Here is a 110,594-nt window from a genome sequence, read left to right on the forward strand (position 1 = left end):
CAGGAGCATCCAGAGCGAGTGATGTAGAAGATACCGTTGAGGATTTCTCGCCAGCTATGTTCCCTTGGTCTATGGGTGAAGCAGGAGGGCTCGGGCATTAGCGGTTCGAGTATCGCCCACTCATTGTCCGAAAGATCGCTTGGGTAGCAGCTTGCTCGACTATTCATGCTCGATTATATCGTCTGGGAAAGTTTTAAGACAGTCTCTAATACCAGATTCGGTTAGTTCGTCACCGAACGGTGACGAACTAACCCGACCGAAGGGAGTGCTCTAGGATTCAAAAAGATAGCCCCTTGATGTTTTTTGTTTGAAGAGTATCTTTTTGAATCCGGTATAAGACCATCGAGCGCCTCAGGCTTGGCTCAGGTAGGCGGTGCCTCCAGACCCTCGAGGGCAGCCCGCTCATCGCGGCTGAGGCCAAAAAGCTCGAAAACTGCTTGATTGCAGGCCTCCAGGTCTCGCCTTTGCGCGGCCTCGGCAAGCGCTCGTCGCAAAACCTGGGGTACTTCGCTCCAGGGCGGGATTCGAATGCGCCTCAGGTACTGGGCCTGAAAGCGCAGGTATCCTCCGCGCATCCTAGTTGAATAGGCGGCCACGAAAAGCCGGGCCAGGCTCGAGCGCAAAACCGCCTGCAAAGCGTGCAGATCCCATGTTTCAGAGGTTACGTAGTACAGGTTGTGGTGTGGATAAAACGCCCCTTTCTCGAACACCACGTGTGCTGTTCCCTTGATGTCGGGAATCAGCAGCTTGGGGGTTCTGGCCAGCGAGGGGATAATGCGGTCGATGGTGCGGTACCACTGCGCAGGGGAGCGCCGGGCGCAGTAGCGGCCTGCGATCAGCTCCCTTCGCGCCTCGAGGTAGGCCTGCAGGCGGGGGTAGCGCCGCAGGTCTACCAGGTGGCCCTCCTCGTCAAAAGGGTTCACCAGGCCCTTTCCCTGCCACCGCACCTCGCCATCTAGGATGTCCTGGGTGGTGACCAGCGGCAGCTTGCGCTCAGGTTCCACCTCGAGGCTTTCGTAATCACCAATGAAGGCTTTGTCTGCGCCAGTGGCTACCCCAATGCCTACCTTGCAACCCACTTCCTCGATGGTCGGGAAGCGCTCTTCGAGCCTGCGAAGGAGGGCCACCCGGTGGGGTGCCTCGAGCAGCCAGGGGGCTGTGCCACGGGCAACCTGGGCCAGCTCCTGCACCCCGCTGTCCTGCGGCAGCCTTGGGGCCCGCAGCGCCTGGGCCAGCCTGCTCAGCTCGTTTGGCTCGAGGCGGGGCCGGTAAAAAACGCGTGTTGGACCGGGTTTGTCCCGGCTGATAACGGTGATGGCGGGGTAGGCCGTTACGCTGGAACGAAAGGCTGGTGTGTCGCTCATATCGACGTAGATCTTGAGGTGAAAGTTTTCCGCTACCAGCTTGCGCAGCGGGCCCCCGTAGCGGTTTTTAACCCAGCGGTTGGCGCAGATGAAGCCCAGCGTGCCGCCTTCGGCCAGCAGGTGCAGCGAGCGCTCGATAAACGGGATGTAAAGGTCAGCGCGGTCATAAATGGTGGCGTAGCGGCTTCGGTAGGCCGACAATAGCGCAGCAGGAATCATCTCCTGGCGCACGTAAGGGGGGTTTCCCACCACAAAGTCGAAGGGACCCTCGATGGGGGTGAGCAAAAAATCACCCTGAACCAGCCAGCGGTCTGCCAGGGCGGTAGCGGTTTGCCTGCTCAGCCCTTCCTGCTCTAGCAAGGCTATGACATCTGTACGGGTCGCGTCGAAGGTTTCGCGGTGCAGCTCAACCGCCTTGATGGCCTGGGCCAGCTCGTCCAGTGCGGCACGGGGCCGTCCCCTGGCCCGCCAGGCCGATAGCAGCCGGCGTATGATGGCAAAAAGAAAATCGCCCCCACCAAAAGATGGTTCCAGGATGCGTTTATGTTGCAGCGGCAGGTTGTCGGTGTAACCGCTGAGATCCAGGATGAACTCGACCACCTCAGGACGGGTGAAGACGGCGCCTAAAGGGGCCCCGTTGGCCCCCGACAGAGGCTCTATGGCCGAGGCGAGATGTGCGTCTGGGTCAAAAAAAGTGGAGGTCATAACAGGCCCCAAGGTGTCGCTCAAAACCCTACTGTAGCGGATGGTCATTTTCCAGGTACTCCAATACCCCTCGGGCCACACCGTAGCTGATGCGGTCGAGGTAGTGGGGGTTGCGCAGGTTCTGGCTTTCGAGGGGATGGCTCAGGTAGCCCACTTCGACCAGTATGGCCGGGACGCTGGTGTAGCGGATGACGAAGTAATCGGCGCTGCGCACCCCACGGTTGACGGCCGCGGTGGCCCCCAGTGTGTATGAAAGCACCCGGCTGGCCAGGGTGCGCGAGAGCTCCATGCGGCGGGCGGAGTTCATCTGGGGGGTGGGGGTGGGCAGGTTTTGCGGCGGGATGGGGTTGACATCCTCGAGGCTGGGCTGGGTGCCTGGGTCAAGTGGTTCCACTTGCGTAGAGGGAGGCTGGGCGGCGGCGAGCGCATCCAACGGGCTGGGCGCAACGGCGATGGGCGGGGTGGGGGCTAGGGGTGCTGGCGGTGGAAAGAAAGGGCGGGCCGAGGAGGGGCCAAAGTAGTAGACCTCGAGGCCGCACCAGCCGTCGGCGCGGGCTGGCACGGTGGCGTTGGCATGGATGGAGACGAAGAGGTCTTTGCCCTCGGCCAGGGCTACGCGCTGGGTTAGGTCGGTACGCTTGTCTGACGAAAAAGCCGCATCGCTTTCGCGGGTCATGGTGACGTCCACGCCCGCGTTTTGCAAAAAGCGGCGCACCCGCAGGGCCACCTCGAGGTTCACCGCCTTTTCGACTACCGGCCCCATAGCCCCAGGGTCGGGGCCGCCGTGCCCGGCGTCCACCACCACCGCAAAACGCCGCCCACCCGCCTTCACGAAGCGAAACTCCGGAAAGGCTGGCAGCGGGCTGGTATCCACAAAAGCCCCCGAGAGGTCAATGACCAGGCGCTGTCCGTCGCCTTGCAGGGCTGCCAGGGTCATGGTGCGGTAGCCGGAGCGGGGCGTAACCCCCTGGGGGGTGAGCAGGATTAGCACCGCCTTGTCTTCGTGCTGCTCGAGCACATACCCGGCCAGCTCGGGCTGGCTCACGAAGTGAATCCCCGGCTCGACCTGCTGATCGGGCAGGGTTACGCGCAGGGCTGCCCCCAGGGGTTCGATGGTGTAGGTTGCTTCTTTGGGCAAGTCCAGTACCACCCTGGTAAAGCCAGGCTGGTCGCCGACACGTATGGGCGGCAGGTTTTGACCCCAGACGCTGGAACTAAGGAGCGCAGGCAAAAAGAACCACAGACGGGAAAGGTGCCTCATCAAAATCGCCTTAGTTTAAGCCGACTGGACAATTCAGGATGAGCACAACCTGGGGCGTTCAAAATGCAACCTGGGTAGCATAGCCCCCAGCAAAGGCTGTTAGGCTAATCTCACCAAAAGGAGGTTGTGTGTTAGACCAAGCATTGGTAGGTGATGTGCTACGGCGGGCCCGACAAGGTGGGGCCGACTTTGCGGAGCTCTACGTGGAACGTTGGCGGCGGCGGGCCATGCGGGTGCTTTCGGGTGAGGTGAAGGAGGCCACTGGCGGCCTCGAGTACGGGGCCGGGTTGCGGCTCTTTTACGGTACGGAGGTAGTCTACGCCTATACCAACGACCTGAGCCCTGCGAGCCTGCTCGAGGTGGCCGATACCCTGGTCAGGCTCAAGGGCAGCGCGGGCCAGGTGGATGCCCAGGGCATAGGCGGCCTCGACTTTCGCAAGACGGTGGCCCAGGGGCTGCACGCCCCCCAGATTCCCTTTACCGCTAAGGACAAGCGCTACCGCCTCGAGCGCATCCTCGAGGCCGAGGCCGGGGCCAGGGTAGGGCCGCAGATCAAGCAGGTGCAGACCAATCTATTGGAGTGGGAACAGGAAGTACTGGTGGCTACCAGCGAGGGTGCCTGGGCCGAAGACCGTCGGGTACGCACCCGCTTGGCCATAACCGCCATCGCCCAGGATGAGTCGGGGATGCAAACCGGATCGGCTGGGCCGGGGCTGAGCGTGGGCCTCGAGCTCTTCGACCGCTACCCCCCCGCCGAGGTGGGGCGCAGGGCCGGCCTGCAAGCCCTGACCAACCTGCGGGCCAAACCGGCCCCCGCCGGTACCATGCCGGTGGTGATTGGCAACGGCTTTGGCGGGGTGATCTTCCACGAGGCCCTGGGTCACCTGCTGGAGACCACCTCGGTGGCCAAAAAAGCCAGCGTGCTCTCCGACAAACTGGGCGAAAAAGTGGCCTCGGACTGCGTGACCTACATCGACGACGGCACCACCCCCCACGGCTGGGGCTCGCAGGAGTTCGACGACGAAGGTCGGCCCACCGAGCGCACCGTGCTGATCGAGAATGGGGTGCTCAAAAGCTACATGGTGGACCGGCTGGGCAGCTTGCTCACCGGCTACCGCCCCACCGGCTCGGGCCGCCGCCAGGACTACACCTTCGCCCCCACCAGCCGCATGCGCAATACCTTTATCGCCCCCGGCGCCACCCCCAAGGAAAAGCTCTTCGAGGGCATCGAGTATGGCCTCTACGCCGCCGATATGGGCGGGGGGCAGGTGCGGCCCGGCTCGGGCGAGTACAACTTTGGGGTTAAGGAGGGCTACATCATCCGCCACGGGCGCATCGAGGAACCGGTGCGGGGGGCCATGCTGGTGGGCAAGGGCCCCGAGAGCATTCAGAAAATTGTGGCGGTCTCGGACGACCTCGAGACGGGCCCCGGCATGTGCGGCTCGCTTTCCGGTAGCCTGCCGGTGGAGGTGGGCCAGCCCCACCTGCTGATCTCGGAAATTGTGGTGGGAGGACAGGCTTGAAGCTGGGGGATAGAACCATGACTTTTGAAGAAGCCAGAGATTATCTGTTGCAAAAGGCCCGTGCCATGGGCATTGACGCCGAGGTGCTGGCCACCTATAGCCGCGAGCTAACCATCCAGGCCCACGGCGGCAAGGTGGAAGAAATTACCCAGGCCACCCAGGGTGGGCTGGGGGTGCGGGTGGTGGTGCAGGGCAAGACCGGCTACGCCTATACCGAGGAGCGCACCCCAGAGGCCCTCGACTGGGTGCTGCAGGAGGCCCACGAAAACGCCCTTTTGCAGTCCGAGACGGGGGGTTTCTTGCCGACTGGGGGCGAGCTGGGCCGCCATGACCTCTTGGGTGAGGGGCTTTCGGCCCCGCTCGAGCACAAGCGCCAGGCGGCGCTGGACCTCGAGGCCGGTCTGCGGGCCGACCCCAGGGTTTTGCAGGTGCAGATGACCCGTTACTCCGAGCAGGAGACCCAGGCCACGCTGGGCTCCACCCGAGGGGTTGCGGGGGCTTTTCGCAACGGCTACGCCCTGCTCCTGACCAGCGCGGTGATGGGCGAGGGGAAGAGCCTCAAGCAGGGCTGGGAGTTCGACCTGGCCAAAGAGTTTCATGCCCTCGAGCCGGGCCGCACCGCCCAGCAGTTCCTCCACCATACCGGACGCCTGCTGGGGGCCCGCCCCCTCCAAACCGGGCGCTACAAGGCCTATTTTGAGCCCAAGGCCTTTGCCCAACTGGTGGGCATGATGGGCTGGTTTTTGCTCTCGGCCAAAAACGTGCTCGAGGGCAAGAGCCTGCTGGCGGGCCGAGTGGGGCAGAAAATCGCCTCGGAAATCTTCACCCTGGTTGATGACCCCACCCTGCCGGACGGCCTGGCCTCGCGCCCCTTCGACGCCGAGGGCACCCCAGCCCGCCGCACGGTGTTTATCGAGAACGGCATCCTGCGCACCTTTGCCCACAACTCCGAGACCGCCCGGAAGATGGGGGTGGAAAATACCGGCCACGCGGCGCGCAGCTACAAGGGGGTGCTGGGCATTGCCCCCACCAACCTGTTCGTGCAGCCCGGCCAAGGGGTGCAGATGGACAACGGCATCGTGGTCACCGACCTGATGGGCCTGCACGCCGGGGCCAACCCCATCTCGGGGGAGTTCAGCCTGCAAGCCCTGGGCCTCAGGGTGGAAGGTAGTGAGGTGGCCTACCCGGTGGAGAACTTCACGGTGGCCGGCAACTTCTTGGAGCTGCTCAGCCGCATCACCGCCCTGGGCCGCGAGCTCGAGTGGAACCCCATGATGGGCATGGTGGGCTCGCCCATGGTCGAGGTGGCTGAGCTGTCCTTTGCCGGGGCTTGAGGGGGAATTCTGTACCTGGCGGGTGGCCCTACCATAGGTATATGGAAAAACTCGAGTACGTCCAGAAGAACCTCGAGGCCCTGGGCGAGCGCGACCCCCTGGAAGTGCTGGCGCAGACGCCTGAGCTGCTAACCGAGCTGTTCCCCCGCCTGGACATGCGCCGGGGTTGCGAACTAACCCACTGGACGGCGGGGGAGATCTACTGCCACCTGGCCGACCTCGAGATTGGCTACGGCTTCCGCCTGCGCCAGGCCCTGGCCGGCACCGAGGAGGCCAAGGCCTTCGACCACGACCGCTGGGGCATCCGCTACCGCAACTACGAGAGCTACTCGGCCAGGTTGGCCCTGGAGGCCTTTTGTGGCCTGCGGCGGTGGAACCTCGAGCTTTTGCGCAATCTGGAGCCGCAGGACTGGGACAAGGTGGCCTACCACCCCCAGCGCGGCCCCGAGACCATCGCTTTCATCATCAAGATGCTGGCCGGTCACGATCTGCGGCACTTGAAGGAGCTCGAGTACATCGCCTCGTATGTGGAGACGGGCTAATGTGGGTTACGAAACCTTCAAGTGGGGCGTTTCTGGGCCAACAAGCCCAAAAGCCTGGCCTTAACCATCGGCCATTCCTCGGCCAGAATGCTATACATCGCGCTGTCGCGGATGCCGCCATCGGCAGCGGGGCGATGGGCACGAAGAATCCCGTCGAGGTGCGCACCAAGCCGCTCGATGGCCTGGCGTGAGCGCAGGTTGCGGGTGTCGGTTTTCAGGGTAACCCGGCGTACCTGGAACACCTCGAAGGCATGGCGTAACATCAAGAGCTTGGCTTCGGTGTTGAGGCCAGTGCGCTGGGCCTGGGGGGCCAGCCAGGTGTGGCCGATTTCCACCGCATCGGGCCGATGGGGATGGTAATGAGGGCTGTCCTCAGGCCAGGGCCAGTACTCGAAGGTCATAAAGCGGGTGCTACCCACCACACAATTTCCCTGCTTGTCCACCGTTGCAAAGGGCAGGGCCTGTCCCTGGGTCTGTTCGTCCAGGGCTGCTTGAATATAGCGCCACATACCCACCTTCGACTTCGGCACGGTGGTATAAAGGTAGTCCTCGAGGCCGGCCAGAGCCAGGAACGCCGGAAGGTGCTGAAGGGTCAGGGGCTCGAGCCGAACGAGTTTGCCCTCCAAGGTGATGGGCTGTGTAAGGTGTGGGTTCATGCCTGTTCTAAACTCTTTTTCATCTGCCTGGCGACTGCCCGGTCACCGGGGTGGGGGCTTTGTTCCAGAGCTGCCACAACCCGCTCCTGGTCAGCTCGGCTACGGTTTTGCGAGAGCTTGAACTTGCCTTCTAGTCGGGTAATCTCGATCTGGAAAGCTACAATGCCTTTCATCATTCCGTACAGGTACTCTTGGGGAAGCTCGTCCATCTTCCACTGTTGTTCATATTGCCCAACCAGGTCGTGTAGGTGGGTTTTCACAACGGCGGGCTCCTCCACAATATGCAACTTGCCGTAGGCGTGGACGGTCATATAGTTCCAGGTAGGCACGCTGGGGTGTTTCTCGTACCAGGCAGGAGAGATAAAGCTATGGTCGCCCTGGAAAATGACTAGAACCTCTTCATTTTGAGCAAAAGTAGTCCACTGAGGATTGGCACGGGCCATGTGGCTGGCCAGCAGATTTCGTTCGGGGTAAACCGCAAAGGGTATATGGGTAGCAAAGGGCCTGTTTTCATGAACCGAGACGAGGGTGGCAAAGCTAAACCGCTGCATTAAGTCGAACAGCACCTCTGGGTTTGTTATGGCAAAGTGCTGGGGTAGATACATCCGTTCAGTATAGCCCTCCAGCACAGGGCTTGCAATGGGCATGTTGACAAAATGTCTGTATCTCGCCCCGATCGTTGAACAGCCCCTGTAGGGGAGAAGGGGGTTATCCTAGCGTACTACCGCGCTAGGTCATTCGATGGATGCCATAAACCAGATGGTTTTGTACCGGGTACACAAAATGCGAGGGGTCATAGTATTCTATGGGCACAACACAATCGAAACGATTGTTGATGAAGGAGGACGTACATGAAGATGAATCGTCGGCAAGTGCTTAAAGCTGGTTTGGCCGCTTCTACGGTATATAGCCCCTGGATGATTGCCCGTGCCCAGGCCCGGCCCGTCAAGCTGGCAGCCATTCTCCCCCTTACGGGCGCCTTTGCTTTTGCAGGTAACGCGGCCCTGGATGCTTTCCGCGATGCCGCCGACCGCATCAACGATGCAGGGGGTATCGGCGGCCGGCGTTTTGAATTGGTGGTTGAGGATGACGGCTACGACGTAGCCCGCGGAACGGCGGTTTTCAACCGCATCGTCCAGCGCGAAAGCCCCGAGGAGTTGGTCTTTGTCTATGGTGACTCCACCGGCCTTTCCAAGGCCTTAGCCCCGGAAATCACCCGCCTGCGCCTGCCCTATACCGCCACTTCGTTCTCCAACGAGCTGGCCGACCCCAACACCTACCCCACCATCTTTGTGTTTGGCCCCACCTACAACGACATGGCCGGTGCCCTGCTGCAACAGATTCGTCGCCAGAAAGGGCGCGGGGCCAAGATTTTCCTGTGCTACTCCAACTCCGAGTTCGGGCGTGATCCCATTCCTTTCATCAAAGAGCAGTCGGCCCGGCTGGGTTTCCAGATCGTAGGAGAGGAAGTAACCCCCCTGGCCATTGCCGATGCCACCCCCATCGTAACCAAGCTCCGCCAGGCCCAGCCCGACTTCGTCATTCTGCACGGCTATGTGCTCACGGTAGAGCCGCTGGTGGTGCGGGCCGCTCGCGAGCAGGGGATCAAAGCGACCTTCATGGGCACCTACTACTCGGCCGAGCTGGCCCTGATGCAGCGGGCCGGGGCTGCCGCCGATGGCTTTATCGTGACCTACCACAACGCCTACTACTACGACACTACGGTTCCAGCGGTAGAGCAAATTAGGGCGCTGCGCCGGGCCAAAGGCCGCGACCTCTCCTACCGCACCACCTACTACATGGGCTCCTGGATGGCCATGGATGTCATCGCCGAGGCCATGCGCCGGGCCCAGGCAGCAGGCAAGCTGACCCGCCCCGGCATGATTGAGGCCCTGGAGGGGCTGGGCGACTACAACGCCGGAGGCCAGGTGCGCAACATGCGTTGGGTGAATCGCCGGTTGCCCTTTACCAAGCTCTGGCGAGCCAACGTAAAAGATGGCCGCTTCGATGCCATTACCGACTGGGTAGACGGTTCAAAACTCTAGCTATCTTAGGAGCTCGAGGGTCAAGAGCAGACCGATGGTAGGCTCGAGGCCCTCGAGCCTACCGAATAACCTCTTTTGTAAGGAAAACATGGATCTGGCCTTAGTCATACAAACCGCCCTCAACGGTCTGGCCAATGGTGCGCTGTATGCCCTTATCGCCTCTGGCTTTGTGCTGGTTTATCGAGCAACCAGCGTGGTTAACTTCGCAATCGCGGAGTTCTTGCTCATTGGCGCCTACCTAACCTACACCATGTCGCTTTTTTTTCCCCTATGGCTGGCTATTTTGCTGGCGCTACCCCTGGCCTTTGCCTTTGGGGTGCTGGTAGAGCGGGGGTTTGTCCGGCCCCTGCTGGGGCGTAACGTGGTGGCCGTGATTATGGCGACCATTGGGCTGGCCGCCACCCTGGACGGTGCAACCCTACTGATTTGGGGCCCCGACCAGAAGGCCATGGGGGCTGCTGATGTTTCCCAGCTACCCAAGGAAATGCCCAACCTAGCCTTTAATCTGGGGGGCGTGTTTCTTTCCTCCAAAGCGGTGTGGGGTCTGATTCTGGCCCTGCCCCTGGCTATTTTGCTGGTGGTTGCGCTCAAGTATAGCCGTTACGGGGTGCTGCTGCGGGCGGTCTCGGAGAGCGAGACGGCTGCGCTGGCCATGGGCATCAATGCTCCTCGCGTGGTTGCGATGGCCTGGGGAATCTCGGCCATGACGGCCACGGTGGGTGGTGCTTTTCTGGCGGGGGCTGCGGGGGGTGGTGGGCCGGGGCACCACCTGGTGCTGCTGGGGCTGATCGTGTTCCCGGTGGCCATCCTGGGGGGGTTCGACTCGGTGCCGGGGGCAGTGGTGGCCGGTCTGATTATTGGTCTCATCGAGGCCTTCTCCCAGCTTTACCTCGAGTCCTTGCTGCCGGGCATAACCCAGGCCATCCCCTTCTTGATTGTGCTGCTGGTGCTTATGTTCCGCCCCTATGGACTGTTTGGGCAGCACCGCATCGAGCGGGTCTGAGCGAGTGGGCAGCCGATATCGAGCTTAAAACCTAAGGTTGCTATATGGCCGAAATAAACGTTGAAAACCTAAAAGTGGTCTACCGCGGGGTGATTCTGGCCTTGCAGGGTGTGAGTATGCGGGCCAGTGCTGGCGAGGCCATTGCCCTGCTGGGCCCCAACGGGGCCGGCAAGAGCACCCTGGTGCGGGCTATTTCAGGTCTACTGCCGCAGTACGATGGCCGGGTTCTGGACGGCAAAATTGTCATCAACGGCCAGGAAACCAACCACCTGCCTGCGCTCAAAGTAGCCGAGCTGGGTCTTACCGCAATCCTCGAGGGCCGACCGATTTTTCGCTACCTGACCGTTGTGGAAAACCTGCGGGCCGCGGGGCACAAACTAACCCAGCAGCGCCAAAAAGAAATCACCGACGAGATATTTACGCGCTTCCCTCGTATCTACGAGCGCCGCTTCGAGCAGGGTGGCTACCTTTCGGGTGGCGAGCAGCAGATGCTCTTGCTGGGCATGGCGCTGCTGACCGAGCCCAAAATTTTGGTGGTGGATGAGCCGAGCCTGGGCCTTTCGCCCAAGCTGACCGATGAGGTAATGCGGGTACTGGACGAGCTGCGCCGCGACAAGGGCCTGACCCTGGTGCTGGTCGAACAGAACGCCCGGGCTGCTTTCTCCATCGTGGAGCGGGTTTACGTAATGGAACAGGGCCGCGTGGTCTTCGAGGGCACTGCCCAGGAAGCCCAGGCCGACGCCGACGTGATGGAGTTCTACCTGGGGGGTGCGGTGGCCGGGGGCTTCTCGGAGGCCAAGCGCTACCGGAGGAGGAAGCGATGGGTGTAATTCTGAGAAAGAGCGCTATGAAGCAGCGCTTTAGCTGGAGCGCGAGCGGGGGAGAAGGGGCCTGCGCTGGCGCAATCCTGCTCCCCCAGGCGCTGCGGCCCCAGTCTGCCCTTTTGGGGAAGAAATCCCAGGTTGCAGTCTACCTGCCCTGGGCCTGGGCCCTGCAGGGAGGTCGGTATGTCTAAGGTGCTTTTGGAAGCCCAGGATCTGCACCTTGCCTTCCGGGGCGTCAAGGCCCTGGTGGGGGTGAGCTTTAGCGTGTCGGGGGGGGATTTTTTCGCGGTGATTGGCCCCAACGGCGCAGGCAAAACCAGCCTCCTGAATGTGCTGTCGGGCTTGTACAGGCCCCAGCAAGGGAAGGTGTTTTTTCTGGGCGAAGACCTGGCGGGCCAGAGCCCCCAGGTGCGGGTTCGCAAGGGGTTGGGCCGAACCTTTCAGAACCTCGAGCTCTTCCGGGGCATGACCGTGCTGGACAACGTCAAGCTGGGGGCCGAACTGGCCGTGGGGGGTTACACCGACCTGATGCCCAAAGCCCCGCTCGAGTGGAAAATACGCCGCCATGCCGAGGAAGTGCTGGACTACCTGCACCTCTCACCTTTCCGCCACGTGCCCGCAGGTGCGCTGCCCTACGGCCTACAAAAAAGGGTAGAGGTGGCACGGGCCCTGGCGGGACGCCCCAAACTACTCTTGCTCGACGAGCCCATGGCCGGCCTGAGCCTGGAAGAAAAGCAAGACCTGGCCCGCTTTTTGCTGGATGCGAGGCGCGAGTGGGGCGTTACCCTGGTACTGGTGGAGCACGACCTCAAGGCTGTGCTCGAGCTTTCTACCGGGGTGCTGGTTATGTCCTATGGTGAGGTCTTATACCAGGGTGCGCCTGCGGGGGTGCGGGAGAACCCGCGCGTGGCCGAGGCTTATCTGGGGAGGAGTGCATGATGTGCAGCAAATGCACCCTGAATCGGAAAGATCGCGGAGGTAGGCCATGACGCCCACTACCCTGATTGACTATCTGGCCCATCATGCCCAAACCAAGCCCCAGGCCCCAGCCCTGCGTGTCAAACGCCTGGGGGTGTGGGAAACCACTTCCTGGGCCCACCTACAAGAGAAGGTTGAGCAGCTTGCCGGGGGTCTGCTGCAATTGGGTTTGGAGCCGGGCAAGGTGCTGGCCATCCTGGGTCAGAACGCGCCGGAATGGGTGATCGCTGAAGTGGCAGCACAGACCGTGGGGGCCATGCCCATGGGCATCTATGCCGACGCCATGCCCGAGGAAGTGGGCTACTTTATCGAGTTCTCCGAGTGCGCTGGCATTGTGCTTTCGGATGAAGAACAGCTTGATAAGGTGTTGCCCCATCTGGATAAGCTAAAGTTCGTGCTGGTCTGGGAAGAGGCCGGCATGAGCAAATACTGGAACGAACAGGTGCGACCCTTTAGCAGCGTGCTGGAGCTGGGCCAGGCCGAAAAAAGCCGGCAGGCTGTGCAGGCTGCAAAAGCCCAGGTCAGGCCCGATACCGTGGCGCTTTTGGCCCCCACTTCCGGCACCACCGCCCGCAGCAAGCTGGCAATGCTCACGCACTCCCAGCTGATTGCCGGAGCCGAGGCGGGCCGCGAGACCATCAGCATCCGGGGCGGGGAGTGGGTGTTTTCGTACCTTCCGCTCCCCTGGATTGGCGAGCAGATGCTTACGGTGGTGCGCAGTCTAACCGATGGTACGGTGGTGCATTTTCCCGAGGACATCATCACCGTGCGGGAAGATGTCAAGGAAGTTCAACCCGACTTTTACCTGGCCCCTGCAAGGCTGTGGGAAGACTCCGCGGCCATCGTGCGCAGCCGCATGGAGGATGCCGACGGCCTCAAGAAGGCGGTCTACCGCTGGGGCATGGGGGTTTTGCTCGAGTGCGCCCAGCGCGAGTTCCGCAAAGAGCCCATTGGCTTTGGCCTGAACCTGGCCCGGGCCCTGGCCTATCCGCTGGTAGCCCGGCCAATCCGGGCCCGCATGGGTCTGGCCGCCTGCCGCATTGCCGCCACGGGCGGCGCTCCACTGGGCCCGGAGGTCTTCACCTTTTTCCGTGCCCTGGGTGTGGACATTCGTCAGGTTTACGGGCAGTCCGAAACCGCAGCCACCAGCGTAGCCCACCTGCCCGGCGATACGCCCCCCGAGACGGTGGGCAAGCCTTTGCGCAATACCCAGGTGCGCATCGCCGAAGACGGGGAGATTCAGGTCAAGGGTGGACAGGTATTTGCAGGCTACTTCAAGAACGAGGCTGCTACCAAAGAAACCTTTACCGAGGACGGTTGGTTCCGCACCGGAGATGCGGGGTTCTTTAACGAAAACGGCCATCTGGTGCTCCTGGGACGGCTCAAGGAGGTGGGTGCCCTGGCCGATGGTACCCGGTTTGCGCCGCAATTCCTGGAGAACCGTCTTAAGTACTCCCCCTACATCCGCGAAGCGGTGGTCATTGGTCATGCCAAGCCTTTTGTGACCGCCCTGATTGAGCTAGACCCCGAGAATACCCAGAACTGGGCGCGCAAACGCGGCATTGTGTTTTCCACCTATCAGAGCCTGACCTCTAACCCCCAGGTCTACGAGCTCATCGCCCAGGAGTTGCGCATGGCCTGCGAAAGCTTGCCTGAAGAGTTAAAGGTGCGCCGCTTTGCCATCCTGCCCAAAGAGCTGCACGCCGACGACGAGGAAATTACCCGTACCCGCAAGGTCAAGCGGGGCACAGTAGAGTCCCGTTATGCCAGTCTGCTGACCGCGCTCTACGACGGTTCCAAACAGGTAAAGGTCGTCCTGCCCATCCGCTACCTGGAAGGTGAAGGGACCCTCGAGGCCGAAGTGCAAATTGCCGATGTGGGTGAGCCGGTGGCGGCGCAAAAGGTGAAAGCGTGATGGAACATGGCAGAAACCGCAAAGATGCCCGTGTTGCTAAGGCAGGGTTCTCCTGCACCCTGGCACCGCTGGACTGCCCGATAGTGTCGAACCTCGAGGAGACCCAACCATGTACCGCTTGAGTCAAACCCTTACCGATGCCTTCAGCCGCCGTTTTTCTCGAACGGTGCGCGAAGACTATCGTCAAGACGAAGCCTATGCCAGTACGCCACAGGGGCGCTTTTGGCTGGTGGTGGCGATAATTGGTGTACTGGCACTTCCTTTGCTGCTGCCCCAGTATCCCTTGTTTGTAGCCACCCAGATTCTGGTGGCGGCCCTGGCAGGCTTGGGCTTGCACCTGCTGGTAGGTGGGGCGGGCCAGATTTCGCTGGGCCAGGCTGCCTTTGTGGGCATTGGCGCCTATACCTCGAGCCACCTTTCCGGTGATCTGGCCCCGCTGGGAATTTTGCTGGGCGGGCTGGCGGCTGCCAGTATCGGGATTGTGCTGGGCATACCCTCGTTGCGCATCAAAGGGGCCTACCTGGCCATTGCCACCCTGGCTTTTCAGTTCCTGGCCGACTACATATTCAAACGCTGGACCGACTTCACCGGCGGGGTGGCTGGGCGCAAGCTGCCAGCCGAAGGCACCTTTCTTGGGCTGCCCCTGGCCGACGACCGGGTGGTTTTCTACCTTGGGCTGGCTTTTGCCATCCCGATGTTTTTCTACGCCAAGCGCTTGCTCTCGACCCGTGCGGGTCGGGCCTGGTTTGCGGTGCGCGACAACGACCTCTCGGCCCAGCTCTCCGGCGTAGACCTGGTGCGCTCCAAGCTTACCGCTTTTGCCCTTTCGGCCTTCTACGGGGGCATTGCCGGGGGCATTTTGATGCACCTGATTGGGGCGGTTACCCCAGAGAACTTCGTACTGGCTTTTAGCATTCAGTATCTGGCCATTGTGATCGTGGGTGGGGCCGGCACGGTGTTGGGCGCGGTGTTGGGGGCCTTGTTTATCGTGCTGATTCCCGAGACCCTGAGCGTACTGGCCGGGGCTTTTGGGCCGCAGTACGTGGCCCAGCTTTCGGCCTGGCGCAGCGTGCTCTTTGGGGTGTTGATTCTGCTTTTCTTGATTCTAGAACCCAGGGGACTGGTGGGTTTGTGGGGTCGTATTCGGGATTACTTCCGAACCTGGCCACTGCCCTATTAAGCCTGCAGGCCAGCCCCCGACTGGATTTGGGCCCAGTAGAGGGTGGCTGGCTGCTTATTTATCGCACTCTTCACAGGCATGGCCTCTCATAAAGGAGGCCACTATCCTGTGCAGGGCGCAGTAGTAATGTTGATGACAGGTTCAAGGACTATGAAGGGCGCTAACCTTTGATAAGGAATGTCTTTGATTTGTTCTTTTTCTGGGGTTCCCGCCTGAAGCGCGGGTAGTAATACCGGATTCAAAAAGATAATCTTCAAATAAAAAGCGCTAAGAGGCTATCTTTTTGAATCCTAGAGCACTCCCTTCGGTCGGGTTAGTTCGACACCGTTCGGTGACGAACTAACCGAATCTGGTATAACAGCTTGAAAAACGATGATGCTTCAACAATCCCCAACGGAACGATTCAGGCGGGGTTCATATGACGACCTGGATGTGGGTTCATTTCCAGGTAAGCCACACCGGGGTACTGGCATCACCGCACTTTGATGGGCGGGCCTTTTGTGCTCTTTACCCTTAGCGGGTAAACTACGGGCATGGTGGACTACGACCTTTCCGAATCGGCCCTGGTCAGCCTGGTAACGCTGGCCCTGGAAGGGCAAAAGGGGCTGCGGCTGGCCCAGGCGGGTAGCCGGAGTGTGGGCGACGTGCTTTCGGGGCGCCGCTCACGTCCGGTACGTATCGAGCGTGAGGGCGAGACACTGGTGGTGGATTTGAACGTGAGTGTGGACTACGGCAAGTCTGTAATAGAGGCAGCCAAGGAAGCCCAGCGTACTGTTGGCGACGCTCTAACAGCCTCTACGGGTCTCAAGGTTAAGGCCGTTAATGTTACGGTGGTGGCTGTTGAATATAAGGAGTCCAATGCAGCCTAGCATGGCTTTTGGTAGGAACTACCTCAGATTCAGCGCTCAAATGAGCGTGCAGCGGCTGTTCTTTGCCGCCGGCAAGGATGGCAAAAATTGCCCCAGGGAAAGGCTGCAAGCTTGCTTTGCTGCTTCTCGCGCGAGTTGGAGGCCAGATGCGGCGTAAGGCGCGTGAGCTGGTCTTCAAGGTGCTTTTTGAGCACGCAGTGGGTGGGGTTCCGCTCGAGGCGGCCTGGCAGCACGCTACCCAGGAGGTAGAACCCGAGGAGTCCGACCAGGACGCCGATGTGCTCGACGGTGAGGGGCTTTCTTTTGCCCATCGCCTGGTGCAGGGCTACCAGGCCCAACAACAAACCGTGGACGAGGTGCTGGCAAGCACCATCGAAGGCTGGAGCTTTGGCCAGATGGCCAAGACCGACCTGGCGGTCTTGCGGCTGGCTGCCTATGAGATGCTCTTTGAGCCTACGCCCTATGCGCCCCTTATCGAAGTGGCGGTCAAGATTGCCAAGCGCTACGGCGGTGAAGACTCCGGGCGCTTTGTGAACGGAGTACTGGCCCGCCTGCTCAAACGCATCGAAGCGGGCGAGTTGTCGGCAGTAACCAAGAACGAGTAAATCGCCGTTTGCGTCAAACAATCCAAGAGGTGGCCCATGCTTGAACTATCCGGCCCTCCTGTAGCGGAGGCTGTTTATCAGGAGCTGCAAGACCTGCTCTCTAAGCTGCCTTATGTGCCTCACCTGCGGGTGGTGCGGCTGGGGGAAGACCCGGCCTCGGTTGCCTATGTGCGGCTAAAAGACCGACAGGCCAAAAAACTGGGTCTGTCCAGCCAGGTGGATGTGTTTCCCGAAAGCACTTCCCAGGAAGAACTCCTGGCCCACATCGCCCAGCTCAACGCCGACCCCGAGGTGGATGGCATCCTGGTGCAGTCGCCGGTGCCTAAACAGGTAGACTTCAACACCGTGCTGGAAACCATCAACCCCCTGAAGGACGTGGATGGCCTGACCCCGGTTAACGCCGGGCGAATGTGGATGGGCCTGGAAGCCCTGGAATCCTGCACGCCCGCCGGGGTCATGCGTATCCTGAAGCACTACCAGATTCCACTGGCGGGCAAGGAGGTGGTGATTGTGGGGCGCAGCAACCTGGTGGGCAAGCCCCTGGCCGCCATGATGCTGCGGGAAAATGCCACCGTGACCCTGGCTCACTCGCGCACCCACGACCTAGCCGGTGTGTGTCGCCGGGCCGAGGTGCTGGTGGCTGCGGTGGGGAAAGCGGGCCTCATTACGCCCGAGATGGTACGGCCTGGGGCAGTGGTGGTGGATGTGGGCATCAACCGGGTGGGCCAGAACGCCAAGGGCCGTGACATCCTGGTGGGGGACGTGGCCCCCGAGGTGGCTACGGTAGCCTCGGCCATGACCCCGGTTCCGGGAGGGGTGGGGCCCATGACGGTAGCCATGCTTTTGCACAATACAGTAGTGGCGGCCATGCGGCGGCGGGCAAGATATGCGGGCTGACTGTTGCAGCCATTATTCCCGCATGGGCAGCACCAAGGGGTAGAATCTAGCAGGTAGCTCTGATTATGGGTGATTTGCTCTCCAACCAGGTGCTCTGGACAGCCATTCTGGCCAGTGTTTTTGCCCAGCTTCTCAAGCTTTTTATCTACTATCTGGTTGAGCGCCGCTGGGAGTGGGAGCGCCTGGCCGAGACCGGGGGCATGCCTTCCTCCCACTCGGCTACGGTGGCTGCTCTGGCTACCGGGGTGGGCATTACCGAGGGGCTGGGAAGCGCTTTTTTTGCTATTGCGGTGGTGCTGGCTATCATCGTGATGTACGACGCCACCGGCATCCGCCGGGCAGCAGGGCTTCACGCCGAACGCCTGAACGACCTGTTTGAAGAGTTTCGCGCAGTCTTTGAACATGGCCCGCGGCCCGAGCCCCTAAAAGAACTGCTGGGCCACACCTACCTCGAGGTTGCCGTCGGCGCTATTTTGGGCATTCTTTTTGCGCTGCTTAGTTTTAGCCTGCTGTAAACCACGGGTGGTGGCTGACCTGGGGGGGGTATGGGCCAGGATGGGTGGCTTGTGGTAGCTTTTGGGTGATCCAATATGAAGCGACTCTGCTGGCTGCTCATCGCATTGGGTTTTCCCGCCTTTGCGCAGCCTGCCGCCCGGCTGGAGGAGCAAGTTCTCTCGCTTCTGAACGAAGCCCGGGCCAGGGGTGTGGCCTGCCGTGGGGGTGGGGGTGGGTATAGCCTCCCGCCTTTGCGCTACGAGGCAACCCTGGCTCAAGCTGCCAAAAGCCATGCCCTCAATATGGGGCGCTATGGCTTCATGTCGCACTATTTTAGAGGGGTGGGGCCACGGGTGCGGGTCGCCAGGGCTGGCTATGGCTATTTACGCATGTCGGAGATTATCTTCAGGGGCCGCAGCAGCGACCCGGCTCGGGCCGTGCGCTGGTGGCTGCGTTCGCCGGTGCACTGCCGGGCGATCATGAACCCCCACTACACCGAAGCAGGCGCGGGGCTCTCGAAAGCTGGTCATGCCTGGGCGGTGGTGCTGGCCCAGCCGCGCTAGCCTTGCCGTTGCACCAGGCGCATAATGACCAGCATCCCAATGCTCTGAATGAGCGGGAACGACATCAGGGTGAGCGCCCCCGGCCACAGGGCAAAAAGTCCCACCGGAACGATAGTAGCGACTACGCCAATCCACATTAGCTCGGTGCGGTTTCGTTCCCGCAGAAGCCGGTAGATGATGTAGTTGTTGAAAGCAGCAAACACCAGCAGCAAGGCCCAGGCCAACACAAAGGCATTCACGGTGATGTTCATCACCCAACATTGTACGATGCGTGAGTTCGGTAGCCTCTGCACTTGATAACTGCCTGGTCGAGCAATAAACTTATACCCAGTACAATTTTTACTCGCTCGAAGGGAGCCCCATGCTGACTACCCCAGAAAAAATCCTTTTCTTGCTGCTGGTGCTGGCCTCGCTTTATTTTGGTGGAGGAGCGCTTTACCGCGTTTACAAAGCCATCCGTCGGGGCCAGCCGGAAGATCGCTTCGACAACCTGCCGGCTCGAGTGGGCCGGGCCCTCTGGCAGACCCTCACCATGCAGACGGTCTTCAAGAAGCGGCCCTGGGTGAGCCTGTTGCACGCTTTTGTGTTCTATGGCTTTGTGTTTTACCTGAGCGTGAACCTGGTGGACGTGCTCGAGGGTTTCTTGCCCTTCAAGGCCCGGGGTGGTTTCTGGAATGGCTACAATCTGATGGCCGACATCCTCACTGCTCTGATCCTTCTCGGCATTATCGGCCTTCTCATTCGGCGCTACTCCAGCCTGGGGCGCAAGACTTTTAGCTGGAACGAGAAGACCCTTCTGCACGAGAATGTGCGCAAGGGTATTCCCACCGATAGCGCGATTGTGGGTGGTTTTATTCTTTTTCATGTGGGCAGCCGCCTGCTGCACAAAGCCGCCCAGGCCGCTAACCTCGAGTACGGCCCCGACCCCTTCCAACCGGTAGCCAGTCTGGCCAGCAACCTGTTCATGTGGGTGGATGTAGACCGGCTGGTGGTCCTGGAGCACCTTTTTTGGTGGTTTGCCATCGGCTCGATTCTGGTATTTATTCCTTATTTTGCCCGCTCCAAGCACATTCACCTGTTCCTGGCTCCCCTCAACCTGGCCTTCAAGAAGGAAAAGCCAGGGGCCCTGCTGCCCATCGCCAAAGACTTTGAAGAGCTGGAAAAGCTCGAGAAGTTTGGAGTGGCTAAGCTCGAGGACTTCACCTGGCCCCGCCTGCTGGATGCCTATAGCTGCATCATGTGCAACCGCTGCCAGGAGGTCTGCCCGGCCTACACCACCGGCAAGGCCCTTTCGCCCTCGGCCATCCTCATCAACGAGCGCTACGAGCTCAACCAAATTCTGCCGGCCTTTGCCGCGGGGCAGGAGAGCCCCCGCCCCCTGCTGGACTTTGCCCTGAATGAAGAAGCCCTCTGGGCCTGTACGACCTGCAACGCCTGTGTGGAGGTCTGCCCGGTCGGCAACGAGCCCATGCTGCACATCCTGGATGTGCGGCGCGAGCAGGTGATGATGCAGGGCGAGTTTCCATCGCAGCTGAACAACGCTTTCAAAGGCATGGAGCGCAACGGCAACCCCTGGAACCTGGGGGCGGACAAACGTCTGGCCTGGGCCGAAGGGCTACCCTTCCAGGTCAAGACGATAAGTGAGAACCCCGAGGCCGAGGTGCTCTACTGGGTGGGCTGTGCACCCGCCTACGACCCCAGGGCCCAGAAGACCGCCCGGGCTTTTGCCGAAATTCTGCACGAGTCCGGTGTGAGCTGGGCAGTGCTGGGCAAGCAAGAAAAATGCACGGGGGACGCGGCCCGGCGGGCCGGCAACGAGTTCTTGTTCATGCAGTTGGCTACAGAAAATGTGGAGACCTTAAACGCCGCCATGGAGGCCCGGCCCAAGACCATCGTGACCACCTGTCCGCACTGCTTCCACACCCTGGCCAACGAGTACAAGGACTTTGGCGGCCACTATACCGTCAAGCACCACACCGACTATATCGCCGAGCTGATTGATGCCAGGAAGCTCGAGCTGCTTCCCATGAGCGGCGCGGTCACCTACCACGACCCCTGCTACCTGGGCCGGCACAACGGCGTACTGCAAGAACCCCGCCAGGTCATCCAGGCTACCGGGTTGGCGCTACAGGAACCCCCCCGCCACGGCAAGGATAGCTTCTGCTGTGGGGCGGGCGGGGCGCAGTTCTGGAAAGAAGAAGAGCCCGGCAACGAACGAGTTTCCACCCACCGCTACCGCGAGCTAAAGGCCACCGGGGCCGAGACCATTGCGGTGGGCTGCCCCTTCTGTATGCAGATGATGAACCTCGAGACCGCCCAGGAGCCTGAAGGCGAGGCCCCTCGGGTGCTGGACGTCTCCGAGTTGGTGGTAGAGCGCCTGAAGAGCAAGCAAACCGGCCCGGCCACCGATTAGTCGGCGCTTTTCCTGTGAATCTGTTCTGGCCCGGTGTTTGAGCCAGGCGGGAGGAAAGTAAGAATCGCTGGGTGTTGAAGTTCGGGTTGCAAACTGGGTAGACTGGCCTCGTACCTGATGAATCCCCGATGGGCTCGCCCTGGCGAGGTCTCACAGCGTGGGCGCCGGTACAGGCCGAGACTGCAAAGTAGCTCGGCGCAAAACAGGAGGCCAATAATGGCAAAAATCCGTCTGGAGCACATCTACAAGAGGTATGGCGGCAAGGTAACAGCGGTCAAGGACTTCAACCTCGAGACCGAAGACGGCGAGTTTGTGGTGTTTGTAGGCCCCTCGGGCTGCGGCAAGACCACCACCCTGCGCATGATTGCCGGTCTGGAAGACATCACCGAGGGCAAGCTCTACATCGGCGAGCGCTTGGTCAACGATGTGCCGCCCAAAGACCGCGATATCGCCATGGTCTTCCAGAACTACGCCCTCTACCCCCACATGAACGTCTACGAGAACATGGCCTTTGGCCTGCGGCTGCGCCGGGTTCCCAAGGACGAAATTGACCGTCGGGTCAAGGAAGCTGCCCGCATCATCAAAATTGACCACCTCCTGCACCGCAAGCCCCGCGAACTCTCGGGTGGGCAGCGCCAGCGGGTGGCCATGGGCCGGGCCATCGTGCGGGAACCCAAGGTGTTCTTGTTCGACGAGCCGCTTTCCAACCTCGATGCTAAGCTGCGTGTGGAGATGCGAGCGGAAATTTCCAAGCTCCAGCGCCGCCTGGGTGTGACCACCGTCTACGTGACCCACGACCAGGTCGAGGCCATGACCCTGGGCCAGCGGATTGTGGTCATGAAGGACGGTGAGATGTTGCAGGTAGACACCCCCCTCAACCTCTACGACTTCCCCGAGACCAAGTTTGTGGCAGGCTTTATCGGCTCCCCCTCCATGAACTTCATCCGCTCGAGGGTGCAGGTAGAGGGTGGCAGTGCCTACTTTGTGGGGGAGGGCTTCAAGATAAAGGCCAACGAGACCCTGGGTGCCAGCCTGCTGCCTTACAACGGCAAGGAAGTCTGGATGGGCGTTCGCCCCGAACACCTTGGACTCAAGGGCTGGACCCCCATTCCTGAAGGGGAGAATGTTATCAAAGGGAAGGTTGAAGTGGTGGAGCCTCTGGGCGCCGACACCGAAGTGCATGTTGATGTAGCAGGTAACATGCTGACCGCCAAGGTAGATGGTCACGCCATGGTGCTACCCAGCGATGCAGTCGAACTCCTGGTGGATACCAGCAAGCTGCACGCCTTCGAAGTGGACGGCCACGAAAAAGCCATTGGCCACGCTACGGTCAAAGACAGCCGCTCGGTGACCCGAGTTTAGCGCTTTTCTTTGCAGGGCGCACAAACACTGGATCAGGTCATAAGATTTTTAGCCCCGCCTGAGGCGCAGTGAGTAACAGCCTGAAAAACCACAGTGCTCCAACAATCCCTAGCGGAGCGATTCAGGCGGGGTTCATACCACAAATCTCCTGCCACACCCGGCATTTGGGGGCGGAAATTGCCCGGCTGCGAAGCCTACCCAGGCCAGGCCCTGCAGCGTATGATTGGCTTTGTGAGTCGAGCTTTTGTGATTGGAATTGCTGGAGGAACCGGTAGCGGCAAGACCACCGTAACTGAGGCGGTGATGGGCGCGGTAGGGCCAGAGCAGGTGGCCCTGCTGCCGATGGACAACTACTACAAAGACAACGCCCACCTGCCTTTTGAAGAGCGCCTCAAGCTGAGCTACGACCACCCCGATGCGTTCGACCTCGAGCTTTATCTATCACACATCCGGCAGCTGGCGGCGGGTCAGCCGGTCTCGGTTCCGGTTTACTCCTTCAAGGAATACACCCGTTCCCCTGAGACCATTCTGGTCAAGCCCGCCCCGGTGGTGGTGCTCGAGGGCATCATGCTGCTGGTGGATGCTACCCTCCGTGCCCAGATGAACCTTAAGGTTTTTGTGGACACCGACGCCGATGTGCGCTTTATCCGGCGTTTGCAGCGCGATATTGTCGAGCGCGGGCGCACTGCCCAGAGCGTGATCCAGCAATACCTCGAGCAGGTGCGCCCCATGCACCTATCCTTTGTGGAGCCCTCCAAGCGTTATGCCGACGTGATTATCCCCCACGGGGGGCATAATGAAGAGGCTCTGGCCATGCTGACCGCACGGGTGCGCAGCCTGGTGCAGGACAACAAAGTGGGGCAGGGGAGATGGTTGTGAACCCGCGGGGCTTATTGCGTATAGCGGTGCTGCTTTCAGCGCTGCTGAGCCTGCCCGCACTGTTCCCCCGGATGCAGGTCGAGCGTCCGGGGCCGGTGGTGCTCATTATGGACGGTGAAGAAGTGGCAGATCAGGCCCGCTTCACCGGCAAAGCCTTCTTGCAGCTCATGCAGGAGTACCGGGCTTTGGGGGTGCAGGGGGCTGCGCTGTACGAGCAATCGGTGCGCAATTGGGTAAACCGGGGCCTCCTGACCTTTCACTCTGCCAACACCCTGCAATTGCTTTACCCCAACGCCCAGATCAAGCCAGGGTGGTTCTACCTGACGGGCCCGGCCGACCTGCTGGATGCCATAGTGGCCCGCTGGAATATTCCCACCGAGCGGGTTTTGATCGGAACCCAGACCTGGCTGGCCACCCCGGTTAACGTAGACATTTTCCCTGCCGGTTACGACCTGGCCCTGGCCCGTGAACTAAAGGCCCAGGGCTTTTACATCGTGGCCCGGCCCTTCGACCACCCCTACCGCAAATACGACGTGGAGCTGGTTCCTCCCGAGACTGATGCGGTGGTGTTTGCTGGGCTGGATGTGTTGGGCTTCAAAGACCACCTAGACACGGTGGCGGTGGGTCTACAAGGCAAGCCCGTGGCCTGGATCGAGGGTACCCCCCAGCGGGGCTTTGCCCAGCTTGCCAAGACCCTGCCGGTCAAGCGGCTCTTTAGCATCCGTCCGGAGTGGCAGGACAAACTCTCGCCCGCCGAGACCGCCGACAAGTTTGTGCTGGCGGCCCGCGAGCGGGGACACCAGCTGCTCTACCTGCGGCCCTACAAGCAGTCGGGCGATACCCAGGAATTCCTGACCATTTTGCAACGCGACCTGGAACGCTCGCGCATCCCCATCGGGGAACCCACGGCCCGCGACTTTAGCCCTTCACCGCTGCGCTTTGTGGCCTTGGCGGGGGTTGTGGCCGGGCTGGCACTGCTGGTTATGGGCCTGCCCCAGCCTGTTGGCATCCCGGTTGCAGTGCTGCTGGTTCTGCTGGCTGTGGGGGTGGCTCGAGGTGATGCAGCGCCCTTGCTGGCCGCAATGGTTTTTCCTGCCCTGGGCTTTTTCGAGCGCCATCTGGCGGGGTTGCGCTTGTGGCTGGCAGCGGTGCTCTATTCACTGGCCGGGGTGGTCTTTCTGGCGGCTTTGGGCAGCACCCCCCAGAGCGTGCTGGGCCTGGATCCTTTCCGGGGGGTCTCGCTTACGCTGGTGGTGCCGCCCTTGCTAGTGGCCCTCTCGTTTCTGCCCAGCGACTACAAGCACGCCCTGAACTTCCTGTACAACTACCAGTTCAAGCTGGGCGAGGTGGCCATTGCCCTGGTGGGATTGGCGGTGGTGGCACTGGCCGTTTTGCGTCGGGGCAACGATGCGGCCCCCTCCATCGTGCCGGAGTGGGAGTTGCAGCTCAGGGCCTTTTTACAGGACGTGATGGTGCGCCCCCGCTTCAAGGAGATTTTCGCCCATGCCCTGGCTCCTATGGCCTTGCTCTTGCCCTGGCCCACCTGGATCAAAAACACCCTGCTGGTGCTGGTGGCGGTGGGGATGGGCTCCATCCTGAACACCTTTTCGCACTACCATACCCCCCTCAGCATCTCCTTTTTTCGAGTGCTGAATGGAATTCTGATTGGCGTCGTGCTGGGCTTGGTGGGGGTTTGGGTTTTCCGCCGCTTGCGCGAATGGTGGCTCAGGTAGAAACATCTAATGCCCGGCCGTGCCAAGATGGGAGAAATCTGGAGGGTTTGTATGCGCGTGGGGGTCAGCGGGTACTATGGCTTTCAAAATGCGGGCGATGAGGCCATCCTCGAGGCCATCGTTCAAGAGATTCGGGCGCGGGGCCACCAGACCGTGGTATTTTCCAACAACCCCAGCGAAACCGCCCAGCGCTACGGAGTGGAAGCCGTCAAGCGAACCCAACCCCTGGAAGTCTGGAAAGCCCTGGGCAAGGTAGATGTGCTCCTATCGGGCGGTGGGGGGTTGTTGCAAGACAAAACCTCTCGCCTGAGCCTGTGGTACTACCTGACCCTCATCGGACTGGCTCGGCGGCGGGGCAAACCGGTGTATGTGTTCAACCAGTCGCTGGGGCCTTTGAGCAGGGGTGGGGAAAGCCAGGTTAGAAGAGCCTTGCGGGGGCTGCCCTGTTATTTCCGCGACGAAGGCTCGCTCGAGTACGGGCGCAGCTTAGGGCTGGAGGTACACCTGGGCGCCGACCCCGCTTTGCTCCTGGCCCCACCACCTGTTGAACGTGAGCCCAACATGGTGGTGCTGGTTCCCAAGTACGGCACCGAAGAGGCCAACGCCAACCTGCACAAACTGGCCGACCGGCTGCGGGTGGAGGGCTACGATGTGGTGATACTGGCCTTGCAACCAGGCTTCGATGAGCCGGTACTGGAAAAGTTTAGTAGTTTCACCCGCGAACTGGCCTGGGATCCGCGCCGGGTGAGCTACCTGCTGGCCCAGGCGGGTTATGTGATCTCGGTGCGTCTGCACGGGGCCATTCTGGCCGCAGCGGCTGGCACACCCTTTGCGGGCATTGCCTACGACCCCAAGGTGGCCGGTTTTTGTCGCGATGCCGGGGCAGTCTATCTGGACATGCCCGGCGACCCCGATCTGCTGGCCTCGGCGGTGCTGACCCAGCGCCAGCCCAACTGGAAAGCGGTAGAGGCCATGAAGGCCCGTGCCCGCACCAGCTTTGACCAGGTGTTGTCCAGCAGCCGCCAGGGTAGGGTGAAGAGCTCGAGGTAATACCGGTACCGACCAGGCCGAAGGCCCAGAACGCTTCCTGGCAGCAAATACAAGCCAAAACCCCTTTTTGGCTTCTTTCGGAAACCGCAAGATCGTTTCCCAAACTGCCCTTGCCCTGCCCCATACCTAAAAACCGGGCTGGCTCACACAAACACACCGCCTTGCCCCCAGGTGCTCCGCAAATTATCGCACTCTTCACAGACGTGGCTTGCCATCTGGGAGGCCACTGTACTGTTCAGGACAAAGCAACCAAAGTTGTGAGCAGCTCAATATTTGTGAAGAGCGCTCTACAGCGGGATATTCCCGTGCTTCTTGTAAGGCCGCTCCTCTTGTTTGTTGGAGAGCATCTCGAGGTGCCGTACCAGAAGCCATCGGGTATCGGCGGGGTCAATTACGTCGTCAATGTAGCCCCGGCCTGCGGCCACATAGGGGTTGTCGAAGGCTTTTTTGTATTCGGCAATTTTGGCCTGGCGGGTGGCGGCGGGGTCGAGGGAGGACTGGATTTCCTTGCGATAGATGATGTTGGCGGCCCCCTCGGCGCCCATCACCGCCACTGCAGAGGTGGGCCAGGCCAGCACCACGTCGGCCCCCATATCGCGGGAGTTCATGGCCAGGTAAGCGCCGCCATAGCTCTTGCGGGTAATCAAGGTAATTTTGGGAACGGTGGCCTCGGCATAGGCATAAAGCATCTTGGCCCCGTGGCGGATGATGCCCTGGTGTTCCTGGGCCACGCCGGGCAGGAAACCGGTTACGTCCACCAGGGTCAGGATGGGAATGTTGAAGCTGTCGCAGGTGCGAATGAAGCGGGCGGCTTTGTCCGAGGCGTTGATATCCAGGGCTCCGGCCATAAAGCGGGGGTTGTTGGCTACAATCCCCACACTCTGGCCACCCAGATGGGCAAACCCTACAATGATGTTTTTGGCGAAGTTGGGGTGTAGCTCTAAAAACACCCCTTCGTCCACGAGGGTCTCGATAATCTGGTGCATGCTGTAAGGACGGCGGGGGTCGGGATGCACTATATCCAGCAGTTCGGGAGTTTTGCGGTTTTTGGGGTCGCTGCTTTGGCGTAGGGGGGGCTTTTCTTTGGCATTTTGCGGCAGGTAGACCAGAAGTTTTTTGACGGTGTCCAGCACGGCCTGATCCCCCTCGCACTCGAGGTGGGCCACCCCCGATTTGCTGGTGTGAACTTCCGAGCCGCCCAGCTGTTCAAAGGTAACTTCCTCGCGGGTCACACTCTTAATCACTTCCGGCCCGGTGATGAACATGTAGCTACTGCCTTTGCTCATCAGCACAAAGTCGGTGATGGCGGGGCTGTACACGGCCCCACCCGCGCAAGGCCCCAGTATGGCCGAGATCTGCGGCACCACGCCCGAGTAGATGGCGTTGCGGTAGAAGACTTCGCCGTAGCCCGATAGGCTGTCTACGCCTTCCTGGATGCGGGCCCCCGCCGAGTCGTTGAGACCGATGATGGGGGCACCTACCCTGGCGGCCATATCCATCACGCGGGCGATTTTCTGCCCATGTGTTTTTCCAAGGCTCCCGCCCAGTACGGTAAAATCCTGGCTGAAGACAAAAACTGTGCGGCCCCCAATTTGGCCGTAGCCAGTAACCACCCCATCGGCTGGGGCCTGCACCCCACGCATCAGCTCGCTTTCGGGGTGTTCGGCGAAGGGCAATAGCTCTACAAAAGTATTGGGGTCAAGCAGGTACTCGATGCGCTCACGGGCGGTCATTTTGCCTGCCTCGTGTTGCTTTTTGATTCGTTCTGGCCCTCCACCAGCGGTGATGCGTTTGCGCCTTTCTTCCATCTCGGCCAAAAGTTCTTCCATCCAGGCCCGCGTGTTATCTGCCATAGCGCTTGTATCTTACCAATGTGGAATGCCATTCGCGCGGCGTTTTTTATGTCAACCCAGTGCTTTGTGTCCGCTTTGCACCGGGTAGGGTGCGGCATTCAAGCCTGCAGAGGCTTTGGATCAAGGCTTCGAAAATGCCGTGCTGAACTCAAAGCAAACCCCGTATTGCTTACAAGGCTTGACTAGATTGCACTGGCCCCCTATACTTTCCATTGCTGTTTGCGGGGCTGTGGCGCAGTTGGGAGCGCGTCTGAATGGCATTCAGAAGGTCAGGGGTTCGAATCCCCTCAGCTCCACCAAAGAAAACCAGTCGAAACCCGTGGAAGTAGCCCACGGGTTTTGCTCTTTCGGGTGCGCCCGCTTTTTTCTGAGAACTGCCCTAACTCCCAACACGGTGGGCCAGCAAACGCAGACCAACCAACACCACGAAAACCGTACCCCCTTCGTGGGCCACCACCCCCATTGGCAGGGGTACCTTGCCGGCCAGGGCCAAGACCCCCACCACAACAATTACGCTAAGGGCAAAGCTTAGGTTGAAATAGACGGTACGGGCGGTGGCGCGGGCTAGTTGTTGGGCCCCCACCAGGCGGTTCAGGTCGTTTTTCATCAGCACCAGGTCGGCGCTCTCGAGCGAGACGTCGGAGCCTGCGGCCATCGAGACCCCCACGTCGGCGGCGTTTAGCGCGGGGGCATCGTTGAGGCCGTCGCCCACCATCACCACCGTGCCTTCCTGGCGCAGTTGTTTAATGCGCTCGAGCTTGTCCTCGGGCAAGAGCTCGGCATAAACCTCCTGGATGCCTACCTGCGCGGCGATGTGCTCGGCTACGGCTTTGCGGTCGCCGGTGAGCATGATGACCCGTGCGTCCTGCCGTTTTAGCCTGGCAATGGCCTGGGCAGCCTCTGGGCGGGGGGTATCGGCCACGCCCAGCAAGGCCATGGGGTGGTGATCGATTCCCAGTACGGCGGTGGTCAGGCCCCTATTCTCCATAGCCTGCAACTGGCGTTCGACCTGGGGCTTTAGGGCTACGCCCAGGCTTTCCAGCAGCCGCCGGTTGCCCACCCAGACCTGCCTACCATCGGCCAGGATCCCCACCACCCCATGGCCTCGCACGGCCCGTATCTCGCCGACCTCTGGGGTGGGGCCATCCCAGCTTTGGGCAATGGCCTGGGCGATGGGGTGCTCGCTGTAGCGCTCGATTCCGGCGGCCAGGGCCTTGGCTTCGGCTTCGGAGCCTTGCAGCACCTCTACCTGTACCAGTTTCATGCGCCCTTCGGTGAGGGTGCCGGTTTTGTCAAAAACGAAGATATTGGCTCTGGCCAGGGCTTCTAAAGCCGCCCCACTCTTGAATAATGCCCCAGCTCGAGCCCCCGCAGCCATCGCCGATAACACCGCCGCCGGGGTAGCGATGACCACTGCACAGGGGCTGGCCACAACCAAAAAAGTCATGGCGCGGTACCAGGCCTGGGCAGCCTCGAGGCCAAAAACAAAGTGTGCTACTACAAAAACCACCGGAGCCGACAGCAACACGGCGATGGTGTAGGGGCCTTCAAAGCGTTCAGCAAAGCGCTCAGTGCGGCTTTTGCTAGCCTGGGCGCTTTCAACCAGCTTAATCAGTTTGGCCAGGGTGCTTTCGCTGGCGGGGCGTTCTACCCGTACCCGCACCGCGCCGTGGCCGTTGAGGGTACCGCTTCTAACGTGGTCGCCAGGTTTTTTATCCACCGGAACGCTCTCGCCCGTAAGGGCACTCTCGTCTACATCGGTATAGCCTTCCAGCACAATGCCGTCGGCGGCAAAGCGCTCACCCGGGCGTACCACCAGGATGTCGCCCGGCAATAGGGCATCCAGCGGCTTCCAAAGCTCGCTACCATCTGGCAGCAGCACATTGGCTCCCTCGGGGTGGAGGGTCATGAGGGCCTCGATGGCCCGTCGCGTGCGGTTCATGGCCCAGCTTTGCAGGGCGTTGGAAAGGCTAAACAAAAAAAGCAGGATGGCCCCATCACCCGCCTGACCTACCGAGGCGGCCCCCAGCGCAGCTACTACCATCAGCAGATCCACATCTAGCTTGCGCTGCTGAAAAAGGCTGTGCATGGCCTTGATGGCCGATGGAACCCCGCCTGCCAAAAAGGCCAGCGCCCACAGGCCGTTTCTTAGCCAGGATATTTCGTAGCTTTCTGCGACAAAACCTCCTACCAGGCCCAGCAGGGTAATACCGGCTAGTAAAAAGCCCCGTTTGACCTCGTGGTTCCAAAACAAAAGCAAAGGGTTTTGTGTGGGTATGGAGGGTGTGATGGCAGTGCTCATCTGGTTTTCCTTTCTAGCATCTTGAACATATTGCAAATAATAATCATTACTAATAAGAGTATCCCATATCAAATACAAAAGCCGCAACCCCAATTCCAACCAACTTAGTGCGGATTAGCCCTGTTCCGCACGCCAATTGTAGTGCTTCAGGGTAAGGACATTGGACACCTTTGGGCACAGGGCTCGATGGGCCAGGCCCTGCTCGAGGTCAGATAAACCAGGCCACCCCGGGGGTGTGCATATACTTGGGAAAGGTTACGGGCATGGTGCGCGTTGTGTTTTGCTGTTTGCTCCTGTTGGGGGTTGCCCAGGCCCAGCAGGATTTACTGCTGCGGGTCTTGCTGACCGAAGCCTCGGCGGGCATTGTTCAGCTTGGGCCTCATCAGCGACAAAGTGCCTACGGTGTGCGTACTTTTGACGCGGCCACCCTGCGGGTCACGGCAGGTTCGGGCGAGGTTTTGGTCGATGGCCAGAGCGCGGGCCCCTGGGTGGAGTTTGTGCCGGTGGACGGTTTCACCCTGGGGGGGCGAAGCTACCGGGGCAACCTGCTGGTGGTATGGCAGGCTGGCCGGGCTCTTTTTATCAATCGGGTCTGGCTCGAGGACTACCTGCTGGGCGTTGTCCCTGGCGAGGTTCCGGCCTCGTTTCCAGATTCGGTACTGCAGGCCCAGACCATTCTGGCCCGTACCTTTGCGCTGTACCGCCTGAATCCCAAGGGCCTCTACGACCTTTGTGCCACCGAACGCTGCCAGGTCTACCTAGGGCGCTCGGCAGAAACCCCTCGCCACACCAGCGCGGTATATGCCACACGCTCCCTTATCGTGAGCTATAACCACAAGCCCATTACCGCTGTTTATCACGCCGATTCTGGCGGTTATACCGCAGCCTCCGCCGAAGTCTGGGGCAACAACGTACCCTATTTGGTTTCGCGCCCCGATCCCTTCGCGCAAAGCCCAAACAGTACCTGGAGCCGCACCCTAACACCCGATGCGGTGGCCAAAGCCCTGGCTGGGCTGGGTATCCAGGTGGGCACGGTGCAGTCCATCACCCCGCTTTTTATGAGCGAGAGCGGACGTCCACTGCGGCTTCGCGTTGTGGGCAGCAACGGCAGCGTAGAGCTTGATGCGCCTCAGTCTACCCGCCTGCTGCGGGGCCTGGGGCTACCTTCTACACGGGTGCGTTTTGATGGTTGGCAGGTGTTTGGGCAGGGTAGCGGCCACGGGGTGGGCATGAGCCAGTGGGGCGCTCGAGGGCTCGCCCTGCAGGGCTGGGACTTCCGCCAGATTCTGGGCTACTATTACCCTGGAACCTTTCTCAGCAGCTTTGAGGTGGTGGCGGGCATATGGGAAAAGCTACGCCTGGCCGGATACCCTTTATGGCCGACCCACGGCGGCCTGGGGCTTTATGCATTTGCTGTGGGGCGCTCCTGAAAACAGCTCTTCCTTTGGAAGCTGCATCTTCAGACAGTCGGCTAGATGCCGGTGGTAGAGGGGGCCTGTACACCAAATTTATCTCCCATGGGCTGCTTCACAGGCGTGGCCTCCCACCTGGGAGTTGAGCGGCTCAATATTTTGTGAAGAGCGCTCTAAATAGCCAGAAAGCGGGGTACTGGCAATGCTGAACGGGAGGGGCGCCTGAAGCCACCGATAGGCGCGAAGGGGCTGGACTGGTTGGCATTTGCTCTATATTCAGCTAGGTTTAAGCTGTGCCAGTCATGATGGTTAAAATGCCAAGGTTTCTTTGCTGCTTGCTGCTTGGCCTGACCAGCCTGGTCTGGGCCCACGGGGGGCACTACCTGCCCGCTTCGGGGCCGGGGGCCACCGATTTCAAACCAGCCCGGACACTTCCAACGGTGGAACTCCGCTCGCACGAGAACAAAGTGTTTGTATTTCCCCCTAAAGGCCCGGCGGTGGTGCTTTTTGGCTATACCCAGTGCCCGGATGCCTGCCCCCTCACGCTGGGCCGCCTGCTGCCTGCTTATGAAGCCCTGGGTGCACCGCCCAACCTTCAACTGCTGCTCTTGAGCGTGGACGAACGCGATACCCCTCAGATCCTGCAAAAATACCTGCGGGGTTTTTCCCCCGTCCAGGGGCTCACCGGCAAGCCCGAAGCCATTCGCCAGATTGCCGAGGCTGCCCGGGTCGAGTACAACCTGGCGCCAGGCGGGCGGCTGGTCTTTCACACCGACGCTCTGGCCTTGCTGGATACCCAGGGCAAGTTGGTGCGGATGCTGTATGGGGCGAGCCGCCTTTCTACCGCTAAACTAAAAGAAGAAATAGCGCACTTGCTGAGGTGAATATGCCGAGAATACCGCTGCTGTTGTTGGGTTTTCTAGCGTTGGGTTCGATGGGGGCGGGCCCGGCCCAGCCCCCTACCTACCACGGGGAGGTGGCCGAGATTCTGCAGGCCAACTGTGTGGGTTGTCATACCGAAGGCGGCATCGCGCCTTTTCCCCTGGACGATGCCCGCTGGGCGCACAATATGGCGGCGGCCATTGCCGACTCGGTCAAGCAGGGCCGGATGCCCCCCTGGCCCCCCGGTGAGGGTACGCCTCCCCTCAAAGACGAACGCAAACTTTCTGCCAGTGCCAAGGCCGCGCTGATTGCCTGGGCCGAGGCCGGTGCGCCCCTGGGGAACCCCAGGCCCATTGCTGCCAAAGCCACGCCGCCCGCACCACAACCCGATCTGGTGGCTACGCTGAACCCCCCATACACACCCAACGATGCCCTTCTGGACGATTACCGCTGCTTTTTGATGCCCGCTACCTTCGACCGCGATACCTACCTGACCGGCTACAAGATTATTCCGGGTGACAAGCGCAGCGTGCACCACGTGATCCTGTTCCTGATTGGCCCCGATATGGTAGAAGCCGCCCAGGCCAAGGACCGCGCCGAGCCAGGCCCCGGCTGGCAGTGCTTCGGTGGGCCGGGCTTGAGCGGCGATCCGCGCAACATTGGCGGTATTTTGGGTTTCTGGGTACCGGGTGGAGGGGCCACCATGCTGCCAGAGGGTACGGGGCGGCTTTTGCGGGCGGGTAGCCGGGTGGTGATGCAGGTACACTACAACACCGCCTCGGGCGCCAACCCCGACGCCACCCAGATGGCTTTGTACCTAGCACCCAGGGGCGTCCAGCTCAAGCGGCTGGTGGGCATGACCCTGGCCGCCCCGGTGGAAATAAAGTGCCCGCCGGGTATGACGGGAGAACAGTGTACCCGTGCCTACGCTCGAGCCCGCACCGAGCTGGGCGTTATCGCCGACTGGATTCACATGCTGTGCAACACGAGCATTGAGGGCTACCTGAACCGCGATATAGGCGATGGTAGCCGCCAGGCTACCTCCTGTGACTGGACGGTCCAAAACGCCCTCGAGGTGTACGGGGTAACCGCGCACATGCACCTGCGGGGGGTGGAGTTTAAGGTGGAGGTCAACCCCGGTACGCCGGGCGCTCAGACGCTTTTCTACATCCCGCAGTGGAACTTCCAGTGGCAGGGCGAGTACTGGTACCAGACCCCCATCCGGCTGCGGCAGGGCGACCGGGTGCGGGTAACCTGTGTCTACGACAATAAATCGGCTATTCCCGGCCCCGGTGGGGAGCCTTTGCAGCCCCGCTATATGACCTGGGGGGAGGGTACGACCGACGAGATGTGCCTGGGCTCGCTGTTTGGGGTGCGGGAGTAGGGGAGGGGGCATGCGGTGCTGGGCGGTTATGCTGGTGGTGGCTGGAGCCGCTGGCCTGGCCCAGTCCAGCGACCCGGCAGTGCTGGATCGCTGTCAGGCCATTTTCCAGACCCTGCGCCCCCAGTTTGCCTATGCCGAGCGGGCCGCGCCCCAGCGCTTCTTGGTACGGGTGGTGCTGGGGAGCGATGACTTTCCGGTAAGCCGCATAACGGTCAACATAGACCTGACCCCGGTTCCACTGGGACTTGAAGAGATCGCGGTGGTGGTGCTCGAGCGCCCGGTTCAGGATGCCGTGCGGCTGCGTAACCAGCTGGCCCGCCGCTTTGCGAATGTGCTGCAAAACATCAACCTGGGCAACTGGTATGTGGTGGAGCCCAGAGGGTATCGCTGCTTCCTGACCTTCCAGGGCCGGGTGGTGGGGGTGCTGGTGCTGGGAAGGAACCTCGAGCCCCTCTCCGACCCCCGCTGGCTGGCAGCCTACCAGCGCTCGCCGGTGCGCTTTCCGGCGGAGGAGCCGACGGTTCGTTAGGCGGGCACGGCGCGTACACCAGGGTGTTGAGTAAAAATGCGCTTCTCGTTGTGCCAAGATGGCCGCTATAGTGAGGCTGTGCACCTGATTGTGGGCCCCCCCGCATCTGGCAAAACCACCCGTCTGCTCGAGGTCGCCCAAGCCTATTTGCGGCAGCGCAAGCGGGTCTGGTGGGTTTGTTTGCCCGCGCAAAAAGCCTACGTTTACCGCCGGGCTACCCAGGAGGGCGCCACGCTGGGCCTCGAGGTGCTCAGCTCGCAGCAGCTTTACTACCGGCTGCTGGCGGCCAGCTTTGGCCTGAAGCCCATCCTGACCGGGCCGGGCCGGGTGGCGCTGGTGGGGGAGGCGCTTTTATCGGATGGCAGCCCATTGCTCAGCCCTGGCGAGGCCCGCCTGTTCAGCCGGGCCATTGCCGAGGCCAAACGCAACGGGGTCAGGCCCGAGGAGGTTCCCATCCTGGGGCCAGAGACCCGGCGTCTAAGGGCGGTGTATGCCCGCTACGAGGAACTCAAAGACCACTGGGGGCGCTGGGACTACGACGACTTTCGCGCCGGGGCCTTAAAGCTACTGCAACAGGGCCAAGCCCAGCTCGAGCCCGACTTGGTGGTGGTGGATGGTTTCCGCGAACTAAGCGTCCAGGAACTGCGGCTTTTGCAGGCCCTGTCCCGCGATGTTCCACTCTGGGTTAGCCTCCCGGAAGCCCCGCCCGGATTCGTTCCCGATGAGGTACTGGGCTCCCGCGCAATTACCACCCAGGTCTACCGCGCCCAGAACCCGGTGAGCGAGGCCCGCTGGGTACTGCGCTCAATTAAGCGCGACCTGGCACAGGGAATGAAGTCCCTGGAGGTGGCCGTGGTGGCGCCGGAGTCGCGGATACCTGCCATACTCACCCTGGCCGATGAGTACGGCCTGCCCCTTATAGAACACCTGCCCCGCACTGCCGCCGACACCCCCGAGGGACGGCTCTTGCTCGAGCTGCTCGAGCTGCCCGACTACCCCACCCCCACCCGCCTGCTGGCCGTGCCGGATCTGGCCCCGCTGGGCCGGGCGGCCCTCGAGCGCAGCCTGGTGGGCCTCGAGGCCATCTCCCGCCTGGCCGCCGAGTTGGGGATGCAAGCGGTATGGGCTGCGTGGCTCTCGCGTTTGCGGCCCCCTGGCGAGAAGGGCTCGGTTTTTGAGAACCAACAGCCCACCCTCCACCCCTCGCTGGCCTGGGCCGAAGAGCTGCTGGACTCGCTGCCAGAGGTGCGCCACAGCCCCCGCCGGGCCAGCCTGATGGAACGGGCCTATGAAGCCCATCGCATTGCGCTAGGCCCCGATTTTCGCCACTGGTGGGCGGCTTTGCTGGCCGAGACCTACGAGCCCCACCGCCCGCCCGGGGGAGTGGCGGTGCTTACCCCCAACCTGGCCTCGGGGCAGCGCTGGAAGAAGCTCTACCTGATCTATGCGGTGGAGGGAGCCTACAGCAGCGGTGAGCAGGAGGACTATTTTATTCCCGAGGAGTGGCGGGTGAGCCTCGAGGAGGCCTTGGGGCGGGCGGGGGGCAGTCTGCCCAAGCGCTTTATGGGGCGCGACCGGCTGCTCTTGCACGAGCTAAAAACCCGCGCCGACGAGGTTATCGTTACCTACCCCGAGGCCAGCCAGGAGGGGCCGCTGGAGCCTGAGCCTATCCTGGTGGGGCCTCACCCACCCTACCTGCCCGAGCTGCCACCCGCCAGCCCGCTCGAGCTGGCCCAGAACGGAGGCTACAAGGCCCCGCTGGGGCAGGTGAACCTGGGTTCGCCGCGGGTGGAAAACCTGCGCCACTACCACGAGTGCGGATTTCAATTCTGGGCCCAGCAACTCACGCCAGTAGAAGAGGAGCCCCTATGGTGGCAGCAGTGGGTACGCGAGCTGCGTAAGGCCGAAAAGCTGGTGCCGGCCCGCCTCGAGGCCCTGGCCCGACAGTTCCCCCAGACCGAAGGCTGGATGCGCCGCCACCAGGCTCTTCTGAGCGAGCTCAACCTAGGCTTCAAGCTGGAGGGCCGGGGTCTGGAAGCACGCCTGGACGGGGTTTTGCGTAAGGGGGGCGAGGTGCACATCTACCGCTTTGTGGCTCCCGAAACCCACCCCGAAGACGCCGAACAGCAGGTGCGCAACCGCTGGAGCGAGCGCTGGGCCGCGGCCCATCTGTTGGCCGCTTACCCAGGCCGTGTTCAGCGGGTGTACCTGTGGGCCTGGCCGGTGCTGGGCGAGCCGGTGCTGCTTTATGGCAAGCCCATCGAAAAACTCTGGAATACCCTGAAGGCGCTATTGGACAGGGCGCAGGCAACCTACGCCCAGTACAAAGCCGGAGTGGTCGAACCCAACCCCGGTTTTCGCTGCCGGAGCTGTAGTGTTAAGGATGTGTGCCGCGAAGGCAGACTGGGGTAATACGAACCACACCCGAAGCGTTCGGTTTAGAACCTGAACGAAAGTGAGAAGCCAAAGGGTGTGGCCAGCCGGGGCACGCTGAAATACTCGTCGGGAGGCAGCAGGAAAAGCGAAATTTCTGGAGCGGCTATAAAGCGGCCTAGCGGCAGGTTTACCCCAATGGTAAAGCCGGGGTTCAAGCGCAACCCGCTGCAGCGAAGGGGGGTGTTGTCGCGGCTATTGCACTGCACATAGTTGTACACACGAGGTCCGATGTAGCCCTGGCCGGTTTCCAGGGGGATGGGCCAGTAGTACCCCACGTCCAGCCCAACGCCCCCGCTGTTTACCGCTTCGTAAACGTAGGTGGAGCCGTCGTAGCGGTAGGTGGAGTAGGTCTCCCAGGCAACGCTAAAAGCAGCGGAAAATCCCCCTTGTACATACGAGGCTCGAGCAAAAGCCGAAGAGCCGCCCCTTGGGGCCACAATCAGGTCGGCGCCCCAGGGCTCCTGGATGTACTGAAACCCAAAACCCTCAGGGCCGCTGCGCAAGCCCAGGGATGCACCTCCACCAGACTGCAACCTGGCGGCTTGAGGGGTAGATACAAAGGGCACAAAGGCGTTCTGGTAGCCAATAGCACCGGGTGGTGCCACGTTAGAAGGGGCGCAGGCGGAGAATATAAGGGCCAGCAGGGCAAAAATATGATGGGTTTTCATACACCGACATTCTATTTGGCGGGCTGGTGTCCACAAGTTCAAATGCCCTTTGGGACTTTACGGCCTCAAACCTTACGCCGGGGGCGCTTATTGCGGTACTGTGCGCTGGTTGAGGTAGGCCTCGAGGTGCGCCTGAAAGGCCGCCATCAGGGCCTGGGCGTAAGGCCCCACCTGGCCGTTGCCAACGGGTTTATCTTCGATCTGGGTGATGGGCATCACCTGCCGGGTGGCCCCGGTCAGGAGTACCTCGTCGGCCTCCAGCAGCTCGCCCAGGGCAATGGGCCGCTCCAGGATGGGCAGCAGGGGAAGGGCCACCTGCAGCAGGTGCTTGCGGGTGATGCCGGGCAGCACCCCTTCTTTGGCGGTGTAGAGCACCCCATCTTTGATGATGGAAAGGCTGCTGCGGCCCCCTTCCGAAACCCAGGTGCCATCGTGGTAGATCACCTCGGTGGCCCCCTCGGCCCGCACCCGCCTGGCCAGTTTTACCGCCACCAAATAGTCGGTGGTTTTGGCCTCGGGCAGCTCGCGCAGGTTCTGGTGCAGGATGACCTTGCCCCCCTGCTCATAGAGCCGAGCCGGGGGCGGTGTAACGGCAATGGGCGTGATGACCAGGTTGGGCGTGGTGGGGGTGAAGGCGTCCGGGGAGTAGCCCCCGGTAAGCAGCATCTGGATGCCGCCCTGCTCCAGGTCGTTGAGCTGGATCAGCTCGCGGATGAGGCTTTGCAGCTTTTCCCGGTTGAAAGGGGGCTCGAGCTCCAAAAGCCGGGCCGAGCGCTCGAAGCGCTCGAGGTGGTCTTCCAGAAACACGGGAACGCCGCGCAAGATGCGAAAAAACTCAAATACCGCATACCCCCGCCGCAGGCCCAGGTCGGAGATGTGCAGGCTGGCCTGGTCGTGCGCGACTATGGTTCCATTGATGTTGGCGTATCTCACATGTATATCCTCAAAGCATCTAGGTACGTCTAGGTACGTCCGAGACGTCTCAAAAGCTTGCTGTAGCTGGCTATAAAGTAATCAATTGCAGGTTCGTCACCATAAAATTGTGATGCATCTATGCCCTGGTCAGGAGATAATCCGCAGGCTTTCCTTAGTTCCTTTATTTGATTTATATTTATTGGCCTTTTTTCTCCACCGCACGATAAAGTATAAACTCTGACGCATTCTGTGGTTTCGATTTTTCTCAGCCCAAACCACCCCCTCGGCTCGTAGGAAGTCTTCTTCTTGAGAATATGGTAACTCACGCCATTGCCATGCTCAATTTCTATATCGAATTTCTTGAGCAGTTTTCGAAGCTCTCGAAGAGTAACTTCTCGATCATAGTTTTTCACTTGGTGAGTGTTCCTTCTTAACCACGCAGCCAAACAATATACTTCAATGTCGTTGCTACCCAACTTCTGCGGGTTTTTTATGTATGGGGTTATTTTTCTGGGTAACTGAAGGGTTTTTTGATATTGGTAGTGTCTGTCAAAGTCAGCAATTGCCCATTTTGACACTTCAGCAACTTTATGTATTTCATGAGAGGCAAGTTTTACGAACAAATCAAATAGTGTGTCTTGGGGGACGTTTTTCAGCCTCAGGCCGTTTTTATCTAAATGTGAGAGCATAGATACCAGAGCAGTTCTTTTGTTCCCATTGTAGAAGCAATGATTCATGCACAGTCCATATGTCAGTGTTGCGGCTGATAGATACTCGTCGTAATATTTGTAGTCGTTGCCAGAACCGATAAATTGCCTATTGACCGCGGACTCTAGTAACCCTATGTCACGGACGCCCGGAGGACTGATTGGATCGTCAGTCTCTGCAAATTCGCGAACTAGGGCGTTGTGAATAAGCTGGATATCTTCGAGGCTTAGAAATTTTGGCATGCTTAGTTCCTCGATATAAATGACCGTTGTTATTATAATGCGCTCTGCTTGGCTTATTTTTTGAACACAATCTCTTGCGAATAAATACACATCTATACTATGAAAGTCCGTGTCGCCTCCGCCGGAACCGGCAAGACTGCCAGCCTGGTCTTGCGCTACCTCGAGCTTATCGCTTCGGGTACGCCCCTGCGCCGCATCGCGGGGGTAACCTTCACCCGCAAGGCCGCCGACGAGCTGCGCGTACGGGTGGGCTGGGCTATCGAGGAAGTCCTGACCCACGGGCGACACCTGGACTTTGTGGCTTCGTCGGGCGCAACCGAAGCCTTTAGGGAGGCCATGCGCGAACTCCCCGGGGCCACCCTCAGCACCATCCACGGCTTTATGGGCCAGTGCCTGCGCCTGGCGGCCCCGCTTTTGCACCTCGACCCCGACTTTTCCCTGCTGGGCGACTGGGAAGCGGTGGCCCTGTTCGAAGAGGAGTGGAAGACCCTTCGCTACTTGGCCCAGGATCCCGACCATCCGTTACATGGCCTGGTCTCCGACGAGCTTACCGAGCCCCTGCTGCACCTTTTTTCTAAGCGCTCCTTAGCCGAGGTGTTCGAGCCTGCCGAGGGCGAGGCCAACCAGAAGTTGTTGCGGGTCTACCAGACCCTTTACGCCGCCTACGAAGCCCGTCTGGGGGCCAACCTGCTCTCGCCTGCCGAGCTCGAGCGCAGGGCTTTGGAGCTGACGCGCCACCCAGGGGCGATTAAGCGCGTTTTAGAACGGGTGCAGATACTGCTGGTAGACGAGTATCAGGATGTAAACCCCCTACAAGGGGCCTTTTTTGCCGCTCTCGAGCGGGCCGGTCTGTCCATCGAAATCGTGGGCGACCCCAAGCAGTCCATCTATGCTTTTCGCAATGCCGATGTGGCCGTCTTTCGCAAGGCCCTGCAGGAAGGCCAGCTCCACCCCCCCCTGACCCGCACCTACCGGCACAGCCAGGTTCTGGTGCGTTTTTTGAACCGGCTGACCGCGCACCTGGCGGCCCACGGCATGGGCTTTAGCCCCGAGGAAGCCCCGCCGGTGGAAGGGCAGCGGCCCGAAAAAGGGCGGCTGGAGATTCACTGGGTGGCGGGCAGAGCACCTCTCGAAGAGCTACGCAGGCAGGAGGCCTGGGTGCTGGCCCAGCGGCTTCGGGAGCTTGGTGCTTCCATCGAGTACAGCAAGATGGCTGTGCTGGTGCGTTCTTACAGCAGTGTGCCTTTTTTGCAAGAGGCTTTTGCGGCAGCCCAGATCCCCTATGTGCTCCTGCAGGGGCGGGGCTACTACGAGCGGCAGGAGGTGCGCGACCTGTACCACGCCCTGCGGGCGGCCCTCGACCCCCGGGGCGTCTCGTTGGCGGTTTTTCTACGCAGTCCTTTTGGTCAGCACACCGAGGATGGGCCCCTCAAGCCCCTCGAGCTGGCCCAGATTGAAAGCGTGCTGCGCGCCGACGACCCCTTGCGCAGCCTGGCCCAGCACTGGCCCAGCATCTACCAGCGTCTGAGCCAGATTCAAACCCGCCTGCGGCTGGAAGCCCCGCTCGAGGCGCTCAAATTCCTCATTCGCGAGCCCCTGATGGCGGGCCGACCCTACCACGACTTTTTGGATCCGCGCGCCCGCGAGAATGTGGATGCGCTGCTCTTCTACTTTGCCCCCCGCCCGCCGCAGAACCTCGAGGGCCTGCTGGAGCGGCTCGAGCTGCTCTCGCGCCAGGCCGATGCGGGCGACGTGCCCCAGTCGGGGGAGGGGGTGCAGATTCTGACCATCCACCGTGCCAAAGGTCTGGAATGGCCGCTGGTAGCGGTATTCGACCTGGGGAGAAGGAATACGCACCAGTCCCAGCCCCTCTACCTGGGCGCGGCCCAGGAGATGGCCCGCACCGACCGGCTGACCCAGTGGGTGGCCCTGCCAGTAACCCCCCAGTTTGAGGCCTTCAAAGAGCAGGTGAAGCGGTTGGAGGAAGAGGAGAGCTATCGTTTGTTGTACGTGGCGGCCTCGCGGGCCCGCGACACCCTGCTGCTCACGGCCAGCGCCAGCGAAGGCCAGCCCGAAGGCTGGGGCAAGGTGCTCGAGGCTTTAGAACTGGGCCCGGCCAGCAAGCCCTTCGATGGGCCCCAGTTCCTCCTGCAAACCTGGCCCTACCAGCCGGTGCCGCCCGCGCCCGCCTTTAGCCCCCCCGCGCCCCTTCAGGCTTCGCCCTGGGTAGATGCCTGCTTCGAGCCCGAGCCCTTTCCTCCGCTTTTTTCGCCCTCGGCTTTGAAGCGCCTCGAGGCCGAGCCCTTGCCCCTGCCCGACCCCGAGGAAGGGGAGGCCCTGCCGGGCCGGGCGCGGGCCATCGGCACCCTCGTACACTACGCCATTGGGCACGACTGGAGTCCCGACAATCCCGCGCATCTTGCCAACCTCGAGGCCCAGGAGGTGATGTTCCCCTACGGCCCGGGCGAGCGCGAAGGCATCATGGCCGAGGTGAAAGCGCTGCTGCAAAACTACCACCAACTTCTGGGTTATCGGCTGCCCTGGCCCCGCGACGAAGACTACCCCGAGTTTGCGGTGGCCCTGCCCCTGGGCTCTACGGTCTGGCAGGGGGTGATTGACCGTTTGTACCGGGTGGGGGAACAGTGGTATCTGGAAGACTACAAAACCGACCTCGAGGTCAGGCCCGAGCGCTACCACTTCCAGCTAGGAATCTACCTGGTTGCCATTCGCCAGGCCTGGAAAATCGAGCCGGAGGTGCGGCTGGTGTACCTGCGCTTTGGTGAGGTGCTGAGGCTTGACAAAGCTGTGCTGGAGGCAGCTCTGAACGAGATTATGTCGTCTACCTAGGGCGCTCTTCATAATTGCTGAGCCACTCACAACTTGAATTGCTGTGAAGAGTGCGATAGGGGCTGCTACCAGGTGCACACCGGCTTGGGCGGCAGTTGTTTGCTGTAGCTGACCGTAACCCGGCAGGCCAGGTCGGTGTAAATGGCCCGGATGGCCTCGCCCTCGAGGTCCAGCAACCAGCGCCTTATGGCCTGGGGGGTGTTGGCCAGCAGCCATTTTTTGGCCTCATCGGCCTGGCCGGTAATGAGGCCGCGTCCGTAGTAGCCCAGGGCGGCGCTGCGGGCGTTGACCTCGTCCTTTTGCACCAGGGCATCCTTGAGGGCTGCGCGGTAATACGACAGGGTGCGAAAGCCCAGGGTGGGGAAGCGGGCGGTAGCGTCCACGTAGCGCACCCCGTCCCAGGCCAGGATGTAGGTCAGGCGCGGATACACCTCCCTCGGCAAACCTCCAAAATTGGCGAACACATCGGTTCCCACAATAATTTCGGGCCGCCGGTCGTTATCCACGTCGCGCACTTCCAGTACCCCGGCGGTGCGGCCCCGGTAGATGAGCAGGTTGCGAAAGCCTTGCTCCTGGGTAAAAAAATAGGCGGTGGTGTGGGCCTTGGAGGTTTCGTTGACCCAGAGCTCGGCGGGTGCCTGGCCGGTCAGTTCGACCTGCCTGACCTCGAAGCGCTCCCCCTTGATTTCTACCTGGGTGCGATCGGCGCGAATAATGCGAAGCAGGCCCGGTTCCAGCCGGACGGTATATGAACCCCAGGCCATGGGCGAATTAGAAGCGAGTTGGGCCCATGCGACGCTAGATAAAACCAGTGCTGTAGCCAAAATTTGCACTCTCATATTGCAACGCTACCAGAGCCTTGCCTGAGCGTGCATGGGGATTTGCTCTAGAAAAATTTAATGTTGCGCTGCCTCCTGCCAGGGCTCCACCACCACCCGGGTTTCAACTGAAGCGTTGAGGGTGGCCGAGACCGAGCAGTACTTGGTGTGAGAGAGCTCTACGGCGCGCTCGAGGGCTTCTTGGGTAACGTTGGGCCCTGCACCATAGTGCGTCACCACAATGTGGGTGTAGCGCTTGGGGTGCTCCTCGGCCCGCTCGCCCACCGCCTCCACGCGGTAACGGGCCAGGGGCTGGCGTTTTTTCTCCATGATGTCCACCACATCGTAAGCGGTGCAGCCGGCCAGCGCGGCCAGCAAGAGTTCCATAGGGCGCATACCGGTCGCGGGCTGGTCGCCGTCTACCATCACCTTGTCGCCCTGCTCGTTGATGCCTACAAACCGGTGTCCTACCAGGCGATGTAGTACCACTTTTTTGGTTGCCATAAACCTCCTAAAGCGCAGTTTTTGCCACTAACTGCCGGAACTGCGAGTTTGCCAGTGGGGTGCGTAAAGCGCCCCCGATTGAATCATATTCGAGGCCCAGGGGCAAAATGACCCGCTTCTTCACATTGTGCGCTGAACCCCAGCCGAAACATTCGGGGTGGTTTTGCTACTGTACGCAAGCGCATGAATCCTGGGTGCTGCTGGAGCACTCGAGCCAGGCGGTGGGGGTTTGGATGAATAGACTGGGCTTTGCGAATGTAAGCGTGTGAACAGGCGATGGATTGCTCGAGGGCGCATAATCAGAAAATGCAAGCGCTGCAAGATAAGGTTTTTATCCTCACTGGGGGTGGGGGGGCCATTGCGGGGGCCATTGCCCAGGCTTTTGCCAGGGCCGGGGCCCGGCTGGCCCTGGCCGATGCCTACCAAACCACCATCGCCGAGCGGGCCCAGGAGCTGGGGGGGCGGGCCTTTGTAGCCAACCTGACCCACTACCCTGACGCCGAGATGCTGGTACGCCAGGTCAAGGCCCAGTTTGGCCGGGTGGATGGCCTTATTCATACCGTGGGCGGCTTTGCCTATGCCCCTGTCAAAGACAGCGAGCCCAACCTCTACGACCGCATGTTCGACCTTAACATGCGCACCCTTTTTTACATGACCCGGGCCATTTTGCCAGAGCTGCTGGAACAAAAAGATGGCTTCATCGCGGGGATTTCCGCTGCCGCTGCCTGGCATGGGGTGGGGCCGGGGGTTGCGCTGTACGCAGCCGCCAAAGCTGCCGTGGCCACCTACCTGCGCTCGCTGGATGCCGAACTAACAGGCACCGCCGTGCGGGTGGCCATAGTGTACCCCATGGGCGCGGTGGACACCCCAGCCAACCGCAAAGAGATGCCCGAGGCCGACCCCATGGCCTGGGTAGACCCCGCTGAGATTGGCGAAGCCCTGGTCTACGCAGCCAGCCGCAGCCCCCGGGGCCGGGTGCTGGAGTTGCAGATTTTCCCGCCCCGGTAGGGGTCGGTTTAGTTACAAAAACTCCCTGATAGGGTGAGGCTTCCAGTAAAACTTGACAATATAAAGTGCTATACAAAAAATATAATTGTCACAGCGGAAGGCTATGTGACCTCGAGGTTCAAGGAGGTGATGTATGGAGCTGTTCTTCTGGATTGGACGAATCTTGCTAGGAGGCTTTTTTGTCATAAATGGCTTCAACCACTTTGCCATGGGCAAGCAAATGATCCCCTACGCTCAAAGTAAAGGCGTGCCCATGCCTGCTTTGGCTGTCTATGGTACGGGCTTGATGCTGCTTTTGGGAGGCCTGGCCATTCTAACGGGCTCATTTGTTCAGATAGGGCTTTGGTTGCTGGTATTGTTCTTGCTCTTTGTGACCCCCTGGATGCATAACTTCTGGGCTATTCAGGATCCCATGCAACGCATGGGGGAGATGGTCAACTTCATGAAGAACACCGCACTTTTGGGAGCGATTTTAATGCTGCTCTACCTGTGGCCCCAGTAAAGTTCGTGCAAACGCCCGCCGTTCAAGGTGGGTGTTTTTATCTTTGCCAGCAGGCCATCCCGCCAACCCCGGCTTGACCGGGGTTTCGCGCTCTTCACGGTAGAGAGGCGCGAAGAGTTGCGTGGGCTTGCTTCGTACCTGAGTCAAGTTGGGTGCACCGTAGTTACGACCCCAACACATACCCTGGCTTCTGCTTTTTTTCCCTGAGAACTCAACCAAGCCCTTTGGAGCCCGTGCCAAAACTGTCCCACAAAATTCAAAAAGTTCAGTTTTCCTTGCCTATTTGATGTCGTTTGTCTTAGGGTGAAGCGTATGGACGTAACCGCGTATGTGCAGGCCGTGGGGTATCTGGGAATCTTTGCTACCGTATTTGTGGAAACGGGCTTGCTGGTGGGGTTTTTCCTGCCGGGTGATTCGCTGCTGATTGCCGTGGGCCTGCTGGCAGCGGCCAAGCAGCTACATCTGCCGTGGGCCTTGCTGGCCTTGTTTTTGGGTTCGGTGCTGGGCAACAACCTGGGCTACTATTTGGGGTACCAGGTGGGGCTGGCGTTGCTCAATAAGGCTAAAGTCAGGCCCGAGGACCTCGAGCGCACCCGGCGCTTTATGGCCCGCTTTGGCCCGCTTTCGATCCTGATTGGCCCCTATGTGCCGGTGTTCAGGGCGGTGGTGCCTTTTATGTGCGGCACCGTGAAGATGCCCTGGTCGCGTTTTTTTGTGCTGAGTCTGCTGGGCAGCCTGCTCTGGACGCAGGGCCTTACGCTGGCGGCCTACTATGTGGGCTCCAAAATCCCCCACCTCGAGCGCTACGTCTACCTGATTCTGCTGGCCGGGGTGGGGTTTGGGGTGGTGCTGGCGGCCTGGCGGGCCTACCGCTCGGGCAACCTGCGCTGGCCCACGCGCAAGGCCGAGTAATATGAACCCCGCCTGAATCGTTCCGTTAGGGATTGTCAGAGTGTCCTGGTTTTTTGAGCTGCTGCTACACACGCTTCAGGCGGGGGCTCCAGAGAAAGAGCAAATCAAAGACATTCCTTGTAACTTAGCCGTGGGCTTCCACCAGCTCTACCAGCACACCCCCGAACCACCTGGGGTGAATAAACGCCACCTGATGGCCCCCAAAGCCAGGGCGCGGCGTGGTATCGATCAGTGGAGCACCACCGGCAGCCAGCCGCGCTAGCTCGGCCCGAATGTCGGGGGTGGCGAGGGCGAGGTGGTGCAGGCCCGGCCCGCGCTTCTCGATGAAGCGGGCGATGGCCGAGTCGGGGCGGGTGGCTTTTAGGAGCTCGAGCCGGCTCTGCCCACTCTTGAGCATCCAGACCTCGACCCCCTGGCTTTCGACAGTGCCCTGGGCCTCGAGGGTGTAGCCCAGCTCGAGGTAGGGCCTGGCGGCTTCCTGCAAATCCTGTACCGCGATGCCGAGGTGGTGAATCTCCATGCCCTCAAACTACCCCAGTCGTGCCTGGGAGTACAGGGACACCCGGCTACTCTACGGGAATAAAAGCCAGCCCGCTGATGCGCTCCTGGAGGCTGCCCAGTGAGGAAAAGCGCACCCCCGCGCTGGTGAGGGCGCTGGCGATGTTCACGGTCAGGTCAATCACCACGAGGGAGAGGCTGTCCTGTTGGGCGGCGTAGAGAAACTGGTCAATGCCCACGGTGGCGGTGCTGTAGCGCAGGAAGCGCGAGAGTCCGGTTTCTTGTTCGCGGGGCAGTTGGAAGCCCCCCTCGAAGCGGGCTAAGCCGCTGCCCAGAACGAAGACCGGAGGCGCGCCCCTAGCGAAAAAGCGGGCTGCGATGTTGCTGTCCCGCACCAGCCCGACCTCGCCGGTGGGGCTCAGGTTCCAGGTAGCCAGGGTGGTATCGGTGGTGGTGGGGTCGTTGTCGTCGAAGAGGCCCAGGGCCAGGCCGTTGGCAAAAATCAGGTCGGTGGGGCTCGAGCCGCTCAGGCTCAGGGGCCGTTCGATAAAGGGGTTCACGAAATCGTACTGCCCGAACTGGCTGGGTGTCAGATAGAGCAGCTGGTCGTTTGGGCCCAGGGTGAGCCGGGCGGGCGTGCTCAGGCGCACCAGGTTCGGGTCCTGAAAATTGACGGGGGCGGGCAGGGCGGTTGCGGTGAAGGGAATCAGCCAGGCCCGGTACTCCTCGGGGCGCGCTGGGGTGGCGGGCGGGCAGACCAACAGGAGGCGGCTCTGCCCCTGGCGCAAGTAGCCCCTGCCGCAGTCCACATTCAGGGCCTCGTCGAAGCCGTCGAGCTGGGGGGTTCCCACATCGTCCACGCTCAGGTTGCGGGTGTTGTACCGGCGCAGGCGGCTTGGGGTCAGCACCCAGAGCTGGTCGTTCACCCCTTGCTCCAGGCTGCGACGGTAAAGCAGCGTTACGATGGGCTCGTCTATGTCCCAACTGCCCACCCGGCGGGGCGGGTCGAAATTGCCGGGCTGGAGGGTGCTGCTTTGGAAAAAGCGAATCTGGTAGGTGAGGCCGCTTGGGTTGTTAATTGCCGCTGCCAGCAGGGCGCGGGTGGGTTCTTCGCTGCTGCCGGTGCAGGCGGAGAGGGCAAAGAGCAGGCTTAGGGTCAGGGCAGGCTGCTTCATTTAGCGTCCTCCAGGGACGGGGAGCTTGATGCCGCCCGGCAGGACGATGTTGTTCTGGTTGAACAGGAACTCTGCGGCATCACCCCCCAGGGCAAAGGAAAACTTGAGCTCCTGCTTGAGGGCGTCCAGGCTGGCCCGGAAGGCCCAGCAGCAACGGTCAACTATCCACTCGAAGCGTGGGCGCAGGATGGTGCCCTCGAGGTTGGGCAAAAACAACTGCTTGGGGTTTACCCCCCCGCTTTCCGGGGCGTTCCAGACGATGCGGTAGAACAGGCGGGTTTTTTCTGTGCCCATAAAGCTAAAGGTGGGGCCAAACTCGCGCAGGGTCACGCGGAAGCGGCCGCTGTTGTCCGTTAGGCGCTCGAGGCCCACCAACCCCTGCAACGACAGACCGGGGGGGTCTTCGGGGCGCAGGGGGGCGGGGAATATTTCCAGCTCGCCATTGAAGCGCAAAAAGCGCAGGAAGGCCTGGGTGTCGTCCTCGAGGGTGAGGGGGTTCTCGCTTTCGGGGAAATGAAATTCAGCCGAAACTTCGTTAATGAAAATATCGGGCTCGCGCACCGCTGCCCGCAGGGCCAGGCGGGGGTTGCGTAAAAGCCCCTCGCGGTAGTTCCACAGGAGGTCGGCCTGCCAAAGGTCGGCGCTGTACTGGTAGCCCAGCCGGAAGCGGGACTCGCTGCCGGGGCTAAAGCCGATGCTGTGGGTAAACACAAAGGTGTGCAGGCTCAGGGTGAGCTGGGCCAGGCCGTCTAAGAGCCCAGGGGTGGGGAGGGGGTTGGGGTTGGTCAGGGAGGGCAGGGGGGTGTAGAGGTGGGTAAGGCTCTGGCGCAGGCGGAAAGAGTCCGGGGGGTCTTGCAAGAATACGTTCAGCTCGGTGCGGATGGCCTGCCCGTTGTTCAGGTCGCGGCTGTGGGTGAGCGAGGTGGTGTTGCCGGGGGGGTTGTAGCTGGCGGCGAGCTCGAGCGGGTCGTAGCGGGCAATCAGGGGAATCTGCTCGCGGGGGCGGGTTTCTTTTTCCTGCACCTCCCAGAAGCGGTAGCCGGTGCGCAGCGAGAAGTTGAAGGGCTGGGGGTTGTAGGCGGCGCTCAGGCTAAGCAGGCGGTCGAGGCCCAGCTCGAGCTGCCGCTCGTAGGTCAGGTTCAGGCTAAAGGGGGTGGGCGCCAGGCCCAGGCTCGTGCGCAACAGGCCCCAGCGGCCCAGCTCTATGTCGCGGCTGGCGCTGGCGGTCAAGCTGAGCCAGGGAAAGGGGCGCGAGGTAAGGGCGAACTCGGCGGGTGGGTCGAAGATGCGGCGCTCGAGGTCGCGGCTGGCCCGTGCGGTAAAGGAAAAAATGGGGTCGGGGTTGAATCTGAAGGAGCCCTCGAGGCGGCTAGTACGCTGGGGCCGCTCGAAGTCGAATTGAAAGGGGGTTTCACCTTCCACCGCATTGCGGCTCACACTCAGGTTCACACTAAAAGCCCCCAGGGTCTGGCCCAGGCTGGCGCGGGTATCCCAGCGGATCAGGCGCTCGAACTCGGTGGGGTTGCCCTGGGGGTCGAGGTTCTGGGTGCTGTAGTAACGGCCAATAAAAGTGTTCTCGACGCTAAAGCTAAAGCCGGGCCAGGGCGGCGTGGCCGGACGGTAGCTGCTGCGGTGTTCTACCCAGAGCCGTCCTGCCCCAATGTAGGGCCCCAGCCGCCGGGCACTGCGGTTGAGGGGGTTGGAGGGGGCCTCGTAGTAGCCCAGCAAAACCCGCCCGTTGAGGCGAAACTCGCCCTCGAGGCCACGGGGAAAAGTGACCTCGGCCTCGGGCAGGCGTTTAGGGGTGGTGCGCTCGTTGGGCAGGGCCAGGGGGTTGTGGTCGATGTAGCCGTCCAGGGTCAGGCGGTAAAGCGGCTCGGGGTTGGCGGGGGTTTGCCGGGTGGCCCCTTCAAGCAAAAAGGTGGTGTAGTCGGGCTGGCCCCCCGCCCCCTGTAAAAAACGCGGCTCGGCCTGCGGGCTGTCATCGCGCACGACCTGCCCCTCCAGCCGCCACGCGGGCTCCTCGAGCTTGTAACTTAAGCGGTACTTGAAAATTCCGTCCTTGCGCGGGTCGCTGTCGGGCAGTACCAGCCCGGCAGGTGGGGGCAGGTAGAGAAACTGGTAGCGTTCCTGGGCCGCCCCTACCCCATAGTGGTCGAAGCCAAACCCCCAGCCGCGCCGCTCGAAATAGCGCAGCAGGGTAAAGCCGATGCCAAAGTCGGAGACGTAGGGCAGGTCGGCGCTCACAAACACCCCGTCGCTCTCGCTCTGGCCGAACTCGAGCTTGGGCCGCCGCTCGTTCAAAAACAAGAGCAGCACCGGCAGGTACAAAGTGCGTTCCCCGCGCAGCAAGACCCACACCCCCCGGGCAATAATCCGGTCGCCCGGGTAGAGCACCACTTCCCTGGCCTGGAAGGCATAGTCGGCCACCTCCTGCTCGCAGCGCTGGCAGGGGGTCAGGTAGCCCTCCTGCAAGAGAATCTGCCCGGCGGCCCGTTGGCAGATGGGGCCACTCAGGAAAAACTCGCCCGACTCGATTTTTACCTCCAGGGCCTCGAAACTCTCGTCGTCGGTGAAGAGCTCGAGCTCCTCGGCCTCGATGAGCTGCCCTTGCTTATCCTGATAGCGCACCCCGCCCAAAAGCAGCAGGCGTTTTTTGGTGCGGTTAAAGATGACCCTGGGGGCCTCGATGCTTTCGCCGTCCCGATCCATCTTGACCGGATTGCCCACCAGAATCACCAGCTCCTCGCCCGCCTCGTTGCGTAGCTCTAAGCGCTCGGCCTCGAGGATCTTCAGCCTTTTGCCTCCCGAGGCCGGGGCCGCTTCGGTTTCCTGGGCCAGGGCGGGTGCAAAAAAAACCAAGAATGAGAGCAGAAAAGGGAGAAAGAGAGAGGGGGGGCGTGGGCGTAGCCCGGTCAGATACATTGTGCGAAGCGCTGCCGTCTGCATGTTTACCTTTTCCCTAGCCTCAGCAGAGCCAACCCGGCCAGCGCGTAGAGCAAATTGGGCCCCCAAGCTGCAAGGATAGGGTGCAGCACTCCCTGCTCACCCATGATGCGCCCCACACTCCAGGTGGCGTAGTAGATGAAGGTGAGCACCACCACCCCCAGCATGCCCAGACTGCGGCTACCCCCCAGCAGGAAGAAGGCCAGCCCCACGGCAAAAATAGCGAAGGAGTAGACCGCCGCAGGCTCGGCCCACTTGCGCTGCAGGGCGGTTAGTTCGGCATGATAGGGCAGCCCCTGGGCGCGGTACTGGGCGATGCGCTGATGCAGCTCGGCCACGGTCAGACTAAACAGGCCGCCGGGGGGCTCGAGGGAAAGCTCCACCAGCGGCACCGTGGCCCGCTCAAAACGTGCGACGGTGCGGGGCCTGGCCCCTCCGTAGGTCACCCGCATTCCTTCGGAAAGCACCAGCGCGCCCTGCTCGAAGCGGCCTTTCTCGGCGAGCAGAATTTCCTCGGAAGCGATGACCCGCACCTGGCCGATGCCGGTATCGCCCACCTGGCCCACATACACAATGCGCCCGTAGGCGTCCACCAGCCGGGTGCCGGGTTGGAGCAAGGCCCGGGGCTTTTGCAGCACCGCCTGCCGCAGCACGTTTTGCCCTTGCTGCAGGCTTCGCGGGACCAGGCTATCGGCTGCCAGCAGGCACACCACAAACAAAAAAGTGCCCAGCAGCAGCAGTGGGAACAGCACCCGTAGCTTGGAGACTCCTCCGGCCAGCATGGCCTTGAGCTCGGACTCCTCGCCCATGCGCGAGAGCACCAGCAAAAGCGCAAACAAAAAGGCCAGCGGTGTTCCGCGTACCAGCGCCTCGGGCACCCGGAAGGCCAGGTACTGGCTTACCACCCAGGGGTCGGCCCCGCGGGCCAGAAGCGGCGCCAGCACCTCGTACAGGGCACCACCCAGCAAGGCCAGCACCACCACCGCCAGGGCCCCCAGCACATAGGTGCCCACCTCTTTGATCAGGTAGCGGTCGAGCACATTCACTACAACCTCCCGAGCTCTGCGGCGGTGTGTTGCCAAACAGCTTTGCCTGGCAATTTCATCGGGCTAGCCTCCAGGTGCCAAGGAGGGCCAGCCCTCCATACACGATATTGGGCAGCCAGGCGCCATAAGCGCCCCACAGGTCGAAGCGGGCGAACTGGGCCGATAGGGTAAAAAGCGTCCAGTAGCCAAAAATAAGCCCTACCACAGCAATAAAGGCCCAGGCCGACTCGCGTAGCGAAAGGCCAATCACAATGGCCAGCCAGGCCAGCACCACTGCTCCGGCTGCGTTGGCGTACCGACGGGCCAGGGGAAACTGCGCGGCGGGGTCGGCTTTCGCTACGGCATGCAGCTCGGGCATTCGCATGGCTTCGTAGGAGAGGGCCTTGGGCTGTACCCCGACAGGGAAGGGCAGGGGGTGCTCGTCTTCCTGGTAGATTTTGCCGCTGGGGTCTACCCGATAGGCCTTTTGCAGGCGCCAGGCTCCGTTCACCCAGACACCCCGCTCGGCGCTCCAGATCGAACCGCCCGGCTCCACCACCCGGATGCCTTCCAAGCGAGAGCCGCCCTCGCCCTGGGCCGGCGGATAGATGCGCTGTGCGTAATAGACGCCCAGGCCCTGAGGGGTGTAGGTGCGGTCGGTTAGCACGCCGGAGGGCTCCGAGCCGTAGTAGATCTTGTACTGCAATGCTTCGAAGCGCTCCTGGGCAATGGGTTTGAGCCAGCCCTCGTTAAGCAGCACCACAGCCCCCACCACCAGTCCCAGTACCAGCACCGGCCCAATAAAGGTGCGCGGGGGAACGCCGGCGGCGTAGGTGGCTTTGAGTTCGGACTGGCGAATCCAGCGGGCCAGGGCTACCAGCAGGGCAAACACCAGACCCAGCGGCAGCGCAATGCCTAGGGTGTAGGGCACCCGGTAGGCCACCATCTGGACAATTTCAACCACCGGGGTCTTAGCCCGCAAAAAGGCCCCCGAGAGCGAGGAGAGCAGGTCGAAGGTGATGAGCCCAACGAATAGCAGCACGCCCAGCAGATATAGCGACAACGTTTCGCGCAATAAATAACGCTGCAACATCCCAGAGCGAAGTATACGGTGATGCTGGGTGAGAAGCGGTCAATTTGACAACCAATAACAACATGTGCGCCGTTTTTGTTGTGCACAGTAACCGCTCGAGCGGACGGGGCCCCATGGCTGCAACCGGGTTTTCGATCCCTGCAGCTTGTCCCGCAGAGGAGTGGCGCATTGTGTCTACACAGCAGCCAGTAGGTCTGTAGGCCAGCATTAATGTGTAGGTCAAATACTCCCTGGTTGTGCCTTACCTGCCTGAAAACGTTTAAAAGCACGGGGGAACCGCGTTCTGGTGCCCCCGTGATGGCCTGTCCCAAAAAAGCGTCCCCGGCTACCTGACGGCACCCGCTCCGTGGCGCTTAGGGCTGCTGCCTTCCGGCCCTGACCCGGTTCACGCTGGTGCGCCGCGTCAGACCGAGGACGCACCCCAGAGAATAACACAGGAGGGCATAAATGCAAAAGTTTTGGTAAGACCTGAAAGCACCAAAGCAGGCTTGACTGTGGGTAATGGGGCGTGGACACTGGCCTCATGACGCCCTACGATGCTTTTCAGACCCTCGAGCTGCGCGTCGGACGAATTCAAAAGGCTGAGCCCCACCCTAAGGCCCGTAAACCTGCCTATCAACTGTGGATAGACCTGGGCCCTTTGGGGGTCAAGCAAAGCAGCGCCCAGCTTACCGAGCTGTACACCCCCGAAGCCCTGGTGGGGCGGCTGGTGATCTGCGCGACCAACCTGGGCGAACGCAACATTGCTGGCTTTAGGTCCGAGGTGCTGGTGCTGGGCCTGCCCGACGCCCAGGGGCGGGTGGTGCTGCTTTCGGCAGAGCGCGAGGTTCCGCTGGGGGGACGCGTCTACTGAGATAACCCTTCCTGGTAGCGAGCCACGCCCCGAGCCAAGGCCATCAGTTGCAATATGCTGGCAGCCACAAAGCCATCGGGGTTGGGCCAGCGTAAACGCGCGAGCAGCGCGTTCCATAAGGCAGGCGGTTTGGCAGGGAGCGGCTTCACGCCGGGCCAGCGCTCCAACCAGGGGACGGGAGTATCGGGCTCGAGGAACACGCTTTTCCCCAGCCACCTGTTAAGCGCTTCCATGTAGGCCACAAAATCGGGGAGCGCCCAGGAAAGCAGGGTTGCCTCGAGATCGAAGCGGGCTTCGGCGGGATCGGTAAAGGCAGGGGGTTTGGAGAGGCGCAGAGCCGCTTGGGCCGGAAGTTCAGCCTCCGCCAGCGCATACAACTTGCCCCACTCCCGCCGCCAGATGGCGGTCTGCAAGTGGTGCGACCAGGGGCTTTGTAGCCTGGGCATGATGAGCGATTCAAGAAGATCATCCAATCCGGACGGCTATCTTGAATCCCGGCACGCTCCCTTCAGTTGGGTCTGAACGGCCATGCGCTGACCGAATTTGGACATTAGAAAGTAATATATCCAGCAGGAGTCCAGTATGCCAAACCCCATTCCCATTGCCAAAGGTGAATCCGATGTATTCCTCTATCCCAAAATGGCCAACCGCCACGGCCTGATCGCCGGGGCTACCGGAACCGGCAAGACCGTGAGCCTGCGGGTGCTGGCCGAGCAGTTCTCCCGCATTGGCGTGTCGGTTTTTATGGCTGATGTGAAGGGCGACTTGTCCGGTTTGTGTAAGCCGGGTGAGCAAAACCCCAGGGTAGAGGAGCGGGTACAGAAGCTTGGTCTCGCAGACTTCCAGTATGAAGCCTATCCGGTGGTGTTCTGGGATGTTTTTGGCGAGCAGGGGCACCCGGTGCGTACGACCGTTTCCGAGATGGGGCCGCTCTTGCTGGCCCGCTTGCTCGACCTCAACGAAACCCAGAGCGGGGTGCTGACCCTGGTTTTCAAGATCGCCGACGACAACGGGCTTTTGCTCCTGGACCTGAAAGACCTGCGGGCTATGCTGCAGTTCGTGGGCGATAATGCCGAGAAGTTCAAGACCGAGTACGGCAACATCTCAGCGGCCTCCATCGGCACCATCCAGCGCGGGCTGATTGCCCTGGAAGAACAGGGGGGGGATCGGTTTTTTGGCGAACCGGCCCTACAGCTCGAAGACCTCCTCCAGACCCAGGGCGGCAAGGGTGTGATTAACATCCTGGCCGCCGACAAGCTCATGCAATCCCCCAAGCTCTACAGCACCTTCTTGCTGTGGATGCTCGCAGAACTCTTCGAGCGGCTCCCCGAGGTGGGCGACCCCGAGAAACCTAAGCTGGTTTTCTTCTTCGACGAAGCCCACCTGCTCTTCGACGAGGCCCCCAAAGCCCTGCGGGAAAAAATCGAGCAGGTGGTGCGGCTCATCCGTAGCAAGGGGGTTGGCGTGTATTTCGTGAGCCAGAACCCCTTGGACATTCCCGACGAGGTGCTGGGGCAGCTGGGTAACCGCGTGCAGCACGCACTCCGTGCCTTTACCCCGCGTGACCAGAAAGCGGTCAAGGCGGCAGCCCAAACCTTCCGGCCCAACCCCAAGCTCGACGTAGCTACTGTAATCCTGGAGATGGGGGTGGGCGAGGCTTTGGTCTCGACCCTGGACGAGAAGGGCATTCCCAGCGTGGTGGAGCGGGCCCTTATCTACCCGCCCCGTAGCCGACTGACTCCGCTCAGCCTCGAGGAGCGCCAGCAGGTCATCCGGAACTCCCCGGTGTACGGGCACTACGAGAAGACCCTCGACCGCGAGTCGGCTTACGAAATTTTGCGGGCCAGGGCCGCCGAGGCAGCGCAGCCGTCGCCCTCGAGCCCCAAAATGCCCGCCCCGACCCAGCCAGCCCAGGGCAACCTGCTGGGCGACCTGGCCAAAGGGGCGATGGGCTTCCTGACCAGCCGCGAGGGGCAGCGCGTCGTGCGGGGGGTGCTGGGGGGCTTGTTGGGGGGTGGCAGCAAGCGCAAGCGATAAACCTCAACGCCAACCTCTAGATCCTGTTGATCTCCCGACGGGCCAGCTCGAGCTGCAGTCGATCGGCCACATCCTCGGCCCAGGCCCGAATGTCCTGCCAGCGGCGAAAATCACCCTCCGGCAACCCCTTGCTCAGTACCTGAACGAGCTGGTTGTGCTCGAGGCGGTCGTAGTGTAGGGCACCGGCAAAAATACCTACCTCGAGCGGTTCTACTAAGTCCCGCACCTCGGACAACCAATCGTAAACCTCATGAAAGTGCTGCGGGGTGGGGTCGCTCATCAGGCCCGAAAGCGCAAAGTAGACCACAGGCAACTGGCGCAGTGCATCGCGGTGCGTTTGTACAAAGTGTTTGGCCTCTGGAAGCCATTGCTGAAAGCGTATGGGGCTACCCACAATCACGGCCTGGTAGCCTTCCAGGTGCTCGATCTCGTCCACTGGGCGCACGTCTACCGAAAAACTGCGCCGTGCCAGTACCTCGGCGATGGCCTGGGCCACCTCGAGGGTGCTGCCCATCGGGCTGGCATAGGTAATCAGAACGCGCCAGCGCTGCATAACCTGAGACTAGAACCAGCGCGGTTGGACAGCCAGAGACATCTGCCCCCGGTTTTGTGTAGTAGCTTGAACTCGAGGTGATCGCAATGCTGGTCAAAGATTTTATGACCCCCAACCCAGACGTCGTTACACCGGATATTACGGTGCCCGAAGCCGCGCAAATCATGAAGAAAGGGGGCTTCCGTCGCTTGCCGGTGGTCAAGGAAGGGCGAGTGGTGGGCATCGTAACCGACCGCGACCTCAAGGAAGCCATGCCCTCCGATGCCACCTCGCTTTCCATCTGGGAGCTCAACTACCTGATTTCCAAGCTCACTGTGGGCGAAATCATGACCCGTGATCCCATCACCGTTTCCGACACCCTGCCCCTCCAAGCGGCGGCCAAGCTGATGCTCGAGCACAAGGTGGGCGGCCTGCCGGTGGTGCACGAGGGCAGGCTGGTGGGCATCGTTACCATCACCGATGTGCTAAAGGCCTTTTTGCAGCGCGAGGCCGAGCTCCTGGTGGGGGCCGAGACCAACCCCCAGGGCTAGGCCATCTTCTTGAGCCCAATTAGCCGCTCGGCGGGCCAGGTGTTGACTACCTGCTCGGGGCGCAGCCCCGCCTTGAGGGCAAAGAGCAGGCCATACTGAATGTCGGCAAGGCCCTCGAGGCTATGCGCGTCGGGGCCCAGCGAGAAGTTGAGGCGGTCGCGCCAGGCCAGCATCCACCGCCAGTCCAGGTCGAGTCGGTAGGGGCTGCAGTTGAACTCCACCACCTTGTGGTTTTGCTGGGCGCGTTCCAGCACCGCCTCCCAGTCGGCCTCGGCCCCCTTGCGCCGCAGCAAGAGGCGTCCGCTGGGATGGCCCAGGATGCTCAGGTAGGGGTTGTCCAGGGCGCGCAAGAGGCGCTGGGTTTGTTCTGATTTGCCCAGGTTCAGCCCTGCGTGCAGGCTGCCCACCACCACCTCGAACTGGGCCAAAATTTCGTCGGGATAGTCCAGCGAGCCATCGGGCAGAATGTCGGACTCGATGCCGCGCAGGATGCGAAAGGGGGCCAGTTCGGCATTGAGCGCCTCAATTTCGGCCCACTGGCGCCGCACGTCCGCTGGGCGCAGGCCCCCGGCATAGCTTGCGGTTTGGGAGTGGTCGCAGATGACCATGTACTCGAGGCCCTGGCCCAGGGCGGCCTCGGCCATCTGGCGCAGGGTTGCGCTGCCATCGGAATAGGTCGAGTGCACGTGAATCAGGCCCCGCAGAGGGGGTTGCAGTGTGGTCTGGGGCACGGGCAGACCGATGTGTTCTTTCTCCCGCCAATAAGCCGGCACAAAGGGTAGTTTGAGCGCTTCAAACACCTGTTCTTCGCTGGGGAGCGAGGGGGGCACCGCCCCAAGGGCCTCGAGCCACTCCCGCGAACCGGTGGCCTGTACCAGCACGCTGCCAAACGAGGCCGCATCGGTGCAGAAAACCCGCAAGGGCAGGCCCTCGAGCCGCCCCAGCAGCACCTCGCCCTGCGCTTCCTCCACAAAGCGGCCCAGCGCCGCACGCACCTGCGCGGGGGTGCCCACTGCTACCAGATCGACGTTGCCCACGGTTTCCAGGCCACGCCGCACACTGCCGGCCAGCTCGGCCTTGAGGCCTGCGTGTTCCAGGTCGGCCAGCAGCAGCCGGGCCGCCTCCAGTCCCACCGGCAGCATCACCCGCCGCATGTTGCTCAAGGCGTAGCGGGCCGCTTCCAGGAGGCTGGCCTCGCTTTTGGCACCGAAGCCGGGCAGGGTGCGAATTTTGCCCTGCTCGGCAAAAATTACCAGCTCCTCCAGGCTCCCCACCCCGTTGTCCCACAGCGCCCGAATGCGCTTGGGGCCTAGGCCCTGTACCCGGAAGAGCTCGAGCACCCCCGGCGGTATGCGGCCCTCGAGCTCGGCCAGGTAGGGAAACTCCTCGGTCTGGACGATTTCGGTCAACATCGGGGCCAGCGCCGGCCCTATCCCCGGCACGCCCTTAAAGCCCCGCGCGGCCAGCTCGGCCAGGTCGGTTTCCTGTTGCTCCAGATTGCGGGCTGCGTTGCGGTAGGCCTTGGCCCGAAACTCGCCCTCGCCCAGCACTTCCATCAGGTCGGCGGCGTACTCGAGCATCCCCGCCAGGTCTTTCCGGTTCATAACCTTAGCCTAAAGCATAGGCCACAGGCTTTCCGGCTTTGAACACCACCGCCTGGGTATAGCCCGCGGCATGCAAAATTTCGACCGCGTCGGCAAAACGGTGGGCCACATCCTCGGGCCGGTGGGCGTCGGAGCCGAGCACCACGGGAATCCCCAGGGCCCTGGCCCGGGCCAATAGCTCTGGGCTGGGGTAAATCTCGGCGGCTTTTTTGCGCCAGCCGGCGGTGTTGACGTCCAGGGCCAGCCCCTCGCCCGCGATAACCTCCAGGGCCTCCTCGGCCAGATCGGCGTAGCCCTGGGGGGGGCGGTAGCCCATCACCTTGGGCAGATCCAGGTGGCCGATGGCGTGAAACAAACCGGTGTGGGCGGCCTGGGCTACCAGCTTGAAGTAGGCCCGGTAGACTTCGCGCAGGTCGCGCTCTTCGAACTCGACCACATAGCGCGGGTTATCGAAGGGCCAGGCCCCGATGTAGTGCACCGAGCCGATGACGTAATCGTAGTCGTACTGGGCCAAAAGCCTTTGCACAAAATACTCGGTGCCGGGGTGAAAGTCGGCCTCGAGGCCAATCCCCACATAAAAATCACCGGCCTCGGCCCGCACCCGCTCCAGCATGGCGTGGTAGAAGGGCAGCTCCTCCAGCTCCATACGCACCTCGGGGTCGAACCAGGCCGGCATGGGGCTATGGTCGGTCATGACGATGCCCAGAAGGCCAGCTTTCTGGGCAGCCTGGACGTACTCGGCAGGCGTACCCACCGCGTGCTTGCAAAGGGGCGTGTGCAGGTGGCTGTCGTACATGGTTCGCTCCTGCGGCCCCTCACAGCACCCGTACTATTTTGCCCTGACTGACCCAGACTTGGGCCTGGCGTCCCAATACCTGGCTGGCCTGAACCGACAGCGCCTCATCGGGGGAGAGCGCATCGCCCACCACCTGCACCAGGCTGGCTACCTCCGGTGGGGCCAGTTCGGGTTCGCGCGAAAGCACCGCATCCACCTGCCAGCGGCTGGCCCACAGCCGCTTGAGCGCCCAGAGGGTTTCCTGTTTGCCGGCCTCGAGGCCAAAAGGGGACTCGCCCGCGTAGCGCACCAGCACCAGGCCTTCTGGCAAAGCGGCCCTGATTTCGTCGGCGCGCTCGGGCAGCAGGTACGACTCGCGCAGCAGTTTTTCGGCAAAGGCGCAGGCCTGTTCCAGTTTTTCCTCGTCCAGCCGGGCGCCAAACACCCCCGCAAAGGCCCGCCGGATCTGCTCGGCCAGGTTGGCCAGCTGGTAAAACTCGGCCTCCACCCCTACCAGCACCAGGGTGGGTGTTACAGCCAGGCCCGCCGCAAAAAGCTTTTGCAGGTCGGCTACCTCGCCCATCTCGGCGGCCAGCGGTGGGGCTTGCTCGAGCAAAAAAATCACGCCTTACAGTCTACTCCCAGTAACCCCGCAGCGCTTACCAGCACACCAACAGGCCGGTTTTTACCGCAGACCAGCCCGCCTGCGGTAAACATATCCTTGCACCTTGCGTACGTATAATCACTCCCATGAGTGGAACTGTGGCAACCAGCACCCCTGGGGCTGCCCTCGAGGCCCAGCAACTGGGTAAAAAGTACGGGCGCAAACCTGTGCTGGAGAACATTACCTTTGCCGTGCAGCCGGGCGAGGTCTACGCCCTGGCCGGGCCCAACGGCTCCGGCAAGACCACCCTGATCCGCCTGCTCACGGGCCTGGCCTTCCCCACCTCGGGGGTGGTGTGGATGCTGGGGCAGGACATTTACAACGGGGGCTACCTAGCCCGGCGGGCGCTGGGGGCGGTGGTGGAGGCTCCGGCGGCCTTCTATCCCCACATGACCGGGCGGCAAAACCTCGAGATGGTGGCCTTCCTGACCGGCATGGCCAACGCCGAGGCCCGCATCCGCGAGGTGCTGGCGCGGCTCGAGCTGCTGGCCGTAGCCGACCAACCGGTGCGTACCTACTCGCTGGGCCAGCGCCAGCGCCTGGGGCTGGCCTCGGCCATTCTGCACGAGCCGCAAATCCTCATTCTGGATGAACCCACCAGTGGCCTCGACCCCCAGGGCATCAGCAAGGTGCACGAGATTCTGTCCGAACTGGCCTGGAAGGGGGTGGCGGTGCTCCTGTCCACCCACCACCTGCGCGAGGTCTCGGCCTACGCCGACCGGGTGGGCATTCTGGGCGGTGGGCGGCTGCTGGAGGAGGTCAGGCTGGGCACCAAGGGCGAAACCTACCGCCTGCGGGTAGACGACCCGCCCAGAGCGGCAGCTTTCCTCAAAACTGTGCCCGGGGTGCAAAACGTGAGCCTGCGCGACGTGAACGTAATTTTCGAGGGCTCGCCCAACGTGGCGTTGGCGGCGCTGGTGCGTGAGAACTACCAGGTGCAGTTTTTGGAGCCCGACTACTTCGACCTCTACGACTACTACCGGGAAAGGGTGAAAAATGCCTAGCCAGAGATCAGGGGCCTGGGCCACTGGCCCTGAAAAAAGACAGATGCAAGGCCCCCTACCCCTCCCGCCTACCCATCCACACCCTTCGAAGTTTTACCGTTGCCCTGCTGGAAGGAGCCAAGCATGCTGCGGGTATTGATCTGGGAATTTGGCAAGTTGGTGCGGCTGCGCTCGGTGCAGATTGGGCTGCTGGCGGCACTGGTGCTGCCCATTTTGTGGGCCTTTGCGCCGGGGCTGCGGGCGCAGTATGGCCTCGAGCTAGTTTCGGGCTGGCAGGTGCCGGCACTTTCGCTCCTGACCGGCATGGACTTCCTGTTCCCCTTCCTGACCGCCATGGCTGCCGCCGAGGTGCTGGGCTCGGAGGTCTCGATGGGCACCCTCAAGTCGGTTTTGCTGCGCCCCAGCCCCCGCAGCCGCCTGCTGGGGGCCAAAATCTTCGTGGTGCTGGCTTATCCCTTCATCTTGCTTACCACCAGCCTGGTCGGCTCGTTGCTGGCAGGCCTGCCCTTTGGCCTGGGGAGTTTTACTGGAGGCACCGGCCTGGGCCCTGGCAGCTTTGCCGGTGTGGGCCAGCTCACCCCCGCGGGGGCGCTGATGGAGCTATTGCAGGCCCATGCCCTGGCGGGCGTGGTGCTCTGGCCCCTTTCGGCTCTGGCCATGCTGTATGCGGTGGTTTTCCTGAGCACCACCTCGGCGGCCCTGGCAGCGGTCTCGACCCTCTTGTTGATGCGCCTGCTGGTGGCCTTTCCCGCCATCCAACCCTTCCTGCTGACCAGCTACCTCGACCTCTATATCCGCCCGGATACAGTGGGGTTGGGCTTGCCCCTGCTCATCATCTACACCGTGGGCTTTGCGGTGCTGGCCCTGCTGATTTTCGAGCGAAAAGACATCTGAATATTAACCCCGCCTGAATCGTTCCGTTAGGGATGGGTAGAGTACCATCATTTCTCAGGCTGTTGCTGCCCGCGCTTCAGGCGGGGGCCCCAGAAAAAGAACAAATCAAGGGTATTTCGCATAACCCCACCCCGACCAGCGTCTGGCGTCCAGCGGGCTTTGGCTTTAGGCTTTTGCTATGGGCAAACTCACGCATTTTGAAGACGGCAAGCCGCGCATGGTGGACGTAAGCGAAAAGACCGCCACCCTGCGCTCCGCTACCGCTGAGGCCACCGTGCGGCTCACCCCGGAAGCAGTGGGGGCACTGCGGGAAGGCGGGGTAGGGAAGGGCGACCCCCTAAGCGTGGCCCAGCTTGCCGGTATCATGGCCGCCAAAAAAACCGGAGAGCTGATTCCCCTGTGCCACCCGCTACCCATCACCAGCGCGAAGGTGGAACTTCGTTTTGTGCCCGAAGAAGCCAGGGTACACATCAGCGCGACCGTCAAAACCAAGGCCGAGACCGGGGTGGAGATGGAGGCCCTCACGGCCTGCGCCATCGCCGCTCTCACGGTCTACGACATGCTCAAAGCAGCCAGCAAGGGCCTGGAAATTACCGACCTGCGCCTCTTGCATAAGTCCGGGGGTAAGTCGGGGGAGTGGAAGCGGGAGGGCGGCACCTGAGTATGGCCCGCTCGAGGTCGTCCAGGCTTGGGGTGGTGTTTTCGGATCCCACCATGCAAAGGCTGGCCGAGCAACACGGCCCCGCACCTTTTGCGCCCCACCCCTTCCCGCTGCGCCCGCCGTATGTGGTGCTCTTGAGCTCGATTGTGGGGCAGCAGCTTTCGGGCAAGGCCGCCGATACCATCTGGCGTCGCCTGACGGGCCGCTTTGCGCTCGAGCCCGAGGTGCTCTACCAGGCCCCCACCGAAGACCTGCGCGCGGTGGGGCTGTCTTATGCCAAGGCCCGCTACGTGCAGGACCTGTCGCGCTTTGCCCTGGAAGGCGGCCTCCAGGGCATTGAAAGCCTGCCCGACGAGGTGCTGATAGGCCACCTGACCCAGGTCAAGGGCATTGGGGTCTGGACGGTGCAGATGTTTTTGATGTTTGGTTTGGGTCGCCCCGACGTATGGCCCGTGCTGGATCTGGGCATCCGCAAAGGGGCCCAGAAGCTATATGGCCTCAGCCAGCGACAGGAGCTAGAAGCCCTGGGAGAGCGCTTCCGGCCCTACCGCTCCCATGCGGCCTGGTATCTGTGGCGGGTGCTGGAGCAATAAAACCAGCGCGTGGCTAAAGGGCCGGCGCTCCTGCCACAAAAACGGAGTGGATGGGCAGATGGCCCCAGCGGTAAAGGGCCTCGAGGGCATGGGCCGAGGCCACCACCACAAAGTCGGCTCGAGCCCCCACCGCAATCTTTCCCAGATCCTTGCGCCCCAGGGCCAGCGCGGCGTTTTCGCTGTGGGCCAGCAGGGCTTCCTCGGCGCTGAGGTTTCCCAGGCTCATGGTGAGCTGCATAGCCAGCCAGGGGCTAAAGAGCGGGCTGCTGCCGGGGTTGTGGTCGCTGGCAATGACAACTTTGACCCCCGCATCCCACATGGCCCTTGCGTTGGGGAAAGGCTTGCGCAGGATCACCGCTGCGCCAGGGAGCACCGTGCCCACCGTGCCGCTTTGAGCCAGGGCCTGCCAGTCTTCTGGGGTGGCTTGCTCGAGGTGATCCGCCGACAAGGCTCCCAATTCTGCCGCGAGCCGGGTGGCCCCGGTGTGGGCGAGCTGCTCGGCATGGAGCTTGACCCGGAGGCCGTGGACGAGGGCGGCCTCGAGGATGGCCCGGGTTTCCTCCAGCGTAAAAGCCCCCTGGTCGCAGAACACGTCCACTGCTTCGGCCAGGCCCGTACGGGCGACCTCGGGTATAAGTTCGTCGGTGAACATCTGCACGTACTTTTCCCGTTCCCAGCCCTGGGGCACCACGTGGGCCAGCAGGGTGGGGAAGATGCGCTGGGGCAGGGTTTCCCCCAGCCGCCGGATCACCCGCAGCATTTTTAGCTCGGCTTCGGGCAGGAGGCCGTAGCCGCTTTTGATTTCCAGGGTGGTGACCCCCTGGGCTAAGAAAATGTGAGCTCGAGCCCGCGCCAGCTCGTAGAGCTCCTCTTCAGAAGCCGCGTCGGTGGCCCGTACTGTGGCGTAAATCCCGCCGCCTGCGGCTAGAATCGCCTCGTAGTTTTCGCCCCTGGCCCGCTGCAGGTACTCGGCCAGCCGCTCGCCGCCGTAGACCAGGTGGGTGTGGGCGTCCACCAGGCCGGGCACCACCCCGCGCCCGCCCAGGTCGGTGCGGGGCCAGCTTCGATAATCGTCGGGCAGGCTGGACTCGGTTCCCACCCAAACAAACCGTCCATCCTGCACGGCCAAGGCGGCCTGCTCGAGCCTTTCTTTGGGCGTGAACAGTTCGGAGATACCGGTGAAAACTTGTTTCATGGCTGTGGTTCACCCCTCTCCCCTTGGGAGAGGGCCGGGGTGAGGGATTCAGTTTTCCCAGCCCGCTAAGTCCAGGCCGCGTTCGCGGGCCACCTGCTTGGCTGAGTTGTAGCCCGCGTGGGCGTGGCGCATCACGCCGGTGCCGGGGTCGTTGGTAAGCACGCGCTCGAGCCGGTAGGCCGCTTCCTCCGAGCCATCCGCCACCGTGACCTGCCCGGCGTGCAGGCTGTAGCCCATGCCCACCCCACCGCCGTGGTGGAAGCTGACCCAGGCCGCCCCCGAGACGGCGTTCAGGGCAAAGTTCAGGATGGGCCAGTCGGCCACCGCGTCGGAGGTGTCCAGCATGGCCTCGGTCTCGCGGTAGGGGGAAGCCACAGACCCAGCGTCCAGGTGGTCGCGGCCAATCACGATGGGGGCCCCCACCTCGCCCTTCGCCACCATCTCGTTGAAGAGGAGCCCGGCCTTGTCGCGCTCCTTGTAGCCCAGCCAGCAGATGCGCGCCGGCAGGCCCTGGAACTTGAACTTCTTCACCCCTAGAGTGAGCCAGCGGCGTAGGCCCTCGTCCTCGGGGAAGAGCTCGAGCACGGCCTTATCGGTTTTGTAGATGTCCTCCGGTCTGCCGGAGAGCGCCACCCAGCGGAATGGCCCGCGCCCCTCGCAGAACTGGTCGCGGATGAAGGCGGGCACGAAGCCGGGGTAGCTGAAGGCTTCCTCGAAGCCCCCCTCCTTGGCGAAGGCCCGCAGGTTGTTGCCGTAGTCGAAGGCCACCGCGCCCTGCTTCTGCATCTCCACGATTGAGCGGCAGTGCTCGGCCATCGAGTCCAGTACCCGGGCCTTGTACCCCTGGGGGTCGGCCTTGCGCAGGGTGTCGGGGTCCTCGTCGGCGTGCAGGATGGGAATGTAGCCATACAGGGGGTCGTGGGCGCTGGTCTGGTCGGTGACCAGCTCGGGGGTGAAGCCCCGCCGCACCATCTCCGGTAGCACTTCGGCGGTGTTGCCCAGCAGGCCAATGGAGAGGGGCTGGCCTTTTTGCTTGGCCTCTTCGGCCAGCCGCAGGGCCTCGTCCAGGGAGTCGGCCCGCACGTCCAGATAGGCGGTGTCCAGGCGGCGCTGGATGCGTTCGGGATCAATCTCCACGCAGATTGCCACCCCGCCATTGAGAGTCACCGCCAGGGGTTGCGCCCCGCCCATGCCGCCCAGCCCGCCGGTGACGGTGATGGTGCCCCTCAAGGAGCCGCCGAAATGCTTGCGGGCAGCAGCGGCGAAGGTCTCGTAGGTGCCCTGCAGGATGCCCTGGGTGCCGATGTAAATCCAGCTTCCGGCGGTCATCTGGCCGTACATCATCAGGCCCAGCCGGTCCAGGCGGTCAAACTCCTCCCAGGTGGCCCAGCGGGGCACCAGGTTGGAGTTGGCAAGGATCACCCGGGGGGCCAGGGGCTGGGTTCTGAAGACCCCCACCGCCCGCCCCGACTGCACCAGCAGGGTCTCGTCGTTTTTCAGGCGCTCGAGCACCGCCAGAATCCGCTCTAAATCCTCCGGGCTGCGGGCCGCCTTGCCCCGCCCGCCGTAGACAATCAGTTCCTCGGGCCGTTCGGCCACCTCGGGGTCGAGGTTGTTCAAAAGCATCCGCTTGGCGGCTTCCTGAATCCAGCCCTGGGCTGTGCGCTGGTTACCTCTGGGGGCTTTGTAGCTCATAGGAACGCTCCTTTGCCGGGAACTCGGTTTGGGGAATAAAGGTGTCTTCCAGGTAGTAGCGGTCGGCCCGCATCAGGTACTCCACCCAGGTGATGGGCGCCTCGAGGGTGTAGGTAAGCCGCTCCAGGCGCAGGGCGGGCGCCCCTTGGGGCTGCTGGAGCAGCAGGGCGATCTCCTGCTCTAGGGCTACTGCTTCCAGCCGCTGCCAGACCTTGGTCAGGGGCAAGCCCAGGGTGTGTACCAGTAGGTTGTGGATGGACTCGCTGGTGAGGTCGTGCTCGAGGATGGAAGCACAGTAAACCGGGTGCAGGTAGCGCACCTCCCGCTGCACCGGCTCCTCGTCCAAAAAACGCAGCCGCTCGACGTAGATGGCCTTTTTCACCCCCAGCTTTTCCCGAACCTCGCCTGGGGTAGGGCGCAGCTCGGCGGCCAGTACCTGGGTCTGGGGCCGGGCCCCCTGGGCCTGGGCGAACTCGTAGAAGGGCCGCACCCGCAAAAAGCCCTGGCTAAAGCGCCGGGGGGCAGGGGTGCTGCTGCGGCCCTGGGTACGCAGCAGCCAGCCCTCCTGCTTTAGCTCCTGCAAGGCCCGGCGGGCGGTCATGCGGCTCACGCCAAAGCGGCGGGCCAGGCTGTTTTCCGATAGGGGGAAGCCTGGGCTGGGCTTCTGCAGCTCCGCCAACACGGCTTCCTTGACGTGCAGGTATTTCACCGTTTATCCTCTCACTTGTATATACAACCTAGCCCCAGGGTGGGTCAAGCGAGGAATGGATGCTGGAACTGGATACAAAGCTAAGCCTGGCGGACTTCCGCCGGGTGGTGCGGGAAAAAGAGCCGGTGGGCCTGAGCCCATCCGCACGGGAGCGCATAGCGCGTTGCCGGGCTTTTGTGGAAACGCTGGTGCAGCAGAACGAGCCGGTGTACGGCCTGAATACCGGCTTCGGCAAGCTGGCTACCGTGCGCATCGAGGCCAAAGACCTGCGGTTGCTGCAACGGAATTTGCTGCTCTCGCACGCTATTGGGGTGGGTGCGCCCTTTTCATCCGAGGTGGTGCGGGGAATGCTGTTGCTGCGGGCCCAGAGTCTGGCCCTGGGCTACTCCGGGGTGCGGGTGGAGGTGGTGGAGCGGCTTTTGGACTTCCTAAACCTCGATCTGATTCCGGTGGTGCCCTCGCAGGGCTCGGTGGGGGCTTCGGGCGACCTGGCCCCCCTGGCCCATATGTGCCTGCCTTTGATGGGGGAGGGCGAGGTGGTGTACCGGGGTGAGGTGCGCCCGGCGGGCGAGGTGCTGCAGGCGCTGGGGCTTGAGCCCCTCGAGCTCCTGGCCAAAGAAGGCCTGGCGCTCATCAACGGAACCCAGGCCATGTGCTCGCTGCTGGCCCTGCTGCTGCTGGATGCCGAGATACTGCTGCAAACCGCCGATATTGCGGTGGCTATGAGCGTGGAGGCCCTGAAGGCCAGCCACCGGCCCTTCGACGAGGCGGTGGCCCGCCTGCGTCCGCATCCGGGGATGCGAGCCACCAGTGCCAACGTGCAGCGGCTTTTGCAAGACTCGGAAATCATGCGCTCGCACCTGGACTGCGACAAGGTGCAGGATGCCTACAGCCTTAGGGCAGCTCCCCAGGTGCACGGGGCCAGCCGCGATGCCCTGGCCCACGTGCGGGAGGTGGTGCTGCGCGAGATGCAGAGCGTGACCGATAACCCGCTGGTGCTGCCCGAGGAGGGCCGCACCCTTTCGGCGGGCAACTTCCACGGCCAGCCCCTGGCCTTGGCCGCCGACTATGCCGGCATCGCCCTCGCTGAACTCGCTAACATCGCCGAGCGCCGTATCGAGCAGATGCTCAACCCCGCCCTCTCGGGCCTACCGGCCTTCCTGGCCGAAGGCAGCGGCCTGAACTCGGGCCTGATGATCAGCCAGTACACCGCTGCCGCGCTGGTGAGCGAGAACAAGGTGCTGGCCCACCCGGCCTCGGTGGACTCGATTCCCACCAGCGCCAACCAGGAAGACCACGTCTCGATGGGCACCATCGCCTGCCGCAAGGCCCGTAGCATCTTCGAAAACAGCCTCTGGGTGCTGGCCATCGAGCTGGCCTCGGCGGCCCAGGCCCTCGATTTTCATGCCCCACTGCGCCCGGGCCGGGGTGTGGAGGCAGTCTACCGCCGCATCCGACAGGAAATCCCCCACCTCGACCGCGACCGCTACCTGAAGCCCGAGCTGGCCCGCATCTGCGAGCTGATTCGCACAGGTGAACTGGTGCGGGTGGCAGAGGAGGCTGTGGGTGGCCTGGAATAGGCATTTCTGGGCTGCGACGGATGTTCCGCGAACCTCCTGCATGGCGTACACTGGGCAGGTTGTGGTCGCTGAGCCAACCACCCTCACCGGCTTTTATGCACGCATGCTGCGCGTGCCCAGGGCGGTTTTGGCCCCCATGGCGGGCTACACCGATGCGCCCTTTCGGCGGCTGGCCTGGGAGCACGGGGCGGCCTGGACGGTAAGCGAGATGGTGCTGGCCAGGGGTTTTCTGGCTGGGGAGCGCAAATCCACCGAGCTGGGGGCTCCTTATCCGGGAGAGCCAAACCTAGTGGTGCAGCTTTTTGGCGACGACCCCGAGGTGCTGCGCGATGCAGCGGCCAGGGCGGAAGCCATTTTTTCGCCGGTGGCGATAGACCTGAACATGGGCTGCCCGGCCCCCAAGCTGGCCGGGCGGGGTGGGGCTTGTTTGTTGCAAACCCCCGAGCGGGCTTTTGACCTGGTGAGGGCTATGCGCCAGGGAACCCGGCTCGAGGTCAGCGCCAAGATTCGCCTGGGCTGGGACGAAGACCGGAGCCTGGAAGTGGCCCAGGGCTTGGAGGCCGCCGGGGTGGCTCTCATCACCGTGCATGGTCGCACCAGTGAGCAGCGCTACCAAGGGCAGGCCGACTGGGAAGCCATTGCCAAGGTGGCCCAAAGCGTAAAGGTGCCGGTGCTGGGCTGTGGAGACGTCACCCACGCTGAACATTTTTTTAAGCGCCTTCAAACTGGTGTTGCTGGGATCATGATCGGGCGGGGAGCGGTGGGCAACCCCTGGATTTTTCGGCAGATTGCGGGGGATAACCGCGACCCGAGCGAGCTCGAGCGTATCCAGACCGCGCTGCGCCACGCCCAACTTAATGTGCAGTGGTACGGCGAGTTTCACGGCGTTCGCCAGCTTCGCAAGGTGCTGTACCGCTACTTTCCCCACCGCCCCGAGCTACACCCCGCCCTCAAGCAGGTATCCACACTGGAAGAGTTGCACGCCCTGCTGGGCGGAGCCTAGGGCTGAACAGGTATACTCGACCTAACCACCTGCGCCTGGCCTCGAGCAACCGTGTGTGCTGTAGAGTCTGTGAACCCAGGGCAGTGTAAAAAAAGGGGGTGGGTATGGCTACCAAGCCGAATTACAAGTTCCAAAAGCGCCAGCGTGAGCTGGAAAAACAAAAAAAGAAGGCCGAAAAGGCCCAGCGTAAGGCCAGGGCTACCGAGCCGGAGGCAGCCGAGGGGGGCAACCTCGAGCGCGAATAACAACCTGCGCCAAAGTAAACAGGTTAGTCTGTAGCGACCCACCCAAACCACAACCCGCTGTATCCGTTCAGCAGAGGGCTGGCGCACTTTTTCTGAGCGAGGTTAGTTGCTTTCGATGTGATTCTGTTGACAACATATAAATAGATGGCTATATAATCTAATGTCGAATAAGCCTGACCACAGCCTCGGATGACTTCAGTGCCGATACAAGGGGGTTTTTTGTATGAACAAAGCCATCAGCGTTACTGCTGTAGTGAAGGCCCCGTTGCAAACCGCCTGGGAGGCCTACACCCAACCCCAACACATTACCCAGTGGAACCACGCCTCCGACGACTGGCACTGCCCCAGTGCCACCAACGACCTGCGGGTAGGCGGCAGGTTCAGCTCTACCATGGCGGCCAAGGACGGCAGCTTCAGCTTCGAGTTTGAGGGGGTTTATACCCATGTGGAGCCACACCACCGCCCCGCTTACACCTTCGGCGACCGCCGGGCCGAGGTGGTGTTCGAGCCGGTTACGCCCGGCAAGACCAAAGTCACCGTGACGTTCGACCTCGAGGACACCAACCCCGAAGAGATGCAGCGCGCCGGTTGGCAGGCTATCCTCGAGAACTACAAGAAGCACGCCGAGTCGCTGGCGGGGTGAGCTCGAGCGCGACCGCGAGGTGAGCGGGGCCTCCAGGGCGGGAGCCTTAACTGCTGGCTTACCAACGCTTTAGGAAGCGCGATCAGTAGCCAAACAACAGCCCCCGCCGCTTGGCGGCCTGCACGGCCCGGCTAAAGACCACAATGCCCAGGGCCAGATAAGCCAGGCCGTTCAGCAGGGCCAGGCCCAGCAGGTTCCAGTCCAGAGCGGCCTCTTTAGCCATCATCTGCCGGGTGAGGTCGGCGCCGGGGACCAGCGGCACAAAGTAGCCCAGCTTGGCTAGCCAGCCGCTGCCTTCCAGCGGGTATTGCAGCAGAAATATCAGCAAAAACTGGCTAATACCCAGCAACTGCTGCACCCTTTTGAAGAGCAGGGCCAGACTGGCCATGGCAAAGCCCAGGCCGTATCCGCCAAGCAGCACCGTCGTGATGGGCAGCAGCAGTAGGGGGGTAAAGCTCAGGCGAGCCCCGGTTATGAGTAGCAGCACCAGGGCGATACTACCCATGAGCAAGAGCTGGGTGCCCAGGCCAGCCAGGTTACGCACCAGCAGCAAGGGTATGGGGCCATAGGGCGTGAGAAAGACCTGCTCGAGGGTGCCGGTCTGGGCCTCCTCGGAAAGCCCGAAAGACAGCGAACTATAGGAGAAAAGGGTCAGGGTCCAAAGTAGGAAACCGGCCAGAAGGGCTTCGGTGCGCTCACCAAACTCGGCGCTGGGGCCAGCCAGAAAGCGGGCACCCAAAAACAGCAGCAAGAAGAGGATGCTGAGGCTCACTACGGTTCCCACGAACTCGCTGGGATAACGGCGCAGATAGAGCCAACTGCGTTTGAACTCCACCCAGAAGAGGTCAAGCATGGCCCACCACCTTCAAGAATACCTCCAGCAGATCGGTCTCGGCCCGGGCCACCTTCTTGAGGGGCCAGGGCTTGAGGGCCTCGAGCAGCCGCCACAGCCCCTCGCCATCACCTTGGTAGACATAGCTAGGCCCCTCCCCCTCGAGCCCCAGAGCCCGCAACGATGCCAGCCGCTCAGGTGGAAGTGGGGTCTCTAGCTCGACCACGTAGTGTTCCCCGGCAAAACGGCCCAGTACCTCGGCGGTGCGGCCCTCCAGCAGAATTTTCCCTCGCTGGATGATGGCCAGGCGGCTGGCCAGGCGCTGGGCCACCTCGAGCTGGTGGGTGGTGAGCAGGATGGCCTTGCCCTCCCGGGCCAGCCCCCGCACCATCTCCTCGACCCGCAAGGCGCTTTCCACATCCAGCCCCAGGGTGGGCTCATCCAGCAGCAACAGCTCAGGGTGGTGCATGAGGGCTACGCCCAGCGAAAGCTTCTGCTGCATGCCGCGGGAAAGGTGGCGCACCTCGGTGCGGCTTTTTTCAGCCAGTCCCAGCTGCTCCAGAATGTTTTGCGCCCGCCGGGAGGCTTCTCCAAACCGGAGGCCCCGGGCCACCCCGAAGTAGACCAGGTTCTCCTGCGCGGTCATGCGCCAGTAGACATTGCGGTTGCCCTCCAGTACGGCCCCCAGGTGGCGTAGGGCCCAGGGGTCCCGGTGGGGGTCTTTGCCCATCAGGTGAACCTGGCCCCGGTCGGGCCAGAGCAGCCCGGCCAGCATCTTGATGGTGGTGGTTTTGCCCGCCCCGTTGGGCCCCAGAAAGGCCAGTACCTCGCCCTGGGCCAGGTGCAGGCTCACCCCTTCCACCGCCAGCAGCGTGCCAAAACGTTTGTGAAGTCCGGTGGCCTCGAGTACAGCGGTCATACCTCGCTCAGATTATCATCCAACGCTTACCCAAGCCCACCAGCACACTCAGAAGCCCCAGCGCCAGCAGCACTCGGCAGCCGTGCGGGGTTCACAGAAGGCCCCCAGCAGGCGCGCCAGGTTGGCGTCTAGCAAAAGGGCGACAGGTGCGGGCGAAGTTTCGGGCATACCCCCCCCAGCATACGCGGCGGGTCTAGCGCAAAATCCCCTGCAACACCTGCACCACCGGACGATCCAGGATGCCCGGAATGCGGGCGGTCAGCCCCAGGTCTACACTCACGCCCCCCACCCCCGGCAGGCCCGACAGACCCAGGCGCAGCTCGCCGCGGTTGCGCCCACTGGGTGCAAGTCCAAGGCTGAACCCGCTCTCGGCCACGCTGCGCCCGCCGATCAGGAGGCGCAAAGGGCCTTCCAGGGTGAACCCGATGGGGTTGGGGTTTTCCACTTCCAGCACCAGCCGGATGGCCAGCCCATCCAGCCGGATCTCGACCAGGCGAATGGTGGGAAGCTGGAAGGCAAACTGGATACGCACATCGCGGTCCACCAGCGTCACCGGCCCAATCGGAACCACTGCCGGGCCAAGCTGGGCCCGCAGCTCCCCCAGCAGGCGGAAGCGGGTATTCTGCCCGCTCACCAGGCTGGCCAGGGCGCGGGTGCCCTCTGCGATGGGCACCACCAAGCGGGTCTGGGCCTCGCGGCTGGCGCCGGAGGGTATTTCCAGGGCCGGTAGGGTCAGGCGAAACGCCGCGCCGCCCAGTTCTGCTGTCAGGGTGCTGTCCAGCAAAGGCAGTGTAAAAGAGTTGGGGTTGGTCAGGCGCAGGCGCAGGTCAAACTCGCCCCGCCCGCTAAAGGGATCCAGGGAAACCAGGTTGAACTGCAGCAACTCAACCTGAGGGGCCTGGGGCCGCACGGCCTGCGGCACACAAGCGCCCAGCATCAGGGCCAAACCCAGCAGTATCAGCGAGACTCGGTGCATGCTGTCCTCCAAACCAAGCTTACCGAATCCCTAGCATCCTGGACGGTTCATTTGGCTCAACGAGCCTAACCCACCGTCCAGCCTTTTTCCCGGAACTCTTCCAGCAGGGGCTGGAAGCTGGGCCAGACCGGGCTTTCGCTGGGGTAGGGGGGACGGGGATACCCTCCGGGCAGCCCCAGATGCCGCAGGGCTTGCTTGAGGAGCACAAAGCCCCCCTGGGCCAGCACCCGGCCAAAGGGTTCTACTTCGGCTTGCAGGGCCTGGGCCTCGGCCACCTTGCCAGCCTGCCACAGCTCGAGCAGCATCCGGTAGGGCTTGGGAGCCAGGTTGGACACGGCCAGGATGCCCCCGTGCGCGCCAAGCGCCAGGGCACCCAAAAAAGTGGGGGCATGGCCGGTGTATAGCTTTATACCCAGGTTCTGCGCCCTGTAGAAGGCCATGCGGGCCAGCTCCCCGCTGGAGTCCTTAAGGCCGCCAATGTTGGGGTGCTGGGCCAGCTCGGCCACCACCGGCAGGGGCATCTGGGCTTTGGTGTTGGCGGGCACGTGGTAGAGCCAGACCTCGGCCTGGCCCATATCGGCAATGCCGCCGAAGTAGCGTAGCAGGCCTTCGTGGCCCAGGTTGGCCTCGTAGTAGCGGGGGGGCGTGACCAGGACCCTGGCCCCCAAGTTTGCGGCTTCGTTCAGGGCGATGGCGGCCTGGGCCAGGGTTTCTTCCATCAGGCCCACCATGGCGGGCTTCCTGGGGGTCTGAACGGCCAGGCCTGCGGCCCGCTCCTCGCGGGTTAGGTGGACGCCTTCGCCGTTGGAGCCGTAGAACAACAGGCCGTCCACGTGCGGTTCTACGATCTGCGCCAGCTCATGAAAAGCTTCGACGTCGAGGTTGCCACTGCGGTCGAAAGGGGTGGGAAGGGGAGGGATAATCATAAAAACGGCTTCCTTTTGTAAAGCCAGGTGATTGTAACGCAAAAGCAAACCTTGGAGTGCCGTTTGCCAACACAACACCCTACTGGCTGGCAGACGACCCGTTGTGCCCAAAAGCGCATGGGTTGCCAAACACGCTCCGGCTTAAAAAAACTGCAAGCGTCCGACGACCAAATGGCCTGCCTTACGGTATTGCGGCCTGGTTGGGTAGGTGCATGTCCGGGTAGAGCCAGCTATACTTGGGCCTGTGCAGCGCTTGCTTGACCAGGCAGCAATTCTTATACGGGATGCCCGCGAGGCGCCGCCGGAGCAGGCGGTAAGTGCGCTAAGGGAAGCGGTGGCCTTGCTGGAGGCGGTTCGCCCTTGCAAGGAGCGCGATGGCATGATGGCCCTGGCCTACCTGCGTCTGGCCCAGCTCCAGCGCCAGCTTGGCAAGCGCCACGAGGCCGAGCGCTTTTTCATGCTGGGCTACAGCTATGCCCGCAGCTCGAGACAGGAGCGGGTGCGGCGACTGGCAGAAAAACTCGGCAGCGAATTTGTGAGCCGGCGCCAGGGATAAACCCGTAGCTTGCCAATACACTGCTTGCACGAAGCTACAGCAAACCCTGTAGCGAACAGGAGGAATGGGTTTAGATGGGAGAGTTACTAGGAGACATCGCGGCAACCCTGATTGCGCTTTCGGGGCTGGCGGTTGTGGTGGGTGTGGTTTTGATTAAGCGCAAGGATCGGGTCTGGCACCCGCGGGTAATGCTGGTGGCTACTGCCCTGGCCGCGCTTTTTCTGGTGTTTTACCTGCTCAAGTGGGGCCTGTATGGCACCACCCGCTACGTGGGGCCGGAGGAGTGGCGCGTGGCTTACTACGCCTTGTTGATCAGCCACACCATTTTGGCGGCCCTGAACGGCCCCCTGGTTTTGTGGTTGCTCTACAACGCCTTCAAGCAACGCTTTAGCGTCCATAAGGCCTGGGCCCGCTGGACGGTGCCGGTCTGGCTTTATGTGGCCTTTACTGGCTGGGTGATCGACCTGGTGCTCAAGCGCTACGGCGAGCCAGCAGGTGGCATTGGCTTTTAGCGCTTTCCCCAGGCCTCGAGCACAATCTGACCATCTGCTACCCGGGCCCGCTCAGGGCCGCGGTTGCTGGTGTCGCCTGCCGGAGCCTGGGCCAGGTGGTGGGCAATGCGGAGCTGCTTCGCTTCTAGGCGCATGGCCCAGATGGTGGCCTCCTCCTGGCCGGTGGCCCCGGCGTGGGCCAGTCCGCGCAGCTTGCCTACCACGATGATGTCGCCGGCGGCCACCACTTCGGCCCCGGCGTTCACGTCGCCCAGAATGACCACCGTACCCGGCGACTCGATGCGAACGCCCGCGCGCACCGTCTGGTCAATCACCTCGGTATAGGGGATGTATTTCTCGCCCCGCTGGGGCCTGAGCTGCAAGCCCCGCTCCCGGCCCAGCTCGAGCAGGGCCTCCAGTACCCCCTGGTTCACCACCCCCGCTACCTCGACCTCGAGCGGCAGCGGAGGCAGGTCGGCCAGGGCTTTTTTCAGCATCTCCGGGGTTTCGTTGCCGTCGAGCCGAACTGCCAGGGCGTTAAGGGTCGCACGAATTCGCATGCAAGGCAGTTATACCAGAAAGCCTAGCGGTTGGCGATGTGGATGGCCTGACGGTGCAAGTGTTCGGCGGCCTCCATGATGCCTTCGGAAAGGGTGGGGTGGGCGTGCACGGTGAGGGCCACGTCGGTTACGGTAGCACCCATCTCCAAGGCCAGGGCCAGCTCGGCAATCAGGTCGGAGGCGCTTGGGCCCACAATGTGCCCACCCAGCAACAGGTCGGTCTCGGCGTCGCCAATCAGCTTTATCAGGCCCTCGGTGGCGTCCAGGGTCATGGCCCGGCCCGAGGCCGCGAGGGGAAACTTGCCCACCTTGACCTTGTACCCCGCCTTGCTGGCTTCCTCCTCGGTCATCCCCACCGCGGCCCACTCGGGGCTGGTGTAGACCACGTTGGGAATCTGGTAGTCCATCACGGCGTTGCCCCCGGCGGCGTTTTCCGCGGCAATCAGGCCCTCCTTCATGGCCTTGTGGGCCAGCAGGGGGGGGCGGGTGACGTCGCCGATGGCGTAGATGCCAGGCACGTTGGTTTCCATCTTTTCGTTGGTGGGCACATAGCCGCGCTCATCCACCACCACCCCGATGGCCTCGAGGCCCAGTCCCTTGCCCCGGGGGCGCCGCCCGGTGGCCACCAGAATCTTGTCCACCACCAAGGTGTCCTGCTGGCCGCTTTTGACATCCTCGAGGGTGACGTGCAGGCCGTCTTTTTTCCGCTCGACCTTCACGCCTTTAGTGTTGGTGCGGATGGTGATGCCCTGCTTGGTCAGAATTTTGGCCAGCAGACCTGCGGTCTCGGGGTCGGCAGCGGGCAGAATCTGGCCCATGAACTCGATCACGGTGACCTCGGCCCCCATGCGCTTGTAGACCTGGGCGAACTCGAGCCCAATCGCACCCCCCCCGATGCAAAGCATGCGCTTGGGGAATTTGTCCTCGATACGCAGGGCCCCGGTGGAGTCCACGATGTCTTTCTGGTCTACCTCGAAGCCCGGCAGGGTGTTGGGCTCCGAGCCGGTGGCCACGATGAAGGTCTTGCCCTGGACGCGCTCGCCCCCCACCTCGATGGTGTTTTTATCAACAAACCTGGCAAAGCCGGTTTTCAGCTCTACCTTGTTGCCCTTCAGAAGCTGCGAGACCCCGCCGGTGAGCTTCTTGACGATGCCGTCACGCCAGCCGCCCAGCTTTTTGTGATCAAGCCGGGCCTCCTTGACCTCGAGGCCGAAGGCGCTTCCGTGTTTGATGCCCTCGAGTTCTTCCGCGGCGTGCAGTAGCGCCTTGGTAGGAATACAGCCCACGTTCAGGCAGACCCCCCCCACATGTTCGGCCTCCACCGCCAGCACCCGCTTGCCCAGCTGGGCCGCCCGAATGGCCGCATGGTAGCCGCCGGGGCCGGTTCCGATCACGATTACGTCGTAGATGGTTGACATAGACACCCCATTCTAGTAAGGCTATGTATAAAAAACAAAATCCGTATGATGAAAAACTACAGCGCTTCCAGGAAAAGCCGCTCGGGTTTCTCTAAGAGCCGGATAACCTCTTTGCAGAAGCGGGCCGCCTCGGCTCCGTCCACCAACCGGTGGTCGAAAGAGAGCGAGAGGTACATCATCTGCCGCACCACAATCTCATCCCGCTCGTCCACCACAGGGCGCTTCTGAATGGAGTGCACGCCCAGAATGGCCGCATCCGGCACGTTGATGATGGGGAAGCTGAAGAGGGCCCCAATCGAGCCAATGTTGGTGATGCTGAAGGTAGAGCCGCTCACCTCCTCCGGAGATAGCTTGCCCAGGCGGGCTTTTTCGGCCAGGTCGCCCACCTCGCGGGCGATCTGGAGCAGGCTTTTGCGCTCCACGTCCCTCACCACCGGCACAATCAGGCCGTTTTCAGCGGCCACCGCCATGCCGATATTCACGTAGTGCTTGAGCACCACCTCCTGCCGGGCCTCGTCCAGCGAGCTGTTGAGGGCAGGGAACTTTTTGAGCGCCACCGCCACCGCCTTGAAGATGAAGGGCAGGTAGCTGAGCTTCACCCCCTGGGCTTCGGCCTCCGGCTTGAGCCGGTTGCGCAGGGCCACCAGCTCGGTCATGTCCACCTCGTCCACCGAAAGTGTACGCACCGTGTAGAGATGCGAGGCCATCATCTGCTGGGCGATGGCCCGCCGCAGGCCGCGCAAAGGGACGCGGGTCTCCTGGTTTTCGTAACCCTTGGGGGTTTTGTACTGCACGGGTGCAAGGCCCAGCAAAGGCGGGCTGCCGCGCTCGAGGGCGGCCTCGGAAGGCGGCCTGACCTCCTTGCTGGCCTGCTTCTCAGCGTAGGCCTTCACGTCTTCCACCCGCACCCGCCCGCCAGGCCCCGAGCCTGGAATCTGGGCGATGTCCAGCCCCAGCTCACGGGCCAGCTTGCGGGCAGCCGGTACCGCGATCACCCGCCCGTGGGGCTGGGCTACGGCGGTACTTTGCGCAGCCGACAGGGGTGCGGCTTTGCTGAAGGGGTTTTTTACCTGCTCCTGCTTGTTGTCGGGCTTGAACAAGGAGAGGTTGGCCCCGTCATCCTCCGCTACCTGGCCGGGCTCTACAATGGAGCGCTCCTCCTGGGCCTGCAGGCTGGGGGCCGCTTCGGGTTTTTCGCCGATGGGGGCAGCGACCTCACCTGGCTCGGCGATGAGGGCAATGGGTGCATGAACCGGTACCACATCACCTTCCTTGACCAGCTTTTGCAGCAAGACCCCCTCGTAGGGGCTCGGTAGCTCCACCGTTACCTTGTCGGTCATGACCTCCACAAAGGGCTGGTCTTTTCTCAAGGCCTCGCCCTCGTTCACCAGCCACCTAAGAATCTCACCTTCTACAACAGACTCTGCCAGCTCGGGCAACACCACTTCTTTGGGCATCTTTTCTCTCCTAGTAGTCCAGTAGACGCTTGGCTGCGTTCAGGATACGGGTTACGGTGGGCATGTACAGCTTGTCCTGGGCCAGCGGGTAGGGGGTGTCGAACCCGGTAACCCGCAGGGGCGGGGCCAGCAACTGGTCGAAAAGCTCTTCGGAAATGGTGGCGGTCACCTCCGAGGCCATGCTGGCCGTGCGCGGCGCTTCGGAGATCATGAGCAGGCGCCCGGTCTTGGCTACCGACTCCAGCACGGTTTGTTTGTCCCAGGGCATTACGGTGCGCAGGTCAATTACCTCCGGGTCGATACCTGCGGCGACCATCTCCTCGGCGGCTTTGAGGGTCTCGACCATTGGCCCGCCATAGGAAACCAGGGTGATGTCGCGGCCTGTGCGGCGGATAGCTGCCTTGCCGATGGGCAGCAAGAAGTCGTCGCTGGGTACCTCTTCCTTTACCGCACGGTAAAGGCGCTTGGGCTCCATAAACACCACCGGGTCATCGTTGCGGATGGCGGCTTTGAGGAGCCCTTTGGCGTCGTAGGGGGTAGAAACCACAATCACCTTCAGACCAGCGGTGTGGGCAAAGTGGGCTTCGGGGCTTTGCGAGTGGTGGTGGCCCCCCTTCACACCCCCGCCGGTGGGCATGCGTACTACCATGGGGGCGCTGAACTGGCCTCCTGAGCGGTAGCGTAGCTTGGCGGCCTGGGAAAAGAGCTGGTCGATGCCGGGAAAAACGTAGTCGGCAAACTGAATTTCGGCCACTGGCCGCATCCCGTGGGCAGCCAGCCCCACCGCGGCCCCGATGATGGCGGCCTCGGCGAGGGGCGTGTCCACTACCCGCTCGGGGCCATACTTTTGCTGCAGGCCCTCGGTGGCCAGGAAAACCCCGCCTCGCTTGCCCACGTCCTCGCCCAGCAACATCACCCGCTCGTCGCGGTTCATCTCTTCGTCCAGGGCCTCATTTATAGCCTGGATAAGGGTCATGGTTGGCATAAAACCTCCTCAGGACTGCAGTTCCTCTGCTACCAGGCGCCGCTGTTCCTCCAGGTGCCAGGGGCGGGCGGCGTAAACGTCATCGAACATCTCGAGCGGATCGGGCTCCCCGGCCTCGAGGGCTTCCTGCAGGGCGGCCTCGAGCTCCTTGGAGATTTCCAGCCTTAGCTCGTTGGCCCACTGGGCGTCCCACAGACCCTGCTTTTCCAGAAAACGCTGGTAGCGCAGGAGGGGGTCTTGCTGGCGCTCGGCGGCCAACTCTTCGCGCGAGCGGTAGCGGCTGTCGTCGTCGGCGGAGGAGTGGGCCCCAAAACGGTGCACCACCAGCTCCACCAGGCTGGTTCCCTGGCCGGCCCTGGCCCGTTCGATGGCCTCCTGCATCACGAAGTAGCTGGCCAGCACGTCCAGGCCGTCCACATAGTAGCCGGGAATGCCGTAGGCGTGGGCCTTGATGGCGATGTTCTCCGAAGCGGTCTGCTTGGAGATGTTGACGCTAATGGCATAGCGGTTGTTTTCGCACACAAACACCGCCGGAGCCCGCTGTACGGCGGCAAAGTTGATGCCGGCGTGCCAGTCGCCCTCGCTGGTAGCCCCGTCGCCAAAGGTGCAGACCGCCACCTGGCCGGTGCGGCGCAGCTTCATGCTGAGGGCGGCCCCGGTAGCAGGGGGAATGTGCGAGGCGATGGCCGAGCAGACCGTAAACACGTTGAGTGCCTTGCTGCCGGGGTGCGAGGGCATCTGGCGGCCCTTGGCGGGGTCGGCGGCATTGCCCAGGGTCTGGCCGAAGATTTCGACCAGCGGCATCCCCAGGGCCAACATCAGGCCCATATCGCGGTAGTAGGGGAAGAGCCAGTCGTGGCCTTTGCGCAGGGCATGGGCGATGCCCACCTGGGCGGCCTCGTGGCCGGCATGGGGGGCGATGAAGCTGGTCTTGCCGGTGCGAATGAGGATGACCAGTTTTTCGTCCAGTAGCCGGGCCGCCAGCATATCGCGGTAGAAGCGCTGGAGCTGTTCGGGCGGCAGGGCGTGCTCGAACGGGGCCATCCAGTGGCCCTGCTCGTCTACCAACCGGATGGGTTCGCTGCTAAAGGGTTGGAAGCGTATTTTCTCTTGAACCATGTCTCCTCCTGGCTTGCCGGGGTGACCGACTCGCCTGTACCAGAAGGCCCTGGGTAAGGGCCTCCAAAGCTCGTGTCATCCTGGGTAAGGACTTTCACGGGGAACCACCCGGCCAAAGCAAGAGACCTCCCAGACTGGAGGCCTGTACAGTCGCTTTGGTATACCGGGCCAAAGGTTTTGGGTGCGCCCATTCCAACCACCGGCTTGAGGCGCGTCTCCATAGGAACCTCTTGGTACCAAAGATTATAGCGGGTTTTGGGCCGTCTCAAATTTGGGTGGGGTCAAGGTTGGTTGTGTGTGGCCGCGTTTCGCAGCCGACGGAACCTCGAGGCCAACCTATAAACTGGCCCCTGGGGGGTGTGGGGATCGGGTATGAAGCTCAGGATTTGTGTAATCGGTAAGCCAAAACTAGAGTTCGCCCGTGTGGGACTGGAGATGTATGCGGCAAGGCTGCATAGGTACACCAAACTGGATCTGGTTTACCTAAGAGAGAGTACACCGGTTCAAGAGGGGCAACGCTTGCTGGAAGCCTCCCAGGGCTACCGGCGGGTGGTGCTGGACGAGCGGGGACAACTGCCCGATACCCTGGCGCTAAAAACCCGGCTCGAGGCCTGGGAAATGGGGGCCGAAAAAGGCGTGGCTTTTCTGATAGGGGGCGCCGAGGGCCACGCCCAGGCCGTGCGCGACCAGGCCGACTGGCTGCTGGCCCTATCCAGGCTCACCCTGCAGCACGAGCTGGCCCTGGTGGTTTTGCTGGAGCAGCTCTACCGGGTCGAGACCCTCAAGCGCGGCGAGCCCTACCACCGCTAGCCAGGCAGCTCTCCGCGGGCTTTACCGGCAGGGTGGGAAGATTTGAGCAGGGCGTAGCAGGGGCTGGGGCGATACATAGGGCTCGAGCCTGAGTTGCAACCCACTGCGGCCTACGTTGAGGAACGCAACATTGCCCGATTCGGTGTACCAGGCGAATAAATCCCCCGCATCGGTGTTGCCATTGCCATTCACATCCTTCCAACCCTGCAGTTTGTACTGACGATCCGCGGGCAGGTTGCTGAAGTTGAACGGCGAGGAAAGGACATTTTGTGTAATGGTGATCTCCTCTGCACACAGAATGGTGTCGCCCGATACGCCAAACAAGGTCAGAAGGGTTCCGTTGAGCGAGGCCGTGGGTGGGGGTGGGGTCTGGGGCTGGGTCACAGTCAAAGTGATGCGGGTTTCTGCGCTGGTTCCGCTGCCGCTGCCGCCAATCACCAGGGTGTAGCTTCCGGGGCCGACCCCGCTGCCCACGCTCAGGCTGAGGGCGCTGTTCGCAGTGGTGGGGTTGGGACTGAAAGAACCCGTTACCCCGCTGGGTTGCCCGCTGAGGGTGAGGGTTACGGGGCCGCTGAAGTTACTGCGGTTCACACCGATATTGACGGTGGCGTTGCCCCCAGGGTTCAGGCTAAGGCTGGTGGGGGCCGCAGTCAGGCTCAGAGCAGGGGCGGGCGGGGCGCTCAAGCGATCCAGGGCGGCTTTCGCGTCAATTAGGCCCGCACCGCAATCGTTGCCGCTGCTGCGATTGCACTGAGCGGCGCTCAGTGGCCAAGCGGTTTGCTTGAGGATGGTCAGAGCTTCGCCGGGGGTCAGGCTGGGCTTACGGCTTTTCATCAAAGCCAGCACACCCGCCACATGCGGAGCGGCCATCGAGGTGCCTTGCTTGAAGCCATAATTGTTGCTGTTGATGGTACTCAGAACGCCATTGGAGGGGTTATTGCGGGTATCGCCACCCGGTGCCATCACATCAATGCGGGTTCCGTAGTTGGAGTAAAAAGCCCGGTTTCCACTCCGGTCGGTAGCGCCCACGGTGATGACCCCGCTGCAACCCGCCGGCGTAAAGGTGCTGGCGTCCGCATTGGAGTTGCCCGCCGCCACGACCATAATTTTGCCCGCAGCCGCCACGTCGTTGATGGCAGCTTGCATGGTGGACGAAGGGGCGCAGGCCACCTGCCCGCCCAGCGACATATTGATGATGTCGGCTGGATTGGCGTTGCTGGGAACACCGGCCACACTGAGGCCTGCAGCCCAGCGCAGGGCATCGGCCACGTCGGCCAGGGTTCCCCCCTCGCTGCTCAAGGCGCGGATCGGAACCAGTCGGGCCCCCCAACTGACCCCGGCCACGCCGGTACTGTTGTTGGTGGCCGCGCCTACGGTTCCGGTTACGTGGGTTCCGTGGAAATCGCTGTTGAGGCCGGTGTCCTCGGGGTTGGGGTCCCGCCCATCGCCATCGCCGGAGACACTGCTGTCGCTCACAAAGTCGTAGCCGAGTAGCAGCTTGCCGGCAAGGTCGGTGTGGGCTGAAAAAATACCGCTATCAATAACGGCTACTCGAACCGAATTGCTGCCGGTCTCGCCATCCCAGGCCTGGGGCAGGTTGATGGCGGCGTAGTGCCACTGTTCGCCATAGCGAGGGTCGTTGGGGGTGAGGAAGGGCTCCAATATATAGTTGGGCTCGGCATATTCCACGTCACTTCTGGATAGCAATGCGGTTACGGCTGAGAGTGTGTCGCTGGCATCGAGGTTGGCTCGGTACAGATGGGTATTGGCTAGGCTCAACGGACGCAGTCGCTGGAGGGCCACACCCCCCACCGAGAGGGTTTCGACCGATTGCAGGCTAACCCCGGATTTGAAACGAACGATAATTTCACCCGCCACAAAGCGAGCCGCTTGAGTGCCGGCAGGGGCGGCAATGCTCACCGTACCGCTGATGCTGCCGCTTCCCGTGGGGGGTGGAGCACTCACGTTAAAACTCACCGAAGCGCTTTTGCTGCTATCGGCCTGGCTGGTGGCGGTTACGGTGGCATTACCTTCACCTACAGCAGCCACCAGGCCCGTGTCGCTCACGGTCACAACAGCAGAGTTGCTGCTCCTCCAGGTGACGGCAGTGTTGGAACTGTTGCGAACCTGAGAACTCAGTTGAAGGCTCTGTCCGGTGAGCAAGGCGATAGGGCCGGACGGGGTGACGGAGACGGAAACCGCAGGTGCAGGCGGATTGTTGCAGGCTGCGAGCAAGGCGAGGGTCAATACCCAGAGTAATCGGATTCTGAACATAGCGCTAGCATAGCTGCCCTGTGTTCAGGGGCTGTGAAAGCAAATTAAAGAGACCTTTTGTTTGCTTGCAGGGCCAGCGGCAGGTATCCCCCAATGGCCAGCGCGATGAGCGCCGACCAGATGAGCAAGGCCGTGCTGTAGTTGCCGAGCCCCAGCACCACCCCTATGCCCCACTGGAGCAAGAACACCCCCATAAAACCCATAAAGTTGATGGCCGTGACGGCACGCCCGGTTAGCTCGGTGGGGAAGGTCAGGCGGGCCTGGGCCAGGCTCAGGATGTTAAATGCGCCGGTAAAGCCCATCAGTGCGTAGGTTATGTAGATACCCAAAAGCGGCATCTGAGGCCACAGGGCCAGCAGCAAGGGCCCCAGGGTGAAGGCGATGCTGGCCGTGAGCAACACCCGCGGCAGGCCCCAGCGGTCGGCCAGGGGGCCGCACAGCAAAAAGCCCAGCAGAGCGGCCAGCGAGAAGGTGAAGAGGATGCTGCCGACCTCGAGGCTCCCCATACCCCGCACCTTGAACAAAAAGTCGCCGCCCCACAGGGTCTGCCAGGCCAGAAACCCACCCCCCAACATGAAGTTGAGCCAGCCCATGCGCCAGAAGAGGCTGCTCTGCCAGATCAAAGCGGCGTTGCCGCCCTGGGCATTGCGGGGTAGCGCCATGCCCGTGGGGGCGTTGCGTACCCCCAGCGCCACCACCAGCGCCACCAACACAATCACCAGCGCGCCCCACTCGAAAACCGTCCGCCAGCCTATTTGTTCTTTAAGCCAGGCCAGGGGGCTCGAGGCCGCGATGGCCCCGGAGGCGCCTAGGGCCACATACAGGCTGCTGACGCTGGCGTAGCGGTGGGCCGGAAACCACAGCGAAAAAGCCTTCAAAGCGCCCATCAGTGCCGCTGCAAAGCCGATGCCCAGGAGCGCTCGCCCCAGCGAAAGGGTGAAGAAGTCCTGCGCCGAGGCGAAGATGAGGGCCCCTATAGCCCCCAACAGCATGAGGGCCGGGTGTACGAAGCGCGGGCCAAAGCGGTCTAAGAGGGCGCCCAGGGGCAACTGGGCGATGGCAAAGGTCAGGTAAAAGAGGCTGGTCATCAGGCCCAGCTCGGCCGAAGTAAGGCCCAGGTCGCGCCTTAGATCGGGCGAGATAACCGCGTTGGTAGCACGGAAAAAGTAGGAGAGAAAGTAGGCCAGAAGCAGAATTATGAAAACCCGTGAGGCCGCCGACATGTCCAGTATCCTACCCCTATGAAAGCCAATTCGACTTCTACGCTATGGCTCGAGCTCCTGGGCGGCCTTTTGGTGGTGCTGGGGTCCCTTTTGGCCTGGCTGGCTTTCACCCTGGCCAACCAGACCCTCGACCCCACCCTGGAGAAAAACCTCCTGCGTATCCGGCTCGATCTTCCGGGCTTTCTGGACGGAGTGGCCCGCCATCTTTCGGTCGCGGGGGCCTGGATGGCGGGGGTGGGGGCCTTGCTCTTTTTTGGGGCCAGCTATCTGGTGCAGGTCTTCCGGGTGGTGTTGGGCCTGGCGGCCCTGTTCGCCCTGGGGGTCTGGGCCTGGCTGGCACTGGGTTAGCGGGGTCAAAATGAACCCTCTGCCCTAAACAACCGGCCCCAAATGGGCTACCCTGAGTGCATGGCCATCGTTACATCCCAAGCCATTCGCCAGGACTTCCCGCTTTTGTTGCACCACCCCGATCTGGTCTACCTCAACTCGGCGGCCACCAGCCAGAAGCCCGAGGTGGTCATCGAGGCGGTATCCCGCTACTACCGCGAACTCAATGCCAGCGTGCACCGGGGGGCCTACACCCTTTCGGTACAAGCCAGCGAGGCCTACGAGCGGGCTCGTCGCACCCTGGCCCGCTTCATTGGGGCCGACGAGCACGAGATTATCTTCGTGCGCAACACCACCGAGGCCCTCAACCTGGTGGCCTATGCCTGGGGCCTGCACAACCTGGGGCCCGATGACGAAATTCTCCTGACCGAGATGGAGCACCACGCCAACCTGGTGCCCTGGCACCTGGTTTGTGAACGCACTGGGGCCAAAATCAAGGCCATTCCGCTGGGGCCGGATGGCCGCTTGGAGCTCGAGGCCCTGGACTCGCTGCTCTCCGATAGGGTCAAGCTGGTGAGCGTGATGCACGTCTCCAATGTGCTGGGTACGGTCAACCCGGTGGCACAGATTGCCCAGGCGGCCAGGGCTATGGGCGCTTTGGTGGTGGTGGACGGGGCCCAGTCGGCGCCGCACATGCCCATAGATGTGCGGGCTTTAGGAGCTGATTTCTACGCATTTTCCGGGCACAAGATGCTGGGGCCTACCGGTATCGGGGTGCTCTGGGGGCGCTACGAGGTGCTGGAAACCCTGGCCCCCTTCTTGGGGGGTGGCAGCATGATCCGTGAGGTGTTTGTCGACCGCTCCACCTATGCTCAGCCCCCCCAGCGCTTCGAGGCCGGAACCCCGGCGGTGGCCGAGGCGATTGGGCTGTCCAAGGCCGTGGAATACCTGGAAGGCCTGGGCATGGACAGGGTATGGCAACACGAGCTCGAGCTGGCCGCCTACGCCCTGAAGCGCCTGGACGAGGAACTGCCGGAGGTGCGTACCTTTGGCCCCCGTGGTCCCGACCGGGGCGGGGTGATCCCCTTTGTGCTGGGCGGTATCCATGCCCACGACGTAGCCACCGCCCTCGACCAGTATGGTATCGCGGTGCGGGCCGGACACCACTGCGCCCAACCCCTGCACCGCAAGCTTGGCGTTCCGGCCACGGTGCGGGCCAGTTTTTACGTCTACACCACTCCCGAAGACGTCGATCGCTTTATCGAGGCCCTCAAGAAAGTGCGGGACTTTTTCAAAGACTGGTTGTGATGTTCTGGGTTCCCCCGAATACCCAGTACGGTGTTTGTGGCAGGGGCGCAATAATCGTGTAGTGTACTCGAATTTGCAACGATAAAACCCACCCGTGGCGTCCGGTCAAATCCGAGGGAATACAAACCTCCCCGTTAATGCTTGGGGCCTGGCCCCAAAAGCAGAACCCATCTGAAAATTATCCCTGCCAACGCGTCGCCCTCAGGTGATGGGGGCTTCCTCGCGGAACTGCAACTCATAGAGATCGCGGTAAAGCCCCCCTTGGGCCAGGAGCTCCTCGTGGGTGCCCTGCTGGACGATCTGCCCTTTGTCCAGAACCACAATCTGGTCGGCGTTGCGCACGGTGGAGAGCCGATGGGCAATGACAAAAGTGGTGCGGCCTTGCATGAGTTTATCCAGGGCTTCTTGCACCAGCGCCTCCGACTCCGAGTCGAGCGAGCTGGTGGCTTCGTCCAGAATCAAAATCCGGGGGTTTTTGAGCAAGGCTCGAGCAATGGCGATGCGCTGGCGTTGCCCACCCGAGAGCTTGACTCCGCGCTCGCCCACCAGGGTTTGGTAGCCCTGGGGAAAGGCGCTGATGAACTCGTGGGCGTTGGCAGCCTTGGCGGCCTCGATGACCTCGGCCTGGCTGGCCAGGGGGTTGCCGTAGCGGATGTTTTCCTCGATGGAACCCGAAAAGAGCAAGGTTTCCTGGGGTACCAGGGCAATCTGGCGCCGCAGGTCTACCAGCCGTAGCTGGCGGATGTCCACTCCGTCCAGGGTAATGCGGCCTCTGGTTACATCGTAAAAGCGTGGAATCAGGGCAATCAGGGTGCTTTTACCAGCACCGCTGGGGCCCACCAAGGCCACCACCTGGCCGGGAAGGGCGGTCAGGTTGACCCCGCGCAGGATCGCGCCGCGCTCATCGTAAGCAAAGTGGACGTCTTCCAGCCGTACCTCGCCCCGCACCGCCACCAGGGGGTAGGGGTTTTCGGGTTCTTTCAAGTCGGAAGGGGTATCCAGCAGCTCAAAAATCCGGCTGCTGGCACCCAATGCGCTTTGTACCTGGCTCCAGATGCCGGCCAGCGTGCCCACACTGGCGGCCACGTTGAAGGCATACAGGATGAAAGAAACCAGCTGCCCTGGGGTAATCTCGCCCAACGAGACCAACCGCCCGCCATACCAGAAGATGAGCCCCAAGGCGCTGAAGATGGTAAAAAACACCACCCCGCTGAGCCCCGAAGAAACCAGCGCCCGCCGCAAAGCAGTGCGGTATGACTCACCGATGAGCTGGCTGTAGCGCTCGGCCTCGAGCTTCTCTGCCGTAAAGGACTGCACCACCCGAATGCCGCTTATGGACTCTTCGGCGCGGGCGTTGGCCTCGGCCACTTTGTCCTGATAGGCCTTGCTGAGCCGCCGGATCATGCGCCCCAGCACGATGGCCACCAGGATGACCACAGGAACCACTGCCAGGATGAAGCTCGAGAGCTTCCAGTTGGTCCAGAACAAGATGGTCAGGGTGGCGGCAAACATCAGCGGGGTGGTAAAAAGCTGCACCAGGGCAGTCGAAACCACCCCTTGCACGGTGGCGACATCGGAGGTGAGCCGGCTGGTGATGTCGCCGGTTTTATGGTTCTCAAAAAAGCGAGGGGAGAGCGAGAGCAGGTGGCTAAACAGGTGGCGGCGCAGGTCGGCCACCACCCCTTCGCCCGAGCGGGCAAAGAGGTAGTTTTGCAGGCCAGAAAACACGGCCTGGCCGGCAAAAACCAGCACCAGCAAGAGGGTGTAGCGGTCAATCTGGGCCAGGTTACCCTGCTCGAAAATCGAGGTATCGAGCATCCGGCTCACGAGCTGCGGGAAAGCCAGAAAAAAGCCGGTGGAGATCAGGCTCGAGATTCCCGCCAGCAACAAGCCCAGCCGGTAGGGGCGGGTGTAGGCCAGCAGGCGGCTCAGCTGACGAAAATCGCGCCGCGATGCCGATGCGGATGGAGGGGTTTGTGATGTGGGTCGCATATCTGGATTAGTCTGCTGGGGGAAAGGAGCGGATAGTGTGGGTTAGGTTTGAATGGAGCTCTACGCTGCGATAGATGCCAAGGCCCCTTTAGTTTACTGAATGCCCCGTTGGGGGGGCCTTACAATGAATCCCATGAGCCTTTTGGATGAGCTGTACAAAGAGATCATCCTGCGCCACTACAAGTCGCCGCACAACTATGGGCCGCTGGAGACGGCCAACGTGCGGGTGATGGGTGACAACCCTTCCTGTGGCGATCAGATTGAGTTGCAGGTAGAGACCGATGGTGAGCACATAGCCAACCTGCGCTTTAGGGGGCAGGGCTGTGCCATCTCGCAGGCTTCGGCTTCGCTGATGACCGACCTGGTCAAGGGCAAGACCTGGGCCGAGGCCCTCGAGCTAAAGAGCAAGTTCAAATCCATGATTGTGGACGGCACCCCACCCGTACCCGAGCTGGGCGATCTGGCGGCTTTGTCGGGTGTACACAAACTGGCAGCACGGGTTAAGTGCGCTACCCTGGCCTGGAATGCCCTAGAACAAGCGGCCCATCAAGCGGGTGCGGTGTCTCGAGCGCCAAACGCATAGCCCAGGCTGATCAGCCTGGGCTTTTGCTGAGGTTCGTTTCTAACCAAGCAAGGTGCTGAAGTCGTTGAAATCGGCGCGAAAACCGCCGGGTACGCCTTTGGCGATCACCGAGACCGCATCGTGGGAGTGCAGGCTCTCGAGGTGCGAGCAGGCCACCTGGAAGTCGTGGATTCGCCTGTCGGCCTCGAGCTGCTCGTAAAGCAGCCGGGCGGCATCCTCCACAAACTTAACGTAGGCCCCGTTCAACTCGGCAAAGGCCTGTTCGTCCTCACGTTTGACCATGACTTGGGTCTCGGTCTTGAGGGCTTCGCGGGCGTGCTGAATCAGGTCTTCCAGGTGCAGTGAGGTATCGGGGGCCACCTCCACCTTGATGCGGGCCTTGGAGCGCTGGCTGTGGGGAATGGCATACACCCCGCGGGTGTCGCGGGCGTGCTCGGCCAGCTCGGCGGAGCAGGGGCAGGCCGAGGAGTAGACGAAGTCCAGCTCTACATAGCGCCTTAACGTTCCGTCTGCTTCGATGGCGGCCTCGTAGCTGCCGCTGTAGTACTGGTAGCCTTCCAGGCCCGAGCGCAGGGCCGATACCAGCATGGGGTAGTTGAAGGCTACCTTAACCCGGGCGGTCAGGCTGCCCAGCTCGCGGCGGTAGTCTTCTACTACCTGGGCCAGGGTATCCAGGCTGAAAACCGCGTCTTTGTGGGCATAAAAGGTGCGGATAATCCGGCTCATGTTGATGCCCTTGAGGTTGGCCTGGAGGGAAACCGTACCGGTAACGCGGGCCTCGAGGGTCAGGGCTTCACCTCCAGGAGTAGCAAACCTGAGCGGCAGCCGGAAGCCCGAGATGCCTACCTGCTGAATAGGAACGTTGGCCCCTTCGACCGAGTCCACCGTCTCGGTCATGTCGGGCAGGCTGGCTTTGTAGGCGGGGTCGGGCTGAAATTGATGGTCGTAATGGCGAGTGATGATGGGTTCCGCACCGTCGGTATTGCGAAACAGGTAGGCTTTTTTGCCGCCGTTTTGGTCGAGTTTGGATGGGGGAGTATCGAGGATTTGCTTATCGTCGTAGCTAAGCAAGGGTATCTCCTTTTTCGTCAGCAACCTCGAGCAGTCTGACGCGTGTTTCAAGCGAAGGGAACCTCTTGAGTAGACCCTGAACCACTTCCCTTCATCCCGGTTCAGGAACCAATGTCAGTCTAGAACAACTGCATGGCTATAGCATGCCACCTTATACATAAACTGAACGTAACCTAGACACTTGTTTTTCCTGGGGTGTGTATGATGGGGCGCGAACCACAATAGTAAAATCCCCTCCTGTGGGAGGGTTTTAGATTTCCGTGCTAGAGATTCCATCCGCCCGCAACCTCCACAACCTGACCGGTGAGGTAGCCGCTATTTTCTTCCACAAAAAACAGAACCGCTCGAGCCAGCTCCTCCAGACTGGCCAAGCGACCCATGGGAATCTTGTCTAGGGGCTTGGAGACGGAGTTTTCGGCTACTCCCGGTGAGACCACGTTTACCGTTACGCCTTTGGGCGCGAGGCGCTGGGCCAGCGACTTGCTGTAGATCACCAGGCCGGTTTTAGCGATAACATAGGGCGTAATATCCGGGCGGGCCAGCAGGTTCTGCGCCCCGGCGAACCCGATGTTAACCACCCGCCCATAGCCGCTCTGGCTCAGGTAGGGGAGGGCAGCCTGGGTTAGGTAAAAGGGCGCATTGAGGTTGGAATCGATTATCCGGCGCCATTCTTTGGGGGAGACCTCGTCAATGGGTTTTTTTAGGTAGTCGCCCACGTTGTTAACCAGTACCTGCAGGCCCCCAAGCTGCTCGACCACCGCAGCGATGAGTGCCCGGGCTTCGTGCTCCTGCGTCACGTCGGCTTTTACCTTGATGGCCTGAACCCCATGCTGCTCGGCTTCCTGACGGGTTTGTTCGGCCTCGAGGGCGCTGGTGTGGTAGTGCACGGCCACATCAAAGCCCCTCTGGGCCAGCGCCAGCACGATGGCCCGCCCAATCCCCCTGGCCGAGCCGGTCACCAGGGCCACTTTGTTCATGTGGCCCCCTGGCGCATGTACGCCTCCATCAGGGCGCGGGTGATGCGGTTCAGGGGATACCTTAGTGCCTCCTCTGGGCGAACCCAGGCCCACTCCACAATTTCTTCGTTGGGCTGGACTTCCTCGCTGGAAGACTGGGCGAAGTAGTTGACGAACAAAAAGTGCATGGGTTTGTGAAACTCTGGGTCGAACACCCCTTCCAGCAACAGGGCGTGGCGGATGTTGAAGAGCTCGAGGCCCACTTCTTCCCGGAACTCTCGCCTTAATGCCTTTTCCAGGGGCTCGCCCCACTCAATCTTGCCTCCTGGCACGCCCCACAAGCCCTGCCACTTGGTGGTTTTGACTATCAGTACCCGGCCCGACGGCCCCTGTACCAGGGCGCCCACGGTGGGGATAGGGTATGTGTGTTGCATACAGGTTTCAGGCTACGTGAGCAGGGCCAAAGAGAAGGTGCTAAAGGTTAACATGCCAGCCCGGAAGGGGTGGGGGCCGAATGTGCGGCTAGTTCTGCAACTCCTTATAGACCGCATACACCCGCCCCCCTTTGGGGTAGGCCTCGAGGCCATACAGCACCCTATGGTTGGGCAAAGCGGTTTTGCTTTTTTGCGGCAGGCCGGTTTCGAAGGCCACCACTAATGGGTCATCTCGACGGAAGCCTGTGCCACGGCTCACCCGGTCGAAAATACGCGGATGCTTGGCGCTGAAATAGACCCGCAGGGGTCGGCTACCGGCCATGAGCACGATGGAGGGCACGGGGCCGCGCTCGGCCAAGGCGATGATGACCACCTCCTCCGAGACCTGGTGCAGCTCGGACAGTTCGGGCACCAGTTTAGGGCTCTGGCCTTTTTTGGCCATGGCGGCTTCTACTACCTGACCGGGAAGCAGCATCTCGGCGGCCCCCAGGTTGCACAGGGCCTCGAGCTCTCTTTCCAGCTCCTGGCCTTGGTAGGTTTCGTGCAGGTCGGAGAGTAGGTCGTCGTCCTGTTGAATCAAGACGTGCATTACCTCGTGCGCCAGGGTAAAACGCTGGCGACGGGGGGGCGAGTCTTGGTCAATCAGAATATGATTCTGCCCCGGTACCAGCGCCCCAAACCGGCCCACTGGCAGCTTGCCGTAGGAGAGGCTCGCACCGATGCCCGCGGCCAAACGCTCGGGCGTGAGGGGGGCGTGGGCCTTGCGGTAGTCCTGGGCCAGTTCGATGACCTTGGTTCTGAGGTCTATGGACATCCTCCCGTCAGGCTACTTTATGGCCACAAAAATCGAAACCCGCTGGGTGTTTTCGTACACTTCGTAATCGAAAGTATAGGCCCTTGTCGGGGCGCTGGGCTGCTGGAAATAGGCCCGGATTTGCTGCCAGGCTTGCCTGACCAATTCTGGCCTGGAACCCAGCACGGTAAACATCAAGTACCGGCCCCCTGGCACGTTGAGCCCGCTCAGGCCAGGTGGAACGTCGTCCTGTCCCAGAACCTGGTAGCCCAGCAGCACCGAGAAAGGGCCCTGCTCGCTTTCGTAGCTGTGGTAGACCACAAAGGGCTTTCCCTTTGCCAGGCGCTTTGGTATCTGCAGCTCGAGCTCCCCGCTTTCGATTTTGCTCCAGAGCGGGGGAATCCGGGCGGTCTGGGGGTTTTGCTCCAGGGCCAGGCTGGTGCGAACCTCGTAACCCGCCACAAAAAAGCCGGATTCGGAGGTGCGAATGGGTTTGTCCATGGCATCATCTTATGAAGCTTTGGCCCTGAACACCCAGGGTGGTGCGTTGTCTATCCGGGACCGCAAGATCAGGTTGAGCTGTGCGGTGTGGTGCTGGACGTGGCGCATGTTGTAGAGCAGCAACTCGGCAAAGCTCATCTCGCCCCAGCCGAACTTGCAGACCCGGCGGGCACCCTGGTCGGTCAGGGATTCGATGGTGCTATTGCACTTCTGGCGGCAGTGGTGGAGGTATGCCAGCATCTCGGCCTTGCTGTAGATGCGGTCGGGCAGCACCCCGGCAGGGTCGAACTCTGAGAGACCGTACGGCTCTTTGGGCATGAAACCTTCCTTCGACCCGTGTAGGTAAAACTCGAGCCAGAAGAGGGTGTGATAGGTCATATACCAGGGTTCGTGCCAGGCCTCGGATAGCTTGGCGGGGTCGCCCCATAGTTCATCCGGATACATCTGCACGGCCTGCTCGAGCGCGTCAATGCTCGCGCCAAACTGCGACCAGATAATATTCTTGGTGAACGCATCCATAAACCACTCCATAAACAAAAAAAGCCGACAGCACCTTTTTTTGCCATCGGCTTTCGGCTCAGAGCTTTCGGCTAGCCTTCCAGCACCCGCTTGAGATGCAGGAAAATTTCGTACCAGTCGCGCTTGGACTCCGGACGCTTGCCCCGCAGCTCGATGCGGGCCAGGGTGCGCTGCCACTCGGGTGTAATTTCTGCCCCGAGCTGTGGGTCGGCGATGAGTTCGGCCAGTCCCTTCGGCAACGAGGCTTCGGTGCGCTCACCGTAGAAGTCTACCGGGGCCAGCAGGTCGTTGACCGAGACGTTGTAGGAGTTGGCCAGGGTTTGCAGGGTGTCGAGGGAAGGGTTGGTACGGCCCCGCTCGAGGTCGGACAGGTAGGGCACGGAAAGCCCACTTTTCAGGGATAAATCTTTCAGGCGCCAGCCCTGTTGGGTGCGCAGTTCGCGTAGACGTTCGGCTAGTGTCATGTTTCTGACGGTAGCATAAAAGTTTTATACGGTCAAGACGTAATGTCCCCCTAAAGGTATTGCGTTATGCAGATAGATTATGCTAGTATCATAACGGGAGGCGAACGTATGAATATCAGCGAAATTGTTTGGAAGTCCGTGGGGCGTGGTGCGGTACACCCCAGCGAAGTGCTTAATGTCCTTATTGAACTGGACAACCGCAAGGGCCAGATTGGTTTGTGGGCCCTGGAAAACGAGCTGCGCGCCAAGATTCCCCTGCTTCGCCCCACGGCTCAGCCCCTGGCTAAAGCCTGGCTCGAGGCCACCATCCAATACCGCATGACCTACTACCCCGAGGGCCGCCTGTCCCGACTGTTTAATCGCTTTAGCCAGCCCGAACGAGAATCCTTTCCTCTTGCAAGCTAGCGGGCAACTTTTGCAGGAAGCAGAATCTGCTGAGCCCGTGGGGTGATCATGTTTTTTACCTTTTTGTGGGAAGTAGAAGCCAGGCATCGGCACCAAAGCTTACTCGAGGAAACCGTGGGGATTGGCCCTGCCGTTCCAAAAGTTGTACAGGAGGCCCGCATGATGCAACTCGCCCAGCAAGCCCAGGTTTCGGTGGTGGAGAATATCTGTCGTGTATCTGCTTATGTGTTCGTTTCGTGCGCCCAACCCAAGCGCATTGTGCGGGCCCTGAGCCGCCTGCCAGGAGTGGTTAAGGCCGATGCCTTGCTGGGGGCTTCCGAGGCGGTGCTGGTGGTGGAGCGGCACAACTTCGAAGCGCTGCAAACCCTTCTGACCGAGGTGCAGTCTACCCCAGGGGTCAAGAAGATTTCGGTAAAGCTGGCGGCCTGAAAAGCCGACCCAATCTGACCTCGCAACAGGCTGCCAGGCTTGTGCGATGTGCAAGGAGATGCAAAATGCCCACCATCGTACCCAACCTATGGTTCGATAAAGAAGCCAAAGAAGCCGCCGCTTTCTATTGCAGTGTAATTCCAGATTCCAAAATAAATAGCTCGGTTGTCCTGCGTGATACGCCCTCGGGCGACTGCGACCTGGTCTCGTTTGAGCTGGCGGGCCAGCCCTTTATGGCCATCAGCGCGGGGCCGTTGTTCAAGTTTAATCCCTCCACCTCGTTTATCCTTAACTTCGACCCTTCCCAGGGGCGTACCCGCCAAGACCTCGAGGCCCTGTGGAACCAGCTCCTGCCAGGGGGCAGCGTGCTGATGCCACTGGCCCCATACCCCTTTGCCCCCCTCTTCGGCTGGCTGCAAGACCGGTACGGGCTTTCCTGGCAGCTCATCCTCTCCGATCCCAGCGGTGAGGCGCGCCCTTTCATCACCCCTGCACTGCTGTTTGTGGGTGAGGTGTGTGGCAGGGCCGAGGAGGCTCAGGACTTCTACGTGTCGGTGTTTGCCAATGCGCGGCGGGGAACAGCCATGCGCTATCCGGCGGGCATGGAGCCCGAACGAGAGGGAACCCTGATGTATAGCGATTTTATGCTGGAAGGCCAGTGGTTTGCTGCGATGGACAGCGCCCAGCCGCACAACTTTGCCTTCAACGAAGCCATCTCGTTCATGGTTTACTGCGACTCCCAGGCCGAGATAGACCATTACTGGACCCAGCTCTCGGCGGTGCCGGAAGCAGAACAGTGCGGCTGGCTCAAAGACAAATACGGTCTGAGCTGGCAAATTGTGCCAAGAGCCTTAGAGCGCATGCTGCAAGACCCCGACCCGGAACGGGTAAACCGGGTCAACCAGGTGGTGCTGCAGATGAAGAAGCTCGAGCTGGCCGAGCTGCAAAGGGCCTATGCTTGATGTGAACCTCACCTGAAGCTTTCTGGTTGGGTCAAAACCAACTGGATGTAAGTGCAGCGCTTGACGGCACTTCAGGTGGTGGCCCAGCAGAATGAACGAATCAAGAACCTTTCTTGTGAGCGGTTTATAGATCCTTTTGGCAAACCAGGACGATCTGCTAATCATCCCCCATTTGAGGTAGCCTATGCAGGTGAAGATGCTGGCGTGTATCCCAGTCGTACCCAGCCGCGACGTGCAGGAGTCGTTGCGGTTCTATCAGACCTATCTGGGCTTCCAGGACCCCTTTACCTGGGGCGAGAACCCCATCGAGTATGGCGGCCTGAGCCGGGATGGGCTGCGGCTGCACTTCTACCTCGAGCCCAATGCGGAAATCCCCCGCAACTATGCTTTTCGGCTCGAGGTAGACGAGGTAGATTTGCTCTATGTGGCCTGCGAGGCGGCGGGCATCGTGCACCCCAACGGCAAACTGGAAAACAAACCCTGGAATACGCGCGAGTTTACCCTCCTCGACCCTTCAGGTGTGGCCATTCGGGTCTACCAGGAGCTTACGGGATAACCCGCTCTTTGGGGGCCTCGAGCAAAGCCTTGCCGAGGGCTTCGCCGGGTTTGCCCTCGCCCCGGTAGGCTTCAGGTTCTTTTTCAATCCAGACGTAGCCTTTGCTGTGAAACTGCAAGCTGCGGAAGCCCTGGGCGAAGGTGGCTTCGATGAGCTGGCCCAGTGAGCCCACCTCGAGGCCCTTTTCTTGCAGCGCCTCGAGCAGTTCGGGCGGTAGATCGGGCTCGAAGCCCTGCTGTGCGGTGAGGCACTCGTAGGCGGGCTCGCGCTCTTCCATGGTGCCGTCCTGGGCAAAGTAGCGTTCCAACACCCTGTACCAGTCGCCGCTCCTGGTGATGGGGGCCATCGCGGCGTAGGCCTGCTCGAGGGCTTCCGGGCTATAGTCGTGGTACTGGTTTTCGTGCACCACCAGCTCGCGGGGCAGGCGTGGGCGGGGGGCGGGGGTTTCGTCGGGCACGCCCACACACAGCCCGGCCACCGGCACAACCCCCTGCGGCAGCCCACACAGCGCCTTAATTTCCCTTATGCCGTTCAGCACCCCCCCAATCCACACGATGCCGTAGCCCAGGCTTTCGGCCATGGTGGCCAGGGCACTCCCGGCCAGCACGGCATCGGTAATGGCAAAGTGCAGCGCGGTGCGGGGCCAGTGCCCAAACACCCCGCCGCGGTGCTCGACCAGCCGGCGCAGGCGGTAGACGTCGGCCAGAATCAAAAAGAACTCGGCGCAGGTCTCGATGTGGGGGTTGGTGCCGGAGTGGCTGCTTACCTTGCGCCTTAGCTCGGGGTCGCTGATGCGCAGCAGGCTGTACATCTGGGCAGTGGCGTCGGTGGGAGCCCGCTGGGCGGCAAAGAGAATTTTGTCCAGGTCGCCTTCGCGCAAGGGCTCGGGTTTGAACTTACGCACGCTGGCGCGGTGTTGGTAAAGCGTGAAAAGGTCGTTCACGGGTCTAGCCTATCGTCTGAAGGTGGGTTTAACTGTGGTGCTGCTCTTACAGCTTCTTTTCCATGCAGATGCTCAAGGGGTCTTCAAAGTAGGGGCCAAAGGGGGGGATGCGCTGAAAGCCGAAACTTTGATACAGGCCGATGGCTTCGGTCTGGAACACCCCGGTCTCGAGGCGAAGCAGCGGGATGCCGCGCTCGAGGGCGTAGGCTTCCAGATGGGCCAGCAGTCGTTTCCCCACACCCCGGCCGCGAAATTCCGGGCGCACGTACATGCGCTTGATTTCAGCGTATTCGCTGCCAAAAAGCTGCACCCCACCACACCCTACCGCCTGCTCCTCGAGGTATGCCACAAAGAAGGCAACCTTCTGCTGGATGAGCTTTTCTACGCTGTAGCCGTGGCGGCTTTGTGGGGGGTAGTGGGGTTTCAGGACTGCATCCAGCTCTGCGATCAGGGCGCTGGCCACAGCGCTGTCGGGCCGCTCGGACTGGATGCGTAGGTGCATGTCCTAGCTTAGCGCTTCTATACCGGGGAGGGTACCGAGTTCCAAGAGCTCGAGGCTGGCCCCCCCGCCGGTGGACACGTGGCTGAACCGCTCGGCCATGCCCAGCTTGTTGGCGGCGGCCACCGAGTCGCCCCCGCCAATTACGGTAAAGGCCCCTTCCAGCCGGGCAATGGCCTCGCCCACCGCCAGGGTGCCCCTGGCAAAGTCGTCAATTTCAAAAACGCCCATGGGCCCGTTCCACAACACAGTCTTGGCGCCTTGAAGAGCTTGGGCAAAAGCATTAGCGCTCTCAGGCCCAATGTCCAGCCCCATCCAGTCATCCTCGATGGCGTTTGCGGGCATGATGCGGGTAGGGGCCCCCGCCTCGATTTTCTGCGCGGCCACCACATCGGTGGGTAGCAGCAGTTTTACCCCCAGGTCGGCGGCTTTTTTGAGCGGGTTGCGGGCCAGATCCAGCTTGTCGTCCTCCACCAGGCTCTTACCCACCTGCCCCCCCTGGGCCTTGATAAAGGTGAAGGCCATGGCCCCGCCGATCACCATGCCGGTCACTTTGGGCAGCAGGTTCTCGATCACCCCAATCTTGTCCGAGACCTTGGCCCCGCCCAGCACCACCCAGTAGGGCTTTTCGGGGTTGTGCAGCACCCTGCCGATGCTTTCAACCTCCTTTTCCATCAGGAAGCCTGCGTAGCTGGGCAAAAACTGGGCCACGCCGGTTACCGAGGCATGGGCCCGGTGGGCCGAACCGAAAGCGTCGAGCACAAAGGCATCGCCCAGCCGGGCAAACTTTTGTGCCAGGGCTGGATCGTTCTTCTCTTCACCCGGCTCAAAGCGCACGTTGTCCAGCAGAATTACCGATCCAGACGGGGCAGCTTTGACGCGCTCGAGGGTCGCATCGCTGGCAGGGGTCAGCTCGGGCGACCCCCCAATAAAAATGACCGGCTTGCCCAGGTGTTTTTCCAGTACTGGGGCCACGGGGGCAAGGCTGCTGGCCTCTTCGTAGCCGCCCTTGGGCCGCCCCAGGTGCGAGAGCAGCACCAATGTCGCGCCCTGCTCCAATAGGTGTTTTAGCGTCGGGATGGCCGCTGCCACCCTGGTCTCGTCTTTGACCTGCCCCTCTTTGATAGGCACGTTGAAATCCACCCGCACCAGTACGCGCTTACCGGCCGCATGGAAGTCCTTTAGTGTTCGCATATTACCTCCTGGGCAAACACCCCCCTCCTACTTGGGAGAGGGGCGGGGGTGAGGGGTATCACAGCCTCTTACCGATGTACTCGGCCAGGTCGGCCACGCGGCAGCTATAGCCCCACTCGTTGTCGTACCAGCTCACTACCTTGACCAGGTTGCCCACCACCAGGGTGTCGAGGGCGCTAAAGATGGAGGAGTGGGGGTCGCCCTTGAGGTCGCTGCTGACCAGGGGTTCCTCGGTGTAGGCCAGGATGCCCTTCATGGGGCCTTCGGCAGCTCTCTTCATGGCGGCGTTGATCTCTTCTTTGCTGGCTTCTTTGTTCAGAACAGCGGTAAAGTCCACCACCGAGACCGTGCTGGTGGGCACGCGGAAGGCCATCCCGCCGAATTTGCCCTTTAGCTCAGGTATCACCAGTCCCACCGCTTTAGCTGCGCCGGTCTCGCTGGGCACGATGTTGAGGGCTGCCGCGCGGGCATCGCGGGGGTCGTCCTTTACTGCGTCCACCAGGCTTTGGCTGGCGGTGTAGGCGTGCACGGTGGTCAGGATGCCCTTTTCGATGCCAAAGTTATCGTTGAGCACCTTGGCTACCGGAGCCAGGCCGTTGGTGGTGCAGCTGGCGTTGGAGATGATGTGGTGCCGGGCGGGGTCGTACATGTGTTCGTTAACCCCCATCACCACCGTGAGCATATCGCCTTTGCCGGGGGCGCTGATAATCACTTTCTTGGCGCCGGCCTTGAGGTGGGCTTCGGCGGCCTCGAGCTTGGTAAAGCGCCCGGTGGACTCGATGACGATATCGGCCCCAATCTCACCCCAGGGTAGGTTGGCCGGGTCTTTTTCCTCGTAGACCCGGATGGTCTTGCCGTTGACGGTGATGTTGTGCTCATCGTAGCTGACGGTTCCGGGGAAGCGGCCGTAGTTGGAGTCGTACTTGAAGAGGTGCGCCAAAATGGAATTGTCCGACAGGTCGTTGATGCCCACCACTTCCACCCCGCGCTCCTGCAGAATCCGGAACACCTGGCGGCCAATGCGCCCAAAACCGTTGATGCCTACTTTCATATAGTCCTCCTGTTGGGGTTAAACGCCGGATAGCCTCCGCGTTCTGCTGGATACTATAACGCCTCCATTAAGAGACGCCCAAGCACAAGGATACCTTCTTTGGCACACATTGGACGGAGACAGGTGTCCTGCTGACTTCTATCGTGCAAGGCTTTATCAGCACAAATGCCTATTTTGCCTGCCCCTGTTTGAATGCCTGGCTTTGCACATGGCTATTGATGGCAGTGTGTTTTAGGATAGCAGGGTTGAGGCCTATATGTGCTATAGGTAAATATCGCCTGAAAGGCAGGTCTGGGTGTGATACCAGATTCGGTTAGTTCGTCACCGAACGGTGACGAACTAACCCGACCGAAGGGAGTGCTCTAGGATTCAAAAAGATAGCCTCTTAGCGCTTTTTGTTTGAAGATTATCTTTTTGAATCCGGTATGACAGGCTGCACCTTAGGCCAGACCGATGTAACCCAAATACCACTGCACGATTGCTTTTCCGTAGAAGAAAGCAACCAGCCCACCTATTGCCAGGTAAGGCCCAAAAGGAATTTGGTTGTCGCCGCCAAACCGCCGCAGGATTGAGCCAATAATAGCTCCAGCAAATACGGCGATAAAAACTGCCACCATCAGACTGCTAAAGCCCAGCCAAACTCCCAAAAACCCCGCCAGCACTACGTCGCCATATCCCATAACGCTCACGTAGCCCTCGAGGTTTTCCTCAGCGGGTGCGGGTTCAACCTTGTCGGATGGGTTGCGAAGCCACCAGTACAGCATTCCAGCTAAGGCCATACCACCGGCGCTGACCAGCATTCCTCGCAGGCTTTCCAGTGGCGATAGGCCCAGCAGCCAGGCCACAATGGGAGCAAGTGCCCCAAGGCCGAGGGTCAGGCTGTCGTGTAGGGCAAATACCTTGCCTGTGCGGGCATTGAGCGAGGCATTGAGCAACCCCACCACGATGCCCAATCCCCCCAGCCAGGTGCCTCCTACTGTGCCCAACATTCCACCCAGGGCACCCACCATAGCCGCTAGATGCACCTGATGCACGCCAAACGGGCCTTCGCGGGGGCCATCTTTGAAGCGGTTGTATAGCCACCCGCCATAGCCCGCAAATAGGGCCACCAAACCAGCCCCCATCAAGCCGCCGTCTACTGCTGCTTGGAAGTTTTGGGGGAAACCCAGGAAGCCAGCCCCCAGCAAACCCAGGAAAATTCCCCCATAGTTGAGCGAGTTGGGCAGGGTTTTGGTGTCGATATCAATAAACGCTAGCGCAATCAACAAGGCGATAAAGGCCCATATAAAGACCAGCTCGGGAAAAACAGGACGCAGTAGAGCAGCCACGCCAAAAAGAACTGCCGTCAGGCCCTCCACGGCCGGATAGCGCAGCGGGATGGGGCGTTTGCAGTTTTTGCACCTGCCCCCCTGTACTACCCACGAAACAATCGGCACCAGCTCGAGGGGGGAGAGCACATGCCCACAGTGGGGGCAGCGGGAGCGGGGCCACACCACCGATATGCCTGCTGGAACCCGATAAATCACGACATTCAGAAACGAACCAATCAGGCTTCCGAGCAGGAGGGCAAAAACCACAAGGAGGGACAGGGGTAATAGCTCCACCCCGCTATTGTAAGAGGAGGGGCACTGGATGGCTTGTGATGTGTATGGTTCCAATCCACCCAGCAGCGCCACTATGCCAAAAGATGCGCCGGAGCAGGGAAGGGGTTTGCTTACCCGCAGCAGTGCATAGTGGCAAACCAGGGGTTTGCACGGTAAGGTTAGAGCAGTGGCTGGCCTGCATGACCCGGCTGAGTGGGAAGAAGGCAGGTACCGGCTCTGTTTTTCTGGGCCTTTACCTGAATCTTTGTGCTGGGGGCCCCCCGCATAGATAGAACGCTTCTTATATGAATCAACCCGTTTTGATGCTCAAGAGCCCATTGTTGCAAGTGCCGCACGGCTTTACCACCCGTGAGGGTGGGGTCTCACCTGCACCTTTCGATAGCCTCAACCTGGGCATTTCCACGGCTGATAGACCCGATTGCGTACTGGAAAACCGCCGGCGGGTGCTGGCGGCTTTTGGCAACCCGCCCGTGGTGGGATTAAGTCAAGTGCATGGCAATCAGGTGCATGTGGTTGAGACAGCCGGAGAACGGGAGGGCGATGGGGTGCTCACATCCACGCCAGGGTTGCTGCTGCGGGTTACTGTGGCCGATTGCTACCCTATTCTGTTACACGATCCGCTGCGGGGGGTGGTGGGGGCGCTTCACGCAGGTTGGCGTGGGGTGGTTTTGGGCATATTGCCGCGGGCTCTTGAGCTGATGCAAGCCCGGTACGGCTCGAGCCCAGATGACATCCGTGTGGCGGTGGGCCCTGGTATTAGCGGCCCCAACTTTCAGGTGGGGCCGGAAGTGCTCGAGCAGTTCGAGCGTCAAGACCTGGCCTTTGCCTGGCCCGACCCAGAGCACTCCGGCAGATACCGGCTCGACCTCGAGCGAGCCATACGTACCCAGGCCCAGAGGGCTGGCATTTGTCCGCAGCACTACTGGGCGCTAGGACGCTGTACCTATGCCGACCCGCTTTTCTTTTCCCACCGGCGCGATAGGGGTCAGACTGGGCGGATGTGGGCTTTGATTATGCTGCCGAGCCAGTAGGAGAAAGGGTGCTGGCCCCCAGCGGATTTTTTGCACTTAAAAAGCCATTTGATTGAGTGGGCTTTGTTCTTCAGTCTTACAAAAGTTTTCGTTACACTAAAGCTGTGCTTAAGCCTGGGGCCCAGCTCAACTCGGTTACTCAAATTACCCCTGCGTGGCTTCAGGAGCGGGGTTTGAAGGCGGTGCTGCTCGACCTGGATAACACCCTGGTGCCCTATAAGACCTACGGCGAGGCGCCCGAGGGCTTGCTGACATGGCTGCAAAGCCTTAAGAATGCCGGTATTCCGGTAATGCTCGTCTCCAATGCCAGCCCCTGGCGGGTGCGTTATTGGTGTGAAAAGCTGGGAATTCCAGGTTTTGGCCCGGCAGGAAAGCCCTGGTTTGGATTTCGCAAGGCCCTGAGGCGGCTGGGCCTGCCGCCCCGCCAGGTGGTCGTGGTGGGTGATCAGCTTTTTGCCGATGTGCTGGGAGGAAATCTGGCTGGGATGTATACCGTGCTGGTTCCCCCGCTTTCGCAAAACGAGCTGGGGTATACCCGACTGGTGCGAAAACTTGAGCGCTGGGTGCTACAGAACCCCAACTTCAGATGCGCCCCAGGAGCCAATGAGGAATTTGACCCAAAAGATTTCTGCCAAAACTCCACAATAAGCAAAGACTAGGAGGAAGCGAAGCGATGCCTTATGTTAGCCTGGTAAATAACCCGATGATCTTGTTCATTAAATGGCATTCCATTACTGGCTCTGGCATTAACAGCTTCGAGTAGGAGGACGGGTCGAATGGCGAACGTCTTAACCATTGGCGATAAAAGACTGGGCGCAGCCCTGTTGGACATGGGCCTGTTGGGCGATGAAGAGCTGCAGCGGGCGCTCGAGCAACACCGCGAAGTGGGTGGCAATCTCTCGGAGATTATTGTCGATCTGGGGCTACTTTCCGAACGTCGTATTGCCCAGGCCATCGAGGAGGCTTTCGGTATTCCGCTGGTGGAGCTGGTGGGGATGGAGATCTCGCCTGAGGCCAAGGCGCTTGTTCCAGCAGAGCGAGCTCGAGATCTGGGGGCCATTCCCTTTAGCGTGGAGGGCGGTACCCTGCGGGTGGCCCTGCTGAACCCCCTGGACAACCTGGTGCTGGAAGAGCTCGAGGACCTCACCAACCAGATTATTGAGCCCTACCTAACCACACAGTCTTCCTTCCGCTACGCCCTGGCCCTGCACTATCCAGAGCTGGGCTTACCAGTGCCTCCGCCGCCTACGGCTGTGTCTCCAGGTGAGATGCAGCTTGGTGAAATCCTGGTAAATAAGGGCTGGTTGAGCCGAGAAGACCTCGAGGCAGCCCTGGTCGAGCAGGAAAAAACTGGTGAGCTTTTGGGCCGCTTGCTTACCCATAAATATGGTCTAGCTGAGGAAAAACTTTACCAGGCCCTGGCCGAGCAGGCCGATATTGAGTTCAGGACAGAACTGGACGACCTCGAGTTTCAACAGGAAGTCTCAGCCTTTTTGTTGCGCCCCGATGCCCTGCGCTATCAAGCGGTACCGGTTCGCCAGGATGGGCAGCAGGTGCTGGTGGTGCTGGCCGACCCCCGTCATCGCCATACCGTGGCCCAGCTAATTGAGCGTCCAACAAAGTTCATCCTCACCCTACCCAGGATCTGGGAAACCCTATTTAGCAAGGCCTACCCCGAGAAAAGCCGCCTGGGCGAAGCCCTGGTGCAGGAGGGCAAGCTGGGCCGTGCGGCGCTCCAGGATGCCCTTTCGGTACAGCGCCGCATGGGCAAAACCCGGCCTCTGGGCGAGGTGCTGGTAGAGCTGGGGTACGTTAGCGCCCAGGATGTGGAAGAGGCCCTCTCCAAGCAGCGGCAGGGTGGCGGTCGCCTGGAAGACACCCTGGTGCAGTCGGGCAAAATCAAGCCCGAGATGCTGGCAAAAAGCCTGGCCACCCAGCTCGGCTACCCCTACATCGACCCCACCGACTCCCCCCCCGACCCTTCGGTGCTCACCATGGTGCCCGAATCTACCGTGCGGCGTTATACCATCTTTCCCCACCACCTCGAGGGCAACACCCTGGTGGTTTTGATGAAAGACCCCCGCAACATCCTGGCCATTGATGACCTACGCATGATTACCAAGCGTGACATCATGCCTGCGGTGTCGGCGGAGGCCGCCATCACTAAGCTAATTGAGCGTTTTTATGGGGGCACCACCGGGGTCGAGGAACTTGCCCGGGAGTTTGAGGGCAAAAGGAAGGAAGAAGACGCCGTCGATACCAGCGCCCTCGACGACAACGCGGTGGTCAAGCTGGTTAACAGCATTATCCGCGAGGCTTTTTTGCAGGAGGCTTCAGATATCCATATCGAGCCACGCCAGTCCGACATCCTGGTGCGCATCCGAATTGACGGTAGCCTGCGGGAATACATGCGCTTGCCTAAAGGGGCCGGGCCAGCGATTGCCTCGAGGGTCAAGATTATGTCCAACCTGGACATTGCCGAACGGCGGCTGCCCCAGGACGGGCGGGTGCGTTACCGCGACCGCTCAATTGACCTGGATCTGCGCCTTTCTACCCTGCCTACCGTATACGGCGAGAAAATCGTGATGCGCCTCTTGCGCAAGGCCGCCGACATTCCCGAAATCGAGCAGTTGGGTTTTGCCCCCGATGTTTTCCAGCGCTTCGAGGACGTCATCTCGAAGCCTTACGGCATCTTCCTGATTACCGGGCCCACGGGCTCGGGCAAGTCCTTTACCACCTTCAGCGTTCTGAAGCGCATTGCCACCCCCGACAAAAACACCACCACCATCGAAGACCCGGTGGAGTACGAGATTCCCGGCATCAACCAGACCCAGGTTAATCCGGTCGCGGGCCTAACCTTTGCCAAGGCCCTGCGGAGCTTCTTGCGGCAGGACCCCGACATTATCATGGTGGGTGAGATCCGCGACTCCGAAACCGCCAAAATTGCCACTGAAGCGGCCCTTACCGGCCACCTGGTCATTGCCACGCTGCACACCAACGACTCGGCGGGGGCCGTAACCCGTCTGGACGAGATGGGGGTAGAGCTTTTTAACATCTCGGCGGCCCTGGTAGGGGTGCTGGCCCAGCGCCTGGTACGCAAGATATGTGAGCACTGCAAGATTCAGGTCGAGCCTGACCCCAGCGTACTGCGCCGCCTGGGTTTGTCCAAAGAGGACGTGCGCGGCAAGACCCTCTACAAAGGGACGGGTTGCGATAAGTGCAACGGTACGGGTTATAAGGGCCGTGCGGCCATCCACGAACTCATGGTGCTGGATGATGAGATTCGGCGGGCCATTGTGGAAGGCCAGTCGGCCACCCAGATCAAAGAAATCGCCCGCAAGGGTGGCATGAAAACCCTGCGCGAGGACGGCATCCAGAAAGCCTTTATGGGCTTGACCACCCTGGAAGAAGTGATGGCCCGCACCAACGAGTGAATCAGGGCCCGCTTTAGGGGTGGTCGGGGGGTATTTGGTATGGCTCGAGCTAAAGCTTCTTACGGGGTATGTAAGCTTTGTGGTTACCGTGGCACCAAGGCCAGCATGACCAAACACCTTGCCCGGTGTGTGGAGCAGCCGAGTTCAAACAAAGGAAAGCCGGTTCGCTTGCTGCACCTGCGGATTGAAGACGCTTATAAGCCCTCGCCCTTCTGGATGGATATCGAGATTAAAGCCAGTGCGTCTTTGCATGTGCTGGACGATCTCTTGCGCGATATCTGGCTCGAGTGCTGCGGCCACCTGAGCCTGTTCAAAATAGACGGGGTGATTTATGAAGCGGTTATTGACCGCAGTTGGGGACTGGACGACTCAAAGTCCATGGAGGTCGCGCTGGACAAGGTGGTGCAGGTGGGCTCGAGCTTTGCTTACGAGTACGACTATGGCTCAACCACCGAGCTCCGGCTTAGGGTGCTGGGCGAGCGCGATGCCTACCTGAAGAAAAACCTGCGCCTGCTGGCCCGCAACGAACCACCGGAGTGGCAGTGTACGGTGTGCGGCCAACCGGCCACCCAGATAGACACCGAGTGCGCCTACGAGATGGACAATCCCTTCTTCTGCGACCTGCATGCCCAGGAGCATGTGGAACAGCGCCACGACGGTGACGATTACATGTTCTTACCCGTGGTCAACTCGCCGCGCATGGGAACGTGTGGCTATACAGGCCCTGCCGATGAAAGCCCTTACCTGGCCTGAGGGCGGGTGGCCCAACCCCATTTGCGGTGTTGGGCGGTAGAATCTCAGCTATGAGCTGGAAAGACTACTTGCAGCAACACCAGTCCGCCCATCTAGAACACTTCCGCGACTTTCTCGCCATTCCCAGCATCTCGGCCCAGCCCGACCATCAGGCCGACGTGCGCCGGGCGGCGGACTGGCTGGCCGAGCGCTTCCGCAAGGCGGGTTTTACTGCCGAAGTGCTGCCCACCGCCGGACACCCGGTGGTGCTGGCCGAATACTGCCCCTACCCCAACCGGCCCACCGTGCTTTTCTACGGCCACTACGACGTACAGCCCGCCGACAACCCCGAGCGCTGGAACTCCCCGCCCTTCGAACCCACCGTGGTGGATGGGCGTATTGTGGCCCGTGGGGCTTCGGACATGAAGGGCCAGGTCATGGCCTTCCTGCTGGCAACGGAAGCCCTTATTGCCACCGGAAACCTGGGCCTCAACGTTAAGGCCCTGATTGAGGGGGAAGAAGAGATCAGCAGCCCCAGCCTGCCTGCTTTTATCGAGCAGAACCGAGCGCGGCTCCGCTGCGACATGATCATCAACGGCGACAGCGGCCAGCTTTCCGAGACCACGCCGCTTTTAAGCCTGGGTGCGCGGGGCATTTGCGGGCTCGAGTTCGACCTGACCGGCCCCAGCCACGACCTGCACTCCGGCTCCTGGGGCGGCCAGGTGCAAAACCCCCTGCATGCCATGGCTGAGCTCATTGCCTCGCTGCACAACCCCGATGGCAGCGTGGCGGTAAAGGGCTTTTACGACGATGTGGAGCCCCTAAGCGCCGAACTGCGGGAATGGTACAAGCGCATCCCCTGGAACGAGGAAGAGATGAAACAGAAGCTGGGGGTGCCCGAGTTTTATGGTGAAGTGGGTTATACCGCCTGGGAACGCATCACCGGGCGGCCTACGCTCGAGGTCAATGGGATGTGGGGCGGCTATATGGGGCCGGGGGGCATGACCGTGATTCCTTCCACCGCCCACGCCAAAATAACCTGCCGCCTGGTGCCCCAGCAGGATCCGGAGAAGATTGTGACCCTGGTGCGGGCGCACCTAGAAGAGCACCTGCCCAAAGGGGTGCGCCTGCAGGTACGGGTCAAGGAGTCGGGCGCCCCGGCCTTCCGCATGCGGGCCGATCACCCGGTGGCCGAGGTGGCCCGGGAAGTGCTTACCGAGCTTTATGGGGTGCCGCCGGTGGAGACCATGTTTGGTGGCTCGGTGCCCATTCTAAGTACCCTTAAGCAACTTCTGGGCCACGACCCGGTGAGCTTTGGCTTTGGCCTCGAGGACGAGCTTATTCACTCACCCAACGAGTTTTTCCGGCTGTCCAGCTTTGAAAAAGGCAAGCAGGGTTTTGCCCTGCTCCTGATGCGCCTGGCTCGATAAGCGCAGCCAACAAGACAACCCCATGCTGTCCGGTGGTTATCGGTAGCTGCTAAAACAAGAGGGCAGGTGGTGATAAAGATTGGCTAAACGCCAAGGTTAACGTTGGCTGAATGGCTTCTCACTACTGCCAGACGCTGTATTCTACCCTGGGGGTGGAGGAGGCCATACATGAAGCGAATCTTTTCAACGACCATTGGACTCTTGCTGGCAGGCTCTGCGCTGGCCGCGCCCCAACTCAGCCCTCAGGGCATCATCGTCAACCCGGTACCCACCGACCTACAGGTGCGGGTCTGGGTCAATAAAGACCCCGGCAAAACCGGCAACCCCGTCTATCAGATTGGGGAGCGCATCCAGGTTTCGGTGCAGGTTAACCAGGACGCCTATGTGTACATCTTCAGCGTCAAGTCGACGGGCGAGATTGGCCTGATCTTGCCCAACGCCTTCGACCAGAACAACCTGTTGCGCTCAGGTGAGACCCGCACCTATCCACCCGCCGTGGGTGCCCGCTACAACCTCGAGGTCGCCGGCCCCGAAGGGCAGGATCGGGTGCTGGCCATCGCCAGCCGCCAGCCCTTGTCGCTGGCCCAGATTGCCGACATCCAGACGGGCCGGGTGAACGTGCAGGGCGCAGATAACCTGGCTCGAGCCCTCTCGATTGTGGTCACGCCGCTGCCCCAACAGGACTGGGTTTCCAACGTGGCTTTCTTCATCGTGGGACGGGCGGCAGTTACCCCTGTGCAGCCCGTACAACCCGGTACCGGCACCCTTAGTGTGAACTCGAGCCCGTCGGGGGCGCAGGTGCTGGTCGAAGGCCGGCTGGTGGGCAGCACCCCCCTTAGCCTGGTTCTGCGCCCGGGCCGTGTGGATGTGGAGCTGCGCCTGGGGGGTTACCAGTCCTTCCGCACCTCGGCCCAGATTCGGCCTGGCGAGACCACGGTCATCAACGCCAACCTGATTGCAGTGGTGCAGAATGGTCTGCTGCAAGTCAACTCCAACCCCCCGGGGGCGCAGGTGCTGTTGGGTGGTCGGGTGGTGGGCAATACGCCGCTTAACCTGACCGTGCAACCAGGCCGCTACGAGGTTGAACTGCGCCTGAGCGGTTATCAGAACTTCCGTGCAACGGTAAATGTGGGCAGCGGCCAGACCGTGCCGCTGAACGCCACCTTGCAAGCCCTGCGGGGGGCGCTCGAGGTCTTTACCAACGTAGAAGCCCGCATCTTCCTGGATGGGCGCGAGGTGGGCCAGACCCGCAGCGGCTTCCTGCGCCTTGACGAGCTAGAGGGCGGCAGTGTTCAGGTAGTGGCCCTGGCCCCTGGCTACCGGGTGGTTTTCCAGGATATCCGCATCGAGGCCGGGCGCACGCAACAGGTACGGCTCGACCTGATGCGGGCCAGGTAGTGGCGAACCCCACCTGAGGCTTTCTGTTCGGTGCAGGCCAAAACCGACTGGGTGTAAGCACAGCTCTCGGCAGCGCTTCAGGTGGGGCCTCAGCCAACCGAACCAAGCAAGCACCTTTTATCGCACGCTTCACAGAGGTGGCCTCCCGGATGGGAGGCCACTGTGCTGTGTAGAGCGAGCAATCAAACTTGGCATGGGGCTCAATGATTATGGAGAGTTGTGCCTCCCCTTGCTATGCAGGGGGTTCTTGTGCTGCTTTAGGATGGTGGTCTTCGCCAACGAGAAGTGGACCACCCCGGAAGACCGCTTTATACGATTTCTAGAATGGCAAACTTCAAATAATGCGTCTCGGGCACATTGAGCAAGACTGGATGATCCCAGCCCTGGCCGCGCTTTTCCACCACCCGAACGGTGCGGTGGGCATCACTGGCGGCCTCGGCGAGCATCTGATAAAACATGGCTTCGCTCAGGTGATGGCTGCAGGAGGCGGTGGCCAGGATGCCCCCGCGGGGCAGCAGCTTCATGGCCCGCAGGTTAACTTCTTTGTAAGCAGCATAGGCCCGCTCGAGGTCGCGCCTGCTTTTGGCAAAGGCCGGGGGGTCCAGCACAATCAGGTCGTAATGGGCTCTGCGCCGCTCCTCCTCACGCAAAAACTCAAAAGCATTGGCCTCTTTGAAGGTGATGTTGGACAGGCGGTTGGCCTGGGCATTCTCCTGGGCCCTTTGCAGGGCGAGAGCCGAGCTGTCCACTGCCACAACCTGCTCAAAGCCCTGGGCCAGATGCAAGGCAAAGGAGCCGTGGTAACTGAAGACGTCCAGGGCGGTTTTTCCCCTGTAGGCTTGCAGCCGAATGCGGTTGTCGCGCTGGTCAATGAAAGCCCCGGTTTTCTGGCCCTCTTTAAGGTCGACCCGATACAGAATGGAGCTCTCCTGCACCATCACCGCGTCGGGCACCTGACCCAGCAGGGGCTTGACCTCTAGGGGAAGGCCCTCGAGGCTACGGGATTTGTGGTTGTTCTTGGCCAGCAGGCTTTGCGGGGCAACCTCGCTTCGAATAACTTCCACCAAAGCCTCAGTAAGCGGTTCTAAGGCCGCCGAGCCTACCTGTAAAACCCCGTGACCGGCGTAATAGTCGAGCACCAGGGCCGGGAGCAGGTCGCCCTCGGCGTGTGCCAGCCGGAAGGCCCCCTGGGGTTCTTGCGTTATGGCCTTTTTACGCCGTCTCAGGGCTTTGCGGAGGTTGTCGAGCAGGACCTCCTGGGGCCGCTCGGCTTTATCGAAGCTAAAAGCCCGCACGGTGATTTCGGAAGCCGGGTTATACAGGGCCAAAGCCAACACCC

Annotated in this window: 107 protein-coding genes, 1 tRNA gene and 1 other RNA gene (1 of these 109 running past the window's edge); 57 read left to right on the forward strand and 52 right to left on the reverse strand. The window is 61.6% G+C overall.

What is annotated here, in order from left to right; translation table 11 throughout:
- The 3 genes from Q355_RS17280 to Q355_RS0101295 form a co-directional block, all read right to left on the reverse strand.
- On the reverse strand, positions 1–167 hold a 167-nt coding region (locus Q355_RS17280), incomplete at its 3' end, for a transposase (RefSeq protein ID WP_156941848.1).
- Positions 168–362: 195 nt separating this feature from the next.
- Complete coding sequence (locus Q355_RS0101290) at positions 363–2,069, reverse strand: Eco57I restriction-modification methylase domain-containing protein (RefSeq protein ID WP_084496014.1); 1,707 nt, start codon at positions 2,067–2,069, stop codon at positions 363–365.
- Positions 2,070–2,097: 28 nt separating this feature from the next.
- Positions 2,098–3,330, reverse strand: coding sequence for an N-acetylmuramoyl-L-alanine amidase family protein (locus tag Q355_RS0101295; RefSeq protein WP_245597445.1), 1,233 nt, complete (start codon positions 3,328–3,330; stop codon positions 2,098–2,100).
- Between the two features lie 128 nt (positions 3,331–3,458).
- Here Q355_RS0101295 and Q355_RS0101300 point away from each other — a divergent pair, with 128 nt between their 5' ends.
- The 3 genes from Q355_RS0101300 to Q355_RS0101310 are packed head-to-tail and all read left to right on the forward strand — an operon-like array spanning position 3,459 to position 6,729.
- Complete coding sequence (locus tag Q355_RS0101300; protein WP_027876117.1) at positions 3,459–4,853, forward strand: TldD/PmbA family protein; 1,395 nt, start codon at positions 3,459–3,461, stop codon at positions 4,851–4,853.
- Positions 4,854–4,870: 17 nt separating this feature from the next.
- Positions 4,871–6,187 (forward strand): TldD/PmbA family protein, encoded by a 1,317-nt coding sequence (locus tag Q355_RS0101305; protein ID WP_027876118.1) that lies wholly within the window; start codon positions 4,871–4,873, stop codon positions 6,185–6,187.
- 41 nt (positions 6,188–6,228) lie between these two features.
- Positions 6,229–6,729, forward strand: a complete 501-nt coding sequence (locus Q355_RS0101310; RefSeq protein ID WP_036258444.1) for a DinB family protein — start codon at positions 6,229–6,231, stop codon at positions 6,727–6,729.
- A gap of 17 nt (positions 6,730–6,746) precedes the next feature.
- Here Q355_RS0101310 and Q355_RS0101315 read toward each other — a convergent pair whose 3' ends face one another.
- On the reverse strand, positions 6,747–7,385 hold the full coding sequence (locus Q355_RS0101315; protein WP_027876120.1) for a GNAT family N-acetyltransferase: 639 nt from the start codon (positions 7,383–7,385) through the stop codon (positions 6,747–6,749).
- A complete protein-coding gene (locus Q355_RS0101320; protein ID WP_027876121.1) occupies positions 7,382–7,990 on the reverse strand; it encodes an FMN-binding negative transcriptional regulator in 609 nt (202 codons plus the stop codon). The genes Q355_RS0101315 and Q355_RS0101320 overlap by 4 nt, the downstream gene beginning before the upstream one ends.
- Positions 7,991–8,242: 252 nt before the next feature.
- Between Q355_RS0101320 and Q355_RS0101325 the strand changes: the two genes are divergently transcribed.
- The 12 genes from Q355_RS0101325 to Q355_RS0101385 all read left to right on the forward strand — a co-directional run bounded on the left by Q355_RS0101325 (position 8,243) and on the right by Q355_RS0101385 (position 18,759).
- The gene (locus Q355_RS0101325; RefSeq protein WP_027876122.1) at positions 8,243–9,430 is read left to right on the forward strand and encodes an ABC transporter substrate-binding protein; all 1,188 of its coding nucleotides are present in this window, start codon (positions 8,243–8,245) and stop codon (positions 9,428–9,430) included.
- An 88-nt stretch (positions 9,431–9,518) separates the two neighbouring features.
- Positions 9,519–10,433 carry a branched-chain amino acid ABC transporter permease gene (locus Q355_RS0101335; RefSeq protein WP_036258446.1) on the forward strand — a complete coding sequence of 305 codons (915 nt, stop codon included), beginning with the start codon at positions 9,519–9,521 and terminating at the stop codon, positions 10,431–10,433.
- 44 nt (positions 10,434–10,477) lie between these two features.
- Entirely contained in the window at positions 10,478–11,263 is a 786-nt protein-coding gene (locus tag Q355_RS0101340; RefSeq protein WP_027876124.1) for an ABC transporter ATP-binding protein, read from the forward strand.
- The gene (locus Q355_RS16630) at positions 11,254–11,448 is read left to right on the forward strand and encodes a hypothetical protein (protein ID WP_156941850.1); all 195 of its coding nucleotides are present in this window, start codon (positions 11,254–11,256) and stop codon (positions 11,446–11,448) included. Before Q355_RS0101340 ends, Q355_RS16630 begins: the two co-directional genes overlap by 10 nt.
- The gene (locus tag Q355_RS0101350; RefSeq protein ID WP_027876125.1) at positions 11,441–12,196 is read left to right on the forward strand and encodes an ABC transporter ATP-binding protein; all 756 of its coding nucleotides are present in this window, start codon (positions 11,441–11,443) and stop codon (positions 12,194–12,196) included. The genes Q355_RS16630 and Q355_RS0101350 overlap by 8 nt, the downstream gene beginning before the upstream one ends.
- Positions 12,197–12,242: 46 nt before the next feature.
- Positions 12,243–14,150, forward strand: coding sequence for an AMP-binding protein (locus Q355_RS0101355; RefSeq protein ID WP_027876126.1), 1,908 nt, complete (start codon positions 12,243–12,245; stop codon positions 14,148–14,150).
- Positions 14,151–14,259: 109 nt separating this feature from the next.
- The gene (locus Q355_RS0101360; protein ID WP_027876127.1) at positions 14,260–15,330 is read left to right on the forward strand and encodes a branched-chain amino acid ABC transporter permease; all 1,071 of its coding nucleotides are present in this window, start codon (positions 14,260–14,262) and stop codon (positions 15,328–15,330) included.
- 533 nt (positions 15,331–15,863) lie between these two features.
- Entirely contained in the window at positions 15,864–16,199 is a 336-nt protein-coding gene (locus tag Q355_RS0101365; protein WP_027876128.1) for an Asp23/Gls24 family envelope stress response protein, read from the forward strand.
- A 146-nt stretch (positions 16,200–16,345) separates the two neighbouring features.
- Positions 16,346–16,804 (forward strand): transcription antitermination factor NusB, encoded by a 459-nt coding sequence (gene nusB / locus Q355_RS0101370; RefSeq protein ID WP_027876129.1) that lies wholly within the window; start codon positions 16,346–16,348, stop codon positions 16,802–16,804.
- A gap of 36 nt (positions 16,805–16,840) precedes the next feature.
- On the forward strand, positions 16,841–17,701 hold the full coding sequence (gene folD, locus Q355_RS0101375) for a bifunctional methylenetetrahydrofolate dehydrogenase/methenyltetrahydrofolate cyclohydrolase FolD (RefSeq protein ID WP_027876130.1): 861 nt from the start codon (positions 16,841–16,843) through the stop codon (positions 17,699–17,701).
- A gap of 65 nt (positions 17,702–17,766) precedes the next feature.
- Positions 17,767–18,216 carry a divergent PAP2 family protein gene (locus Q355_RS0101380; RefSeq protein ID WP_027876131.1) on the forward strand — a complete coding sequence of 150 codons (450 nt, stop codon included), beginning with the start codon at positions 17,767–17,769 and terminating at the stop codon, positions 18,214–18,216.
- A 75-nt stretch (positions 18,217–18,291) separates the two neighbouring features.
- On the forward strand, positions 18,292–18,759 hold the full coding sequence (locus Q355_RS0101385) for a CAP domain-containing protein (RefSeq protein WP_027876132.1): 468 nt from the start codon (positions 18,292–18,294) through the stop codon (positions 18,757–18,759).
- Here the strand turns inward: Q355_RS0101385 and Q355_RS0101390 are convergent.
- Positions 18,756–19,010, reverse strand: coding sequence for a hypothetical protein (locus Q355_RS0101390; protein ID WP_245597446.1), 255 nt, complete (start codon positions 19,008–19,010; stop codon positions 18,756–18,758). The genes Q355_RS0101385 and Q355_RS0101390 overlap by 4 nt on opposite strands.
- 110 nt (positions 19,011–19,120) lie before the next feature.
- On the opposite strand from Q355_RS0101390, the gene Q355_RS0101395 reads away from it, so the two are divergent.
- The 5 genes from Q355_RS0101395 (at position 19,121) to csaB (ending at position 26,196) form a co-directional block, all read left to right on the forward strand.
- Positions 19,121–21,172 (forward strand): (Fe-S)-binding protein, encoded by a 2,052-nt coding sequence (locus Q355_RS0101395; protein ID WP_027876134.1) that lies wholly within the window; start codon positions 19,121–19,123, stop codon positions 21,170–21,172.
- Positions 21,173–21,388: 216 nt separating this feature from the next.
- On the forward strand, positions 21,389–22,534 hold the full coding sequence (locus Q355_RS0101400) for an ABC transporter ATP-binding protein (RefSeq protein WP_027876135.1): 1,146 nt from the start codon (positions 21,389–21,391) through the stop codon (positions 22,532–22,534).
- A 219-nt stretch (positions 22,535–22,753) separates the two neighbouring features.
- Positions 22,754–23,413, forward strand: coding sequence for a uridine kinase (gene udk / locus Q355_RS0101405; RefSeq protein WP_027876136.1), 660 nt, complete (start codon positions 22,754–22,756; stop codon positions 23,411–23,413).
- Positions 23,404–25,146: a DUF5693 family protein gene (locus Q355_RS0101410; protein ID WP_036258448.1), complete on the forward strand. Its 1,743-nt coding sequence runs from the start codon at positions 23,404–23,406 to the stop codon at positions 25,144–25,146. Before udk ends, Q355_RS0101410 begins: the two co-directional genes overlap by 10 nt.
- 51 nt (positions 25,147–25,197) lie before the next feature.
- On the forward strand, positions 25,198–26,196 hold the full coding sequence (gene csaB / locus Q355_RS0101415; protein ID WP_027876138.1) for a polysaccharide pyruvyl transferase CsaB: 999 nt from the start codon (positions 25,198–25,200) through the stop codon (positions 26,194–26,196).
- Positions 26,197–26,483: 287 nt separating this feature from the next.
- Here the strand turns inward: csaB and Q355_RS0101420 are convergent, their stop codons facing one another.
- Positions 26,484–28,049, reverse strand: coding sequence for an acyl-CoA carboxylase subunit beta (locus Q355_RS0101420; RefSeq protein ID WP_027876139.1), 1,566 nt, complete (start codon positions 28,047–28,049; stop codon positions 26,484–26,486).
- 223 nt (positions 28,050–28,272) lie between these two features.
- Here Q355_RS0101420 and Q355_RS0101425 point away from each other — a divergent pair.
- Positions 28,273–28,348, forward strand: a tRNA-Ala gene (locus Q355_RS0101425).
- An 80-nt stretch (positions 28,349–28,428) separates the two neighbouring features.
- Here Q355_RS0101425 and Q355_RS0101430 read toward each other — a convergent pair.
- A complete protein-coding gene (locus Q355_RS0101430; protein WP_027876140.1) occupies positions 28,429–30,351 on the reverse strand; it encodes a heavy metal translocating P-type ATPase in 1,923 nt (640 codons plus the stop codon).
- A gap of 263 nt (positions 30,352–30,614) precedes the next feature.
- Here Q355_RS0101430 and Q355_RS0101435 point away from each other — a divergent pair, with 263 nt between their 5' ends.
- The 5 genes from Q355_RS0101435 to Q355_RS0101455 all read left to right on the forward strand — a co-directional run bounded on the left by Q355_RS0101435 (position 30,615) and on the right by Q355_RS0101455 (position 36,970).
- Positions 30,615–31,781 (forward strand): SpoIID/LytB domain-containing protein, encoded by a 1,167-nt coding sequence (locus Q355_RS0101435; RefSeq protein ID WP_027876141.1) that lies wholly within the window; start codon positions 30,615–30,617, stop codon positions 31,779–31,781.
- A 296-nt stretch (positions 31,782–32,077) separates the two neighbouring features.
- Complete coding sequence (locus Q355_RS16130; protein ID WP_169735528.1) at positions 32,078–32,647, forward strand: SCO family protein; 570 nt, start codon at positions 32,078–32,080, stop codon at positions 32,645–32,647.
- A 2-nt stretch (positions 32,648–32,649) separates the two neighbouring features.
- Positions 32,650–34,029, forward strand: coding sequence for a c-type cytochrome (locus Q355_RS0101445; RefSeq protein WP_027876142.1), 1,380 nt, complete (start codon positions 32,650–32,652; stop codon positions 34,027–34,029).
- Positions 34,030–34,039: 10 nt separating this feature from the next.
- Positions 34,040–34,558: a hypothetical protein gene (locus Q355_RS0101450; RefSeq protein WP_245597447.1), complete on the forward strand. Its 519-nt coding sequence runs from the start codon at positions 34,040–34,042 to the stop codon at positions 34,556–34,558.
- A gap of 78 nt (positions 34,559–34,636) precedes the next feature.
- Positions 34,637–36,970, forward strand: a complete 2,334-nt coding sequence (locus Q355_RS0101455; protein WP_027876144.1) for an ATP-dependent nuclease subunit B — start codon at positions 34,637–34,639, stop codon at positions 36,968–36,970.
- A gap of 26 nt (positions 36,971–36,996) precedes the next feature.
- On the opposite strand, the gene Q355_RS17055 is transcribed toward Q355_RS0101455, so the two are convergent.
- The 3 genes from Q355_RS17055 to Q355_RS16135 all read right to left on the reverse strand — a co-directional run bounded on the left by Q355_RS17055 (position 36,997) and on the right by Q355_RS16135 (position 39,617).
- Positions 36,997–37,662, reverse strand: coding sequence for a hypothetical protein (locus tag Q355_RS17055; protein ID WP_245597448.1), 666 nt, complete (start codon positions 37,660–37,662; stop codon positions 36,997–36,999).
- Between the two features lie 87 nt (positions 37,663–37,749).
- On the reverse strand, positions 37,750–38,595 hold the full coding sequence (locus tag Q355_RS0101465) for an aminotransferase class IV (protein ID WP_027876146.1): 846 nt from the start codon (positions 38,593–38,595) through the stop codon (positions 37,750–37,752).
- A 29-nt stretch (positions 38,596–38,624) separates the two neighbouring features.
- Positions 38,625–39,617 carry a type II toxin-antitoxin system death-on-curing family toxin gene (locus Q355_RS16135; protein WP_156941851.1) on the reverse strand — a complete coding sequence of 331 codons (993 nt, stop codon included), beginning with the start codon at positions 39,615–39,617 and terminating at the stop codon, positions 38,625–38,627.
- Between the two features lie 9 nt (positions 39,618–39,626).
- On the opposite strand from Q355_RS16135, the gene Q355_RS0101475 reads away from it, so the two are divergent.
- Positions 39,627–42,374, forward strand: a complete 2,748-nt coding sequence (locus tag Q355_RS0101475; RefSeq protein WP_027876147.1) for a UvrD-helicase domain-containing protein — start codon at positions 39,627–39,629, stop codon at positions 42,372–42,374.
- Between the two features lie 65 nt (positions 42,375–42,439).
- Here the strand turns inward: Q355_RS0101475 and Q355_RS0101480 are convergent, their stop codons facing one another.
- Entirely contained in the window at positions 42,440–43,138 is a 699-nt protein-coding gene (locus Q355_RS0101480; RefSeq protein WP_027876148.1) for a hypothetical protein, read from the reverse strand.
- A gap of 132 nt (positions 43,139–43,270) precedes the next feature.
- Positions 43,271–43,696 (reverse strand): OsmC family protein, encoded by a 426-nt coding sequence (locus tag Q355_RS0101485; protein WP_027876149.1) that lies wholly within the window; start codon positions 43,694–43,696, stop codon positions 43,271–43,273.
- Between the two features lie 306 nt (positions 43,697–44,002).
- Between Q355_RS0101485 and Q355_RS0101490 the strand changes: the two genes are divergently transcribed.
- The 3 genes from Q355_RS0101490 to Q355_RS0101500 all read left to right on the forward strand — a co-directional run bounded on the left by Q355_RS0101490 (position 44,003) and on the right by Q355_RS0101500 (position 46,118).
- Complete coding sequence (locus tag Q355_RS0101490; protein ID WP_027876150.1) at positions 44,003–44,704, forward strand: SDR family oxidoreductase; 702 nt, start codon at positions 44,003–44,005, stop codon at positions 44,702–44,704.
- A gap of 133 nt (positions 44,705–44,837) precedes the next feature.
- Positions 44,838–45,206, forward strand: coding sequence for a DoxX family membrane protein (locus Q355_RS0101495; RefSeq protein WP_027876151.1), 369 nt, complete (start codon positions 44,838–44,840; stop codon positions 45,204–45,206).
- 312 nt (positions 45,207–45,518) lie between these two features.
- Positions 45,519–46,118: a DedA family protein gene (locus tag Q355_RS0101500; protein ID WP_027876152.1), complete on the forward strand. Its 600-nt coding sequence runs from the start codon at positions 45,519–45,521 to the stop codon at positions 46,116–46,118.
- 124 nt (positions 46,119–46,242) lie between these two features.
- On the opposite strand, the gene mce is transcribed toward Q355_RS0101500, so the two are convergent.
- From mce to ffs, 6 genes are all read right to left on the reverse strand, one after another.
- Complete coding sequence (gene mce / locus Q355_RS0101505; protein WP_027876153.1) at positions 46,243–46,638, reverse strand: methylmalonyl-CoA epimerase; 396 nt, start codon at positions 46,636–46,638, stop codon at positions 46,243–46,245.
- A 46-nt stretch (positions 46,639–46,684) separates the two neighbouring features.
- A complete protein-coding gene (locus Q355_RS0101510; protein WP_027876154.1) occupies positions 46,685–47,791 on the reverse strand; it encodes a hypothetical protein in 1,107 nt (368 codons plus the stop codon).
- Positions 47,792–50,653 (reverse strand): LPS-assembly protein LptD, encoded by a 2,862-nt coding sequence (locus Q355_RS15215; RefSeq protein ID WP_245597449.1) that lies wholly within the window; start codon positions 50,651–50,653, stop codon positions 47,792–47,794.
- 89 nt (positions 50,654–50,742) lie between these two features.
- A complete protein-coding gene (locus tag Q355_RS0101520; protein WP_027876155.1) occupies positions 50,743–51,783 on the reverse strand; it encodes an LptF/LptG family permease in 1,041 nt (346 codons plus the stop codon).
- Positions 51,784–51,838: 55 nt separating this feature from the next.
- Positions 51,839–52,855, reverse strand: a complete 1,017-nt coding sequence (locus tag Q355_RS0101525; protein WP_027876156.1) for an LptF/LptG family permease — start codon at positions 52,853–52,855, stop codon at positions 51,839–51,841.
- Between the two features lie 315 nt (positions 52,856–53,170).
- Positions 53,171–53,270: signal recognition particle sRNA small type (ffs, locus tag Q355_RS16320), an RNA gene on the reverse strand.
- A gap of 108 nt (positions 53,271–53,378) precedes the next feature.
- On the opposite strand from ffs, the gene Q355_RS0101530 reads away from it, so the two are divergent.
- Complete coding sequence (locus Q355_RS0101530; RefSeq protein ID WP_027876157.1) at positions 53,379–53,708, forward strand: tRNA-binding protein; 330 nt, start codon at positions 53,379–53,381, stop codon at positions 53,706–53,708.
- Here the strand turns inward: Q355_RS0101530 and Q355_RS0101535 are convergent.
- Positions 53,702–54,154, reverse strand: a complete 453-nt coding sequence (locus Q355_RS0101535) for a hypothetical protein (RefSeq protein ID WP_027876158.1) — start codon at positions 54,152–54,154, stop codon at positions 53,702–53,704. The two genes, Q355_RS0101530 and Q355_RS0101535, sit on opposite strands and share 7 nt — an antisense overlap.
- 136 nt (positions 54,155–54,290) lie before the next feature.
- On the opposite strand from Q355_RS0101535, the gene Q355_RS0101540 reads away from it, so the two are divergent.
- Complete coding sequence (locus tag Q355_RS0101540) at positions 54,291–55,745, forward strand: helicase HerA-like domain-containing protein (protein ID WP_027876159.1); 1,455 nt, start codon at positions 54,291–54,293, stop codon at positions 55,743–55,745.
- A 16-nt stretch (positions 55,746–55,761) separates the two neighbouring features.
- On the opposite strand, the gene Q355_RS15220 is transcribed toward Q355_RS0101540, so the two are convergent.
- The gene (locus Q355_RS15220; protein WP_051529258.1) at positions 55,762–56,298 is read right to left on the reverse strand and encodes a flavodoxin domain-containing protein; all 537 of its coding nucleotides are present in this window, start codon (positions 56,296–56,298) and stop codon (positions 55,762–55,764) included.
- Between the two features lie 86 nt (positions 56,299–56,384).
- Here Q355_RS15220 and Q355_RS0101550 point away from each other — a divergent pair, with 86 nt between their 5' ends.
- Positions 56,385–56,828: a CBS domain-containing protein gene (locus Q355_RS0101550; RefSeq protein ID WP_027876160.1), complete on the forward strand. Its 444-nt coding sequence runs from the start codon at positions 56,385–56,387 to the stop codon at positions 56,826–56,828.
- Here the strand turns inward: Q355_RS0101550 and Q355_RS0101555 are convergent.
- The 3 genes from Q355_RS0101555 to Q355_RS0101565 are packed head-to-tail and all read right to left on the reverse strand — an operon-like array spanning position 56,825 to position 59,832.
- Entirely contained in the window at positions 56,825–58,432 is a 1,608-nt protein-coding gene (locus tag Q355_RS0101555; RefSeq protein WP_027876161.1) for a DNA polymerase/3'-5' exonuclease PolX, read from the reverse strand. The genes Q355_RS0101550 and Q355_RS0101555 overlap by 4 nt on opposite strands.
- A 4-nt stretch (positions 58,433–58,436) precedes the next feature.
- Positions 58,437–59,228, reverse strand: a complete 792-nt coding sequence (locus Q355_RS0101560; protein WP_027876162.1) for a histidinol-phosphatase — start codon at positions 59,226–59,228, stop codon at positions 58,437–58,439.
- Between the two features lie 19 nt (positions 59,229–59,247).
- Positions 59,248–59,832: a hypothetical protein gene (locus Q355_RS0101565; RefSeq protein WP_027876163.1), complete on the reverse strand. Its 585-nt coding sequence runs from the start codon at positions 59,830–59,832 to the stop codon at positions 59,248–59,250.
- Positions 59,833–59,957: 125 nt separating this feature from the next.
- Here Q355_RS0101565 and Q355_RS0101570 point away from each other — a divergent pair, with 125 nt between their 5' ends.
- The 4 genes from Q355_RS0101570 to Q355_RS0101585 all read left to right on the forward strand — a co-directional run bounded on the left by Q355_RS0101570 (position 59,958) and on the right by Q355_RS0101585 (position 63,023).
- Positions 59,958–60,875, forward strand: coding sequence for an ABC transporter ATP-binding protein (locus Q355_RS0101570; RefSeq protein WP_051529259.1), 918 nt, complete (start codon positions 59,958–59,960; stop codon positions 60,873–60,875).
- 123 nt (positions 60,876–60,998) lie between these two features.
- Positions 60,999–61,769 (forward strand): ABC transporter permease, encoded by a 771-nt coding sequence (locus Q355_RS0101575; protein WP_027876165.1) that lies wholly within the window; start codon positions 60,999–61,001, stop codon positions 61,767–61,769.
- A 178-nt stretch (positions 61,770–61,947) separates the two neighbouring features.
- Complete coding sequence (gene moaC, locus Q355_RS0101580; RefSeq protein WP_027876166.1) at positions 61,948–62,430, forward strand: cyclic pyranopterin monophosphate synthase MoaC; 483 nt, start codon at positions 61,948–61,950, stop codon at positions 62,428–62,430.
- 2 nt (positions 62,431–62,432) lie between these two features.
- Positions 62,433–63,023, forward strand: coding sequence for a DNA-3-methyladenine glycosylase family protein (locus tag Q355_RS0101585; protein WP_084496016.1), 591 nt, complete (start codon positions 62,433–62,435; stop codon positions 63,021–63,023).
- 13 nt (positions 63,024–63,036) lie between these two features.
- Here Q355_RS0101585 and hutI read toward each other — a convergent pair whose 3' ends face one another.
- From hutI to Q355_RS15225, 3 genes are read right to left on the reverse strand one after another with little or no spacing between them, the layout of a single operon-like run.
- The gene (gene hutI / locus Q355_RS0101590) at positions 63,037–64,218 is read right to left on the reverse strand and encodes an imidazolonepropionase (protein ID WP_027876168.1); all 1,182 of its coding nucleotides are present in this window, start codon (positions 64,216–64,218) and stop codon (positions 63,037–63,039) included.
- Between the two features lie 48 nt (positions 64,219–64,266).
- Positions 64,267–65,913: a urocanate hydratase gene (hutU, locus tag Q355_RS0101595; RefSeq protein ID WP_027876169.1), complete on the reverse strand. Its 1,647-nt coding sequence runs from the start codon at positions 65,911–65,913 to the stop codon at positions 64,267–64,269.
- Entirely contained in the window at positions 65,888–66,622 is a 735-nt protein-coding gene (locus Q355_RS15225) for a GntR family transcriptional regulator (RefSeq protein WP_051529260.1), read from the reverse strand. The genes hutU and Q355_RS15225 overlap by 26 nt, the downstream gene beginning before the upstream one ends.
- Positions 66,623–66,681: 59 nt before the next feature.
- On the opposite strand from Q355_RS15225, the gene hutH reads away from it, so the two are divergent.
- From hutH to Q355_RS0101620, 4 genes are all read left to right on the forward strand, one after another.
- Positions 66,682–68,202 carry a histidine ammonia-lyase gene (gene hutH, locus Q355_RS0101605; protein ID WP_027876170.1) on the forward strand — a complete coding sequence of 507 codons (1,521 nt, stop codon included), beginning with the start codon at positions 66,682–66,684 and terminating at the stop codon, positions 68,200–68,202.
- 61 nt (positions 68,203–68,263) lie between these two features.
- Positions 68,264–69,205, forward strand: a complete 942-nt coding sequence (locus Q355_RS0101610) for a tRNA dihydrouridine synthase (protein WP_245597450.1) — start codon at positions 68,264–68,266, stop codon at positions 69,203–69,205.
- Between the two features lie 104 nt (positions 69,206–69,309).
- The gene (locus tag Q355_RS16840) at positions 69,310–69,450 is read left to right on the forward strand and encodes a hypothetical protein (RefSeq protein WP_169735529.1); all 141 of its coding nucleotides are present in this window, start codon (positions 69,310–69,312) and stop codon (positions 69,448–69,450) included.
- Positions 69,451–69,673: 223 nt separating this feature from the next.
- Positions 69,674–70,093: an SRPBCC family protein gene (locus Q355_RS0101620; RefSeq protein WP_027876172.1), complete on the forward strand. Its 420-nt coding sequence runs from the start codon at positions 69,674–69,676 to the stop codon at positions 70,091–70,093.
- 82 nt (positions 70,094–70,175) lie between these two features.
- Here Q355_RS0101620 and Q355_RS0101625 read toward each other — a convergent pair whose 3' ends face one another.
- The 4 genes from Q355_RS0101625 to Q355_RS0101645 all read right to left on the reverse strand — a co-directional run bounded on the left by Q355_RS0101625 (position 70,176) and on the right by Q355_RS0101645 (position 73,746).
- On the reverse strand, positions 70,176–70,946 hold the full coding sequence (locus Q355_RS0101625) for an ABC transporter permease (RefSeq protein WP_027876173.1): 771 nt from the start codon (positions 70,944–70,946) through the stop codon (positions 70,176–70,178).
- Entirely contained in the window at positions 70,939–71,844 is a 906-nt protein-coding gene (locus Q355_RS0101630; RefSeq protein ID WP_027876174.1) for an ABC transporter ATP-binding protein, read from the reverse strand. The genes Q355_RS0101625 and Q355_RS0101630 overlap by 8 nt, the downstream gene beginning before the upstream one ends.
- A gap of 193 nt (positions 71,845–72,037) precedes the next feature.
- Positions 72,038–72,820: a hypothetical protein gene (locus Q355_RS0101640; RefSeq protein ID WP_027876175.1), complete on the reverse strand. Its 783-nt coding sequence runs from the start codon at positions 72,818–72,820 to the stop codon at positions 72,038–72,040.
- A gap of 65 nt (positions 72,821–72,885) precedes the next feature.
- The gene (locus tag Q355_RS0101645) at positions 72,886–73,746 is read right to left on the reverse strand and encodes a dihydrodipicolinate synthase family protein (protein WP_027876176.1); all 861 of its coding nucleotides are present in this window, start codon (positions 73,744–73,746) and stop codon (positions 72,886–72,888) included.
- A gap of 244 nt (positions 73,747–73,990) precedes the next feature.
- Here Q355_RS0101645 and Q355_RS0101650 point away from each other — a divergent pair, with 244 nt between their 5' ends.
- Positions 73,991–74,302, forward strand: coding sequence for a hypothetical protein (locus Q355_RS0101650; RefSeq protein WP_211247143.1), 312 nt, complete (start codon positions 73,991–73,993; stop codon positions 74,300–74,302).
- 74 nt (positions 74,303–74,376) lie between these two features.
- Positions 74,377–74,814 carry a DUF420 domain-containing protein gene (locus Q355_RS0101655; protein ID WP_027876178.1) on the forward strand — a complete coding sequence of 146 codons (438 nt, stop codon included), beginning with the start codon at positions 74,377–74,379 and terminating at the stop codon, positions 74,812–74,814.
- On the opposite strand, the gene minC is transcribed toward Q355_RS0101655, so the two are convergent.
- From minC to Q355_RS0101680, 5 genes are read right to left on the reverse strand one after another with little or no spacing between them, the layout of a single operon-like run.
- Positions 74,811–75,353, reverse strand: coding sequence for a septum site-determining protein MinC (minC, locus tag Q355_RS0101660; protein WP_027876179.1), 543 nt, complete (start codon positions 75,351–75,353; stop codon positions 74,811–74,813). The genes Q355_RS0101655 and minC overlap by 4 nt on opposite strands.
- Positions 75,354–75,376: 23 nt before the next feature.
- On the reverse strand, positions 75,377–76,771 hold the full coding sequence (lpdA, locus tag Q355_RS0101665; RefSeq protein ID WP_027876180.1) for a dihydrolipoyl dehydrogenase: 1,395 nt from the start codon (positions 76,769–76,771) through the stop codon (positions 75,377–75,379).
- Between the two features lie 56 nt (positions 76,772–76,827).
- Entirely contained in the window at positions 76,828–78,228 is a 1,401-nt protein-coding gene (locus Q355_RS0101670; protein ID WP_027876181.1) for a dihydrolipoamide acetyltransferase family protein, read from the reverse strand.
- Between the two features lie 10 nt (positions 78,229–78,238).
- Positions 78,239–79,213, reverse strand: a complete 975-nt coding sequence (locus Q355_RS0101675) for an alpha-ketoacid dehydrogenase subunit beta (protein ID WP_027876182.1) — start codon at positions 79,211–79,213, stop codon at positions 78,239–78,241.
- Between the two features lie 9 nt (positions 79,214–79,222).
- Positions 79,223–80,332 (reverse strand): thiamine pyrophosphate-dependent dehydrogenase E1 component subunit alpha, encoded by a 1,110-nt coding sequence (locus tag Q355_RS0101680; RefSeq protein ID WP_027876183.1) that lies wholly within the window; start codon positions 80,330–80,332, stop codon positions 79,223–79,225.
- Positions 80,333–80,704: 372 nt separating this feature from the next.
- Here Q355_RS0101680 and Q355_RS0101685 point away from each other — a divergent pair, with 372 nt between their 5' ends.
- Entirely contained in the window at positions 80,705–81,142 is a 438-nt protein-coding gene (locus Q355_RS0101685) for a 23S rRNA (pseudouridine(1915)-N(3))-methyltransferase RlmH (protein WP_027876184.1), read from the forward strand.
- Positions 81,143–81,163: 21 nt separating this feature from the next.
- Here the strand turns inward: Q355_RS0101685 and Q355_RS15230 are convergent, their stop codons facing one another.
- Complete coding sequence (locus Q355_RS15230) at positions 81,164–83,416, reverse strand: S8 family serine peptidase (protein ID WP_051529261.1); 2,253 nt, start codon at positions 83,414–83,416, stop codon at positions 81,164–81,166.
- Positions 83,417–83,460: 44 nt separating this feature from the next.
- Entirely contained in the window at positions 83,461–84,639 is a 1,179-nt protein-coding gene (locus Q355_RS0101695) for an MFS transporter (protein WP_027876185.1), read from the reverse strand.
- Positions 84,640–84,657: 18 nt separating this feature from the next.
- On the opposite strand from Q355_RS0101695, the gene Q355_RS0101700 reads away from it, so the two are divergent.
- Both Q355_RS0101700 and Q355_RS0101705 read left to right on the forward strand, forming a co-directional pair.
- Positions 84,658–84,987: a hypothetical protein gene (locus Q355_RS0101700; protein WP_027876186.1), complete on the forward strand. Its 330-nt coding sequence runs from the start codon at positions 84,658–84,660 to the stop codon at positions 84,985–84,987.
- Between the two features lie 42 nt (positions 84,988–85,029).
- Positions 85,030–86,274, forward strand: coding sequence for an aminotransferase class V-fold PLP-dependent enzyme (locus tag Q355_RS0101705; RefSeq protein WP_084495997.1), 1,245 nt, complete (start codon positions 85,030–85,032; stop codon positions 86,272–86,274).
- Between the two features lie 201 nt (positions 86,275–86,475).
- Here the strand turns inward: Q355_RS0101705 and Q355_RS0101710 are convergent, their stop codons facing one another.
- Entirely contained in the window at positions 86,476–88,266 is a 1,791-nt protein-coding gene (locus Q355_RS0101710; RefSeq protein WP_036258455.1) for an ABC transporter ATP-binding protein, read from the reverse strand.
- Between the two features lie 133 nt (positions 88,267–88,399).
- Here Q355_RS0101710 and sufU point away from each other — a divergent pair, with 133 nt between their 5' ends.
- Positions 88,400–88,849: a Fe-S cluster assembly sulfur transfer protein SufU gene (sufU, locus tag Q355_RS0101715; RefSeq protein ID WP_027876189.1), complete on the forward strand. Its 450-nt coding sequence runs from the start codon at positions 88,400–88,402 to the stop codon at positions 88,847–88,849.
- Between the two features lie 39 nt (positions 88,850–88,888).
- Here the strand turns inward: sufU and folE2 are convergent, their stop codons facing one another.
- The 7 genes from folE2 to Q355_RS0101750 all read right to left on the reverse strand — a co-directional run bounded on the left by folE2 (position 88,889) and on the right by Q355_RS0101750 (position 93,587).
- On the reverse strand, positions 88,889–89,920 hold the full coding sequence (gene folE2, locus Q355_RS0101720; RefSeq protein ID WP_245597451.1) for a GTP cyclohydrolase FolE2: 1,032 nt from the start codon (positions 89,918–89,920) through the stop codon (positions 88,889–88,891).
- A gap of 263 nt (positions 89,921–90,183) precedes the next feature.
- Positions 90,184–90,897, reverse strand: a complete 714-nt coding sequence (tmpR, locus tag Q355_RS0101725) for a bifunctional dihydropteridine reductase/dihydrofolate reductase TmpR (protein WP_027876191.1) — start codon at positions 90,895–90,897, stop codon at positions 90,184–90,186.
- Positions 90,894–91,310, reverse strand: coding sequence for an NUDIX domain-containing protein (locus tag Q355_RS0101730; RefSeq protein ID WP_027876192.1), 417 nt, complete (start codon positions 91,308–91,310; stop codon positions 90,894–90,896). The genes tmpR and Q355_RS0101730 overlap by 4 nt, the downstream gene beginning before the upstream one ends.
- Positions 91,311–91,398: 88 nt before the next feature.
- Positions 91,399–92,124 carry an ImmA/IrrE family metallo-endopeptidase gene (locus Q355_RS0101735; protein ID WP_027876193.1) on the reverse strand — a complete coding sequence of 242 codons (726 nt, stop codon included), beginning with the start codon at positions 92,122–92,124 and terminating at the stop codon, positions 91,399–91,401.
- 12 nt (positions 92,125–92,136) lie between these two features.
- Positions 92,137–92,604, reverse strand: coding sequence for a GyrI-like domain-containing protein (locus tag Q355_RS0101740; protein WP_027876194.1), 468 nt, complete (start codon positions 92,602–92,604; stop codon positions 92,137–92,139).
- Positions 92,605–92,613: 9 nt separating this feature from the next.
- Positions 92,614–93,123, reverse strand: a complete 510-nt coding sequence (locus tag Q355_RS0101745; protein ID WP_027876195.1) for a DinB family protein — start codon at positions 93,121–93,123, stop codon at positions 92,614–92,616.
- A 71-nt stretch (positions 93,124–93,194) separates the two neighbouring features.
- On the reverse strand, positions 93,195–93,587 hold the full coding sequence (locus Q355_RS0101750; RefSeq protein ID WP_027876196.1) for a helix-turn-helix domain-containing protein: 393 nt from the start codon (positions 93,585–93,587) through the stop codon (positions 93,195–93,197).
- A 108-nt stretch (positions 93,588–93,695) separates the two neighbouring features.
- On the opposite strand from Q355_RS0101750, the gene Q355_RS0101755 reads away from it, so the two are divergent.
- The 4 genes from Q355_RS0101755 (at position 93,696) to Q355_RS0101770 (ending at position 95,939) form a co-directional block, all read left to right on the forward strand.
- Entirely contained in the window at positions 93,696–93,992 is a 297-nt protein-coding gene (locus tag Q355_RS0101755) for a hypothetical protein (protein ID WP_027876197.1), read from the forward strand.
- Between the two features lie 159 nt (positions 93,993–94,151).
- Entirely contained in the window at positions 94,152–94,421 is a 270-nt protein-coding gene (locus Q355_RS0101760; protein WP_245597452.1) for an Lrp/AsnC ligand binding domain-containing protein, read from the forward strand.
- Positions 94,422–94,486: 65 nt separating this feature from the next.
- Positions 94,487–95,383, forward strand: coding sequence for a VOC family protein (locus Q355_RS0101765; protein WP_027876199.1), 897 nt, complete (start codon positions 94,487–94,489; stop codon positions 95,381–95,383).
- A gap of 184 nt (positions 95,384–95,567) precedes the next feature.
- Positions 95,568–95,939 (forward strand): bleomycin resistance protein, encoded by a 372-nt coding sequence (locus Q355_RS0101770; RefSeq protein ID WP_027876200.1) that lies wholly within the window; start codon positions 95,568–95,570, stop codon positions 95,937–95,939.
- Here Q355_RS0101770 and Q355_RS0101775 read toward each other — a convergent pair.
- The 5 genes from Q355_RS0101775 to Q355_RS0101795 all read right to left on the reverse strand — a co-directional run bounded on the left by Q355_RS0101775 (position 95,929) and on the right by Q355_RS0101795 (position 101,230).
- Positions 95,929–96,882 carry a nitroreductase family protein gene (locus tag Q355_RS0101775; protein ID WP_027876201.1) on the reverse strand — a complete coding sequence of 318 codons (954 nt, stop codon included), beginning with the start codon at positions 96,880–96,882 and terminating at the stop codon, positions 95,929–95,931. The genes Q355_RS0101770 and Q355_RS0101775 overlap by 11 nt on opposite strands.
- 46 nt (positions 96,883–96,928) lie before the next feature.
- Positions 96,929–97,384, reverse strand: a complete 456-nt coding sequence (locus Q355_RS0101780; protein ID WP_027876202.1) for a GNAT family N-acetyltransferase — start codon at positions 97,382–97,384, stop codon at positions 96,929–96,931.
- Between the two features lie 3 nt (positions 97,385–97,387).
- The gene (locus Q355_RS0101785; RefSeq protein WP_027876203.1) at positions 97,388–98,575 is read right to left on the reverse strand and encodes a phosphoglycerate kinase; all 1,188 of its coding nucleotides are present in this window, start codon (positions 98,573–98,575) and stop codon (positions 97,388–97,390) included.
- Positions 98,576–98,633: 58 nt separating this feature from the next.
- The gene (gene gap, locus Q355_RS0101790) at positions 98,634–99,626 is read right to left on the reverse strand and encodes a type I glyceraldehyde-3-phosphate dehydrogenase (protein WP_027876204.1); all 993 of its coding nucleotides are present in this window, start codon (positions 99,624–99,626) and stop codon (positions 98,634–98,636) included.
- A gap of 440 nt (positions 99,627–100,066) precedes the next feature.
- On the reverse strand, positions 100,067–101,230 hold the full coding sequence (locus Q355_RS0101795) for a prepilin peptidase (protein WP_027876205.1): 1,164 nt from the start codon (positions 101,228–101,230) through the stop codon (positions 100,067–100,069).
- A 284-nt stretch (positions 101,231–101,514) separates the two neighbouring features.
- Between Q355_RS0101795 and pgeF the strand changes: the two genes are divergently transcribed.
- The 6 genes from pgeF (at position 101,515) to Q355_RS0101825 (ending at position 109,255) form a co-directional block, all read left to right on the forward strand.
- Positions 101,515–102,261: a peptidoglycan editing factor PgeF gene (pgeF, locus tag Q355_RS0101800; RefSeq protein ID WP_036258458.1), complete on the forward strand. Its 747-nt coding sequence runs from the start codon at positions 101,515–101,517 to the stop codon at positions 102,259–102,261.
- 104 nt (positions 102,262–102,365) lie between these two features.
- On the forward strand, positions 102,366–102,920 hold the full coding sequence (locus Q355_RS0101805) for a YqeG family HAD IIIA-type phosphatase (protein ID WP_027876207.1): 555 nt from the start codon (positions 102,366–102,368) through the stop codon (positions 102,918–102,920).
- 117 nt (positions 102,921–103,037) lie between these two features.
- A complete protein-coding gene (locus Q355_RS0101810; RefSeq protein ID WP_027876208.1) occupies positions 103,038–105,695 on the forward strand; it encodes an ATPase, T2SS/T4P/T4SS family in 2,658 nt (885 codons plus the stop codon).
- Between the two features lie 105 nt (positions 105,696–105,800).
- Positions 105,801–106,448 carry an IS1096 element passenger TnpR family protein gene (locus Q355_RS0101815; RefSeq protein ID WP_051529262.1) on the forward strand — a complete coding sequence of 216 codons (648 nt, stop codon included), beginning with the start codon at positions 105,801–105,803 and terminating at the stop codon, positions 106,446–106,448.
- 50 nt (positions 106,449–106,498) lie between these two features.
- The gene (locus Q355_RS0101820) at positions 106,499–107,857 is read left to right on the forward strand and encodes a dipeptidase (protein ID WP_027876210.1); all 1,359 of its coding nucleotides are present in this window, start codon (positions 106,499–106,501) and stop codon (positions 107,855–107,857) included.
- Positions 107,858–108,025: 168 nt separating this feature from the next.
- A complete protein-coding gene (locus tag Q355_RS0101825) occupies positions 108,026–109,255 on the forward strand; it encodes a PEGA domain-containing protein (protein WP_027876211.1) in 1,230 nt (409 codons plus the stop codon).
- Positions 109,256–109,563: 308 nt separating this feature from the next.
- On the opposite strand, the gene Q355_RS0101830 is transcribed toward Q355_RS0101825, so the two are convergent.
- Positions 109,564–110,594 carry the 3' portion of a 23S rRNA (cytosine(1962)-C(5))-methyltransferase gene (locus Q355_RS0101830; protein ID WP_027876212.1) on the reverse strand. The gene runs 124 nt beyond the window's last position, so only the last 1,031 of its 1,155 coding nucleotides appear in the window; its start codon lies off the right edge, out of view; its stop codon occupies positions 109,564–109,566.

This window comes from Meiothermus cerbereus DSM 11376 (genome assembly GCF_000620065.1).
GTDB classification, from domain to species: Bacteria; Deinococcota; Deinococci; order Deinococcales; family Thermaceae; genus Meiothermus; species Meiothermus cerbereus.

Bases quoted from the DNA above. Each gene is read 5' to 3' on its own strand.
- nusB (WP_027876129.1), top strand. From the start codon at position 16,346: ATGCGGCGTAAGGCGCGTGAGCTGGTCTTCAAGGTGCTTTTTGAGCAC.
- Q355_RS0101570 (WP_051529259.1), top strand. From the start codon at position 59,958: ATGAGTGGAACTGTGGCAACCAGCACCCCTGGGGCTGCCCTCGAGGCC.
- Q355_RS0101350 (WP_027876125.1), top strand. From the start codon at position 11,441: ATGTCTAAGGTGCTTTTGGAAGCCCAGGATCTGCACCTTGCCTTCCGG.
- Q355_RS0101485 (WP_027876149.1), bottom strand. From the start codon at position 43,696: ATGGCAACCAAAAAAGTGGTACTACATCGCCTGGTAGGACACCGGTTT.
- Q355_RS0101480 (WP_027876148.1), bottom strand. From the start codon at position 43,138: ATGGCCTGGGGTTCATATACCGTCCGGCTGGAACCGGGCCTGCTTCGC.
- Q355_RS0101310 (WP_036258444.1), top strand. From the start codon at position 6,229: ATGGAAAAACTCGAGTACGTCCAGAAGAACCTCGAGGCCCTGGGCGAG.
- Q355_RS0101380 (WP_027876131.1), top strand. From the start codon at position 17,767: ATGGGTGATTTGCTCTCCAACCAGGTGCTCTGGACAGCCATTCTGGCC.
- Q355_RS0101400 (WP_027876135.1), top strand. From the start codon at position 21,389: ATGGCAAAAATCCGTCTGGAGCACATCTACAAGAGGTATGGCGGCAAG.
- hutH (WP_027876170.1), top strand. From the start codon at position 66,682: ATGCTGGAACTGGATACAAAGCTAAGCCTGGCGGACTTCCGCCGGGTG.
- Q355_RS0101420 (WP_027876139.1), bottom strand. From the start codon at position 28,049: ATGGCAGATAACACGCGGGCCTGGATGGAAGAACTTTTGGCCGAGATG.
- mce (WP_027876153.1), bottom strand. From the start codon at position 46,638: ATGGAGATTCACCACCTCGGCATCGCGGTACAGGATTTGCAGGAAGCC.
- Q355_RS0101530 (WP_027876157.1), top strand. From the start codon at position 53,379: ATGACGCCCTACGATGCTTTTCAGACCCTCGAGCTGCGCGTCGGACGA.
- Q355_RS15220 (WP_051529258.1), bottom strand. From the start codon at position 56,298: ATGCAGCGCTGGCGCGTTCTGATTACCTATGCCAGCCCGATGGGCAGC.
- Q355_RS16630 (WP_156941850.1), top strand. From the start codon at position 11,254: ATGGGTGTAATTCTGAGAAAGAGCGCTATGAAGCAGCGCTTTAGCTGG.
- tmpR (WP_027876191.1), bottom strand. From the start codon at position 90,897: ATGAACAAAGTGGCCCTGGTGACCGGCTCGGCCAGGGGGATTGGGCGG.
- Q355_RS0101560 (WP_027876162.1), bottom strand. From the start codon at position 59,228: ATGTACGACAGCCACCTGCACACGCCCCTTTGCAAGCACGCGGTGGGT.
- Q355_RS0101685 (WP_027876184.1), top strand. From the start codon at position 80,705: ATGAAGCTCAGGATTTGTGTAATCGGTAAGCCAAAACTAGAGTTCGCC.
- minC (WP_027876179.1), bottom strand. From the start codon at position 75,353: ATGCGAATTCGTGCGACCCTTAACGCCCTGGCAGTTCGGCTCGACGGC.
- Q355_RS0101490 (WP_027876150.1), top strand. From the start codon at position 44,003: ATGCAAGCGCTGCAAGATAAGGTTTTTATCCTCACTGGGGGTGGGGGG.
- Q355_RS0101820 (WP_027876210.1), top strand. From the start codon at position 106,499: ATGAGCTGGAAAGACTACTTGCAGCAACACCAGTCCGCCCATCTAGAA.
- Q355_RS0101705 (WP_084495997.1), top strand. From the start codon at position 85,030: ATGGGCTACCCTGAGTGCATGGCCATCGTTACATCCCAAGCCATTCGC.
- Q355_RS0101655 (WP_027876178.1), top strand. From the start codon at position 74,377: ATGGGAGAGTTACTAGGAGACATCGCGGCAACCCTGATTGCGCTTTCG.
- Q355_RS0101435 (WP_027876141.1), top strand. From the start codon at position 30,615: ATGGTGCGCGTTGTGTTTTGCTGTTTGCTCCTGTTGGGGGTTGCCCAG.
- Q355_RS0101745 (WP_027876195.1), bottom strand. From the start codon at position 93,123: ATGGATGCGTTCACCAAGAATATTATCTGGTCGCAGTTTGGCGCGAGC.
- Q355_RS0101410 (WP_036258448.1), top strand. From the start codon at position 23,404: ATGGTTGTGAACCCGCGGGGCTTATTGCGTATAGCGGTGCTGCTTTCA.
- sufU (WP_027876189.1), top strand. From the start codon at position 88,400: ATGAGCCTTTTGGATGAGCTGTACAAAGAGATCATCCTGCGCCACTAC.
- Q355_RS0101320 (WP_027876121.1), bottom strand. From the start codon at position 7,990: ATGTATCTACCCCAGCACTTTGCCATAACAAACCCAGAGGTGCTGTTC.
- Q355_RS15230 (WP_051529261.1), bottom strand. From the start codon at position 83,416: ATGTTCAGAATCCGATTACTCTGGGTATTGACCCTCGCCTTGCTCGCA.
- Q355_RS0101585 (WP_084496016.1), top strand. From the start codon at position 62,433: ATGGCCCGCTCGAGGTCGTCCAGGCTTGGGGTGGTGTTTTCGGATCCC.
- Q355_RS0101445 (WP_027876142.1), top strand. From the start codon at position 32,650: ATGCCGAGAATACCGCTGCTGTTGTTGGGTTTTCTAGCGTTGGGTTCG.
- hutU (WP_027876169.1), bottom strand. From the start codon at position 65,913: ATGAGCTACAAAGCCCCCAGAGGTAACCAGCGCACAGCCCAGGGCTGG.
- Q355_RS0101680 (WP_027876183.1), bottom strand. From the start codon at position 80,332: ATGGTTCAAGAGAAAATACGCTTCCAACCCTTTAGCAGCGAACCCATC.
- Q355_RS0101340 (WP_027876124.1), top strand. From the start codon at position 10,478: ATGGCCGAAATAAACGTTGAAAACCTAAAAGTGGTCTACCGCGGGGTG.
- Q355_RS0101770 (WP_027876200.1), top strand. From the start codon at position 95,568: ATGCAGGTGAAGATGCTGGCGTGTATCCCAGTCGTACCCAGCCGCGAC.
- Q355_RS16840 (WP_169735529.1), top strand. From the start codon at position 69,310: ATGGCTACCAAGCCGAATTACAAGTTCCAAAAGCGCCAGCGTGAGCTG.
- Q355_RS0101555 (WP_027876161.1), bottom strand. From the start codon at position 58,432: ATGAACCGGAAAGACCTGGCGGGGATGCTCGAGTACGCCGCCGACCTG.
- Q355_RS0101355 (WP_027876126.1), top strand. From the start codon at position 12,243: ATGACGCCCACTACCCTGATTGACTATCTGGCCCATCATGCCCAAACC.
- Q355_RS0101730 (WP_027876192.1), bottom strand. From the start codon at position 91,310: ATGCAACACACATACCCTATCCCCACCGTGGGCGCCCTGGTACAGGGG.
- Q355_RS0101810 (WP_027876208.1), top strand. From the start codon at position 103,038: ATGGCGAACGTCTTAACCATTGGCGATAAAAGACTGGGCGCAGCCCTG.
- gap (WP_027876204.1), bottom strand. From the start codon at position 99,626: ATGAAAGTAGGCATCAACGGTTTTGGGCGCATTGGCCGCCAGGTGTTC.
- Q355_RS0101450 (WP_245597447.1), top strand. From the start codon at position 34,040: ATGCGGTGCTGGGCGGTTATGCTGGTGGTGGCTGGAGCCGCTGGCCTG.
- Q355_RS0101780 (WP_027876202.1), bottom strand. From the start codon at position 97,384: ATGCACCTACGCATCCAGTCCGAGCGGCCCGACAGCGCTGTGGCCAGC.
- Q355_RS0101305 (WP_027876118.1), top strand. From the start codon at position 4,871: ATGACTTTTGAAGAAGCCAGAGATTATCTGTTGCAAAAGGCCCGTGCC.
- Q355_RS0101535 (WP_027876158.1), bottom strand. From the start codon at position 54,154: ATGCCCAGGCTACAAAGCCCCTGGTCGCACCACTTGCAGACCGCCATC.
- Q355_RS0101735 (WP_027876193.1), bottom strand. From the start codon at position 92,124: ATGTCCATAGACCTCAGAACCAAGGTCATCGAACTGGCCCAGGACTAC.
- Q355_RS0101575 (WP_027876165.1), top strand. From the start codon at position 60,999: ATGCTGCGGGTATTGATCTGGGAATTTGGCAAGTTGGTGCGGCTGCGC.
- Q355_RS0101290 (WP_084496014.1), bottom strand. From the start codon at position 2,069: ATGACCTCCACTTTTTTTGACCCAGACGCACATCTCGCCTCGGCCATA.
- Q355_RS0101765 (WP_027876199.1), top strand. From the start codon at position 94,487: ATGCCCACCATCGTACCCAACCTATGGTTCGATAAAGAAGCCAAAGAA.
- Q355_RS0101825 (WP_027876211.1), top strand. From the start codon at position 108,026: ATGAAGCGAATCTTTTCAACGACCATTGGACTCTTGCTGGCAGGCTCT.
- Q355_RS0101670 (WP_027876181.1), bottom strand. From the start codon at position 78,228: ATGCCCAAAGAAGTGGTGTTGCCCGAGCTGGCAGAGTCTGTTGTAGAA.
- moaC (WP_027876166.1), top strand. From the start codon at position 61,948: ATGGGCAAACTCACGCATTTTGAAGACGGCAAGCCGCGCATGGTGGAC.
- Q355_RS0101760 (WP_245597452.1), top strand. From the start codon at position 94,152: ATGATGCAACTCGCCCAGCAAGCCCAGGTTTCGGTGGTGGAGAATATC.
- Q355_RS0101390 (WP_245597446.1), bottom strand. From the start codon at position 19,010: ATGAACATCACCGTGAATGCCTTTGTGTTGGCCTGGGCCTTGCTGCTG.
- Q355_RS0101395 (WP_027876134.1), top strand. From the start codon at position 19,121: ATGCTGACTACCCCAGAAAAAATCCTTTTCTTGCTGCTGGTGCTGGCC.
- Q355_RS0101740 (WP_027876194.1), bottom strand. From the start codon at position 92,604: ATGGACAAACCCATTCGCACCTCCGAATCCGGCTTTTTTGTGGCGGGT.
- Q355_RS0101295 (WP_245597445.1), bottom strand. From the start codon at position 3,330: ATGAGGCACCTTTCCCGTCTGTGGTTCTTTTTGCCTGCGCTCCTTAGT.
- Q355_RS0101710 (WP_036258455.1), bottom strand. From the start codon at position 88,266: ATGCGACCCACATCACAAACCCCTCCATCCGCATCGGCATCGCGGCGC.
- Q355_RS0101550 (WP_027876160.1), top strand. From the start codon at position 56,385: ATGCTGGTCAAAGATTTTATGACCCCCAACCCAGACGTCGTTACACCG.
- Q355_RS0101325 (WP_027876122.1), top strand. From the start codon at position 8,243: ATGAATCGTCGGCAAGTGCTTAAAGCTGGTTTGGCCGCTTCTACGGTA.
- Q355_RS0101755 (WP_027876197.1), top strand. From the start codon at position 93,696: ATGAATATCAGCGAAATTGTTTGGAAGTCCGTGGGGCGTGGTGCGGTA.
- Q355_RS0101430 (WP_027876140.1), bottom strand. From the start codon at position 30,351: ATGAGCACTGCCATCACACCCTCCATACCCACACAAAACCCTTTGCTT.
- csaB (WP_027876138.1), top strand. From the start codon at position 25,198: ATGCGCGTGGGGGTCAGCGGGTACTATGGCTTTCAAAATGCGGGCGAT.
- Q355_RS0101620 (WP_027876172.1), top strand. From the start codon at position 69,674: ATGAACAAAGCCATCAGCGTTACTGCTGTAGTGAAGGCCCCGTTGCAA.
- Q355_RS0101815 (WP_051529262.1), top strand. From the start codon at position 105,801: ATGACCAAACACCTTGCCCGGTGTGTGGAGCAGCCGAGTTCAAACAAA.
- Q355_RS0101700 (WP_027876186.1), top strand. From the start codon at position 84,658: ATGAAAGCCAATTCGACTTCTACGCTATGGCTCGAGCTCCTGGGCGGC.
- lpdA (WP_027876180.1), bottom strand. From the start codon at position 76,771: ATGTCAACCATCTACGACGTAATCGTGATCGGAACCGGCCCCGGCGGC.
- Q355_RS0101365 (WP_027876128.1), top strand. From the start codon at position 15,864: ATGGTGGACTACGACCTTTCCGAATCGGCCCTGGTCAGCCTGGTAACG.
- Q355_RS0101625 (WP_027876173.1), bottom strand. From the start codon at position 70,946: ATGCTTGACCTCTTCTGGGTGGAGTTCAAACGCAGTTGGCTCTATCTG.
- Q355_RS0101675 (WP_027876182.1), bottom strand. From the start codon at position 79,213: ATGCCAACCATGACCCTTATCCAGGCTATAAATGAGGCCCTGGACGAA.
- Q355_RS0101335 (WP_036258446.1), top strand. From the start codon at position 9,519: ATGGATCTGGCCTTAGTCATACAAACCGCCCTCAACGGTCTGGCCAAT.
- Q355_RS0101315 (WP_027876120.1), bottom strand. From the start codon at position 7,385: ATGAACCCACACCTTACACAGCCCATCACCTTGGAGGGCAAACTCGTT.
- hutI (WP_027876168.1), bottom strand. From the start codon at position 64,218: ATGAAACAAGTTTTCACCGGTATCTCCGAACTGTTCACGCCCAAAGAA.
- Q355_RS16130 (WP_169735528.1), top strand. From the start codon at position 32,078: ATGCCAAGGTTTCTTTGCTGCTTGCTGCTTGGCCTGACCAGCCTGGTC.
- Q355_RS0101640 (WP_027876175.1), bottom strand. From the start codon at position 72,820: ATGCACCGAGTCTCGCTGATACTGCTGGGTTTGGCCCTGATGCTGGGC.
- folD (WP_027876130.1), top strand. From the start codon at position 16,841: ATGCTTGAACTATCCGGCCCTCCTGTAGCGGAGGCTGTTTATCAGGAG.
- Q355_RS0101645 (WP_027876176.1), bottom strand. From the start codon at position 73,746: ATGATTATCCCTCCCCTTCCCACCCCTTTCGACCGCAGTGGCAACCTC.
- Q355_RS0101500 (WP_027876152.1), top strand. From the start codon at position 45,519: ATGGACGTAACCGCGTATGTGCAGGCCGTGGGGTATCTGGGAATCTTT.
- pgeF (WP_036258458.1), top strand. From the start codon at position 101,515: ATGAATCAACCCGTTTTGATGCTCAAGAGCCCATTGTTGCAAGTGCCG.
- Q355_RS0101750 (WP_027876196.1), bottom strand. From the start codon at position 93,587: ATGACACTAGCCGAACGTCTACGCGAACTGCGCACCCAACAGGGCTGG.
- Q355_RS0101540 (WP_027876159.1), top strand. From the start codon at position 54,291: ATGCCAAACCCCATTCCCATTGCCAAAGGTGAATCCGATGTATTCCTC.
- Q355_RS0101785 (WP_027876203.1), bottom strand. From the start codon at position 98,575: ATGCGAACACTAAAGGACTTCCATGCGGCCGGTAAGCGCGTACTGGTG.
- Q355_RS0101495 (WP_027876151.1), top strand. From the start codon at position 44,838: ATGGAGCTGTTCTTCTGGATTGGACGAATCTTGCTAGGAGGCTTTTTT.
- Q355_RS17055 (WP_245597448.1), bottom strand. From the start codon at position 37,662: ATGAAAACCCATCATATTTTTGCCCTGCTGGCCCTTATATTCTCCGCC.
- Q355_RS0101360 (WP_027876127.1), top strand. From the start codon at position 14,260: ATGTACCGCTTGAGTCAAACCCTTACCGATGCCTTCAGCCGCCGTTTT.
- Q355_RS0101385 (WP_027876132.1), top strand. From the start codon at position 18,292: ATGAAGCGACTCTGCTGGCTGCTCATCGCATTGGGTTTTCCCGCCTTT.
- Q355_RS0101525 (WP_027876156.1), bottom strand. From the start codon at position 52,855: ATGTTGCAGCGTTATTTATTGCGCGAAACGTTGTCGCTATATCTGCTG.
- Q355_RS0101695 (WP_027876185.1), bottom strand. From the start codon at position 84,639: ATGTCGGCGGCCTCACGGGTTTTCATAATTCTGCTTCTGGCCTACTTT.
- Q355_RS0101475 (WP_027876147.1), top strand. From the start codon at position 39,627: ATGAAAGTCCGTGTCGCCTCCGCCGGAACCGGCAAGACTGCCAGCCTG.
- Q355_RS0101630 (WP_027876174.1), bottom strand. From the start codon at position 71,844: ATGACCGCTGTACTCGAGGCCACCGGACTTCACAAACGTTTTGGCACG.
- Q355_RS0101510 (WP_027876154.1), bottom strand. From the start codon at position 47,791: ATGAAGCAGCCTGCCCTGACCCTAAGCCTGCTCTTTGCCCTCTCCGCC.
- udk (WP_027876136.1), top strand. From the start codon at position 22,754: ATGATTGGCTTTGTGAGTCGAGCTTTTGTGATTGGAATTGCTGGAGGA.